This window comes from Desulfosporosinus fructosivorans (assembly GCF_004766045.1).
In the GTDB taxonomy this organism is placed as follows: Bacteria; Bacillota; Desulfitobacteriia; order Desulfitobacteriales; family Desulfitobacteriaceae; genus Desulfosporosinus; species Desulfosporosinus fructosivorans.
Window position 1 is genome coordinate 115,343 of sequence record NZ_SPQQ01000007.1, and the last position, 115,343, is coordinate 230,685.

Here is a 115,343-nt window from a genome sequence, read left to right on the forward strand (position 1 = left end):
TCAAGGTGGGTAAAATCTTAGACTTGAAGGTCTTAAACCTCTCTTCGGCAGATAAGCCTCTGACCCAGAGACAACGGGTAAGGTTCCACCTCGGAACTACTGAGATTCTAGGAAGGATACATCTTCTAGAGAACAAAGAACTATCCCCTGGACAAGAAGGATTTGCGCAAATCCTTCTTGAAGAGCCAGTAGTAGCAGCGTCCGGGGATCGTTTTGTGCTCCGTTTTTATTCACCCACCCAGACAATTGCAGGTGGGAAAGTGCTTGGTGTAGCGGAGTTTAAACAGAAGCGTTTTAAGGATAACGTAATAGCACAGATGACTTTGAAGGACCAAGGTGATCCATTGGATCTCTTAGAAAGAGAAATAGCTGAACCACAAACAGTATCTGAGTTAGCATCACGCTTACATATTGCTTCTAATGACTTAGAGGCGAGTTTAAAAGCTCTAGAGGAGGCGAAGCGACTGGAAGTTTGGCTAGAAGATGAAACAACACTGTATTGGGGGACTGGATCAGCTGAGATCTGGCGTTCAAAATTGATAACAATTATAAAAGTTTATGAAAGAACAAACCCACTGCGCGGTGGAATTAGCCGAGAGGAATTAAAAACTCGCCTTGGGGTTACATGGAAAAATCGTCGTTGGCAAACAATTCTAGAACAAGGCTCCATTCGGGGATATTATCGTATTTCGGGAAGCAAGGTACAAACTAAGGAAGGCGTTGAAATTCCAACAGATATTTCGAAACGATTGGAAGCCTTACGTGCAAAATGGCAACTAGTTGGACTATCTCCGCCAGACCTCACTGCGACCGCTGAAGCTTGTAGTATTTCTAAATCCGAAGCACCAGAGTACGCCCAGTACCTTTGCGAAATTGGAGAATGGGTACATATTGACCAGTTTTACTTTAGTCAAAAGGATCTAAAACTAGCCAAAGAACGTATGATCCAGTTTCTTAAAGAACATAGTGAAATTGGGATTTCTGAGGCGCGAGAAGTGTGGGAAACGTCAAGAAAGTATACAGTTCCATTGCTTGAATTCTTTGATAATCAGAAGCTCACCAAGCGAAATGGAGACAAAAGAACATTATATTGAGATCATTGTATTGAAACAGAATTTACTAATTGACACAATGGTGTAACAGCTATAGAATAAATTATTACTAATGGTCTTTAGGCTAAAAACTGTAGTATAACTGTTGCAATGGGTTTACCTTGGCATCACAGCCAGGTTTTTTAATCTCCTATCCTAGGGTGAACCATTAATTTGTTAGTCGGAGGTGTAGTTAAAGTATTCTATTGTTAAATGAACACGTCAATTTAAGAGTAATATAAAAAATGGAGGTAGACTAATGCGGAAAAGTAAAGTTCTAATAGGTATAGCAGTAATAATGCTAGGTCTGGTCTCGGGTTGTGGAAGCACAGCGGCACCAAAAGCTGCTGACGAAATCAAAATTGGTGGTGTCCTGGAGCTATCAGGGGGTGTAGCAACCTATGGTCAGTCCGTTCTTAACGCCGTTAACCTTGCCTTCGAAGATCAAAACAAAAAGGGTGGGGTCCTCGGAAAACAACTCAAATTCATCACCGCTGACAATAAATCCGAAGCTGGTGAATCGACTTCAGCAATTACAAAGCTGATTACTCAAGATAAAGTTATAGCTGTGCTTGGGGCTGTTACAAGTTCAAATACTAAAGCAGCAGTGCCAGTCTCTGCGGATAACAAAATCCCGTTGATTACACCAACGGCAACTAATGCAGAAGTAACTGTTAATAAAGACGGATCGTTGAATAAATGGGTATTCAGAAGCTGCTTCTTGGATCCTTTCCAAGGAAAAGTTGCTGCAAATTTTGTAACAGACACTCTTAAATTGAAAAAAGCTGCCATCTTTATCGATCAGAAAGATGATTATTCCAAAGGGTTGGCGGCGGAATTTAAGAAGGTAATGGAAAGTGCAGGCGGCACCATTACCGACACAGAGAATTATGTTGGCGGAGACAAGGATTTCAAATCCACGTTAACTAGGATCAAAGCAAGTAATCCAGAAGTCATATTTGTCCCAGGTTATTACAATGAAGTGGGCTTGATCGTAAAACAAGGTCGCGAATTAGGAATTAGTGTGCCATTTGTCGGTGGAGATGGCTGGGATTCTGCTAAATTGCCTGAATTAGGTGGGGCAGCAAATCTCAATGATACGTATTTCGTCAATCATATGTGGGCTGAAGATCCAGATACAAAACCTTTCGTTGAGGCTTATAAAGCAAAATACAATGCCGAGCCAGATGCTTTAGCAGCGTTGGGTTATGATGGTGCAAAAATGTTGATTGCTGCAATCGAAAAAGCAGGTAGTGCTGACTCATCAAAAATTAGAGATGCCCTGGAAAACACTAAGGATTTTAAAGGGGTTACGGGTGTCATCACTGTTGATCCTGCAACTCACAATCCTGTGAAAAGTGCGGTAATTCTTAGAATGGTTGATGGGAAGAAGACACTGCTTACCCATGTTAATCCATAATTTTAATTCTTCAGAAAACGAAGTATTGTATTAGTACAGGGAAAAGTATTGACTTAATATTATCCAAAAGCTAAGATATCCTTAGTTGACTTTGCATTCATACTTAGAAAGCTAAGTATCGAATATTCTTGGACAGGCAATGAAGCCTCAGTCGCGAAAAATTGGCGTTGACTGAGGCTTTTTAAAATGATTGGAGGGTGGCGCGTAGACGAATAATAATATCCATCTATAATTTTTTAGCTAGATAGAATAAAGGAGGAGAAGGAATGAGAATATTTGGCAAAGCTTTTTCACTTGGACTTATTGCATTATTAAGTGTCTCATTGGTTGGATGTGGAACAACTCCAAAACCAGCTTCAACTGATACGAGTGCTCCTATCAAGGTAGGCGGAAATTTAGAGTTGAGTGGCGGAACAGCTATGTTTGGTCAAGCGGCGCAGAATGCTATTAATTTAGCGTTTGAGCAGCAAAATGCTAAAGGCGGGGTCACAGGCAGACAACTCCAATTAGTGGCAGCGGACAATAAGTCCGATGCAGGGGAATCAACCTCTTCTGTTACTAAGCTTGTTACTCAGGACAAAGTTGTCGCAGTGATCGGCTCAATGACAAGCTCAGTCACCCTGGCTGCTGTTCCAGTTGTAACTGATAATAAGATACCTATGATTTCCCCAAGTGGAACAAATTCTAAGCTTACAGTAAATCCGACTACCGGAGCTGTAAATGCTTGGGTTTTCAGAGCGTGCTTTATTGATCCGTTCCAAGGCCAAGTCGCAGCGAACTTTGCTTTGAATAATTTAAAAGCTAAAAATGCTGCCGTAATCATTGACCAGAAAAGTGACTATTCCAAAGGCTTAGCAGAAGCTTTTGTCGCTAATTTCAAAAAAGGAAATGGTGTCATATCTGGTACTGAACAATATGTCGCAGGAAGCGATAAGGATTTCCGTCCTATCTTAACCCGTATAAAAGCTCAAAATCCGGATATGGTATGGTTACCTGGTTATTATCAAGAAGTAGGTCTCATCGTGAAGCAAGCTCGTGAATTAGGTATGAAGATGCCATTTATGGGTGGAGATGGCTGGGATGATCCACAACTCTTAAACATCGCTGGCGCTGAACCGTTAAACAATACCTTCTATTGTGATCATGTAGCAACTGATGATCCTGCTTTGGCTACTTTCGTGAAAGATTACAAAGCAAAATTCAACCTTGAGCCAAATGCTATGGCAGCTTTAGGTTACGATGCAGCCAATCTTCTGATCAAAGCGATTGAAGATGCAAAAGGGACTGACCCAGAAAAATTGCGCCTAGCTTTAGAGAACATGAAAGGGTTTAAAGGTGTAGGTGGAGAAATAACAATTGATCCTTTGACACATAACCCTCAGAAGAGTGCAGTAATTAAAGAATACAAAAGTGGTAAAGTTACGTTCGTGACACGCGTTGCACCTCAGTGATGAATTTTCGTATATCTGGTGCCTAATCTATCTTTAGGCATAATGAATAACGAGTAGTTCTTTAAACAGAGAGAGGGAGGGGTCCGTTTTCACCCTCTCTCTTCAACTTTGAAAAGGTTTCGCAGAAAAGGGAGTGAAATTTTTTGGATTTAACTCAGATATTTCAGCAACTAATTAATGGATTGTCTCTAGGAAGTATCTACGCGCTCATTGCCTTGGGCTATACAATGGTCTATGGTATCATCAAACTGATTAATTTTGCACATGGAGACGTAATGATGGTTGGAGCTTATTCCGGTTGGTTTGCTATCACAGTCTTGCATTTGCCTTTTTTACCCGCTCTGCTCTTTTCAATGGTTTCCTGTGCTCTATTAGGAGTATTAATTGAACGAATAGCATATAAACCCCTGCGAAACGCCTCCCGTATCGCAGCTTTAATTACCGCGATCGGGGTTTCGTTGTTCTTAGAGTATGGGGGCATGATTGTTGTTACCGCACAAGTGCGTACCTATCCTCCAGTCTTTCCGGAGACAATGTATATTATAGGTGGTGTATACTTTAAATACGGAGATATTGTAATGCTTGTAACCTCTGTAGTACTGATGGCTCTCTTGCATTTTACCGTTCAATACACAAAAGTGGGTAAAGCCATGCGTGCTGTGTCCTTCGACAAAGAGGCTGCGTTACTGATGGGAATAAACACAAATAATATTATATCCTTTACGTTTGCAATTGGTTCAGCTTTAGCGGCAGCAGCTGGTGTACTAATGGGCGTCTACTTCAATACCATTGACCCTTTGATGGGGATAATTCCTGGTTTGAAGGCTTTCGTGGCTGCTGTCCTTGGGGGCATTGGGATTATACCTGGGGCAATGGTTGGAGGCTTAATGTTAGGTTTAGTCGAATCAATCGTGAGCGGCTTAGGAGCTTCAACTTGGCGCGATGCAGTTGCCTTTCTCATCTTGATTCTCGTCCTTATTATTAAACCAAGCGGACTTTTTGGTAAAAACGTCCGTGAGAAAGTGTAGGTGAGAGAAATGCGCAACTGGTTCAGCCGCAAAAATATTATCTCGTTCTTGATGATTGTTCTTATATATGCAGTTGTTCAAGGACTGATCGTGTTTGAAATTATGCCTCCTTTCTATAAACTAACCCTAATCCTTATCTGTATTTATATTATCCTTTCAACGAGTTTGAATTTGATTAATGGAATCACGGGTCAATTTTCGATCGGACATGCAGGTTTTATGGCCGTAGGTGCCTATGTTTCTGCGATGATAACTGCTATCTTGCACGGGCCATTGATTTTGGGAATTTTGGCTGGGGCTACCGGGGCAGCATTGGCAGGCCTTTTAGTTGGACTACCTACTCTGCGTCTCAAGGGAGATTATCTGGCGATAGCAACCCTTGGATTTGGAGAAATCGTGCGGATAGTCTTCTTGAACATGGAAATAGTTGGAGGGGCTGCGGGATTTACCTTGCCGAGTAAAATCACGTGGACCTGGGCTTTTCTATTAATGGTAGTGAGTGTTGTTCTGATAAAAAACTTTGTTGGCTCAACGCATGGTAGGGCATGTATTTCTATTCGAGAGAATGAGATTGCTGCTGAATCTATGGGTATTAATACTACAAAATATAAAGTAATGGCCTTTACAATCGGAGCCTTTTTTGCTGGATTAGCTGGAGCTATTTACGCGAATTACATGTATATTATTCAACCAGGAACGTTTAGCTTTTTAAAGTCTTTTGACATTCTAGTTATGGTTGTCCTTGGTGGCCTAGGAAGCATAAGTGGTGGTATTGTGGGCGCCATTGTCTATACCTTGATTTCAGCTCTTTTAGCAGGTATTCCGGAATGGCGTTTAGTTATTACAGCAGTGTTCTTGGTTGTGATGATGATCTTTAGACCGACAGGTATAATGGGAACGAAGGAATTTTCTTTAGGTTTCCTGCGAAAGAAGGGTGATTAAAGTGCCGCTTCTAAAAGTTGAGAATCTCTCTAAGTCATTTGGCGGATTGAAAGCAGTTTCAAATTTAGATATTGTGATTAATCAAGGGGAACTAATCGGTCTTATTGGTCCTAACGGAGCTGGAAAAACCACAGTCTTTAATATACTCACAGGGGTGTATGAAAAGACTGAAGGGAAAATGACGTTTTTGGACAAAGATGTGAGTGGACTTAAACCGTATCAAGTTACCCAGCGGGGGATGGCTCGGACGTTTCAAAATATTCGGCTGTTTAGTGATTTAAGTGTCATCGATAATGTTAAAGTTGCCTATCATCAAAGAACTTCCTATAGCACATTCAGTGCGCTCTTTCGCCTGCCAAGCTATTTCTCCGGTGAAGACGAGATGCATCGCAAAGCAATGGAGTTACTGAAAATCTTTAACCTTGATGATAAAGCAGAAGAGATGGCTAAAAATTTACCATATGGAGAACAACGCCGCTTGGAGATCGCTCGTGCCCTGGCAACAGACCCTAAACTGTTATTGCTCGATGAGCCAGCTGCAGGCATGAATCCTCAGGAAACCCATGATCTAATGAATCTTATTCGTTGGATAAGGGAGAAGTTTAAGCTAACAATTCTCTTAATCGAACATGATATGTCCTTAGTAATGGGGGTTTGTGAGCGCATCTATGTTTTGGATTATGGTATGATTATTGCTCAAGGTACACCAGATGACATTAAACGCAATCCTAAAGTCATCGAGGCTTATTTAGGGGAGGAGGTTGTCTGATGCTTGTACTTGAAGATATTAATGTATACTATGGTGCAATTCATGCGCTTAAAGGAATCTCCTTTGAGGTTAACAAGGGAGAGATTGTAACCCTTATTGGCTCAAATGGTGCAGGCAAAAGCACAAGTCTCAAGACGATTTCCGGATTATTACGCCCAAAATCGGGTAAGATTACATTTAAAGGAGAGAACTTGGCAATTGTTCCTCCCCAATCTATTGTTGCCAAAGGGATATCGCAGGTTCCTGAAGGTCGCCGTGTGTTTGCTAATATGACCGTTATCGAGAATTTGGAACTCGGTGCATATCTGCGAAAGGATAAAACTGAGATAAAGAAAGCCATGCAACACGTGTATGAGCTGTTTCCACGTCTTCTTGAACGAAATAAGCAAATTTCTGGTACCTTGTCCGGAGGGGAACAGCAAATGCTAGCCATGGGGAGAGCTCTAATGTCTCAACCTGAGCTCCTTCTTCTCGATGAGCCTTCTATGGGTTTAGCACCTATTTTGGTTAAACAAATATTCTCGATTATTAAAGAGATTAACGCTAGTGGGACAACCATCTTGCTTGTTGAACAAAATGCTCATATGGCACTTTCCATCGCTAACAGGGCGTATGTCTTAGAGACCGGAAAGATTGTGCTTTCCGGTGACTCCAAAGAGTTAGCGGAAAGTGAAGAGGTCAGGAAGGCCTACTTAGGCGGGTAAATTCATGAGACTCTCACTTGTATAAGTGGGAGTGGTGCCCGTACTTTGCTTCGGAGGGTTAGAAGTCTCCTTTATTTGGCGATAGTCTATCCTAGGTATGTAGGTATTCCTTTAAGAATCACGAGTAGCCCTACGCCGATGGGTAGTTCTTAGGGATCACGGCTTCGGCGATAGTCTCCACTGGTGACTATCGCCACCGAAGTCTTGACGTTCAACTTTAGTTTAACGAGTTCTCTACCATTTTTACAAGTTATGTAAATTAAGTTTGTAGATAAATCACATCCATTCGATTATATGATATAATCAGATAGATGTGATTTATCTAACAAAGGCGCCATGATAAGGTAGTCATACTACTATTAATGTGTCAAAGGATTACTTGGAAGTTAAAGCCAACTTTAAAGGAGAGAAAGGGGTAGGATAATATGTATGTTCGCCAATTTATGACGTCCCAGGTTTTTACGGTGGGTCCGGATGAATCAATCGCAGATACTTTGTTGCTTATGCGAGAAAAAAAGATCGACCGATTGCCAGTACTGGATAAGGGTAAACTTGTGGGGTTTGTAACAGATGGGGATCTACGAGAGGTCTCTCCTTCACCAGCCACGACCTTAAGTATTTTTGAGCTTAACTACCTCATAGCGAAAACCCCAATCCGTGAAGTGGCTGTAAAAAAAGTTGTGACTTGTCATCCAGACACGCAAATTGAGGACGCTGCCTTGTTAATGCGGGAACATAGAATTGGAGGATTACCAGTTCTTGAAGAGGGTAAACTAGTTGGGATTATTACAGGATATGATATTTTGGATGCTTTTTTAGATATCATGGGAGCCAGAAGTCCTGGTGAGCGTGTGGTAATTGAGGCAAAAGACAAAGCTGGTGTTTTGCTGGAGATTGCCGCCACGATAAAGCAGTTTGAAGTCGACGTTACTAGTTTTGCCTTTTATCATCAGAAGGATAATCATATCCAGTTTCTCTTGCACCTACAGGGAGAACAAGTGACTGAGGCGAAAGCGTCTTTAGCAGAAAAAGGATATAATATTAAAAAATGATCTAGGTTTGAGGCCTAGGGCACAGTTATTCAGACTAGCCATAAACATAACAAACAAAACAAACAAAGAAAGTTACCGAATGAGCAGTCATTCGGTAACTTTCTTTGTTTGTAAAATGGGATATAATATAAAGAGTTTAAAAGGTCGTTTGATTCAAGGGTGAGACTCCCCACCGAAGTCTCCATTTTCGACTTTAATTGAACGAGTTAACCAACATAAGAAAAGAGGAGACTTTATGTATCTTTTTAACCGATCTATTTCGATCAATGTCCGATCAGCCGACAAAAAATTACTTACGGTGGATGGCTTTTTCCTAGACAGTCACCATGAACTTTGTATAACTCTTGGAGTTGACTTGGAGAGTAATACAATTGTTTCTGCCAACGGTGAATTTCTTCGTGTTCCCCATACAGACTGTGAGCAAAGTCATAATCTAATAAACAACCTTGTAGGTATTAACCTAGACCGTAATGTACGCAAGCAGATTCAAAGGGCGGTGGGCTTAAACTATGGCTGTACTCATCTAACGGACCTTACGCTTGAGTGTGTAAAAGGATTGCTTCAAGCAAAATTTCAATTGATGCATCTTACAATGCAAGAGGAAGAAATTAATACTATAGTCGAACAATATCTAGAGGGAAGCTGTCTGCATTATAAAACTATGTAAGACCTTTCGTTAACGTTTTGGATTTGTATAAGCAATTAGGATAGTCTCTTGGCCATTTGACCGCGAGGTATTGAATTTAGTTTCTAAAGCTTTAACCTCTTCAATTTGGCTATTCGTTAAATCAGAGAATAAGATTTCGGATCGATTCATTTCTTCACCTCCTTTGGTTATTACTTACCCCATAAGAGCAACTCGTCAATTGCTTCGTAAAAAATGAATAGTGTATCTTGACGATTAATTATATTGTGCACAATTAATAAATATATATACCTTAAATTAAAGAAGTTAAACAATAGTTCATTATTAAATAAAGGCTTTCATAATAACCATGAATGTGGTAGTATTATTTTCGACAATGGGGATGGGTGGTGGCTGGTGCTGCCCCCGGACTTCAAATCCGCGTGTCGGGACGCAGAACGTTCCGAGGTGTGTTCGATTCGCACGCATCCCCGCCATTTTAGTTCGTACTTCGTAGTTCTAATATCGAAGACCATAGTCGTGATTCGTAGTTTGTGCTTCGTTGTTCGAATACCAGTAGCGAATATCACATACCAAATATGAGGCAGCGCGAAGCTGCCTCTTTGTTATACTAGTCAGAAAGTATTACTGCCAGTTATATACTTTCTAAGCATAAGTGCAATTAGGCGGCCGCCTTCGCAAAGGCTTGGCGCCAGCCAAGTTTTCTTTATCCTAGTTGGCAGTTCTAATTAGCAGCAGGATTTTCAAGGGCTTAAAGCGAATATGGTTCAGGTAGTAAGTAGTTAAGACGAAGGTTAGTAGTTAACAATAAGGGGGAACTAAATGAATTTGTTTGATATCCTTATTCTGGGGCTTATCTTGTTAGGCGCTTTACGTGGTTATCGACAAGGCCTAATATCTAGTATTGTAAATTTTTTGAGTAGCATTGTAGGTTTCGTAATTGCGGCCTGGAAATACATGTTCGCGCTTCGCTGGGCAGAACAATATTTTCCTCTCCAGCAATGGTTGGAGCCTGTAATCTATAGGGCGATACTTCCCGCGGTTCAGTCAAAAGCCTCTTCTTTGCAAAATCAAGCACTAGGCAATATTTGGGGAGCACTACCTCAGGAATGGCGTAGCTTATTTGAGAATGTATCGGTTGACCAGATGCCGCAAGCCATCGAACAAGCGACACATCAATTGGCAGGGCTATTTACAGAACGCATCTTAAGCCTTATTGCTTTTGTTTGTGTTTTTTATATTGTGGTGTTTATTATTCAGTTGATATTTTCGATACTCCTTAGACCCTTCGGCAGTTGGGGGGGATCTTTAAATCACGGAGGTGGTCTTCTGTTTGGAGGGCTGGCTTCTATTATTGGTCTGTCCGTTATAGCAGGACTATTTTCGCCCCTCATACAGATGGGGGTTGGCGGAAGTTTTAACGATCTGATTCAGAGTTCATCCTTTTATCCATATTTAGTGGAAATCTTTCGTGTATTGGATCAAGTGTTTAGAGCACAACTCAGTCAAAAACTACTTGAACCATTGTCACAGGGGCAAGGAGTTTGGTTTTAGTAGTCCGGCTTCCATTCCTTTGAGTGGCACCTGATGCAATGGGTTATTTTCAGGGCAGAAAGTGTAAATGAATGTTTATACTTTCTGGAAGGTCCCTTCTCGCTGTCCTTGCCTAGGGGCACTCGGCCATATATGGCCTAAGCCAGTTTTCTTATAAATACATATTTCATACAGTGAAGTAGAAAACTTAATATAGGTGAGGAATATTGATATATTGCTAGTGTGTAGAGGAGATTTTTATGAGTTCGAAAAAAGTGAAATTAGCTTGGGATGAACTAATAATGTCCGAGCAGGAACGTCAAGCGATTGGCGAATACTTGGCCTTTCTCAGTGAAGGGAAAACTGAGCGAGAATCTTGGCAGATGCTAGAGGGATGGGCCCGAAATGCAGGCTTCATAGAGCTTGATGAGGTTAAGGGGTTTAAACCTGGGCAAAAGGTCAGTCTTGCAGTTAGAGGTAAAGCAGGTATCTTGGCGATTGCGGGAATTCGGCCAATAAGCGAAGGGTTCCGGCTAATTGCTGCGCATCTTGATGCTCCCCGGTTAGACATCAAACAGCGTCCTCTTTATGAAGAAGAAGGCTTGGCTTTTTTAAAAACGCATTATTATGGAGGAATTAAGAAATATCAATGGACGGCTATGCCGCTTGCTCTTCATGGTGTCGTTATCTTGCGTGATGGGCATATTGTTGAGATAGTGGTCGGAGAAGCGGATGAAGACCCTATTTTAACGATCACGGACTTGCTTCCACATTTGGCAAAGGATCAATATGATAAAAAATTACGCGAGGCTATAACTGGGGAAGGGTTAAATCTATTACTTGGACATGATCCATCAAAAGAGGATGGAGAAGAACGTGTGAAGTTGGCAATTCTCCATCTTTTGAAGGATAAATATGGGATTGAGGAAGACGACTTTGTTAGCGCAGAGTTAGAGGTTGTACCGGCTGGAAAGGCTCGTTATGCGGGATTGGATCGAAGTTTTATTGCGGGATATGGTCAAGACGATCGAGTCTGTTCCTTTGCTGCCTGGAAAGCGATTGAAGAGATCGAGCAACCTGAGTGGACAACGCTTGTTCTTTTTGCAGATAAGGAGGAGATTGGTAGCGATTCCAATACGGGTATGAAAGCACGTTATTTGGAGAACTTTATCGCAGAGCTTGTCACCTTGCAAAATGGAACCTATGACGGATTAATGGTCCGGCGAGCACTGGCTCGAGCTAAAGCACTATCTGCGGATGTCACCGCTGGATATGACCCTAATTATGCAGAGGTCATGGACAAACGAAATTCGGCCTTTATGGGTCGAGGGGTAGTGATATGTAAGTATACAGGTTCAAGAGGGAAATCGGAGTCTAGTGACGCTAACCCGGAATTTATAGCTGAGGTGCGCGGAATTTTCGATGAAGCCAAAATCTCTTGGCAAACTGCTGAGTTAGGGAAAGTTGATCAAGGCGGCGGTGGAACAATCGCCCAATATATGGCCATTTACGGGATGGAGGTACTTGATTGTGGAGTAGGGATACTAAGCATGCATGCACCTTGGGAGATATCTTCAGTCGCAGATGTGATCATGATGATGCGGGCGTATCACGCATTTTTAGTGTATAAAGATTAACGCAAAGAAAAGAAAAGGGAGATTTATATAATGAATGTCTCTTGGATTTCAGAAAATATTAATAACTTTGATTGGAATAAATTCGGAATTGCCGTTTTAAGTACTGTACTTTATGTTGTTGTCATCCTCGTTGCAGCACGTGTTATTTACGGAGTGCTTACTTACTTGCTGAAGCGTATGTTAGTCGATCGAGAAGTAAAACATCTTCTGGATGAACGTAAAGCAAATACGTTATTTTCCATCCTCAGAAGTATGTTGTTTTACGGGATTAGCATTACAGTTTCTTTGCATATCCTCGCACGCCTGTTTAACTTTGATACCGGAACACTACTGGCTTCGGCCAGTGTTTTAGGAGTCGCCTTAGGTTTTGGCTCACAGAGTTTGGTGAAAGACATTATTGGCGGTTTTTTTATTCTTTTTGAGAATCAGTTCTCGGTTGGAGAATTAATAAAAACTGGCGAATTCACGGGTACGATTGAAGAGACTGGGATTCGGACGACCCAAATACGGGCATGGGGGGGAGAACTACACATCATTCCCAATGGGAGTATTACTGCGGTTACGAATTTTAGTCGGGGAAAGATGCTAGCCCAGGTTGAAATTCAGATTCCCTATGATGAAGATTTGGATCGAGCGATGGGAGTTATGAGTGCTGTCTGTGAAGAAGTTAGTGCAGAGTTTGGAGAAAAAATTATTGAAGCTCCGACAGTCCAAGGTGTAACCCAGTTTGGAGAGCGAAATGTTGTATTACGTGTTATTGCTTTCACTCAACCCAGTGAACAGTGGAGTCTAGAACGTGAATTGCGTCGGCGAATCCACAGCGCGTTTTTGAGAGAAGGAATTCGTACGCCACAGTTTCAAAGTATTATTATGACTGATCCCATGAAACGTACAGCCAATGATGAGCAAGATACATTTGTAGAACCCAAGTAAAGAAAATAAGTGACATATACGAGTATTAGATGGATCGCGTAGAGGTTAAATGTGCAGAATCGATGTACGAAGAGAAGTAAGGTATTCAAGATTTGAACCGCAAACTTCGAACTCCGATTAGAGGGGAGCCAACAGATGATTCCGTTACAGGTAGGGGATATTGTACGTCTGCGGAAACCGCACCCTTGTGGAAGTATAGATTGGAAAGTGATGCGAACGGGCATGGACTTCCGAATTCAGTGTTTAGGTTGTCAGCACCAAGCCTGGATTCCTCGAATCAAACTTGAACGCAATTTAAAGGAAATTCTACCGCGGGTCGATGAAAATTAGGTTTGCGGTGTGACAAAACATCACATATAATCTGTAGAGATAGCTTGTCTGTGTATAAAGAGGAGGACAAATATGACATTACATGCAGGAATTGTTGGTCTACCGAATGTCGGGAAATCAACATTGTTTAATGCGATTACCCAAGCGGGTGCTGAGGCGGCTAATTACCCATTCTGCACGATTGATCCGAACGTTGGAATGGTAGAAGTGCCTGATTCACGGTTGAAAAAACTAGCAGAGATGGTTCATCCCAAGAAGATAGTTTCAGCAACCGTAGAGTTTGTTGATATTGCCGGCCTTGTAAGAGGCGCGAGCAAAGGAGAGGGCTTAGGAAATAAATTCCTGTCCCATATCCGCGAAGTTGATGCTATTGTACATGTTGTGCGTTGTTTTGAAGACGAGAATGTGATTCACGTTGAGGGAAACGTTAACCCTAAGCGGGATATTGAGACGATAGACCTTGAGTTGGTCTTAGCGGACATGGAGAGTGTCGAGAAACGAGCGGATCGCTCGTCCAAACTCTTAAAGACCGGGGATAAAAAGACTCAAAGCGAAGTGGCACTTTTAGAGCGCTTAAAGGAAGTCTTTAATCAGGGAAAAGGCGCTCGTTTTTTGACGTATACGGACGAGGAGCGTGCGATTCTTAAGGGCTTTTCGCTTCTAACTTTAAAACCTGTGCTTTATGTTGCTAATGTCAGCGAAAACGGTCTCTCTACGGCGGCAGATAATCCTTATGTTCAACAAGTGATGGCTATCGCAGCGGAAGAGGGTGCAGAAGCCGTTGTGGTTTGTGCACAGATTGAAGCAGAGATTGCAGAACTTGAAGAGGATGAGAAGCAGGGGTTCTTACAAGACCTGGGACTCGAAGAGTCGGGATTAGACCATTTGATTCGGGTTGCCTTTCATTTACTTGGTCTTATGACTTTTTTTACGGCGGGACCTATCGAAGTGAAAGCCTGGACAATTCATCAATCAACAAAGGCTCCTCAAGCAGCAGGGGTAATCCATACGGATTTTGAACACGGATTTATTCGAGCTGAAGTAGTTGCGTATAATGATTTCGTTGCTAATAATGGATTGAACGGTGCCAAGGATAAAGGCTTAGTCCGCTTGGAAGGAAAAGAATATATTATGCGTGACGGAGATATCGTTCATTTTCGATTTAATGTTTAGTGTACTCGTTCATCAAACATTGAAAGTTGCTTTTATGAAAATATAATGGTATAATCTCTGCTTGTAGACTAAATATTCCCTGCTCCGTTTAACGGGGCCGCTTAGTCCGGGGGGAGGTGCAAATATGAAAGCGTACGAAATACTTTATATCATCCGACCAGATCTAGATGAGGAAGCAACCACAGCACTGGTTGATCGTTTAAGTGGGCTCGTCGCCAACTTTGGTGGCGATAACTTGACGGTTGAAAAGTGGGGAAAGCGTCGGTTGGCTTATGAAATCCAAGATTACAAAGAAGGCCAGTATATCCTGATGAACTTTGAAGGCGAAGGCCGTACATCTCAGGAAATTGAACGGGTTATGAAAATTTCCGATGATGTTATGCGTTTCCTGACGGTTAGGAAAGAAGACTAAAAGGATGGTGGGGAAACATGTTGAATCGAGTCGTTTTGATTGGCCGTTTAACGAAAGACCCCGAGTTACGCTACTCGCCGAGTGGTGTAGCGGTAACAAACTTCACTTTAGCCATTGATCGTAAATTCAAGAATGCTCAAGGTGAGAGAGAAACTGACTTCATCCCATGTGTTATGTTTAAACAGCTTGCTGAACTTTGTGCCAACTATCTGGCAAAGGGAAAGCTTGCTTCAGTCGATGGACGAATCCAAATTAGAACATACAATGATAAGGATGGCCAAAAACGCTGGGTCACAGAGGTTGTTGCTGAAGATGTTCATTTCTTAAGTCCGAAAGACGGCGGGAGTGGCGGCATGGAATCACCCTCTTCAAGCGGAAAGGGTTCGTTCGGACATGAAGTCAATTTGGATGATGACATCCCATTCTAAGTAAGGGAAGGGGAGAATTAGTATGAAACGTGAACGCGGACGACGCCCACGTAAGCGGGTATGTAGTTTTTGTGTAGATAAAGTTGTGTCGATGGATTATAAAGAGACACACAAAGTACGTAAATATGTGACGGATCGTGGCAAAATATTGCCTCGCCGTATTTCGGGAAACTGCGCAATGCATCAACGTCAAGTGACATTAGCCATTAAACGTGCTCGCAGTATTGCCTTGTTGCCATATAGCATAGAGTAGAGAAAACTTGGCTGCGATATAGCCTTAGTGAAGGCCGCCGCCGTAGTTTTCTTACTAGTATTTGATAAAGGGAGCGAGAGCTCCCCTTTTCATTTTTTAAGGCGATATATGGTTATGGTTAAATTTTCATAAGACTCAAGTGCAGGAGATTTGCAGAGCTATCACGAACTGTAATTGGATAGCTTAGAAAATGGACTTTAGGAGGGGGCAACCCTGGAAAATTTTGGAGTCGATGTTGTCAAAGGCTTAAGAGCCATTGATGAACTAAAAGTCAATTTAATTCAGGCACAGTGGCTTATCCAGCACGGTACATTGAGTGGTTCAGAGGATGAGATGGTCCAAGGGTTGGCTGATCTTATTGGGATGAGTTATCTGCTTGCAAGGCGGTTGGGGTTTGACTTTTCCCGTCTGGATCGCATGCTTTTACAACGTCTTGAGGGATTGAAAATTTCAGATGAAATGAATCTTGAAAATCAGTGGGGAGATTTGAGCTTGCTTTTAAGCTATCTTGCCCCTGAAGATTAAGCATAGGAGAATTGGTTAACATGTTGTTAAGGGATGAAGAGGCTTTGAACTATTTAGCGGTGGCTATTCTATTGGCATTTCCTTGGTTAGGAACCGTTTTGGGAACATGGGGGGTTATTTGGGGAGCTCTCATATTAGTCGCGGTGTTTTTGGTCGGCCGTCGACGCGGGCTAGCTATAGCTGCATTTTCTCTGTTGATTGGTTATGTAGTTCCATTAATTGTTTTTGGAGCAGCTGCGTTCAATCTGATGAGTTTTGTTCCATTTGCTGGGCTACTAGGGGTTCTGGGTTGGCAGAAGAATTGGCCAGTGCGTGTAACTTTCTTCTGGAGCGCAGCGTTGGCTTCAGTTTTAGGGACTGTTCCCACACTCATGGGGCAAGCAGTTAGTGCCCTAAATGAGAGTGACATGATGAATATGACAATACAACAATACCAAGCTTCTGGATTACTGGCAGCGATGCAACAGCAAGGGCTCACTGAGGTACAGTTTAGAGATGTATTGCAACAAGTGATTCACATTTATGCTTTGATCCTTCCTAGTTTTGCAGCGTTGCTCGCCGTAGTTGAGTTTGGCTTTGTTTTTTATTTTGTGAGAATCTGGCTCAAGGAAGATGACGAGCGGATCCCGTTTACGCACTGGCGTTTGCCTTGGTATGCAGTTTGGGGTGCAGTTTTAGGAATTGCATTCTACCTATTAGGTGATCAATTTGCTTGGACAAGTCTTCGGGGATTAGGTATTAACATAATGGTTTTTTACGGGGCATTAACGCTAGTGCTAGGTGCATCTGTGTTTGTATATCTGCTGAAATCGCCTAAGATCCCTCGCTTTTTTAAATTTGCGTTAATTTTAGCTAGCTTTATTTATCTCTTCTTCAGTGTGGTGAGTCTAATAATGTTTGGGCTGTTTGACATAGTTTTTAATTTCCGTCGTTTACCAGAAGAATCATAAGGAGGAATTCATATGAAGGTTATTCTACAAGCAGATGTCAAAGGAACGGGTAAAAAAGGACAGGTTTTTGAAGTTGCTGACGGGTATGCCAGAAACTTCCTTTTTCCTAAAAAATTAGCGATTGAGGCAACTAATGGAAATATTCAGGATATCACACATAAAAAAGCTCTTGAAGATCGCCGAAAAGAGAAAGAAAAAGAAACTGCCATTGAATTAGCAGGGAAACTCAATGCCCTTCAGATAGACGTTAAGACGAAGACTGGCGAAGGCGGGCGCTTGTTTGGTTCAGTAACCAGTAAGGAAATTGTTGATGCATTAAAAAAACAGCATGGGGTTGAAGTAGATAAACGAAAGCTAGAGTTAAAGGAACCGATTAAGGCTCTTGGAAATTACGAGGTCCACGTAAAAATTTATCCAGACGTGGTAGCTAAGCTTCAGGTACAGGTTGTTGCCCTATAAGAACCACGAATCATGAAAGGGGACCCCTTATGAAAGGGATTTTGACAAAATGGTTAAATCATAAGAATATTGGTGATCGGTTACACGACGAGGAAGAGTGGAGCCGAGAAGTCGAGACACTCTATGTCCTTCTTTCAAATTATCATGGAACAGACAAATTAGTGTTAAAGGCCAGTAAGTTAGGAGCACTTAAGCTTATGCGTTCCGATGAACTTGTTGAACGAGTTGCTGGCTTACGTCAAATCGTCTCGGATGATCCTACTGTCCAGATAATACCGAAGATGCAGGAAATTCCACAGCTCTTAGATCAAATTGAAGAGCAGATTGCGGAACTGATTGCCCGGCGTTCTGTGGAAGAACGGCTGGAACGTGTTGTTGCAGAAAAGATGCAGGAACGTCATGAGGATTATGTTAAAGATATTAAGATTCAAGTCCTTCAAGAGACGTCTGGACCGGAAAATGCCCAAACGCTCAAAAAACTTGCCGTTCTTGAAAAGATGAAAACCATATCGCTAAAGCGTTCCGCGTTTGATGTATTGCGTCCTCAGATTGTGGAAGAAATCATAGGACAGGAAAGCGCTATGCAATCTTTACTCGCCAAGTTGGCGACTCCCTACCCCCAACATATTTTGATGTATGGTCCACCTGGAGTTGGTAAGACTTCAGCAGCTCGGGTTGCTTTAAAAGCGGTTAAAGACCATCCCCACTCTCCATTTGCTAAAGCGGCACCGTTTATCGAAGTTAATGGCACGACTCTTAGGTGGGATCCCAGGGATTCAACCAATCCTTTATTAGGATCGGTTCATGACCCTATATACCAAGGGGCTAAGCACGACTTGGCAGATACGGGTATACCAGAACCGAAAATGGGACTGGTGAGCGAGGCTCATGGCGGTATCCTATTCATTGATGAAATCGGGGAAATGGATCCCTTGCTTTTGAATAAATTGCTTAAAGTGCTCGAGGATAAGCGAGTATCCTTCGATTCTTCGTATTATGATCCGAGTGACCCCCATGTTCCACTGTGGATAAAAACACTCTTTGATGAGGGGGCTCCTGCTGATTTTGTCCTCGTCGGAGCCACTACACGGGACCCAGCAGAACTTAATCCAGCCCTTCGTTCTCGCTGTTCAGAAATCTTCTTTGTGCCTCTTGAGCCGGGAGATGTACAGAGCATAATATTGCAAGCTGCCCAAAAACTCGAGGTGGACTTGGAGGATAATGTTCCTGAACTTATCAGCGAGTATGTGATTGAAGGACGGAAAGCAAATAGTATCCTGACAGATGCCTACGGCCTAGCAAGATATCGTAACCCAGATCAAGAAAACATTAGAGTGACAAGTAATGATGTTTATGAAGTCCTGCGCTCGGCTCGACTTACTCCTTATATTTTCCGAAAGGTCCAACCAGGCTTGGAAATTGGAAGAATTTTAGGACTGGGGGTATCTGGTTTTTTGGGCTCGGTATTGGAGATCGAGGCGATCACCTTTGCTGGTCGAGATGGTAAAGGAACGTCTCGTTTTAATGAAACGGCTGGAAGTATGGCGAGAGATGCTGTATTCAATGCTGCTGCTGTCATTCGGGACTTGACGGGCGAAGATTTGCACAATTACGATGTGCATGTTAATGTCATCGGCGGGGCAAAAATTGACGGTCCATCAGCGGGATTGGCCACAACGCTGGCGATTTATAGCGCACTGAAAAAGCAACCACTGCGCCAAGATGTTGCTGTTACAGGCGAAATTTCCATTCAAGGTAAGGTTAAACCCGTTGGAGGCATTTACGAAAAGATTTTCGGAGCAAAGCAGGTAGAAGTTCGTAAGGTATTAATCCCACTAGAAAATATGGCTGATATACCTCAGGGCTTGCATGGCATTGAAGTGGTAGGGGTTAGTACGATAGAAGAGGCCATGAAGCACGTATTTTAAACTTAGAGTTCCAATAGAGAGTAAGTGCCCGGGAGGAGAGAAAATATGGAACTCCTAAAAGTTCCACCTCAGAATTTGGAGGCCGAACAGGCGGTCTTAGGTGCGATGATGCTCGAACCGGAGGTCGGAAGTTCCGTCTTTGAGATGCTTCAACCGGAAGACTTTTACAGAGATAATCATCGCTTGATTTTTTCCGCAATACGAGATCTCTTCGAAAAAGGAGATCCAATTGACCTAGTCAGTGTTGCGGAGATTTTGCGTCAGCAGGGACGTCTAGAACAGGTAGGCGGGATTGCAACGATCTCCGCGATCGCTAGGTCTGTCCCTTCAGTGGCAAATGTGGAGTATTATTCTAAACTTGTAACAGAAAAGGCTCTTCTTCGTCAGCTCATACGTGCGACAAGTAGTATCTTAGAGCGCGGATATGAGCCTGGGGAAGAGGCACGTGTTCTGTTAGAAGAAGCAGAAAAACTAATTCTTGACCTTTCTCGTCGACGCGTTAAAGACGGATTTAGTTTCATTCGCGACGTCCTCCTAGAGACATTTGAAAAAATTGAATTTTTATATGCTAATAAAGGGAGTCTTACGGGTGTTCCCACTTTTTTCTCAGAATTAGACCGGATTACATCAGGCTGGCAGCCTACGGATTTAGTGATTATTGCCGCTCGGCCATCCATGGGAAAAACGGCCTTGGCCTTAAACATGGCCCAAAATGCTGCCGTGCGTGCTAAGGTTCCCGTCGCCATTTTTAGCATGGAAATGTCCAAAGAGCAGTTAGTGCAACGGATGCTTTGCGGGGAAGCGATGGTCGATCAACAGCGTGTAAGAACTGGAGATTTACTCGATACTGATTGGCCGAAGTTAACACGAGCAGTAGGTCCTCTTTCGGATGCGCCGATCTTTATCGATGATACGGTGGGGATAACCTTAGTCGAGCTCCGTTCAAAGGCTCGTCGCCTAAAAGTGGAACATAATTTGGGGTTAATCGTGATTGATTATCTTCAGTTACTGTCAGTTGGTGGTAAAGGAAAAAAGACAGAAAGCAGACAGCAAGAGGTGGCTCAGATTTCCAGAACCCTAAAAGGACTTGCTCGGGAGTTGAAAATCCCAGTCGTTGCTTTGTCACAACTCAACCGGGGTGTTGAGCAACGCCAGGACAAACGGCCAATTATGTCGGATTTGTTAGAATCCGGGGCAATTGAAGCGGATGCTGATGTTATTTCCTTTATATATCGTGATGAGTATTATAATCATGACTCCGAGAAAAAAGGCATCGCTGAGTTAATCATTGCAAAACACCGAAATGGTCCAGTAGGGACCGTTGAATTGGGCTTTCTTAAAGAATTCACTAAGTTTGTTAACCTAGAGCGTCAACATCAAACCGCTTAGTCAAATCCCCTTGCCAAAATCGTCGGCCGGGGCTTTTTTATGTCATTTCAATATTATTGGACAAAGAGAAACGGAAAATGTCGAATGTTTTATGTATTTTTTAACTTAATGTTCGAGTATTGGATTGACAAGAAGGAGGAGGATTGTTAAGATGAATTTGTTTGTGGCTAGAGGTTCTTTACCAATGGGTAAACGAAATCAGCTCTAGGAGGCTATAAGATTTGAAACATAAAGTAGATGTCTTAATCATAGGTGCTGGTCCGGCGGGCATTTTCACGGCCTTAGAGATATCAAAGCACAATAAAGAGTTAAAGATCCTTATTGTCGATAACGGCCGAACAATTGAAAAAAGAAAATGTCCTGCCCGTGCAACGGGAGTTTGTGTTGGGTGTAAGCCATGCGCTATTACCAGAGGCTGGTCTGGTGCAGGGGCCTTCAGTGACGGAAAATTGTCTTTGAGTCCTGCAGTCGGCGGTCGTTTAACGGAATATATGAAAGAGGAACAAGCTCAAGAACTCATTGATTATGCAGACTCTATTTATCGCGGGTTTGGAGCACAAGAAAAGGTGTATGGTTTAGATACCCGTAGGGTTGAAGAACTTCAATACGAGGCATCGCGCCATAGTATTCAGTTGATTCATTGTCCAGTACGTCATTTGGGAACCGAATTGGCTTATAATGTTTTAAAGGGTATGTACGAACATCTCATGAACACGACAAACACAACCTTCTGGGAACTTGCAGAAGTAAAGGATATTTTAGCTGGACCAGAGGGTGTTTTAGGGGCAACGATTAAACGTCGCGATGAGGATGAGCTGGATGAAGTGTTTGCTAAATATGTGGTTGCTGCCCCAGGAAGAGGGGGAGCAACCTGGCTCGCGGAGCAGACTATTCGTTTAGGGGTAGTCACAGAAAACAACGAGGTTGACATCGGTGTACGGGTTGAAGTACCAAATTCGATTATGGATCATTTAACAAAGGATCTGTATGAAGCAAAGCTGGTTTATTATTCGGACACCTACGACTTAAAAACGCGCAGCTTTTGTGTTAACCCGGGCGGAGTTGTGTCTGAGGAACATTACGATGGAGGCATTGCCGTGGTGAATGGTCATAGCTATGCTGACCCAGAGAAAAAAACTAAGAACACAAACTTTGCTTTATTGGTTTCAACTCGTTTCACAGAGCCATTTCATCAACCCATTGAATATGGCAGATATATTGCCCGGCTCGCGAACATGTTAACGGGTGGTGGCGTAATGGTTCAGCGTTTGGGAGATCTTCTCAAAGGTAGGAGAACAACTGAGAGCCGTCTGCGTAAATCAACAACGATTCCGACTCTTCTTTCTGCAGTGCCAGGAGACCTTAGTTATGTCTTGCCAGAACGGTACCTGACTTCCTTGATTGAAACCTTGAAGGCCTTTGACAAAATTGCGCCAGGCATGTATTCCAAAAATACATTACTATATGGAGTTGAGGTTAAGTTTTATTCTTCCAAAGTCAAAGTAAAGACGAACTTTGAAACAGCAATTCCTCGGTTATATGCTATCGGGGATGGCGCTGGAATTACTCGCGGATTGATGCAAGCGTCAGCGACCGGTATCGTTGTGGGTCGTGATATTGTATCTAAGGTATAACCTAGTAGTTAAGCGCGGAAGCTAATAAGGTTAATTTAACAGAAGCGAAATAAGAACACTCACTTATAGAAGAGGGTGCCTTGAATGTGGAAAACAGGGGGCGAAGGATTTGCTCGATAGATATACTCACCCTGAAATGGGAAAGTTATGGCAGGACGGATATGAATATGAACGCTGGTTGGAAGTTGAACTTGCCGTCGCGGAGGTTATGGCTGAGCGGGGAGAAATACCTCAAGCAGCTATGGAAGAGATCCGTGCCAAGGCAAAAGTGAACCCAAAGAGAGTCTTGGAAATTGAGGCAGTGGTACGTCACGACCTGATTGCTTTTTTGCAAGCGATTGTGGAAGAAATCGGGGAGGCTGGCAAATACCTTCATCTCGGATTGACCTCTTCAGATGTGAAGGATACCGCTTTAAGCCTTGTCTTAAGAGATTCAGGACGTTTGTTGAAGAAAGACCTAGGAGCGTTTCGAGACGCTTTGGTTAGACGAGCCTTAGAAAGTAAATATACCGTCATGGTCGGTCGGAGCCACGGCATTCATGCTGAACCGCTGACCTTTGGCTTAAAGCTGGCAGTATGGATCGCAGAGATTGATCGCCAAGCAGAACGTCTCGATCATGCGATTACTTCAGTAAGTGCTGGAAAGATTTCAGGAGCGGTAGGAACGTATGCGAACGTTGCACCTGAAGTAGAAGAAGCAGTCTGTAAACACTTGGGGTTAGAAACAGCTTTAGTAAGTAATCAAATCTTGCAACGGGACCGGCATGCACATTTTATGACTACGCTGGCCTTAATCGGTGGTTCACTAGAAAAAATCTCAACGGAAATTCGCAATTTACAAAGAACAGATATTCTTGAAGTCGAGGAACCCTTTGCAGAGGGGCAAAAAGGGTCCTCTGCGATGCCGCACAAGCGCAATCCGATCGTGTGTGAACAGGTGGCGGGAATGTCGCGGCTATTACGTGGCAACGCCTTAGCAGCTATGGAAAATATTGCACTATGGCATGAAAGGGATATGACTCATTCCTCTGTGGAACGCGTCATACTACCAGACAGTTGTATTCTTTTGGATCATATGCTCCGCCAGATGACCCGAGTGATTTCGGGGCTCAAGATTCGTGAAGACCAGATGAAACGAAATCTCCAAAAGACGTTTGGATTAACGTCCTCCCAGCGAGTTCTTTTGGCCTTAGTCGAACACGGATGTATGAGAGAAGAGGCCTATGCCTGGGTTCAACAGGATGCTTTTCACGCCTGGGATAATGGGATAGATTTCATTGAAGTAGTTTCAGCGGATGCTCGAGTTATAAACTATTTAACCAAAGAAGAAATTCAGGGTTTGTTTGATTTGAAATATCATTTAGGGCATGTTGATGATATTTTTAGGCGACTGGAACTATAAGGTGTTGACCAAGGATGCAGAGTGTCCCTGTAGCCAAGGATGGCGAGAAGGGACCTATCCAAGTTTTCTTTAAGAAAGATAGGAGGAATATATAATGGCTGCTGTCATATTAATTGGTTCTCAATGGGGAGATGAAGGTAAAGGTAAGATTACGGACTTCCTGGCCGAAAAAGCGAACGTCGTTGTCCGTTGCCAGGGTGGCAACAATGCTGGACATACCGTTGTTGTGAAGGGAGAAGAGTTTAAGCTTCACCTAATTCCGTCTGGAATCCTTTATTCAGACAAGACCTGTGTCATTGGTAATGGTGTGGTGATTGACCCCAAGGTTTTGTTGGAAGAACTCAGTTACCTAGCCGAGCGAGGCATTGAGACAGGTAAGATGCTGATTAGTAGCAATGCCCATGTTATTATGCCCTACCATAGGGTTCTTGATGGTTTGGAAGAAGAAGCGCGCGGAGAGCATAAAATTGGGACAACGAAGCGTGGTATCGGCCCTTGTTACATGGATAAGGCATCCCGTATTGGGATTCGTATCATTGATCTCATGGACAAAGATGAGTTTGCTGAGAAACTTCGTCGCAATTTAGTAGAAAAAAATAACTTATTTGTGAAAGTCTATGGTCATGAAGCTCTTAAGTTTGAGGATATTTATGATACATACCTAGGTTATGCCGAACAACTCCGTTCGATGGTGACGGACAGCTCGCTGGCGATCGACGAAAGTATTCGCTCGGGTGGGAAAGTGCTTTTTGAAGGGGCCCAGGGGACTTTACTGGATATTGATCATGGAACTTATCCATATGTGACGTCCTCTAATCCAATTGCAGGTGGAGCTTGTATCGGGGCAGGTATTGGCCCAACTCGTATTGATCGTGTGGTAGGGGTTATCAAAGCGTATACTACGCGCGTCGGAGAAGGTCCGTTCCCAACAGAACTTTTGGATGAGATCGGAGAACAAATCCAGACTAATGGACATGAATTTGGAACCACCACCGGACGGCCGCGTCGTTGTGGTTGGTTTGATGCAGTAATTGCACGCTATGCTGTTCGAGTGAGCGGAATTTCTGATTTTGCAGTTACGAAACTTGATGTCCTTACAGGGTTTGAGACATTAAAAATCTGCGTTGGATATCGAGTAGGAGAAGAAACTATTCGGGAATTTCCACAAAGTCAAAAGATTTTTAAACAATCTCAACCCGTTTATGAGGAAATGCCTGGTTGGCATGAAGACCTGACCGATGTCCGTAGCTTTGATGATTTACCAGAGGCCGCGAAAAAATATATACTTCGAATCGAAGAGCTGACTGGTGTACCTGCTACGTTGATCGCAATTGGTCCAGGACGCGAACAAACCATAGTAAGAGGCGATATATTCTAGACCTATAGGGTTTAAGGCTTGGAACGTGGTTCCTAGGGCTTCTAAGCGTTGTCAGAAGTCAAGAAGGTACTCTACTAAAGCCATAGGTTAGAAAGTAATGCGTAAATCTGATCTCCGCTCTCGGAAGCGTTTATGTTAGTTGAAAGAGCTCACTTAAAAGAACTTTCACGAAAGTATTGACAGATTAGGAACTTTCGTGTAGTATTTGTATTCGTGATGTAATTATATGAGCCATTAGCTCAGTTGGCTAGAGCACCTGACTTTTAATCAGGGTGTCCCGCGTTCGAGTCGCGGATGGCTCACCATTTAAGAAGGTATGAGTACAAGTACTATTCACTATATTTCCAATAAATAAGACAGCAATAAACTTTACAACCTAAAGTTTGTTGCTGTCTTATTTATTGGAAAAACGCTTAAGCGAATTAAGTAGGGAGTACCTCTAGAGGTTTGGAAAAGGACGGAACAGAGTCTCGCATAATTTCACATAATAAAGAGTCTTTAATCAAAATTTGTTGAAAGTTTGGAAAAAATGAATATTAAATTTTGAAACGTTGTGTTATAGTTTAATAAGGAAAAAATGAATTTGAAGTAGGATGCTTTTCCGCTATTTCTACAGATTACATAATAAATATATAGGACTATTAGACAAAGGCAAACCTAGCGAAAGCTAGGGACGCAAAGTTTCGGGTCTTACACCATTGGGTGATGATTGCTGAGCTACCATTTTCGGACTCTTGTCGTCATGCCAATTTTGCGTGGCGACTTTGTTTTTATATAGATTATGAGTGATTATAGAATAATATTGGAGAGGGAGAGAAGAGTATGACAAAAATAAAGTATCGAATCATTCTTTTGTTATTGACAACTGCGTTAATCATGGGCACAATTCTCGGAGGATATAATATTTATAGCGTAATGGTGACAGAAAAAACTAGTGTGACACAATATCGCGATACTCTATATGAACAATTTGACCGAACAGTTAAACTGCAGGTACAAACTGCCTATAGTTTAGTTGAGGATACGTATAAAAGGCAGCAAAAGGGCGATTTAACGCCCGAAGAAGCAAAAAAGCAAGCTGCTGATTTAGTTAGAAATTTGCGGTATGATACGGCCAATTACTTCTGGATTGATACGACGGACGGAATTAATGTTGTTCTTTTAGGGAGAGAGGCCTCGGAGGGCAAATCGCGCTATGAAGGCAAGGACACACAGGGTAAACTTTTTGTTCAGGAAATGATTAAAAATGGAACTCAAGCAGGTGGTGGGTATACAGATTACACATTTGCTAAGCCGGATCAGACGGAAGCGTTACCCAAAAGAAGTTATACGTTATTGTTTCAACCCTATAATTGGGTGATAGGGACAGGGAATTGGGTTGATGATATAGATAAACTTGTTGAAGCAAAAAGACTGGATTATCAACAAAAGGGCCAGAAAAGTATAATTTATACTATCTTATCCATCTTACTGGCTTGTGGAGTTTCTCTTGTATTCGGTATTGTTTTAAGTAATAAAATTTCCAAGCAAATAGTTGCTGTGGCAGAGAGTGCAGAAGACATAGCTCAGGGTAATCTAAAAATCGGGCAATTCGAGAATACTTCAAAAGATGAAATTGGTCAACTTAGTAGAGCTTTTAAAACCATGACGGATAACTTAATACATCTAATTCAACAAGTGTCATTGTCCTCAACGCAAGTTGCAGCGTCATCCCAACAATTGAGCGCTGGAGCAGAAGAATCTGCCCAAGCTTCCCAACAGGTAGCTAGAGCAATAATGGAAGTCTCTGAAGGAGCTGAAAAACAACTTCATGCAGTTAACGAAACTTCGTCAGTTGTACAGCAAATGTCGGCGGGGATTCAGCAGATGTTAGGAAACGCCAAAATAGCCGTTAACTCCTCAGAAAGAACAGCCTCTTCCGCAATAGAGGGAAGTCAAGCGATTGATAGAACCATTCAGCAAATATTTAATATTGAAAAAACAGTGACTGGGTCTGCAGAGGTAGTTGCGAAATTAGGAGAGCGTTCCAAGGAGATCGGACAGATTGTAGATACCATATCGGGTATTGCTGCGCAAACGAATCTTCTCGCCTTAAATGCAGCGATTGAGGCCGCGCGAGCTGGTGAGCAAGGAAGAGGTTTTGCAGTTGTAGCGGATGAGGTCCGTAAATTAGCAGAACAATCACAGGCAGCTTCCCAACAGATAGCGTTGCTGATTAATGAAATTCAACAAGATACTCAAAAGGCAGTGTTATCGATGAATGAGGGGACGCACCAAGTCAAACTGGGGACTGAAGTTGCAGAGACCGCAGGCCAAGCATTCCGTGAAATTTCCACATTAGTTAGCGAAGTCTCATCTCAAGTTGTTGAGATTTCTGATGAGATTGAACAAATGGCGCTAGGGAGCCAAAGAATAGTTTCTTCAATTAGTGAGATATATGAGACTAGTCGAGATATTACAGGACAAACACAGACGGTATCGGCTGCGACGGAGGAACAAACAGCCTCAAATGAGGAAATCGCCTCTTCAAGTCAGGTTTTAGCACAAATGGCCGACGAATTGCATGAATCCTTAAAGAAATTTAATATTTAATAGTCCTGAAGAAAGTACTTGACATAGATTGAAGTTTCGTGTAATATTCATATTTGTGAGCGTGATTTGCGCACATTGACATTAAGGCCCGTTGGTCAAGCGGTCTAAGACACCGCCCTTTCACGGCGGTTACACGGGTTCGAATCCCGTACGGGTCACCACTACTTTTGCCTCGGTAGCTCAGTCGGTAGAGCAGAGGACTGAAAATCCTCGTGTCGGCGGTTCGATTCCGTCCTGAGGCACCATCAAATGAATATTGGCTTCTCAAGCCGAGGATCGTGAGTATAAATGCTCACTGTGGTGAATGCTCAAAGAATACAGATATATCTAAGACTCTGATGATTTCCTTCGTGGAAAAGATCAGAGTCTTTTTGTTAACGGTGTAATTCATGGATAAATCCATAAAGCAATTGGAGTTGACATATTAGATATTTACGCTTATAATTCTCTTTGTTGGGAAAAGGGAGTCTGAAGGTAAATCCCTTACTTATAACATGCGGACGTGGCTCAGCGGTAGAGTATTGGCTTCCCAAGCCGAGGATCGCGAGTTCGAATCTCGTCGTCCGCTCCATATGAAGTATAAGCACTGCAAGGAATTGCGGTGCTTTTTATTTAATCGTGAGACACCCACTTCTACAAGTGGGTGTGGTATCTTGTACTCTGCTTCGGTGGAGGTAGAGTCCCCCACCGAAGTCGATGTTCAACTTTAGCTGAACGAGTTCACTCGCTGGTAATCTCTTAGGAAATATTAGCAATATTTTTGATTGAACATTGTTCAGAAAAAGATCTCCGACTTCGGGGATCTTTTATTCTTTATAGAAACTAGGACATTTTTGAATTAGTATTCATAAGTATTAATTCTATTGCACAGAGTTGCAATCAGAAGAGGCAATGCGGTTCTTTAAAAATCATGACTTGTGAATAGTAATTTCAAGTAATAAATGGGAATATATCCAATATGTTTTCAGTGTAAATTTCTATTTAATATGTTAATCTTTATTTCGTAGATGAATATTAACACTAAATCAAACCTTTCGTTTATCTTCATCCCTACGTTGCTCTAAAAAATACCCACTGGGTTGAAAGTATCATTTTTCAGGGAGGGACGCTTCCATGAAATCCAGTGGAATATTTTTAGATAATGCGCAATGTCTAAACATTTAATTAAATCATTATTTAGGGGGTGAGGGACGAATAAAAAGCGTCTCTAAATAGAATTGAATATAGTAGTCTTTAGATAGAACTAAGATTTGTGTTCAATTAATATTTTCAAAATTAGTGTTCCAAATTGAGAGGAGTAATTTACTAAATGAAAAAGACAAAAAAAGCCTTAGCATCTTTAGCTATCGCAGGTATGGCACTTACAATGATACCTTTTAATGCATTCGCTAATGGTACAATACCAACTCGCTTAGCTGGTATAACTGCTGAACAAACTGCAGTAGTAATTGCGGATCAAACAGGATATACTGGCACAGCAATTCTTTCATCGTCAACCTCTTATGGTATGGTTGATGCATTAACCTCTGGACCACTCGCTGCCTCCTTGAAAGCTCCTATACTATTGACTGGAGCTGGAAGCACACTAGACGCAGCTACTAAAGCTGAACTCACTAAACTCGCTGTTAAAACTGTCTATGTAACTAGCGGAACGGCTGTTATCAAACAAGGCGTTCTTGATGAATTAAAAGGTATGGGCATTGAAGTTGTTGCTCTTGGTGGCTTTGACCGTGCTGAAACATCCGTCAACATCGCTAAGAAAATGACGGGAGTTACCAAGGTTGCAGTTGCTAACAGTATACCAGACGCACTCTCCATTGCGTCAATAGCTTCTGCTACTAACCAACCAATCCTCTTAACTGACAAAGATGTGCTTCCTGCTAGCGTAGCCGCTTATTTAGCAAGTGCTGGCGTCGCAACCAGTGATGTTATCGGTGGAACAGGCATCATCAGTGATGCAGTAGTAGCTGGACTTCCAGGTGCAACTCGCCACTTTGGAATGACCGCTTATGACACTAATAACCAAGTTATCCAAGACTTTGCTGCTGCTCTGCAATTTGACAATATCTATGTTGCTAATGGCGAAACTGGTATTGATGCTCTCTCAGGTGCACCACTTGCAGCTCAAACTAAATCTGCTATTGTTCTCACCGATGGAAAAACTGTTCCTGCTGTTGCTGCTTTCACATTCAGTAAATCATCTGCAAGTACTGTTGTTACAGCTCTTGGCGGTACAGCTGTAGTTACTGAAAGTATACGCACTGGAGTTGCTACTGGTGATGTTACAAGCGTACCCGGAGAGTTGGCAATTACATCTGTAACTGCACTTGACGATAGTAACCGTTTCATAGAAATTAACTTCAGCAAAGCAGTAACTGGACTTCAAACTGCAGATATTATTGTTGAAAACGCTGACACTTTAGATCGTTATGGAGTTAAAAGCGTACAAATGTCTACTAATGGTCTAACCGCAACCGTTGAATTGTATGCAGCGGATGATGCTGGAGAGGTACTTGAATATCTTCAAGATTATAATGTTACAGTAAATGCTAATGGTACAATTCTAAAAGCTACTTTCAACCGTGCATATTCTAATAAAGTTCGTGTACAGGATATCAACGTAGGCGATAAAGAAATAGTTGTATATGCTGATAAAACCGGTGAGGAAATTACTCTAAAAATACCAGATAACATTAAGTTTGATTATGAAGCTGCCCTGGGTGAACTCGTACAAGTTTGGTACAATGGTGATAAGCAATTAACTAACTACAAAATTGTTAGTCCAACTGCAAAAAATGATGCTATTGAAGTTACAAAGGTAAACCAAATCAAACTTCTTTCTGATGGCGAAAAGTATGATATTTCTGAGGAAGACTACACCACTAGTGATCAAAAATTTGCTTTTTATCTTGATGGTGAAAAAGTAGACATGGCTGACCAAGTAAATAAGAAATTTAACTTCGCAAAAGTGGGTTTTGACAATTCTGGAGATATTGAATTCGTTAGTGCGTATACTTTAAAAGACGTCTTAATATTTGATTCTGTTGACGGAGATGAAGTTATTGGAGTTGACGGTTCTGCTTCAGCTGGTTCATTTGACGCATCAGACGCGACTATTATAAAAGATGGGAAAGTAATTTCTCTTGCTGATCTCAAGAAGGGTGATCTGTTATTCTTTAACGCTGACGCAGATAATAATGACGGTTATGCTGAAGTATTGAATAACAAAGCAGCGACTGGTGAGATCGAAACCGTATATGATAACTCCATTGAAGTGGGTGGAGAAATTTACGATTTCGATTATGACTCTGAAATAGCAGCTGACTTCGATTATTCACAACAAGCGGTCTACCTCAATGAAGACGGTGACGTTGCAGATGTAGACTCTGATGCAGCAAAAGAGCTTCAAGCTGCTGGAGAAGTAGCGCTTTATACCGACTATGCTGGAAACCTGATCTATATTAGTGGAGACACAGTTAATCTTGACAGTAATGAAAAAGTTGCAGTGTTAACCGCTGATATCCTAGGGTACAAATCGGCTAGGGATAAAGTAGAGGTTGAAGCTTTAACCCAAGATGGGGACGAGCTATCCTTCGATATCGATCTAGAAAGCCTTGATACAATTACGGTAGATGGTACCGAACACGATATCGATAACGGCGGTTCAAAAGATTGGACAGCATCTTTAATCGCCGGTAATACAGGTATTAATCTAAAAGATAATACCAACGTAAAAGCCGACGTAAATATTATGTTCGATAACGAGGCTGACGCTGGAAGCCTAGTCAAATTACACGTAGATGATGAGGGTGATCTCCAAGAACTAGAATTCTTTAAGAGTAATGCCAATGCAATCGGTTACGACACAATTACTAATGCTAACAGTCTTGAGGCTGGCGATAAGTATCTTAGCGGTTACAAGTTGACATCAAACACCCTTATGTTTAATGCAACTGATGATAGTGTTGATACTGATGCAGATGATATCGTAGTGTCTACTTTCGGCGACTACCAAGGGTCTGAAATCACTAACGGAAACTTCATCTTTAATGGTGATAAAGAAGTAGTGGCTATTTGGTACGACACCACAGATAGCGCAGAGGTCACTTATGAAGAAGCTGTGATTACTAATGTTCTTCGTAATACAAATCAAGAAATAGTTAGCGTTACTGTATACGCTGGTGGCGAAGAGAAAACACTTACAGTAGATAAGGTTACTGATAGCAGTCTTGCTAAGGGCGATGTAGTAGTACTTGAACTTGACAAAGATAACAATACGTTAGTACAAGGATTTGCTACAGCGACTTCGGATATCACTAATGATGGCACTAAAGAGTACGCTACACGCGTAACGACTGGTTTGACTGTTTCTAGCGTTGATGTTGGTAACAAAACAGTCACGTTTACAAATGATGAGACTTACAAACTTGCTGACAGCGGTTTAGTACTTGATGGTAAGGATAACAATGACATCAGCGAAAAATCGTTATCTGATCTTCGTGGCAAAAGTAACGTAACTATTGTTATGGATGAAAAAGATGGATCGTTTGTTAAGTTCTTCGTTATGGAACCAGCAAATTAATTTAACCTAACCTTTGCGGCGATCGACAAAGCAATAGCAGTAGATTAGCTACATTAGCAAATGCTCGAGAAGTAACAGATTCAGGAGTATATGTAGCTAGACGACAAGATGGAGCTATGTAAGTAAAAGATCGTGCGCAATGGAAGTCGTCCAAAAGGGAACAGTTTTGACAGATGTGAAAAGAGTCTTTCGTCTTTGAGGCGAGAGACTCTTTTCGCTATTGGCTTTTCTGCATTTAATTTATATATCAACGTAACAGAGAAAATTTACCACAATAAAGAGGAAGGTACTTAGTATTAAAAGTACCTTCCTCTTATTAGTTACCCTAATTCAAAAGCCAATAATGTTACCTGAAAACTCGGGGAATACGGTTGCAACAAGTAAAAGTAAGGTGAGGAAAATCAAAACAAATGTAAAGGACCAGGCCACGACATTGAAAAATTTCGTGTTTACATACTCGCCCATAATGCTTTTCTTGCTAGCAATCAGTACCATGAAGATGAGAATCGGAGGTAAAAGTACGCCATTAACGACTTGAGTAGTCAACATGACGCTATACAAAGACAAATTGGGCCATAAGACGATCGCTGCCCCTAAAACGATGAGAACAGTATAAAGTCCGAAGAATACAGGGGCTTCTTTATGCGATTTACTGATCCCGTGTTCAAAGCCAAATGCTTCACAAACTGCGTAGGCAGTACTTAAGGGAAGTACAAATGCAGCTAACATAGATGCGCCGAGCAAGCCAAAGCCAAAAAGCAAAGTGGCATATTCTCCAGCCAATGGTTTTAACGCGAGGGCCACATCTTTTGCTGTTTCAATGGGTATCTTGTTGGCGTAGAGCGTTGCTGCAGTGGAGACAATAATAAAGAAAGCGATGAACCCTGTGAAGAACGTCCCAATAAGGACATCCCAACGCGTATACCGATAATCTTGGGCAGTGATGCCCTTATCCACCACAGAAGATTGGACATAGAACTGTCCCCAAGGAGTAATTGTCGTGCCAATCACCCCTATGGCCATCAGTAAAAATGCTGGGGATCCGGAAAACGTAGGGGTAATAGAGTGAACTAAAACTTCCGGCCAGGGTGGTTTGACCATAATACCGGATATGACATAACTGAAAAACGTCAAGCAGAGGAGTAGGAGTATTTTTTCCATTTTTCCATAGTCTGTCTTGATGACAAGCCACCAGATGAGAGCGGCCATTGCCGGGACGGAGATATACTTACTAACCCCAAAGATTTCAAAGCTTGTAGCAATCCCAGAAAACTCGGAAACAGTGGTCCCTAGATTGGCAATCAGGAGGACACTCATGGCAAAGAAAGTCCACTTCACACCGTACTGTTCCCGGATTAGGTCAGACAGACCGCGACCCGACACTGCTCCTGTACGCGCAGAGATTTCTTGGGCAATAGCCAAAAGCACAGTGCTGATGAGCATGACAAAGATGAGCGAATAGCCATACTTGGCACCAGCTGCTGCATAGGTTGCTATTCCACCCGCATCATTATCAGCAAAAGCAGTGACGATTCCAGGGCCCATAACGGCTAAGAACAAGGCAAATCGTTCTTTCAAGTTCATTCGCTATGCCCCCCTTTTGCCTCGCGGCGTCGGGCGATCAAGGTGGTGTGACTTTCCACCCGTGGGCGATCTGGCATTAATAACTCCAAAACGTCATCCACCGTGATGATTCCTAAGACTTGATCTTGATCGTTGACGACTGGAACTGCCAGCAACCCATATTTGTGGATGATGTCAGTCACCTTTTCGTGATCGTCATAGGGGGAGATCTTAACGATTTTGGTGTGCATCAAATCTTTTAATGGAGTCTCAGGGGAAGCGATGATTAGTTCTCGTAGAGAAAGAACCCCTTCAAGGATTTCTTGTTCGTCTACTACATATAGGTAATAGATTGTTTCTGCTTCAGGAGCTAGCCGTCTTAATTCATCGATGGCTTGTTCAGCAGTAAGCCAGAACGGCAAACCGACATATTCGGTGGTCATAAGTGAACCAGCGGTGTCGTCTTCATATTGCATCAATTCCCGAACATCTTCAGCATCTTCAGATTCCATTAAGCGAAGAAGTTCTTCTGACTTTGCTGAGGACAACTCACCCAAGATATCAGCAGCTTGGTCTGCTGGCATTTCTTCCAATATATCAGATGCCCTGTCCTCATCCATCTGATTAATCATTTCCACCTGGGTATCCAATTCCATCTCGGTTAAGGCATCGATTGCTTGTTGTGAATCGAGTGCATCTAGGAAATTAGCCCTTTGTTTATAGTCCATCTCTTCAATAATATCGGCAATATCTGCTGGGTGAAGTTGACGCAGTTGTTCTTTTTCTCTAGTAAGTTGAAGAGATGATGTTCGGCTTTCTAAAGGTTTTATATACTGGCTACCTACAAATTTATTGTCGATCCGGCTCAGTAAAAACTCAATGCCTAACCTTCGGAATAAACCACGTACACCGATATCCACTGCAACTAAGACAACAAATTGATGGTCATCGTGTGACACCCACGATAAGGAAATGTCATTCACTCGTACTAGTCTGGAACCTTCTAAATCAATGATTTGTTTATCTAACAGCCATTTGCCAATAAAGGTTTCATCATCGTGCAAAGGGCACGTCAGTAGGGCATCAAACGTGGTATTAAGACGCAAACCCTCTGAGTCCCAAGAAACGACCCACTCGATAGGAATTAGAGCTGGAATCCTTTTGGCATAGCGTATGCCAGTTACTTGAGGTGAGACACTGTCCCAACGTATGGCCATGTCATATAATCGACCAATACGACGCCCTTTGGCATCCCAAATAGGTTTATTGGACAATTGACTGAAATAAAATTCTCCTAGAACCTTTAAGTCGTTCATTTAATGCCCTCCTTTGCGTGACGGAGTCTGGTGCCTACTGTCAAAATGACTCTGTCTGGTATGAATTGTAGTATAATTGCGCAAGTAATCAGGGTAAGGTCCAGAATCCATAAAACCACCTCCTTTAAATTCCCCTAAAATATTGAATATAATAAGTGAATAAAATAAAAAGACCTCTATAGCAAATAGAAGGTCTATAAACACGTTATCGACCTCCCTCCTCGTTGAGCTTTAGCACTGCATAGCGTAGAATTTTCTCAGCCACCTTAGGTAAAACCTTATGCCGGTAATACCTGTTCTACCCAATTGGCGTCTCTCGACATTTCTGGGCAGTGGCCTATGTCTAATGCAGGAGCCTCACCTAACAGAGATTTAGAAAATTTGTATACTTCATTATATGTATAATGAAGCAAATTCGTCAACATTTTTGCTAAAAATTTAATATTAGGCCAATTTCTAATTGTTATATCCGTTTTTCTCGTAATTACTCGAGGTGGCTAAAGGCTAGTGAACTAGACGATATCTTGGCTTTGCCTTTTTCATTGTCTCTGTGGTATAATCTAGATTGAATTAAATGAAGAAAGTATCGAGAGGAGGGTGTTTGAATGGCAAAACACATTCAGACCATAGTGAAAACAAACCTAAGTGCAACGGTGAAGACCGGAGGGTGTGGCAAGTGTCAGACTTCCTGCCAATCTGCTTGTAAGACGTCGTGCACGGTTGGGAATCAAGTGTGTGTTAAATAAACGCTTTTGCTAAATTTGAACATAGGACTCAGAACCCACCCCATTTAGGGTTGGGTTCTCTTTAATTGACAGGGGAGAAAGAGTGAAGTTATGTTAAATATATTTAATATTACAGGATATCGCATTAAGAAGAATGTTCATAGTTATCGTCAAGGAGATTTATTTATTGCGCATGATGTCAATTCTGGATCTTTGCATCTGTTGGATGAGGGAACATTTGATGTAATCAAGGCTTGCGAGGATTTGCAAGAAGTGGAGAAGGAGATTACTCTTGAGGGGATTAACCTAGTTCTTCATCAAGCGGGGAAACAAGCGCTTGAGAAGGAAGAATTATCAGAAATCCTTGTTGAACTAGATGAACTCCGTAAGGAAGGGACGCTTTTCTCCTTAGAAGCGGATGAAATAGCCATTAATTACCCGGAACAGCCAATTGTCAAAGCGATTTGTCTACACGTGGCCCATGACTGTAATTTGCGCTGTAAATATTGTTTTGCAGGAACTGGTGCCTTTGGAGGTAGCCGGACGCTGATGAATTTTGAGACAGGTAAAAGGGGAATTGACTTTGTTTTAGAGTCTTCAGGTCATCGTGATCATTGTGAAGTTGATTTCTTCGGTGGGGAACCATTACTTAACTTTAAGGTAGTTAAGGAGCTGGTTAAATACGGAAGGAAAGCTGCAGCAGACAGAAATAAAACTATCAAATTTACCCTGACCACAAACGGTGTATTACTGGATGAATTGGTTCAAAATTATCTCGAGCAAGAGGATATCAGTGTGGTCTTGAGCTTAGATGGTCGTCCAGAAGTTCATGACCACATGCGGCCATACTCTAATGGTCAGGGAAGTTACTCTAAAGTTACTCCTCTAATTAAACGGTTTGCAGCTAAACGGCCTGAGAGTTCACCCTATGCGGTTGGAAATTATTATTATGTGCGTGGGACATATACGCATTTCAATTTAGATTTTGATCGAGATGTTTTGCACATAGCTGATTTAGGTATAAATCAAATTTCAATGGAACCGGTTGTTGCAGGCCCGAATGATGCCTATGCTTTTCAAGCGGGAGATCTAGATAAGATTCTGGAAGCGTATGATCGCCTTGGTGAAGAACTTGTCATACGCCGAACGCAGGATCAGGATTTTAACTTTTTTCATTTCAATGTCGCGTTAGACCAAGGACCGTGTTTGATTAAACGACTTTCTGGATGTGGTGCTGGTCACGAGTATGTGGCGATTTCTCCAGAGGGGGATCTTTATCCATGTCATCAGTTTGTTGGTCAAGTTGAATATAAAATGGGTTCACTGTATGACGCATTTCCTCATCAGCTCAAGGCGGAGTTGGTTCAGGACTTTCGCTCGGCAAATGTTTATGCCAAGTCGTCTTGCCGAGAGTGCTGGGCGCGCTTTGCTTGTAGCGGCGGGTGTCATGCAGCTAACGTTTCCTTTACCCAAAAACTCACAGAGGTTTACACTTTGGGGTGCGAGCTTCAGAAAAAACGTCTGGAAGTGGCCTTCTATGTTAAAATCAAAGAACTTCAAAAAAATATATTGTCAGTTCCAGCTCCAGTTCCAGCACCAGATGTCTGTTGTTAAGAATTCGAAGATATTAAATTTATTAGGTTGGATGGTTAAAGAAGACATGTTACAATAATATTTGGAATTATATGGCCAAGGAGGCGAATTAATTGAAGAAAAGGACACAACGTATTTCTGCAGGAATTCTTGCAGTTCTTGTTAGTATCGCAATGGTTGGTTCAGGACTTCTTGTGTTTTTCTTTAGCGGGGATGATGAAAACCCCACTGGCACGAGTGCTTCGCAGACTGCTAATGCCACAGCAGAATACCAAGCCCAAAAGTTGCGCATCGATGCGATGGTTCAGCAGTCAAAGGTAGATCCTGAAAATGTGCCATTGCAAACAGCCTTGGGAAATGAATATTATAACGCAGGGGTTGCTGCCCAAACGGTTGCACCTGCTGAGGTGAAAGAGAACTTTAGTAAAGCTGTTGAAGCTTACCAAATTGTCTTAAAAACAAATAAAGATCCTAATATCATAGTGGATATGGCGACATCCGCCTTTTATAGCGAGAACTATGATCTAGCAGACAAGAGTTTTAAAGAGGCTTTAGCAATACAGCCGAATTTCATAAATGCTTTGATTAACTATGGTATTTTCCTTTCTCAAGCAAAGCAAGATTGGGCTGGAGCACTTAATCAGTGGCAAAAGGCTTTGCCTTTGGCTCAGAAAAGCTCGGATAAAGAGCAGATTCAAGCGATGATTAGTCAAGCTGAAAGCGAACTCAAGACTAATGCAGCAAACGGAACAACTAACCAGAACCCAAACCCTGCCGTGGATAATTCGAAGGGAAATTAAACAGTGAATCTACCTCCCATTTATATTAAGTGGGGGGTCTTGAAAATTTGGTAATAAATTATTGAACAACTCAAGGCGGGTTTGAACGGAGGAACTAGAAATGCATTTTACGACATTGGCGAGTGGAAGTTCCGGAAACGCAATTCTCGTCGGAGAGGAAAACCGACATTTACTTGTGGATTGTGGGATTAGCGGAAAGAGCCTATTACATAACCTTTCCCAATTAAACATATCGGACTTGGAAATTGAAGGAATTGTGGTTACGCATGAACATGTGGATCATATCCGTGGAGTGGGTGTACTCGCTCGTAAACTGAAGATACCAATTTATGCCACAAGTGGGCTTTGGAAGGTGATGAGTCCTTTACTCGGAAAACTTGAAGAAAACCAGAGAGTGGAAGTTCAAGAGTCGTTTTCCTGTGCAGGTCTTGATGTCTTACTCTATCCCACATCCCATGATAGTCGAGAAAGCTTCGGAGTGAAAGTCTCGCGTCCTAAACGTGAGAATAAAATGAACTTGGCGGTAGGGATAGCCACAGACAGTGGAATGATCACAGAAGAAATGCACCGTAATTTAAAAGGGTGTGATGCCTTTGTTGTTGAGGCAAACTATGATGATGAGATGCTAAAGAATGGGTCATATCCAGCGTATCTAAAGAAGAGAATTAGGGGACAATATGGGCATCTTGAAAATAAACAGTTGGCTGAAGGGCTCTTAGAGTGGATGACAGAAAACACGCAACGAATCGTGTTGGCCCATCTTAGTAAAGAAAATAATACTCCGGAACTTGCGTTGTCTACCGTTATACGTATTCTGAGAGATTCAAATAGATCAAGAGAGAACAGGGACGTGCAGGTGCAGGTTGCCCCGCGCCATTCGCCGCATGAACTGATTACGTTGAAAGAATAATAGTCAGAGGAGGGTTAGTCATGAGCTATTATAATGATAAGAATAATTATCCACGCAGAAGACCTGGCTTTTTTTCGACGATTGCAATTGCTTTAATAAGTGCCTTACTAGGCGGGGTTATCGCGGTGGCTTTGGTTCCATCTATATACGGTAATATTCAGCAGACGCCCACAAATCAAGTGGTTCTAAATAATGGGGCAACCACTCCAACTGGTAATACAGAAGGGATTACTAATTTTCCAGTTGCTCAGGTTGCCAAAGCCACCGGCCCAGCAGTTGTCGGGATTGCAAACTTTCGGTCAACAGGTGCTATGTTTGGTGGGAGTGGTCTGACGGAAGTGGGAAGTGGATCTGGGTTTATTATTGATGCAAAAAATGGCTACATTGTTACCAACAACCATGTGATTACAGGAGCGGAAAAAATTGTTGTGAGTTTGGCTGATGGCCGAAATATTAACGCCAAGTTAGTGGGAGCGGATAAGCGTACGGACTTAGCGGTAGTTCAGATAGCAGATACCTTGAATCTAACTGCCACGCAACAAGGAGATTCTTCAATTCTCCAAGTTGGCGAACCGGTGGTTGCGATCGGAAACCCAGGAGGACAAGAATTTGCCCGATCCGTAACTACCGGTGTTATTTCGGCAACGAATCGGATCCTAGAGATCGAGGGAGAAGCAAGTTTTAACCTAATTCAAACAGATGCGGCCATTAACCCTGGAAATAGTGGCGGACCACTTGTAAATTACCAAGGCCAGGTTATTGGAATTAACTCCGCAAAGAATCAAGAACCAGGATTTGAAGGAATGGGTTTTGCTATCCCGATTTCTGACGCCTTGCCGACGATTAAACAACTGATAGAAAAAGGGTATGCCAGTCATCCCGGACTTAATGTTCAAATCGATCCCCGCTATACTGCCGAATATGCTAGTCAAAAGGGGTGGCCTGCTGGGGCCTATGTTGCCAAAGTTACGCTAGGCGGACCGGCTGAAAAGGCAGGAATTCGTACTGCTGATATCTTAACGAAGATTAATGGCAAGGACATTAAGAATTCTTTAGGTTTAACCCGTGAGTTGTTCAAGTATAAACCAGGTGATACAGTCACTGTGACTGTGTTCCGGGATAATAAAACTGTCGAAGTTTCAGTTACACTCGTAGAAATCAAGTCGCAATAATGAACTCATATAGTCTTACGAGAATTCATCAGTAGCGGATTAGGTCATCAGACGTTTCAAGAGGTCGACGGAGATATTCATTACAAATTAATCAAAGAGCCAGTACCTTAGTTTGTTAAGCAAACTATTGGTACTGGCTCTTTGATCGTTATTAACAGGTATTACTCTATATAGGTTTACTTTAAGATTAAAGTAAATCATTAAACTTACATAGAACGTTTGCAGTCTTTACTTGAGAACTAACTATTTTTGATGCCGGAAAGTAGTAGATCCATGTGCTTAGCAATTTCATCTTTTAAATTAAAATCCGGAAAACGTATACACCATTCAAAAGTCATTCCTCTTATGCTCATAATACAGTGGTTTGAAACTGAGGCTATATCTAGGGTTGCTTTAAATTCACCTTGTTGGACCCCCAACATAATAATTCGGTTATAGATTTCATAGAGTTTCCGGTTATAGCTAAGTTGGATATCAATATTTACTGTTTTTGTTATCTGAGCTTCATAGCTGAGTTTTATCAAATCAATTCCGACGTCATTGATAATTACATCCGTAATTTTTTCTGTTACAAGAATTAGCATCGAAGATGGCTTTATATCCGAGGGCAGAGAAGTAAAAAAGTCTGCGTAGCCCAGATCTAAGTTATTAACATAGTCGATAATCAAGGAAAACTTTGATTTATAGTGAACATAAAATGATCCTTTAGATACGCCGGCCATTTCTACTATTGAATCCACGCTGGCGCTAAATCCATCTCTTTTAAATAACGCTAGGGCACTCTCATAGATTCTTTTTTTTGTTTCTGCAGCTCTAAGAATTCTTGAACTAGCATTTTTTTTAACCATTATCATGCTTTACTCCCTTTGGTTGACAGAATAATATAATAAAATATATAATGACCGTAGTCTTTGAACCAGGCCGTTGTCTAGTATATCACCTTTGGCTTCTACCACAAAGAGGTGCTTTATGTTCAAACAACCGAAGGGTTAAGGGCTTACAAGAGTGTATTTGAATTGATGAAGCCGTCTAATGGTTCGAAACTAACGAGATGAATATATTGCTTTTCCAGCTGATAATACCAGATATCCTAGGTATAAAAATGGGGTTTGAATATCGGATAAAAAGGGTATTTTTGCGAGGGAGGAGAATATGAAATACCAATATATTCCGTATATATGGCCCCTGATTGTCTCCGCATTTTGCTCTTTATCTCTAGGTTTGTATGCGCTGTTGAAAAGGAGAAATGCAAAAGGTGCTAAAAGTTTTATACTAAGCATGTTTGTAGTTACAATCTGGTCTTCTGCTAATGCCCTGGAAATGTCCGGTGCAAACTTGACCACTAAACTTTTTTGGGCAAACATGCAGTACTTTGCCTATTGCTATTCCCCCGTAACCTTGCTGGCCTTGTGTATGCAATTTACTGGGTATGACCAGTGGATTCGTAATCGAAAGGTTTTATGGATTGCTGTGATTCCTACAATTATCGTCCTGCTCGTATGGACGGATGGATGGCATGGCTTGATTAGGTATGATGTGCACATGGATTACAGTGGATCATTTCCGGTCATTGCCAAAGAATACGGCCCTGTATTTTATATTCATGCGGGGTACTCTCATCTTTTGAATATAACCGCCTGGGTACTTCTGATAAGGGCGGTATTTTTCAAGAATACAGTTTATCGAAGACAGGCGATTGCCCTGTTTTTTGGAGTCAGTTTAATTATAGTCCCCAATATTATGTACATTTTTGGTTTCAGCCCAGTGAAAAGATTGGATATAACACCGATTTTTTTTGGCCCGGCGGGTTTGATTATTGCCTGGGGAATTTTCCATTTAAAACTTTTTGACTTGGTACCTTTGGCGCGTGCCACAGTGATTGAGACCATGGACGCCGGGGTCATGGTGCTTGATTTACAGGACAGAGTACTGGATATCAATCCCGCCTTTGAAATGATTGTAGGCTATACTGCTGATCGGATTTCTACAAAAACAGTAAAGGAAGTATGCGCAAAAATTCCGGAGCTAGCTAGAACTTGTATCGACAGAAGGTTTACCCATCGTGAGTTTTCTATCAACTTGGATGGATTCTCAAAGGTTTATGAGGTATTGATTTCTCCTCTTAGCGACAGCAAAGGTATACTGATCGGCCGACTGGCAGTCATCTACGATATCACAGAAAGGAAGCAGGCCCAACAGGAATTTCTAAACCAGCAGAGGAAGCTTGCGGTCATAGAAGAGAGAGAGAGCTTGGCCAGAGATATGCACGATAATTTGGGACAGGTACTGGGCTTTATCAACCTTCAGGCCCAGGGAATAAGACAAGAGCTTTTTAATGCAGGGGTTGAAACTGCCGCAGCTAGGTTTGATAAACTGGTAGATGCTACTCAATCTGCCCATCAAGAAATAAGGGAATATATTAAGAATGCTAGAAGTTCTGCCTCTTCGGAAAAGAATTTTAGTACTGCTTTAACCAAGGATATCATGATTTTTGAGAACCAGACCGGCTTGAAGGTGGAATTGAAGATACCTAATGGATTTACTGGAGAAGAGCTGGAACCTAATATAAGGCTTAATTTATTGAACATAGTCAAAGAGGCTTTGAACAATATCAGAAAACATGCAGAGGCTGAGCAAGTGAAAATAATTGTTTCACTTGCTAAAAAGCAATTGATTGTCACAATAGAGGATGATGGTAAGGGCTTCGATAAAGCTGAGCAAAATTATGGAACTAAGACCAAGTTTGGATTAGACATCATGCGGGAACGGGCATCAAAAATTGGACTCAAAATAGATATTCAATCAAGTGTAGGCAAGGGGACTCGAATAAATTGTATGCTATTCAAGGAAGAGAGGAAAAATACCGATGAAATTGATGCTGGTTGATGACCATCCTTTATTCCTGGAAGGGCTACAATACCTTCTTGAAACCTACGGAATAAAGGTTGTCGGCGTGGCCCATAATGGCAGGGAGGCACTCAAAAAAGCACGAATATTGACCCCGGATATTATTCTGATGGATATTAAGATGCCTGAGTGTAGCGGAATGGATGCCCTGAAGCTGATAAAAGCTGAAATGCCAGACATTAAGATTATGATGCTGACCACATCGGAGGAAGATGAAGATCTTTTTGACGCAGTCAAGCAAGGTGCATCGGGATACCTGCTAAAGAACACCAATGCTAAAACCCTCGTGGATATGCTGACTGATCTGGAAAAGGGAGAAGCTCCGCTTTCCCCTGGTCTAGCTACAAGGCTTTTAAGAGAATTCAAACGTAACGGGGAAAATGAACCTAAATCCTCGCAGCCTCTTGGAGGGGGAAATAAAGAAGGGCAGCTTACAAATCGGCAGTTAGAAGTTTTAGAGATGGTAGCTAAAGGAATTACTTATAAAGAGGTGGCAGAGGCTCTGGGACTTGCTGAAAGGACTGTAAAGTACCATATGGAAAGAATTATTGAGCGTTTGCATTTTGAAAACAGGGCACAGGTGATTGCCTATGCAGTCCAGATGGGGCTGGTAGAAGATAGAAGAATAGATAAATAAATAAAAAGAACTAAATAATCTAGGAGCTTAACGGCGCTTAGTATCGGATAAAAGTACAGTCTCTTATATCAGGAGACTGTACTTTTTAATTTTGTGATACTGTACTATTCGACATTGTAAGGAAAAGGTAATAATCAATATAATAAAAGTATGTCGAATATAAACTTATTTAGTAATTTAAGGAGGAATAATGATTTCATAAATATATGCTCAGATTTATAAAAGTGGTTTTTGGAGGAGGGATTAAAAGAAGATGTCAATGTTAACTCAAGCAGAGGAAATATCTTTGATTACCCGGGCCAATGATGATGGTAGTGCATTTGATGAGCTTTACAACTATTACTTTCCTCGGGTTTATAACTATGTACATTATCGTGTATCCGATTCACATGTTTGTGAGGATTTAACCAGCCAGATCTTTGAAAAGCTGTTCTCCAGACTAAATTACTACCAGTCGGGAAAGGCGACATTTTCTGCTTGGCTTTTTAGCATTGCTCGTCATACCATAGTTGATTATTATCGCAGACAGGCACGGACTCAGGATACTTCCCTCGAGATTTCTGTAGACTTCATTGATTCTGAGCCGGATCCTAGCAATGTCGTTGCTTTTAATGAAACTCAGCAACACCTACTAAAGGCTTTAGCCTCTTTAACCCAACGCGAGCGAGATATTATTGCCTTGAAGTTCTGGAGCGGATCCTCCAACAGGGAAATTGCGACACTTACCGATATCAGTGAAAGCAATATAGCTGTAATATTATTTCGAGCGATGCGGCGGTTGCGCATGATCTTGGAAAGCCAGGGGGATAAGTATTTATGGCTGAAAAGATAAAGGCAGATAGTTACATAGCATACCTGGATCAGATATTAGCAGGAAAAAAAATTAATGTACCTGTTGAGGATGTAGAAATTGAAAAGCTTCTTTTGTTGGCAAGGACCATGATCGATGCTGATTTAAGTATCAACATTAAATTGAGGGATAACTTGAGAAAATGCCTTTTGGACCAAGTTGTTAGAAAATCATGTTTATCCGTGTTGTTAACAAATGAAGATGAACTAGATGAAGAGGCTTTAGAACATGTCACTGCGGCAGGACAAGCTGGTGAGCAAAAGGATATCTGTCCTTACTGCGGTTCTAGATCCATAAAGTCCGATGGAAAATGTACTTTTTGTAGTTCTTAGGGGATTCAAAAATAGATTTTTATAAAATGTGTAATACATTGGGGACAAAGACGTATTAACCCTTGAAAAGTGTACGCAAAGTGCATGCAATAAAAAATAGGAGGCTATAAAATGAGTGTTCAATCAGCAAAGTCATTTATTGAAAAAGTGAAGACAGATGAGGGGTTTGCCAAAAAACTTAAGGAATGCAAAGACGAAGAGGCGCGCATGGCGTTCGCGAAGGCATCTGGTTTTAATTTTACGGTCGAAGAGATTAGGAGCGAAGGGGAGTTAAGTGACAACGATCTGGATGCTGTGGCTGGTGGTAGTAGCTGGTGTTTATGGAATGGTTAGTCAATAAAAACCGTCGCATTTGATGACACAACTTAAGGGGCTGCCCTGAAAACATTCAGGGCAGCCCCTTAATAATTTAAGAACAGCGCTTAAAAATCAAGCGGACATGGCTTGGGAGTAATGATTCGCTGTCCAACCAGGAAAGCCTGGTCCTCGGGATCAAGTCTGCAGATGATAGTTGCCGCGAGCTCAAGTTCTCGACGACTTAACCGACACATATCCTCAGACGGTGTTGTTGTCGATCCGCAGGAACTTGCGTTATCATGCTTGCATCCACCAGCACAGTAATACTTGGCAAAGCAAACGGAGCAAACTGCACTATCTATTGTAGGGCTTTTTTGATATTCTTCCCGGTTCAGCTCTTTCGCGAAGATACTTCCCAATTTATATTCGTCCCTACCCACAAAACGGTGACACAAATAAACATCCCCCGCAGAGGAGACTCCGACAAGCCCCCGACCGGCACCGCAGGCATAGCGCCTTTTGCTATTATGGAGCAAAGAAATCAGCCCTCGATATAATCCACTCTTGACCATGAGGCTCTTTAGGGCTTCGCTGTCTCTGTTTTGGGTAAGACGTAGCCATGTTTCCGACTCTTGTTCTAGTGTCTGGAGGAGACTCTGGGTGTCTCGCTCCGACTTCGCTCTATCCGACTCTCCCGTAAACAGGGATTTAGAGGCCAGTGTAATAGATACCTCCGCAAAACCGATTTCTTGCAGGGCGTCTTTTACAAGTCGGGGATCAGTATTGCCGACTATTACGGCATGGCCGGGGGTATCGGGTAATGCTGCAAACAGTTTTTTTAGTTTAGGCACAGTAGAATCATAGGATCCTTCGCCATTAGCATAAGGTCGTTGCGTATCCTGTACCTCTTTGGGGCCGTCAAAGCTGATCATGACGGATACTTGGTGTTCTTTGATAAAGGTGATTTTTTCATCATCCAAAAGAGTGCCATTAGTAATAACGTCGAAATCAACTTCTTTTCCCATCTCTTGAACTCTTTTTTCGGCGTATTCCACGATTGCTTTCATTAAAGGGAATTTCAGGAAAGGTTCCCCACCCAAAAAGCCGATATATAGCCTTTTCATTTTACCCGATTGTTCCAGCAACCATTCCACGGCCTGAAAAGCGGTCTTTTCTTGCATGCTACTGCCACCTGCACCGTATTCTCCACCATCACCATAACAGTAGATACATTTTAGATTACAAGATTGAGTTAGAAAGAGTTTCATATTTATGATGGGAAAGGGTTCTTTTTGTGGAGTTTTTGTGCTTTTTTCCTTGACATCAGAAATTAATCCAAGCTTTTTAAGGTCTTCTTCCATGCCGGATGTCAATAACATTTCTGGCTCAGTACTAATTGTGTTAAGGGCTCGAATGGTAATTTCATCAACTGAGCGTGTGCTCATAGTTTCAATATTTATTACATAATGGTTGCCTTGATAATGAAATAGGTGAAATGGCATAATGTTTTTTTTATCCATAATATGTCCCTCTCTTCATTCAATTAATATTTAATACGTTCAAGTTGAGGATTCATTACAAAAAAGGTGTAATACTTTCTTTCATCTGTCGTAATAACTTTAAAGCTATAACTAGTAGGTATATTTGTAATTATTTAGAGAAGGTAGTGGGGCTATGTTAAGAAAAATGCGCCAAATCATGATTCTTTGTGCTGTAATAGTTCTTTTTTTAACAGGTTGTAGTCAACCGCAAGAACCCAATGAGATAGTCATAGGAGTAGCGTGGCCGTTTGAAACCAGTAATAACTTATTTGATGAGGGGATTGATCTTGCTGTCCAACAGATTAACAGTAGCGGCGGGGTTGCCGGTAGAGAACTTAGACTACTTAAAGCGGATGATGGATCCCAACTTTCAAAGGGGATAGCTATAGCCGAGTCTTTTGCGGAAAATAAAGAAGTCCAAGCTGTGATCGGTCACGATAATTCGTTTATATCTATACCAGCCTCTACAATTTATAATAATGCAGGGCTCGTCATGTTGTCACCAGCATCCACTGCACCAGATCTCACCAAGAACGGATATAAGTATATTTTTCGTGATATACCGAGTGATGATGAAATAGCACGACAGCTGGCGATCTATCTCTCTAAACAAGGATTCCAGCGTATGGTCATTTATTATTCGGATGATTCTTATGGTACTGGGTTGGCAAATTCCTTCGAAGACCAGGCTAGGGCACAGGGTATAATGATTGTTGATAGATTTGACTACTATACTGGTCCTGAAGATCTAAAGCGCTTACAAAAAAGATGGCAAGCTTTTGGCGTGGATGGGGTATTCATAGCTAAAAAAATGCCTGAAGGAGGCCAGTTTATTTTTGATGCTGGTCAAGCAGGTATAAAGGAGCCTTTTATCGCTGGGGACGCTTTGGACTCTCCCTTATTGTCAAAAATAGGTGGCAAAGCAGCAGAAGGTACAATCATCGGCTCAGAGTTTAATCCTTATCTAGATCGTCCTGAGGTAAAAAAGTTTGTAACGGATTTTTTGGCAGAGTACCATGAAATGCCTAGTTCTGATGCTGCATCAGGCTATGACGCAGTGAAGATGTTGGCCACTGCAATAGGACATTCTGATTTGCATAATCGTTCTACTGTTGCTAAAGGATTAATGAATTTAGGAAGCTGGCCCGGCGTAACTGGTCTCCATAAATTTAATGAAAAGGGCGATGACATCGGAGACTTAGTGGTGCTCGAAAAGCTACATGATGGAAAATTTGAATATATTGAGAAGTAGCGTGATTATGTATCTGCAAAATGGAGGCGCGAATCATGAGTCAAAGTATATTTCGTGAAGTATCCCTAGAGAGGCTTTCATCTCCGGAGCAACTTGATGAGCTAATAAAAGTGACCTCACCAAGGGCTTGGTTTGCTCTGATAGCTATGGGATGTATTCTTATAAGTGCCATAGTATGGGGGTTTTTAGGTAGTATCCCAACAAAGATAGAGGGTCGAGGGATTCTTCTGAATAGTGGAGGGGTTTCTTCTATACAGCATCATACCTCTGGGCAGGTGATTGATCTCAGGGTCAAGTCTGGAGACATGGTGAAAAAAGGTGATGTCGTAGCAAGGATTGAACTGCCTGAACTTGTTGCGAAAATTAACAGCCTTCAAAGCACTCTCTATGAGATGAAAAGCAACCAACGAGTCGATTCGCCTGAGTATAAAGCAGTAGAAAATCAAGTGATACAACTTCGAGAAGAGTTAGATTATAAGTCTCAAATCGTTTCACAAATTGATGGACGAATTTTAGAGTTGAATATAACTAAAGGAAGCTTCATCCAGCCAGGGGAGTCCCTTGTTACTCTGGATGAAGATGATGGAACGGTCAAAATGGAAGCTGTGATCTATGTTCCCGCTGAGCAAGGAGCGATCATCTTGCCTGGCATGGAAGCTCAGATCTCCCCTACTATTGTGAATAAAGAAGAGTATGGGTTTATGTTAGGAAGAGTTATTTCCGTCTCTGACTATCCTGCTACGACCAAAAGCATGATGCAAACTCTGGGAAATGAAAATCTGGTGTCTCTACTGGCGGGGCAAGGAGCCTCTCTGATGATTCGGGTTGACTTGATTCCTGACCAAAAAACTGAAAGTGGTTATAAGTGGTCAACTGCTGAGGGACCTCCTATGTCCATTGATAGTGGTACGCTTATTCAAAGTTCAGTGATTACGAATAGAGAAAAGCCTATGAGCAAGGTAATACCTCTGCTAAGGAGTGTAAAACAATAAAGGTGGGTGGCGATAAGGTGAAAAAGATTAGAAGGACTAAGGTGCCCACTGTTCTTCAAATGGAAGCCGTTGAGTGTGGGGCAGCCTCCCTGGCTATGATTCTAGCCTACTTTGGCAAATACAGATCGCTTGAGGAACTAAGGGTCGCTCTTGGAGTATCTCGAGATGGCAGTAAAGCCAGCAATATACTGAAAGCAGCTAGAAGATATGACTTGGAGGCTAAGGGTTATCGCAAGGAACCTGAGTCTTTAAAAGAAATGCCAATGCCCTGGATTATTCACTGGAACTTTAGTCATTTCCTAGTACTGGAAGGTTTTCATAAGGGGAAAGTCTTTTTAAATGACCCTGGTTCTGGAAGGCGGGTCGTGACTGAAGAAGAGTTCAGTCAGTCCTTTACAGGAGTAGCCATGACCTTTGCTCCAACACCCCAATTCCAGAAGGATACGAAAAAACCCAGCCTTAGCTCCTCTTTAATAAAACGCCTTAAGGGCTCAGAAACGGCTTTAGTCTATATAATTCTTGTTGGGCTTGCCTTGGTAATCCCGGGACTAGCCATTCCGGTATTTTCAAGGATTTTTGTAGACGATATTTTGCTAGGTGGAAGAGCTTCCTGGGTCGGTCCCCTCCTGTTAGGTATGGGAATAACGGCAGCTCTAAGGGGAATTTTAACTTGGCTACAACAGTACTACCTGCTAAGACTGGAGACAAAAATTGCTCTGACAACATCAGGACAATTTTTGTGGCATATTTTAAGGTTGCCAACGGAATTTTTCTCTCAGAGATTTGCCGGGGATATAACATCTAGGATGCAGAGTAATGATAGGGTAGCTAAACTACTGTCGGGACAACTGGCCACCACAGCCTTAAATCTCGTGATGATAATCTTTTATTTTGCTTTAATGTTGCAGTATAACGTTATCTTAGCCTCAGTAGGGTTAGTTATTGCTCTCATCAATGGCCTATATTTAAAATTCATTTCTGTTAAAAGAGTAGACCAGAACAAAAAGCTATTAAAAGACCGAGGTAAACAAGTTGGGGTAGGCATGGCTGGGCTACAAATCATAGAGACTTTAAAAGCAACAGGGTCAGAATCGGACTTCTTTGCCAAGTGGTCAGGATATCAAGCAAAAGCACTAAATTCTGAACAGGAACTAGGGGTATCTTCTCAATTTTTAACAGCCTTTCCCACGTTTCTGACAGGAATAAATAACACGATTGTATTAGCTCTAGGCGGTTTTTTAATCATGGAAGGGCAAATGACCATCGGTATGCTGGTAGCCTTTCAAAGCCTCATGGCTAGTTTTATGAGTCCGGTGACAGGAATGGTAGGACTAGGGTCCGAGCTCCAGGAAGTGGAAGGGGAAATGAATCGTTTAGACGATGTCTTAAAATATCCTGTAGATCAAGATGCTAAGGGCGAACGGGGAGAGACAACTCCTTATTCTGGGCAAAAGCTAGAGGGGTATATAGAACTCAGTGAAATAACCTTTGGCTACAGTTCACTGGAGCCTCCATTAATTGAGGAGTTTAGCTTATCGCTTAGGCCGGGATCTCGAGTAGCTCTGGTTGGTGGTTCAGGTAGCGGGAAATCTACTGTGGCCAAAATAATCGCTGGAATTTACCGACCCTGGTCCGGAAGTATTTTATTTGATGGTCAACCACGCACATCCTTTCAGAGAACTACTATTAGTAATTCCTTGGCCATGGTGGATCAGGAAATCAGTATGTTCCAGGGGACAGTACGAGACAATATTACCTTGTGGGATGAGACAATTTCAGAATTTGAGATGATCCGTGCTGCCAAAGGAGCCTGCATCCATGATGATATTACAGCTCGATCTGGGGGATATGACCAACAAGTGGAGGAAAGCGGAAAAAACTTTAGCGGTGGACAAAGGCAAAGGCTAGAGATAGCCCGGGCTTTGGCACAAAACCCAACGATTATGATCATGGACGAAGCCACCAGTGCCCTTGACCCAGTTACAGAAAAAAATATTGATGAAAACATTCGACGTCGTGGTTGTACCTGCATTATTGTGGCGCACCGTCTGAGTACAATTCGGGATTGTGACGAAATCATCGTCCTCGAGAAGGGGAAAATTACGGAAAGAGGTACTCACGAGGAATTGAAGGATCGTGCTGGAATTTATGCCAAGCTGATTCAAACTGGTTAATTTACGAATTTAAAGCGGGTGAGTAAAATGAAGGTTTTGGATTTTTTTATACAAGAAGGCACTCCACTTTCTATTGCAGGCAACAAGCCTCAGATTTTAGATGATGCTAGCTATGTATGGATTGTCGGGCAAGGGAAGATTTCTGTTTTCATAACGAACCTATCCAAGGATAACAGGCCAGGGGTAAAAAACTTTCTATTTGAAGCTATGCCTAGAGATTTACTTTTTGGGATTGAGCCTGAAGGTTTTCCTGATAAAAAAGGTTTCCTAGCCTCTGGTTTAATCGGTTCTAGCTTGATACGCCTTAAGGTAAAACAGTTAGGAGAACTATTAGTAGGAGAAACATTGGAAGAAGTCACGAAACTGGTGGAGCACTGGCTTAAAGCCTTAGCTAAAATCAGTAATAATGACAATATTGCACGAGTAGAGAATGCGTCTGCGCAAGAGCAGTTATTGAGTAAGATTGGACCTTTAAGCGACCCTTTGGTTATGAGGGATTTTCATAGTCAGGTTCTTCAGTCGACGACTGAGCTGTGGGAAAAGCAAAATCAAGCGGAGAAAATTCATTTACAAGAAAAGGAAAGCTACCATAATCGCCTGATGTTAAACTCCATCTCTAGATTAGCAGCCATTAAAAATAAAACAGACAGTCTGGAGGAAGCAAGTGGAGATTTTCTGCTAGATGCTTGCCGTCTGGTTGGTCAGAGCATAAAAATCGAGATCGTTTCACCCCCAAGTAGTCCTGGGAGTCAAATTAATTCTCATTTAGAGGACATAACTCGAGCCTCGCGTATTCGAACAAGGGAAGTGGCTTTGCAAGGAGAATGGTACAAACAAGACAGTGGTCCCATTCTGGGCTATATGAAGGAAGATGATAGACCAATCGCTTTAATCCCCGCATCCCCTTCAAACTATATATTACACGATCTCGCTTTGGGGATAGAAAAGGTTGTGGACAAGGAAACTGCTGGTAACGTCAAACCTTTTGGTTTTGTTTTCTATCGCCCGTTTGATCCCAAGAAAATAACTCTTCGGGAGCTTTTATACTTTGGCTATAAAAGCTCCTGGAAGCAAGACTTAGTCATGATAGCCCTGATGGGCGTCCTGGGAGGCATGCTCGGTACTGCAATTCCCTTAGCGACAGGCATCGTTTTCAACAGTATTATTCCTGAAGGGGAAAGGGGCCAGTTACTGCAAATCGCTTTTTTTCTCGGGGCAAGTGCCCTAGCTACGATGCTCTTCCAATTTACCCGTTCTCTAGCCACGCTGCGCATGGAAGGTAAAATGGAAGGCTCTATTCAGGCTGCTGTATGGGATCGACTACTAAGTCTACCAGTACCTTTTTTTATGCAGTTTTCTGCAGGAGAACTAGCAATGCGGGCTATGGGTATCAGCCAGATTCGAATGATTCTTTCAGGAGTGACTTTAAATACAATTCTATCCAGTATCTTTTCTATCTTTACCTTTGGGTTACTTTTTTACTATGATATTAAACTAGCCGGGGTAGCTGCTGTATTGGTCGCCTTAGCCATCCTTGTTATGGGTTCTTTAGGTTACTTGCAGGTGCGTTACGAGCGTAAAGTACTAGAGATCTCCAATAACATATCTGGCATGATGTTGCAGTTCATTGGAGGGATAACTAAATTTCGGGTAGCAGGAGCAGAAAGCAGAGCTTTTCACCGCTGGTCAAAAGAGTTTGGCGCTCAACGGAAGTTAGCCTTTAAAAGAGAGACACTGGGCAACTGGCTAACAACTTTTAATGCTATTTTTCCCATCTTATCGAGCATGGTCATTTTTTATACTCTGACTTCATCAACAAGTACTTTGTCACCAGGTCAGTTTATTGCTTTTAATTCCGCCTTTATTTCCTTTATGTTTTCTATGCTTTCTTTGTCGGAGTCCTTAATTAGCGCTAACATGGTTATCCCGTTATATCAAAGGGCTAAGCCAATCTTGGAAACGTTACCCGAATATGATGATACCAAGATAAACCCGAAGCCCCTTACGGGCTCTCTTGAAGTTAGCCATGTGTCGTTTCGCTATAAAGAAGAGGGTCCCTTAGTATTGAAAGATGTCTCTTTTCAAATTGATGAAGGGGATTATGTAGCCTTGGTGGGTACTTCAGGGTGTGGTAAGTCAACCTTGTTTAGAGTCTTGTTGGGCTTTGAAAAACCTGAGACAGGGACAGTTTATTACAATGGGCAAGACCTGTCTAAAGTAGATATCCGAGCTATACGCAAACAATTGGGCGTGGTGTTGCAAAATGGTCAACTCATGTCGGGAGATATCTTTAGCAATATTATAGGCGCGGACCCTCACCTGACGAGAGATGACGCTTGGGAAGCAGCCAGGATGGCTGGCATTTTGGAAGACATCCTGGAAATGCCTATGGGTTTGCATACCTTCATCAGCGAGGGAACAGGTGCAATCTCCGGTGGGCAAAAGCAACGCTTGATGATCGCTCGAGCTATCATCAAAAAACCCAAAATTCTTTTCTTTGATGAAGCGACTAGCGCTCTAGATAATCGAACCCAAGCCATCGTCAGCAAAAGCCTTGACCAGCTTCAGGCCACACGAGTAGTTATTGCCCATCGCCTGAGCACTATTATTAACTGCAATAAGATCCTCGTTATGGATCAGGGAAAGATTGTGGAGAGAGGGACTTACCAAGAGCTTATGGAGAATGAAGGGATTTTTGCTGACCTTGCTAAGAGGCAGCTAGCATAGAGACTCTTAAAAAGGAAGGTCTTCGTTTAGGAGGTAATGTCGCCTTTCTCCTGCCCTTGTAGCCCTTTAAGGAAAGGGATAAGGGCAAAATGCAAGGTTGGCATATCAAGAAAATATTGTGTTGGAAGGAGACCAATGGATAAGAAAGTATTGAGAAGGAATGTTCTTAAAGAACTCGGGGCAACAGAAGAAGAAATGGATGAACTACTTCATTATAATGAAAATATTTTTTATAGACAGAACGAATTTAGTCGTTCGAGTTTCCCCCTTCCAGATGAACAATTTGTAGCTGCGTGGGAAAATTATGCTCTTGAGGCAGAGGTGAATGGGGTTTATGCCACCCTACGTAACTATTTAGTGCAGCTTCAATTTCCCATTCAGAAAGGCATAAGCGCAACAGAACGCTATAAGGCCGTTATTAATGCTGGAAGAGAGTTGGCTGAAGGGGAAGGAGGACTCTATCTCGAAAAGCCAGAATTATTAGAGTTAGTGATCCATTCATCGTCAGCTGGCAAAATACCGCTTTTAATTACCAGGCACCGCAATGATTTTGTGTCACTGGTTAGGGCACTAACCATGAGGAATGAGCCTAAGCCAGTTGCAGATTCAATGGGAGCACAAATGATCTCTGGGTATAATAATTGGGGACGAATCAGAGACTATCGAAGGAGGTGGGAGGGCAAAGGGAAGGCGGAAAGTGAAGGGAATTGGCAACAAGAGTTCCAGCGCTTGATTCCCCAAAAAGAGCTTTATCAAGATCGCTTCATAATTTTAAGTGACGGCTATTATAGTGCGGTTCAGCCTTCAGAACTAGGACTCTCCCCTGAGGCGTGGAGAGAGGCTTCTCTGGTTATTAGGCGTGAACATGAGTGCGCCCATTACTTTACACGTCGGTTTTATTCTTCGATGCGCAATAACATGTTGGATGAGCTAATTGTTGATTATATGGGAATTACTGAGGCAATGGGAACTTATCAAGCCGATTGGTTCTTACGGTTTGTCGGACTAGAAGATTTTCCAGCACTCAGAACGGGGGGGCGGATTTATAATTATCGTGGAACACCACCATTATCTGACGGAGCTTTCGAGATCCTCAAAAAATTAGTAAAGGCTTCCGCGGAGACGTTGGAAAGTTCCCATACTCTCTTACAGGAAAAAATCAATCTTCCTGGAGGACGCATCAAGATGCTTCTAGCCTTGGCACAATTAACATTAGAGGAATTAGCGTCCAGTGAAAGTGAATTGTTACTTAAAAAGGCCTTTTACTACGTTTGTTAGTTGAAGGAGGAAGACAACAGTGATTTAGGTCGGCATTGACAACGGACGGTCTTCTTTAGGAGTCCGACTAGTCAAGACAGCCATGACCAATGTGCGAGTAAAAATGCAAGGTTGGTACATTGTACCAAGAGCGAGCCTACATTGATATAGGTTCGCTCTTGGTATTCCAGAAGACCTAAACCTCTACTTGCTTTAGCGCTGGTATTCCTGAGGAGTTGAACTTTTTCCAGGTATGCAGTATTATTTAGAGCAAAGGTAAAATTGGCAGAAGCAGGGATCAGCATAGTTAGAAAGGTTGATAACGGATGGAAAACAAGCCCACTTCAAATTTTCTTAGAAATATTATCCTTGAGGACTTAAAATTAGGTAAGGTCGACCATATTATCACACGGTTCCCCCCGGAGCCCAACGGCTATTTACATATTGGACATGCTAAATCTATCATTCTAAACTTTGAATTGGCGGATGAATTTAAGGGTAAGACCCATCTGCGTTTTGATGACACAAATCCGGCTAAAGAAGACACGGAATATGTGGAATCCATCAAGGAAGATGTATCGTGGCTAGGCTATGAATGGGACGGCTTGTTTTTTGCCTCAGATTACTTTGAAGAAATGTACAACCGAGCAGTTGTGTTGATTAAGAACGGTAAGGCGTACGCCTGTGATTCTACTGCAGAGGAAATACGGCAAATGCGCGGATCGCTAACAGAGGTGGGACAAAGAAGCCCTTATCGCGATCGGTCAGTTGAAGAAAACCTAGCGTTGTTTGAGCGCATGCGCCAAGGGGAATTCAAAGACGGTGCCAAGGTATTACGCGCTAAAATCGATATGGCTTCACCCAATATAAATATGCGGGACCCTGTCCTTTACCGGATTGCTCATGCGGCCCACCACAATACAGGAGACAAATGGTGTATCTATCCAATGTATAGCTTTGCACATCCTTTAGAAGATGCTATCGAAGGGGTCACACATTCTATTTGCACCTTAGAATTTGAGGATCAACGCCCCTTGTACGATTGGGTAATTCGGGAATGCGAGATGGAAAATACTCCTCATCAATACGAGTTCGCTCGGTTAAATATCACGAATACGGTCATGAGTAAGCGGAAGCTTAAGCAACTGGTTGATGAGGGCGTCGTAGATGGATGGGATGATCCTCGTATGCCAACTATCTCAGGACTTCGGCGAAAAGGGTATACGGCAGAGGCTATTCGGGCCTTCGCCCGCGAAATCGGGGTGGCCAAAGCGGACAGTGTAATCGACACTAAGATGCTTGAACATTTTATTCGGGAAGACCTAAAACTCAAAGTGCCGAGAACGATGGCCGTGTTAAAGCCACTAAAGGTGGTTATTACAAATTACCCAGAAAACCAGGTGGAGATGTTAGAGGCTGAAAACAATCCTGAAAATCAAGAAATGGGTACACGACAAATTCCTTTTTCACGGGAAGTTTATATTGAGCAAGACGATTTTACGGAGAATCCGCCTCCCAAATATCACAGGCTTTTCCCTGGAAATGAAGTCCGGCTGAAAAACGCTTATTTTATTAAATGTAACGATATAGTAAAGGATGAGACTGGAAAAGTCATCGAACTGCACTGCACATATGATATAGAAACCAAGAGCGGGTCAGGTTTCACGGGAAGAAAAGTCAAAGGGACGATTCACTGGGTGGATGCCTCTCAAGCTGTACCTGCAGAGTTCAGATTATATGAAGCCTTGATTTTAGATGAAGATATGACGGATGAAGCGTCTTTTCTGGATCATATTAATCCCCAATCTCTTGGGATCGCCCATGGATTTGTGGAGCCAAACATAAAAGTGGCCAAGCCTCAGGATAAATTCCAATTTTTTCGCCATGGCTACTTTAATGTCGATCCTTTGAATTCAACCAACGATCAGCTTGTCTTTAATAGAATTGTGTCTCTGAAGAGTTCCTTCTGAACCGCCTTCAACGTACGCCAAGATGAAAAGTTAAAGAAGCTATACTTACTGGTTTACCAGTTTGTTATAGCTTCTTTTTTGTTCGACGAGCCTATAAAATTAAGAATTACCCCTAAGTTTTAGGTAAAAGTCTTCTTTTATTGGATAGTGACCACTACATTAAATAAGAATTAAGTCTTGTATTTTTTTTGTATTATAGGAAATGCTAGCCAAGAAAAATATAATGGGAGGTTTTAAATATGAATGAAGGCCATAAAACAGGAGTTGATATGGAAGTAGCCAATGAGATTGGACAGCCGAATCAATCCACGCAACACAATAATTTCCTGAATGATTCTATTGGTCTTTCACCAGACAAACTGAGAGATTCTGAGGAGAGAGAGCTTACTTTTTCTTAAGTAACGGTCAATTTACATCAAAAAATTTCGTAAAGAGCAGCGGCTGGGAAGATTCCAGCCGCTGCTCTTCATTATTTTCTTAAATTCACTAAGGGGACACTAAATTATTCTTCAAATGAACTAAAAAATCCTGAACATTGGTTACCAAAGTTGTCACTTCTAATGACCCTCGGTCCTTAAGTTTATTGACTGCAAATTCAGCGATGTCCACACAGTAAATATAAACGGGCCGAATTTCACCGTCTTTTCGTGTATAAGCCGGGGTCATATTTCCAGTTGCAATGGTATGAAGCTGTGTGGCAAGACAGATAATCGTCGTGGCTCTACGGGTGTGCTTACGCATTTCATCTTGAGCCTGGTAGACATCCGCGATGACCGGTGGGAGTGGTCCATCGTCGCGAATAGAGCCGGCGAGGACCATAGGTACATTATTTGTGATGGCAGAATAAACAACTCCCTCCCGAATGGTTTCCTTTTCAAGTAGCAGCTCGAGGGAACCGGCTTGCCTGGCTTTATTAATTAGGTCCAAATGGTGATAATGAGCATTCGGAGGAGATTGTTGGTTATAGGTATTTTGACCTAAAGCGGTTCCAAACAAAGCTGCTTCAAGATCATGGGTTGCCATGGCATTTCCTGCAAGGATGGCATGGGCATAACCGTTGGAAATTAAGGCGGAGAGGGCTTGGCGAGAATCGAAGTCAAAGACAACGGCGGGACCTAAGACCCAGACGATATAGCCGTTATTTCTTTCATGAATTAAGAGTTTATAGAGTTTGTCGTAGTCCATAGAATAAGCTGTTTCTCTGGAGCGACCGGATCGAAAAGCAAATAAATCTGAATTAGTATCGTTAGAACTAAAGCCTTTGGCATATATGTAGATTCCTTCGCTGGCATCTTCAGTTCGACCGACTATTACTTTGTCTCCAACTCTTAGATTTCTGAATTCAACAACCTGAATGGTTCCATCCGTTTTTAGGACAGGTACACCATCCATTCGGCTTTCACTAGCTAAAATCCATTCCCCGTTAATTTTAAAATACTCTGGGTATATTGACAGGGCATGATAGTGCTCTGGTGCCACCCCATCAATTTCTATTACAACAATGCGTGCATCTGGTGCAGATAGAAAAGGTTCTTGGTCAAAATTAGGTTGTTTATACTTCGGTAGTTGGAAGTTCATCCATTGTCCTCCTTACCAATTGTTGCCCTAAAGCCCCTAGTTTCAACTATGAGGATATAAGGCAATTCTAAAAAATTGTGCTGTATCATATACATACCGTTTAGTATTATACTAATTTGGAAGTAAAATTCAAATTCAACATAATGTTGTTTACTTCAGCAAGTACCATGTGGTTTGGTGTCTCAAAATATTGCATTTTTTTAGCTATAGAAAAGGCAGAGGTCGGGAGTTCCGACTTCTGCCTTTAACACATTTTTAAATTAGAACAGCGCCCTTGTTCGCGGAAGTAACCAACTTAGCATACCTCGCTAGATAACCAGATGTGATCCTTGGTTCGGGTCTGACCCATGCTTGGCGGCGCTTTTCCATTTCCTCTTCAGAGATTAGGAGTTGAAGCGAACGTTTGGGGATGTCAATGGAAATGAGGTCGCCGTCTTCGACGAGGGCAATGGGTCCCCCTTCCATGGCTTCCGGACAGACATGGCCTATACACGCGCCGCGGGTGGCTCCGCTGAAACGTCCGTCGGTGAGTAACGCCACTCGTAAGCCCATGCCGGTAATGATGGCGGTCGGATTGAGCATCTCTTTCATACCAGGGCCACCCTTCGGCCCTTCATAGCGAATTACAACGACTTCCCCGTCATGCACTTGTTTGTCTAACAGTGCTTTGAGGACCTCCTCTTCGGAGTTAAAAACGTGAGCTGGACCTTTAAAGACAAGCATGTCTTCTCCAACAGCACTTTCTTTGACGATAGCGTTGTCCGGTGCTAGGTTGCCGGAAAGCACCGCGATACCTCCCGTTTTGCGGTAAGGATTTTCCATCGAATGAATTACATCGGGGCAAGACGTCTTAGCGTTTTCCAAACGATCCCTGAGCGGTCCTGTAACGGTTAAAGCATCAGTATGAAGGACGCCCGCCCTGTTCAATTCATACATGACGGCATTAATGCCACCTGCTTCATTGAGGTCTTGAAGGTGGTGAGTGCCTCCTGGACTTAGCTTAGTGATATAGGGTGTCTTGGCACTGATGGAATCAAAGAGGGAGAGAGGGAGCTCGATACCAGCCTCATAGGCAAGCGCCGTAAGATGTAAAACTGTGTTTGAGGATCCTCCTATTCCCATATCAAGGGTTATAGCGTTTTCAAAGGCCTTTTGGGTCAGGATGTCACGAGGTTTTACGTCCTTTTTCACAAGATCAACGATTTGAGCACCAGACCGTTTAGCCAGCATTTTTCGTGCCCCAGAGTTTGCAGCGGGAATCGTCCCGTTACCAGGAAGGGCCATGCCAAGAACCTCAGTTAAGCAATTCATCGTATTCGCAGTAAAGAGGCCTGCACAAGAGCCATAGCCAGGGCAGGCAGACTGTTCCATCGCTGCGAGTTCCTCTGCACTAATTTTCCCAGATTCAAACTGGCCAGCCGCTTCGAAGATCTGGCTAACACTAATACTTTTTCCCTGATAGCGACCGGCTAACATGGGCCCACCACTAACAACGATACATGGAATATTGAGGCGTGCTGCAGCCATGAGCATGCCGGGAACTATTTTATCACAATTCGGAATTAAGACCAGTCCGTCCAAGGCATGAGCTTGCGCGACAGCTTCTATTGAATCTGCGATAAGCTCACGACTAGGCAAAGAAAAATTCATACCTTTATGTCCCATAGCAATACCATCGCAAACTCCGATGGCAGGCACTTCGATAGGAGTTCCACCCGCAGCCGATACCCCTAGCTTCGCAGCCTGGGCCAAGTCTTTTAGATGCCCGTGGCCTGGGATGATCTCATTAAAAGCATTAACAATTCCGATTAGCGGCTTCTCCAGATCTTCAGGGGTAAAGCCCATTGCATAAAAGAGAGCACGATGAGCTGCTTTTGTTGAACCCTTTTTAACGATATCACTGCGCAAAATGATTCCTCCCCTTTTATCCGGCGCTCTGAAAAATCATCTCTATTCTTAGATACAAGCGTCGAAGTTTAATGATTATTATATTACATCGAGCTAGCGTGTGGCAAGCCACTTTAAGCCCTAAGAGACTGATGGGGTAGACATTTCCTGGTCGTTATAGGCCATTTCTCAAAGGAGAGGTTGAAGTAGAACTTTTAGGCGTAAGGGAAGCGAGATTTAAGGAAAGTGAGTCTTGGAAAAAATGTAACATTTTATCCATGGATTCTCTTTTAAATTTCGGCGATAATCTAGTATAGCCTATTTTTCGCAAGGTTAAAGTCGAAAAATTTATTTTGAAAGGATGGAAGAAAGAGTGAAAAAAAGAATTACCCTTATGTTTTTTGTAATCGTCTTTCTGTTTTCATTGACAACTATTGCACAGGCATCGCTGGGAGATGGAACACTAAAGATTGGATCTAGGGGTCCAGATGTTGTTGAACTACAGACAAAACTCAATTCTGTGGGTTTTGACGTGGGAACAGCGGATGGCATCTTTGGAAATATGACCAAACAGAGTGTGATCAATTTTCAAAGAGAAAACAGTTTGGTGGGCGATGGAATCGTCGGACCATTGACGGTAAAGACGCTCAATTCGACTTACATACAAAAACAGTCCCCGAAGAACGTAGATTCGATTATCGCGACGGCAAAACAATATCTTGGAGTTAAATATCAATGGGGTGGAACGACACCTCAAACTGGATTTGATTGTTCAGGGTACGTTTCATATGTATTTTCCCAAAACGGAATCTCATTACCAAGGGTTTCACGTGATCAATATACTGTAGGGAACCAGGTTGCTTTTGCAGACCTGCAAGCTGGAGATTTGGTTTTTTTCTCGTTTGCCGGTAATGGTATCGTAAGTCATGTTGGAATATATCTTGGTGAAGGACAATTTATTAATGCCTCGTCATCTAAAGGGGTTACGGTTTACGAGATCGGATCGTACTGGAAATCCGTTTATGTTGGAGCACGTCGAGTTTTGTAAAGTAACAAGTGAAAATATTAATTAATAATGCTTCCACACTTCTCAAACTTCTTCTAAAAATTTAGGACAAATAAATTAAAGCTCTGTTGAAATCTCTCCTAATTGGGCCTTAGTCACAGAAATCAGATCACGCGGGCTCAGAAAGAGCTGAAGCCCGCGTAACCCCGCACTAACGGCAATTTTCTCCTGGCTTTTAATATCCGAGTCAATGAAGACTGGATATTGCTTCTTCATTCCGACGGGAGAAACGCCACCCCGTATATAACCTGTCAGAGGTTGGACTTCCTTAAGGGAGACAACCTCTACTTTTTTATTTCCGCTGAGTGTTGCTAAGGCTTTGAGGTGGAGTTCGCGATCCCCCTGAATACAAGCGACGATCACACCAGTTTTGTCGCCTCGAACGACCAATGTTTTGTATACTTGCTCGATGGGTAGACCTACCTTCTGGGCGACGCTAATCGCAGATAGATCGGATTCATCGACGGTGTATTCCTTTAATTCATAGTGCAATTTGCTTTGGTCAAGAATACGAGCAGCATTAGTTTTAAGAGACATGTTGTAATCCTCCTTTATTTGATCTAATCGTGAGACTCCCACTTCAAGTGTGGTACCCAGTATTCTGCTTCATGGAGCTAGACATCATGAGGGCGAAGTGTTCTTTTATTATTACCATCTTCCCTTTGCTTTTAAGAAGGTTATCCCTATAATAGTAGATAAAGTCATTTCGAAGAATCACGGAGACCAATCTGACTAGTATAGAAATAAATGGTATAGATGAGGAGGAGGGGCAGTCTTTGAAACAGTTAAGGGTTCTCGTATTCTCCGCAGCTTTTGGAAACGGACATTTGCGGGCAGCTGAAGCTGTTATAGAAGGGATACTCATCAAGCATCCTTCGGCAGAGATCATCCATTTGGATTTTGGTGACTTTCTAAACCAACGGGTTAACACCGTTATCAAATACGTGTACAGTGAAATTATTAAATATATTCCAAAATTTTGGGGGAAATTTTATTATAAGACAGCGAAAGTACAACTCCGACCTAAGAGTCAGCATTTCTTGGGCAAACTGGGGCGAAACGAGTTCCTTAAATACATTCAGGTATTTAAGCCGAATTTCATCGTGTGTACTTACCCCACTGTTTCTTCGATTCTAGCACAACTCAGGCTCGAACAACTTCTTCAGGTTCCTGTGGTCACTGTCATCACGGACTATACGGTTCACAGTCATTGGATTCATCAAGGGGTTGATGCCTACATTGTGGCCTGTACAGAGGTGAAGGAACGTTTAGAGTCTTGGGGAATCAAAGCGCAACGTGTGCATGTATCGGGGATCCCGGTAAGCCTGAAATTTGAAAAGGAAATGGATGAAGAGCAGATTATCGCCAAGTTAGGATTAAAGTCCGATCTTCCTACCTTTTTAGTGATGGGAGGATCGTATGGAGTTTTGAAGAGCGCGAGAAGAATCTGCAAAAAACTCGCTGATTCTCTCATCCCGGTCCAGGCAATTATTGTTTGTGGGAAAAACAAAAAATTATATTTGTCTTTGGAAGAGATTATCATGCAAGGCAGAAACCCGGTGATACGGTTGGAGTTCGTCAATAATGTAGAGGAATTAATGTCGGTTTCTGATTTGATTATCACAAAGGCAGGCGGGTTAACGGTTTCCGAGGCGTTAACCAAGCATTTACCGCTTATAATTTACAAGCCAATTCCTGGACAGGAAGAAGAAAACGCACATTTTGTACAAAGGATCGGTGCAGGATGCGTCGCAGGGGACGAGGCGGAATTGGAACAGCTTCTAAATCGCTTTTTAAGGAATCCTGAAGATATCGAGAAAATGCGGAGACAAGCGGCCGTCGCCTTACCAGGACACTCTACAGAGCGGGCCGTGGAAGATATGCTTGAATTATTAAAGTCCTCGCCAATATTCGGGACGGAGACGTTCGAGTGATTGATTTTCGATGACATTGTCGAGGGTCTGCAATAGTTCGTCTTGCTCGTTGGGGAGGGTTGCGCGGAGGGGCAGGTAATTGGAGGCGTGATTACTTCTAAAGACACAGTGAGTAACGTTAAGTTCGTGAATCAAGGTCCGAAGTTCAGCTAAGGATTCGAGGGGAGTAAGAGGGTGGAAAGTCCCTCCTTTGATGGCTTTTGATAAAGGTGAACTCGGTGCAACCATCAAGGTAAGGGCTCCTAAATAGTGAGGGTCTATGGCGCTAATGACCCGTGCAGTATCAAGAGCATGTTCCTGTGAAAGATCTTTACCCCCAAGGCCAATAATGACGGTACATGAAACTGCTAAACCGCTTTCTCTAAGTTTTTGCCCAGCCGTTATCATCTGCTCAGGAGTGACGCCTTTACAAACGGAGGTTAAGATCCCTCCATTGCCACTTTCAACCCCTAAATAAACCATAGTTAGCCCATGTGCTTTTAGAGCTGCTAATTCTTTGGGGCTTTTGGCGAGGATATCTTTAGGGCCTCCATAGATTCCGACTCGTTTAAGACGGGGGAAGGTGGCGTAAAGACGATCAAGAACCTCAATTAGCAGTAAGGAATCTACGGCGATAGCATCTCCGTCCGCTAAGAAAATCCGTTCGGCGTCGGAGTCCTGAGCTAGAGCGGTGGTGATAATATCGTTGATTTCTGAGCGTGATTTAATTCGAAAGGATTTATCCTTATACATGGTGCAGAAAGTGCAGGCGTTGTGCTGGCACCCAACTGTGATTTGTAAGATAATACTTTTTGCCTCACTGGGTGGGCGATAAATTGTTCCTTCATAAAACATTGTACCATCTCCCATTTGTTTGATAGGTATCTTCTCTTTATCTCCTTTTCTACAAGGATTGAATTAGTACCTGCTTGTTAACATAACGAGTTCTGATATTATTATACCGTAATTAATGGAAAGTGATATTGACATGTGATCATGATGAACATATAATAGAGTCATAAAGAGTTTATTGTGGAGCAGAACTCAACTAACGTTAATAACATTAAGCAGGTGAGAATGTGGACTCAAAGCATATGCAGGCGATTCGTGATGTGTTAAAAGATTTGGAACCCAAGCAGAAAGCACTGCCTTATCTAGAATTGGACTCGATGATGCTTGCCCAGGTGGTTGAAGTGGCTAAGCGGGTTAGTCAAAACGACATTAATCCCACCCACGTTCAGAACTGGGTCAGACGAGAGTATATTCCCCACCCCCAAAAGAAAAAATATAATCGTGAACAAGTTGCGAATATTCTTCTCATTAACGATTTGCGTGATATTTTATCGCTAGAAGAGGTTTCTCGTTTGTTAGGTTATGTTAATGAAAACCTTCTGGATACTTCAGACGATAGGATTAATCCGACCAAACTTTATGGTTATTACAGTGAAATCTTCGACCGGTCTCAGCTGGACTGGCAGAAGTCCCTTCAGGGACTAGAGAAAGAGGTTGAGGAGACACTTGCTGAAGAGGAGATGGTAAAGGAAGATAGGGAAAAGGTCGCGAACACGCTGGTTATTCTTAATTTATTGGCAAGAGCCAACTTATATAAACAAATTGCGAAGCGGTGGTTAAACAGTCTAGACTCTTAAACTAGAGATAAAGGAGGAGAAGGTTGTGATTGTACCACAGGGGATTATTATTTCACTGATTGTGCTTGGAGTATTCTTCTTGGCCTTGGAGGTGTTCGTCATCCCCGGTTTTGGAGTTAGCGGAATTCTAGGGATGGGTGCCTTAATCACGGGAATTTTTTTAGTGACAGACTCGTTGCTAGAAGGGGTGCTCTTTACAGGAGGCGCATTGGTCGTTTTGGGGATCATCGCCTATTTGAGTTTTCGTTCCCCTCGGACACGTCGCTTGTGGCGGAAGTTCTCTTTAACTACACGTCAAACCTTAAACGGAGGATATGTTGGACCTAAAGTTCAATCTGAAACCTATCTAGGTCGAACTGGGATATCCCTCACCCAGTTGCGCCCGGCTGGTACGGGTAATTTTGATGGTGAATATTTAGATGTAGTTACTGAAGGGGGGTTTATTGGACATGGGATTGGGATTAAAATAGTCGCAGTTGAGGGGACTAGGATTGTTGTCCGGGAAGAAAAAACATTATAAGGAGGTGAAGCTCGGTTACGACCGAGCCAAGAATGGAAACATTATACGTACCGTTACTAATAATTGTTCTTGCTTTTGTACTCTTGAGTGTAATTCTTTCTTTTATCCCGGTAGGACTCTGGATTTCAGCATTAGCCGCAGGGGTTAATGTCGGGATTTTCAATCTGGTTGGTATGCGTTTAAGACGAGTGGTTCCGTCGAAAATCGTAAATCCTTTGATTAAGGGACATAAAGCAGGTCTAGGGATTTCTACAGACCAGTTGGAAGCTCACTATCTAGCAGGCGGAAATGTCGACAGGGTCGTTAATGCTCTGATTGCTGCGGAACGTGCAGCTATTCCGCTCCCGTTTGAACGGGCAGCAGCCATCGATCTGGCAGGCCGAGATGTCCTGCAAGCCGTCCAAATGTCGGTTAACCCGAAAGTCATCGAAACTCCAGTTGTTTCTGCGGTAGCGCAAAACGGAATTGAGCTTAGAGTCAAAGCCAAGGTCACTGTACGAGCCAATATTGATCGACTTGTAGGGGGGGCCGGTGAAGAAACAATTATTGCCCGCGTTGGGGAAGGAATTGTCACGAGTATTGGGTCTTCAGTATCCCATAAAGCTGTCTTGGAAAAACCAGAGTTGATTTCTCAAACAGTGTTAGCAAAAGGGTTGGATGCGGGGACAGCGTTCGAGATCTTATCCATTGATATGGCGGATGTCGATGTAGGTAAAAACATCGGAGCTCAGCTTCAGATGGACCAAGCCGAAGCGGATAAACGAATTGCCCAAGCTAAAGCAGAAGAACGACGCGCGATGGCCGTTGCGAGGGAACAAGAAATGAAGGCATCGGTCCAAGAGATGCGGGCTAAGGTCGTCGAAGCGGAAGCGGAAGTCCCAAGAGCTATGGCGCAAGCTTTGCGTGAAGGGAAACTGGGCGTTATGGACTATTACAACATGCAAAATATCATGGCGGATACACAGATGAGAGGCAACATTGCCCAGACGGGTAAAGCGGATTCAGGCAATGATAGCCTAACGAAGAAGTAGGTGAGATCATGTCGCTCTTCACGGTTGTAATTATCATTTGGGGTATTTACCAGTTGATTGTCGCAGTTTCAAAAAAGAAGAGCCTGCAACAATCACCAGGAAAACTCTCTGACTCATTTAAACTGCCAGATGGTAGCACCATAAGAGATGCAATCCAGGGAATACAAGGTAGCACATGGAGAGAGCAGCTAAAACAAGCAATGCAGGCTGGAACGTTGCAACCGACAGTCCCTCTTGATGTTAAGAAGGCTGAGGACTATTATGTTGAAACTGAAGGAACTCAGGGAATCGAAGGCATCCAGGGAACCGAGGGGAGTCAGGGAATCGAAGGGACCCAAGGAACCGAAGGAACCAGTGAATACGTAGGAATACTTGGTTTAGAAGCATATAAGAGTGCTGATGAGATTCCTGGTGAGGAAATGGCCACGAATTCGATAGGATTAAGCGGCGTTTCTGTGACGGAACGAGAACTCGTCCAAGGGGTTATTTGGGCGGAAATTTTAGGAAAACCTCGAGCCATGCACCCATTCAGAGGACCCCGAATTTAAGAAATTTATAAGAGCAATCTTTGAACACTTAATTAAGTATTCAGAGATACCCTGTATTACATGTAATGGAAATATCCCGGATATGAGAACAACGAAAAGACAGCGGCTTCGGCCGCTGTCTTTTTGTTGTTTGATTAAATTGTGAAACTTCTACTTCTATTAAATTGGGCGGTAATCCTACCTTACTTAGGTGGGGGTAGACTCCCTACCTAGTCTCGATCTTCAACTTTGGTTGAACGAGTCAACTAAAGACTATGAGATGAAGAAAGTGAAACAAGATCGTAATGATAAACTTAAATTAATTATAAGAACATTTTGTTGGATAATTTTCATTAACTTTTGCCACACTAAAGAGTATCAAACAAAGTGAGGTGAGGGTATGAAAGTACGCGTTAGACCTTGGGGGGTTCTGGCCATAGTGCTGATTCTCAGTATTGTTCTATCCGGAATTGCCTATGGGGCCTTAGGAGATCGTTTACTAAGCAAGGGGAGTAAAGGACCCGAAGTGATCGAACTGCAAAAAAAATTGGTACAGTTAGGTTATGTCGTCGGTAAGACCGATGGAAAATTCGGATCGAAAACAGAAGCGGCGATACGGCGTTTTCAAAAGGAACGCGGGCTTAGAGTGGATGGATTGGCTGGAACGCAAACAGTCAAGGAGTTAAAGCTCTTAACCGGTCAAAGTACGAATTCGACAGGAAAGGCTGTTGGCAACAAGAATATTGACATAAACCTCTTAGCGCGTTGTGTAAATGCAGAAGCAAGAGGAGAGCCCTACGTGGGACAAGTCGCAGTCGCTGCCGTTCTTATTAATCGGATTTCAGATCCTGCCTTCCCGAAAACGATAGCCGATATAGTCTATCAACCACGGGCCTTTTCTAGCGTGGATGATGGGCAAATTAATTTACCACCTTCGGCAGATGCCTTGCGTGCTGCTCAGGAAGCGATAAATGGATCAGATCCTTCAGGAGGAGCAGTCTTCTTTTTTAATCCTGCTAAAACAAAGAATAAATACATTTGGTCACGACCACAGATCAAACAAATCGGAAATCATATGTTTACGAAGTAGGGGGACAAGTATGCATAGAAAATTTTGGATCGGTGCTTTAACGGCGGCATTGTTGATTTCCTTGGGTTGGGGGTTTAATGAATACCGCCTAGCGGGAGATTATCGTCTTAAGGCGGAAAATAGTAACCGCAGGGCCTTAAACGATTTTGCTAGTCATCTTGATCAGTTAGAGACAGATTTGGCAAAAGGAGACGTAGCCAGTAATTCCACGCAAAAGATTCTCTACTTAAGCCAAGTATCGAGTATAAGTGATGCAGCGCTGAAGGATTTCGCCCAAATCCCTGCTGAGCAGACTGGACTTAGTTATATTGGTCAGTTTTTAGTCCAAGCTGGTGATTTTTCTAAGGCATTGACACAACGAATCGCCGGTGGTGGAAAACTTTCTACGGAAGATGAAAAGACATTAAGAGACATGCATGAGCGCCTCATGCCAGTAAATCAAAAAGTTCAAAATCTCATAGTTAGGATGGACACGGAGAACTTAGTTTGGACAGATCCCACTCCAACCATAAGGCAACGGCTTGGGTTTGGTGGCACTCAAATTGCAGAAGCCGCCGCCGATGGGTCTGAAGCTCCATCTAAGTCTGTAAGATCTGGTCTTGACCAGTTGGATGCGAGTCTGCAAAAGCTTCCGCCGTTTTCTTATACTGGAGAATATGCCACACGTGTTGTTCCAAAGCCACTAGGGCTCCCCTCGGGTGATGTGACAAGAGGACAGGCACAAGGCACTGCACGGGACTTTCTAAATAAAGTGGGTTATACTAATATTACTCCGGAATTCGGGGGTGATTCACAGGGTCCACTTGGGGGTTATATCTGGAAATATAACGAAGCTTATTTAGAGGTTAGCCATCAGGGCGGGGTTGTTACATTTTACAGGGATCAGCGTTCTATTGAGCCTCGGACACTGACTCAGGCAGACGCCGTCAGTAAAGCAAAGGCGATAATGCAATCATTAGGCTGGCAACTGGTGTTAACTTCAAGTGAGGACTTCGGGGCATATGTTCAATTTGAATTTGTTGCTGAAAAAGAGGGGGTAAGGATATACCCGGATAAAGTAAGGTTGATGATCGCTCTGGATAACGGACAGCTTGTCGGATTTGATGCAGTCCCTTATTACGCGTTCCATCACTCGCGAACCTTCCCAGAGAAAATATCGATGGACCAAGCTGTTCAGAAATTGCGACCCGATTTTAAGGTATCAGAGAAACGCCTGGCAGTTATCGCCAAAAGTGGTAACCAAGAGGTGTATAGTTATGAATTCCGCGGTCAGTACCAGGGCGAAGAGTATCTCATATACTTAAATGCTTCTACGGGTGCCGAAGAGAAAATCCAACGGATTCTCAAGACGCCACGCGGCGAATTTCTCCAGTAATAATAGGTTAAGGATAAGCGAGAGGGAATAATTCCTCTCGCTCTTGCAATATTACGCTGCCAAGGATGAGTGATAAGGGGCCGTTGACGTTGAATGGATGAGTGTCCCTAGAGCCTTATAATCGCAAGAAGGGATCAACGAAAATTTTAGTATTTAAACTAGTATAAAAAAAGGAGTTTTTCTGAGTTAACGAGAATAGGCACATAAGGCATTCTATAAATTGTTCTTGAAAGCGGGGTTTGCCAGATGAAAGTCACCCCATTTAGCTTAGAGCGATTCTTTTCGAAAACAGAGTTTAATGTACGTTATCATCTTGCAGCCAGTGCGATTCAAGCTTGGTCATTGCGCGAGCTTCTTTGCTTGGCCAATGACCCGGATTTGCAATTCAGTCTTTTTGCGACGCGGCTAGGTTATACCGAACCCGAGGGAATACCTGAGCTACGTCAGGAAATAACGCGTCTCTATTCCAATCCTACAGACCCGGATCATGTTTTCGTGACCAGTGGAGCTATTGAAGCTAATTACTTACTATTAAATTCTTTGCTTGAGCCCGGTGATCGATTCATCGTTCAGACCCCTTATTACCAACAGCTATCTCAAGTCGGCATAGACCTAGGAGCAACCGCCTTACTTTGGCATTATCGTGAAGATAAGGGCTTTGACATCCATGAATTTATGGATCTTTTAGACCAGAAACCAGCGCTAGTCATGTTAAATACACCTCACAATCCGACAGGGTTTGTATTTTCTCCAAATGAGATGAGACAGATTGCGGAAGTGTGTTTAGAACGTGAGATTTATCTCCTTTCCGATGAAGTCTATCGTGAACTCGGGGAGACTCTTTTGCCATCCATGCGTGACTACTCGTCCCAAGCAGTAAGCATTGGGAGCATGTCTAAATCCTATGGTTTAGCGGGGCTTCGGGTAGGGTGGATGATGGGTCCTCCTGAGATAATTGCACGTTGTGCTACTAAACGTGATTATACATCGCTTTGTTCACCTGCACTGGGCCAACATTTAGCACTTACAGCGCTCAAGCATCGGACTAAAATATGGGATCGCAATCGACAACTGCGTCTTCGAAATATTACCCTGCTCGAAAAGGCCTTCAAGGAAGATCCGACCCTCAGGTGGCAAAAGTCAGAGGCAGGGGTAGTCGCATGGGTGAGTTACTCTACTAAAATTCCCTCTGAACAATTGGGCAGGGAATTACATCGACGTGGTGTTCTTGTAGCACCGGGGATTTTTTTCGGGGAAGAGGGACACTTCCGCTTAGGATTCGGAGGAAATTCCCCTGAGCTTGAAGCGGGGTTAGCCATTATGATGGATTATTTTAAGCAAAATTAGACAATTCCTCACTTTCTCTCGAAAGGAGAGTAAACCAAAGTGCAAAAAAAAGTAACCATCCAGATCAAAGGATCTCAGAAGTATCCAGAAGGACATGTTAACCAGCAGGAATTGAATACCGTGGGAACGTATTACGAACGAAACGGTGTTTTCTATCTCGTCTATAAGGATTGCGACAGTGAAAACACAGAATTTGAAGGAGTCACAACATTTATAACAGTTAAACATGGATTGGTTGGGTTAAATCGTAAGGGCGCGGTTGATAATAGACAAGAATTTAATAAAGGTGTGCTCAATCGAGGTATTTATTCCACTTGTTTTGGAAAGATATGGCTGAGCGTTATGCCCCATTTAGTAGAATGTGACTTGACAGTCCAGGGGGGACGTATTAGTCTAGAATATGATCTTTTTGTCGAAGATAATCTGATCAGTTATAATGTGCTGTTGTTAAACATAAAGGAGGATTTCCCCCAATGAGTCTCTATGAGAATATAAAAAGCCGAGTTACAAGTCAGTTGGAAGAAGCCGCACAAGCTGCGAAAGCAAACGGAGAGTTAAATTTTGAAGAATTACCAAGTTATGTTCTGGAAGAACCGAGAGAAAGGCAACACGGAGATTTGGCAACAAATTTAGCAATGGTGTTGGCGAAACAAGCGAAACGTTCACCTAGGGATATAGCCACTATACTCATTAAACACCTGAATACGACAGGGACATGGATAGAATCCTCCGAAATTGCTGGAGCGGGGTTTATTAACTTCCGATTAAATCCGCTATGGCTTACGGATGTCATTAACGAGGTTACTAAAGCTGGAGAACGTTATGGCCAAGTGGATGTCGGAAAGGGTCAAAAGGTTCAGGTCGAGTTCGTGAGCGCAAACCCCACTGGGCTACTCCACATGGGCAATGCCCGTGGTGCGGCACTGGGTGACAGCCTTGCTTCGTTACTCTCCATGGCGGGGTATGAAGTTACCCGTGAATTTTATATTAATGATACAGGAAACCAAATTCATAATTTTGCTTTGTCGCTGGAATCAAGGTATCTACAACGATTAGGTCAGGATTCTCCTTTCCCAGAAGGAGGCTACCATGGCGAAGACTTGATTGACACCGTAAAAGGGCTCATTGCCAAAGTAGGAGACAAGTACCTTTCGGTAGAACCAGCCCTACGACGAGAGTTTCTGGTGCGGTATGCTTTGGAAGAAAAGATGCAAAACATTAGGGATACCCTTAAGGATTTTGGAGTCGAATATGATGTTTGGTTTAATGAACAATCCTTGCATGATTCAGGAGCAGTGCGCTCAACCCTAGAAGAACTTGAGAAAAAGGGGTATATTTACGAAAAGGAAGGAGCACTTTGGCTTAAATCCACTTTGTTTGGAGATGAAAAAGACGAAGTGGTGATCAGAAGCAACGGTACGCCGACTTATTTTGCTGCAGATATCGCCTACCATCGCAACAAATTCGAGCGTGGATTCACTCGAGTTATCAATATTTGGGGTGCCGATCATCATGGACATGTGGCTCGGTTGAAAGGTGCTATGTCTGCCTTTGGGTATGATAAAGATAACTTGCAAGTTATTTTGATGCAACTCGTGCGGCTCATTCAAAACGGAGAAGTAGTAAAAATGTCCAAACGTTCTGGGCAATACATCACTTTGCGCGAGTTGATGGACGAAGTTGGCAAAGATGCAGCGCGCTTCTTCTTTAGTTTGCGAGACCCGGACTCTACGGTAGACTTTGATCTCGATCTGGCGAAAGCCCAGTCTTCAGATAACCCCGTTTACTATGTGCAATATGCTCATGCTCGGATGTGCAGTATTTTGCGACAAGCAGAGGAACTTGGAGATAATGGCAAGCCACCGAGTGAAGAGGACTTAAAACTCTTAAACAGCACAGAGGAACGGGATTTGCTCAAGAAGATGGCGGATTTACCGAGTGAGGTTATCGTCGCTGCACGTCTCATGGAACCTCATAGGTTAGCGCGCTATGTTCTCGATTTGGCCGGCCTCTTTCATACTTTCTATAACAGTCAACGCGTACTCGTTGACGATGAGGGTTTACGCAAGGCTCGTTTGAGCTTAGTCGGGGCAGTGAAACAAATAATTAGCAATGTACTGGGAATTCTAGGGGTATCAGCTCCAGAAAAAATGTAGTTTAATAAAATATTTTTTCTCTTATGTTTAAAGACACGACAGGCAGGAAATATTTAGAGGTGGGCCGAATATATTGATATTCAAAACGACGAAGGGGCGGTGGAGTTGTGACCCACTCTTTAAAGGGAAAAGACAAGCCGACAGAAGCAGATATCGCTTATGAAGTACTGAAAGCTCATGGTAATCCCATGCATTATCATAACTTAATTGAAGAAGTACTAGGGCGCTTAGGGATTTCGCAGGAAGCTATTCGCATTGCTGCAGCACTCACACAGATCAACCTTGACACACGATTTACTTTCCTTGGACGGGGTGAGTGGGGGTTGAAAGTATGGGATCCTTCGAAAACCCCGAGGAAGTTAGCACCTGTCTCATTGATGAACAAGTCCTCATCTGAGGAGGACGATAAGCAAGATCTAGAAGAATTAGATGAAGACGCAGATGAAGACCCTCTAGAAACCGACGAAGTTTTTGATGAGACGGATGAGGGTCGGCGTGGAGAAAAGTGGTAGTTATAGCCTCGAGTCTAAGGAAAATACTGAGATAATTATCAGACATATCTGTAAAGGATGTCATTTATCTTGACATCCTTTACGATAATGTAACAAAATTCTCCATTGTTCTTAATTAGTTTAATTAAACGGAATACATCTATCTGATTTTATGATATAATTAGATGATATGACTTATCCAAACTTAAAAGGCGTTCACAAAACATAATTTTTCAGACAGATAAAATAAAGCTAGTGCGGCTCTCGGACTAGCTTTATTTATGTGTTTTGTTGCAGAAGATAGCCTGGTAGGGAATATATCTACTGCTGAGAAATAGAAGAACTGGATTTACATTTAAAGGTCTGAAAGGAAATGAGCACATGACAAAATTTATTTTCGTTACAGGCGGCGTAGTGTCATCCCTTGGAAAAGGAATCACGGCTGCATCCTTGGGTTGTCTTCTTAAAAATAGGGGTCTAAAAGTTGCAATACAAAAATTTGATCCCTATATTAATATTGACCCCGGAACTATGAGCCCTTATCAACATGGTGAAGTGTTTGTTACAGATGACGGGGCAGAGACAGACCTCGATTTAGGCCACTATGAGCGCTTTATTGATGTGCCAGTGTCGAAAAACAGTAATGTGACGACGGGCACAGTGTACTGGTCAGTCATCCGCAAGGAACGTAAAGGGGATTATCTGGGAGGAACTGTTCAAGTCATTCCTCATATTACTAATGAAATCAAAGAGCGAATTTACCGAGTAGCAAGAGAGAGTCACCCAGATTTCGTAATTACCGAGATCGGTGGTACCGTTGGAGATATTGAATCTTTACCTTTCCTGGAAGCAATTCGGCAGATGAAAAATGACATTGGGAGAGATAATGTCATTTACATACATGTTACTCTCGTACCCTATTTACCTATGTCGGGGGAATTGAAAACAAAGCCAACTCAGCACTCTGTTAAAGAATTACGGGGAATCGGTATTCAACCGAATATTATTGTTTGTCGTTCAGAGAAAGAACTCTCCGGTGATATGAAAGAGAAGTTAGCCCTACTGTGTGATGTTGAATTAGAAGGCGTCATCCAGTGCTTGGATGCTTCGAGTATTTATGAGGTCCCTCTAAAGCTCCAAAAAGAAGGCCTTGATGATATTGTTCTGCGTGTCTCAGGAATAGAGGCTCCACCGGCCGATATGACAGAGTGGAAGGCTATGGTGGAGAGAATAAAATCCCCGACGAGAGAGACTGAGATTGCCATTGTTGGAAAATATGTAGAACTTCCCGATGCCTATTTGAGTGTCGCTGAGGCATTGCGTTCGGCAGGGACAGAGCACGGAGCAAAAGTGAACGTGCGTTGGGTAAACTCAGAAAATATTGAAGAAGAAGGCGTTGAAAAGTACCTAACTGGCGTTGCCGGAATCCTTGTCCCAGGAGGTTTCGGTAACCGAGGAATTGAGGGCAAAATTGAAGCGATTCGATTTGCGAGAGAACAAAAAATTCCTTTCTTAGGGATTTGCTTAGGGATGCAAACTGCCATCATAGAATTTGCCCGCAATATTTGTGGTATGGAACGAGCCAACAGCACAGAATTTGACGCAGACACACCATATCCGGTCATCGACATTCTTCCAGAGCAAAAAGATATTGAAGAGAAGGGCGGTACCATGCGCTTAGGCATTTCACCTGCAAAGTTGGTGGAAGGAAGCATTGCCCATACAACGTATCAAGACCAAGTTGTCTATGAGCGCCACCGTCATCGCTATGAAGTCAATAACCAGTACCGTGCTGAGCTCGAAGAGGCAGGGCTGAAGTTCTCGGGGACGTCACTGGATGGCCGTTTGGTAGAGATTATTGAATATCCAGATCACCCATGGTTTGTGGCCTCCCAGTTCCATCCGGAATTTAAATCTCGCCCGAACCGGCCGCATCCGTTGTTTAGAGAGTTTATACGAGCTGCTTTAAAGGACTAGTGTGACACATCGCTCGGTGCTTACGACGCAGAGCGGGACTTGTGGACACAGCCCTCAGTCTTACGACGCAGAGCAAACTAACCCTGTAAGCTCTTAAATGGGGAGCGGGGTTCATCCTACGCCGACGGGTATTCCTTTTGGGATTGCGGCTTCGGCGATACTCTCCACCGGAGACTATCGTGCCAGACTCGCCATCCTTGGCTCGGTTGGCGGCAGCTCACATCCTTGTTCGCTGCCCCGTGTTTGGGGTCGCTTACACGGAAGTTTGCTATTCTGCTTTCGTAAAAGACGTCGTGCTTGTGTCACACTGCGTCCCGGGCTTGGACCGGAGAACGATGAGTGTCCGTGTAAGTTGGGGGACGGTTCTTGGGCTTGCATTCAGCGTTGAGAGTTCGTTTTGGGTGACGAGGGGTTTGGGAGACAGCACATTTCATGTGCGCCGTCTTGTCTTTGGGGTCGTTAGATAGAGCAGGCTATTCTGATTGCGTAATGACGCCGAGCTTCGAGCTACGGCGTTAGAGATAAGAGATTTTGAGCTAGGAGAGTTCTGCTAAACCTTAGATTAAGGGTCTAGCACGAACTCTTCCTGCATAATATCGAGTTGCTGATTTAGAGAAGCAAAACTTGGAAAGAATGGAAAGAGGAAGGGGACTGAACTAGTGGCCTATGTTGCAAGGTGGATCGATAAAAGTGAACATACACGTTATAATGCTTTTTTGGCCAAGGATCCCAAAGGACATGTGTTGCAGTCTTGGGAGTGGGGAGAGATAAAGAGCCGAACAGGATGGAAACCCTGGAGGTTGGTTATTGAAGAAAACAAAGAGATTGTAGCTGTAGCCTCTATTCTGGAACGTAAAATCCCAGTTGTGGGTATTCCTATTTTTTACGTCTCTCGAGGGCCGATCGTGGATTGGAACAATGTCGCGCTGTCAGACTTGGTGCTGGCGGAGATTCGTAAGTTAGCGAAAACCCGAGGAGCCATTTTCTTAAAAATAGACCCTGATGTGCCATCTTCAGAAAAGGAACTGGAACAATATTTGCGTTCTAGGGGATTCAGCTCTGCGGAGAGTGGCAAGGGCTTTGAAGGGGTTCAACCGAAGTACGTGTTTCGATTAGATATTTCTCCAAATGAGGAAACGTTACTCGCCAATATGCAGCAAAAAACGCGATATAACATTCGACTTGCTACGAAAAAAGGGGTTACTATACGGCAGGGAACGAGAGACGATTTACCAAAGTTTTATGAGGTTTTAAAAGAGACAACCGAGCGCGATAAATTTTTGGTGCGAGCCTATTCCTACTTTGAAGACCTTTATGATTCCTTGGTCCCAGTAGGTTTGGGGAAGTTATTTGTTGCTGAGTATGAAGGGGAAATCATCTCCGGGACTTTGGCCTTTGTAATAGGAGATAAAGCTTGGTATATCTATGGAGCTTCGTCAAATGCTCATCGAAATGTTATGCCCAATTACTTAATTCAGTGGGAAATGATACGTTGGGCAAAGTCGCTGGGCTGCACAATGTATGATTTCCGAGGGGTTCCAGGGCATTTGACGGAAGATAACCCACTATACGGGCTTTATCGTTTTAAGAAGGGGTTTAACGGAGAGTATACAGAATTTATCGGAGAATGGGACTTAGTGTATCGACCTGCAATTTATTTCCTCTGGAACCACTTGGAACCAATTTATTCAGATGTTATAAAGGGAATAATCGGTAAGTTACGGCGAACGCGGAGGAGATAACGCAATGGCTGGAACCTGGATTGAAGTTGACCTTGATGCGGTAGTAGAGAATTATCAGGAAATAGTAAAGCATCTGCGTTCTGAATCAAGGTGTATGGCAGTTGTGAAAGCAGATGCTTATGGCCTGGGGGCAGTTGAAGTTGCGCGTGCCTTAGCTCGAACTGGCTGTGAAGCGTTTGCAGTCACAAGAGTTGAAGAAGGGCTAATCTTACGTGAACATGGCATAGAGGGGCTTATTTTAGTACTGGGACCAACTACGAAGGAAGAATGGCCCCAAGCCATTGCAGCTCAGCTACAGTTAACGCTCTCTGAACTATCTTCGATTGTGGAGTTGAATGAGACTTGCTCAGATCTGGAATTAGAACATCCTACTCTAGCTCAAGTGCATCTTAAGATAGAGACTGGCATGGGGAGAACCGGATTTCGATTTTCCGAACTAGAAGAGCTTACTCTTGGCCTGAAAAAAGCCCCTCATCTTCAAGTTGCAGGGGTCTATACCCATTTCGCTCGTGCAGCCCTTAAGGATAAGGGTTATACATTAGGGCAATATGAACGGTTTACCTCCTGTATAGCCCGACTAGAAGAATTGGGAATTCATCCAACGTGGAAACATGTTTGCAATAGTGCAGCTTTTCTCGATTACCCCGAGTGGCATCATGACTTTGTGCGTATTGGGACCTTGCTGATCGGACATTATCCGGGGCAAGGATTCAGCGGAAAACTAAAGTTAAACGATCCATGGGTGGCTAAAAGTCGAGTTGTTCATTTGCGTAAAGTTCCTAAAGGGACTTATGTTGGTTATCAGGGTATCTATCGCACGAAGACTGACACTCAGCTTGCGGTGATCCCCGTCGGGTATGCGGACGGATTTGGCATAGCTCCACATTTCACTCCCCAAGGCTGGGTTGATTTTCTAAAGATTGTGATTAAAAACTTTGCGGCTTTATTTGGAGTTTTTATAGGAATAGAACAGGTTGAACTGAAGGGGAAGGCCGTTCGTGTTGCCGGAAAAATAGGAATGCAGTTAACTGTGATAGATGTGGGAATACTGAACTGCGCCCTAGGGGATGAGGTAGAAATTCCGTTGCGTCGGACTTTGGCAAATCCTCGAATTCCTAGAAGATATAGGCAAGATGGACAAATACTCTCGGAACGCGTTATGGAAGAAGGAGTTTTACCATTATACAAAGAATATTCCCTTTAATGACATAAAATTAGGGAAGGGATGTAAGAAGTGGGTAAAATTCTAGTCGTAGATGATCAATTTGGTGTACGTCGCCTGCTCTTTGAAACTTTCAAGGAAGATCACCATGAGGTCAAAATGGCGGCGAACGGAGCAGAAGCCCTTCAGTTACTTATTACCTTTGAGCCAGATCTCATATTGATGGATATGAAAATGCCTGGGATGAACGGCATAGAAGCATTAGGACAAATTCGTGCCTTAAATAACCAGGTGGATGTGATCATGATGACGGCCTATGGGGATACTCAGAATATGGAGCAAGCAAAAGAGCTCGGGATTCTCTATTACATGGGTAAGCCTTTTGATTTGTTTGAGCTGAGAGATCGGGTGAGGGAAATACTAAAAGGAGCATAGTCTTAAGCACAGGTTCTGACGACCTACAATGTATACTTTTTTTGTTGGCTTAAAGGCAGGAAAATCTTCTTGCATGACGAAGTATATGTTGTAGGAAGAGGTGGGAAATATGATTCTAACAACAAATACTACAATCGCTATTCAATGTTCCCAATGCGGGGAGCTAGAATTTCATGCCCTCTCTCTCTTTGCATTTTCTCGACGAGGTCGTAAGAATCTGCTTTGTGGTTGCGGCCTTCAGCTTATGTCCGTAACCAGCAGTAATCTTCAGCAGTTCAACATCACTTATGCTTGTGCTTACTGTGGGGACACCCATTATTTAAGATTAAACCGGCATGCCATATGGGGGCATGACGCTTTGCCGCTTAGCTGTCCCACAGTGGAAGCTTCTGTCGGATATATTGGGCCTAAGCAAAAAGTCACCCAGGCCTGTCATGAACGTGAAAAATCTATTGGGGAATTAGCTTTAGAGCTCGGTTATGAGGAAGATTTCGAAAATCCTGAAGTGATGCTAAGGGTTTTAGATTATCTCCATCGTTTAGCAAAGCAAGGAGATTTAGGGTGTGCTTGTGGCAACCATCAGCTATCCTTTGAGTTGTTGCCAGATCGCATTGAACTTTATTGTGAATGCTGTGAAGCAGTGGGAGTGATTTATGCGGATAGCTCGGATAACGTCCGGCAAATCGAAGGAATAAATTCAATGTATCTAGAAGAAAATAAAACATGGAACATCAATAATCCGCTGCGAGGCCAGCATCTTTCAAAGACAAACGAGGAGGAAAAAAAATGGCGTTAGTTTCGATGGTCGAGTTATTAGAAAAAGCACAAAAAGGACATTATGCGGTAGGGGCCTTTAACTGTAATAATATGGAAATTGTCCAAGCGATCGTGGCTGCTGCAGAAGCTGAGAATGCACCAGTTATTATTCAGGCCAGCCAAGGTGCCATAAAATATGCGGGAATCGAATTCATTGCAGGATTGACGAAATTGGCGGCTGAAAATGCAAGAGTGCCTATCGCCTTGCATCTGGACCATGGAACAAGTTTTGCTCAAGTTATGCAGTGCGCGCGAAACGGATTCTCATCTGTGATGATTGACGGATCTAAACACACGTTGGAAGATAATATTGCCTTGACTAACAAAGTCATCGAAGCAGTTCGTCCTCTTGGTATATCAGTAGAAGGCGAACTGGGTAAAATAGGTGGAACAGAAGATGACATTACTGTCAGCGACCGTGAGGCCTTGTTTACGGATCCTGCTGAAGCAGAACACTTTGTTCAAGCGACAAAGGTGGATGCGTTAGCAATTGCCATCGGGACAGCTCATGGTCAATATATTGGGATACCTAAGTTGGACTTTGAACGGTTAACGAAAATCCGAGAACGGATTTCGACTCCGATTGTTTTGCATGGGTCTTCAGGCGTGCCTGATGAGGCGCTACGTGAAGCGATTTCACGAGGTGTTTGTAAAATTAACATTGACACCAATATTCGTGAGGCGTTTGTGTGGGCTGCTCGTCAAGTACTTGAAGGGAATTCTAAAGAAATTGATCCACGTAAAATGTTAGGGCCAGCCAGGGAAGCCGCGACTGCAATAATTCGTGAGAAAATAAGAGTCTTTGGAAGTAACGGGAAGGCTTAATCTTGAGTTGAATGAGTTCACAACAGAAAGAAGGTAACTTCATGGAGTTTTTTTTAGACTCGGCAAATATCGATGAAATTAAACAAGCTTGGGATATGGGAGTGATTGCTGGTCTTACCACGAATCCTAGCTTAGTGGCTAAGGAAGGTAAGGACTTCCACGAACTTCTTAACACAATAACGGGGATCGTCGATGGACCTATAAGCGCAGAAGTTATTGCCCTTGATCATGAGGGAATGCTACGTGAAGCCAAGGTTTTAGCTGCAATCAATAAGAATATTGTGGTCAAGATTCCGATGACCGAAGCGGGCCTCAAGACTGTAAAAGCCTTAAATGCAGATAAAATCAAGACGAATGTAACCCTTGTGTTTACGTCGAACCAAGCGCTACTAGCAGCACGAGCGGGAGCCACCTATGTTAGCCCATTTCTGGGACGTTTAGATGACATCGGAGAAAATGGATTGAACTTGTTGCAAGATATGTGCGAGATTTTTCAAGTTCACGGTATTGAAACAAAAATTATTGCTGCAAGCATTCGAAATCCAGTGCATGTTACGGAAGCAGCCAAAATCGGAGCAGATTATGCAACGGTTCCATTTGAGGTATTGAGGCAGTTATTCCGTCACCCTTTGACTGATGCTGGGATAGAAAAGTTTTTAGCTGATTGGAAGAAGCTTTAGAAAGCCGTAGCGACAATATGGTATGCTTCATTGAATTTTTAAACAAACATACTTCAAGACGGAGTTTTACACTCCATTTTGAAGCTAAGGTTGAACTACCTCGAATATAGAACCTCGACTTTGGCATCAACTTATCTGCATAAACAGATGAGTTGATGCCAAGTTTTTGCTTATAGTCAGAAGCAGATCCAACTTCTAGAAAATTGGGATCATAATTCTGCACAATACTTGAATATCTTGGCTAATTATTGAAGGAAGATAGATTACTTCCGCTGAATCAAAGATTTAGAGAGTTCATTTACGGTTGAAAATGCTTTAAAAGTATGTCACAATAAAGTTATTATGATAAAAGTGATGACATAATAAGAAATACGTGCACTAGGTTGAGGTGTTTTTCCGCTAATAAGGTGGATGCGGTACTTAAATAAATCTAAATAATGCTTTAGGAGGAATGAGAAATGGAAAGAGAACTTACGATGGAATTTGCCAGAGTGACAGAGGCCGCTGCTCTAGCTTCTGCACGTTGGGTAGGGCTAGGGGATAAGATAGCCGCAGATAATGCTGCCGTTGAAGCAATGCGAGCAGTTTTTAACACAATTCACATGGATGGTACAGTGGTGATCGGAGAAGGGGAAATGGATGAGGCGCCGATGCTCTACATTGGGGAAAGTGTCGGAAATGGCGAAAGTCCGGAATTAGATGTTGCTGTTGACCCGCTAGAGGGAACAACAGCTTGTGCTAAAGGATTGCCAGGGGCAATTGCTGTTGTAGCCATTGCTCAGAGGGGCTGCTTACTTCATGCTCCAGATATGTACATGGATAAGATTGCAGCAGGTCCTGCTGCTGTTGGGAAGATAAGTTTAGATGCCACTGTACTCGAAAACGTCACAAATGTGGCTAAAGCGTTAGGGAAAAATATTAAAGATATTACAGTCGTCATTTTGGATCGCCCACGTCATCAGAAACTAATTCAAGATGTACGTGCTTGCGGAGCGCGGGTTCGACTTATTTCAGATGGGGATGTTTCTCCAGCTGTGGCCTGTGCGTTTGAAGATTCAGGAGTTGATATGATGATGGGAGTTGGCGGAGCACCAGAAGGTGTTCTAGCTGCAGCTGCCCTTCGTTGCATGGGAGGAGAAATGCAAGGCCGCCTTTGGCCGGAAAATGAGGAAGACGTCGCTCGAGCTAAAGCCTTAGGAGTTGAGGATGTTCAAAAGTTATTAACAATGGATGACCTGGTAAGTACGGATGACGTCTTTTTTGCAGCTACTGGGATTACAGAAGGCCCCTTGTTGCGTGCTGTAACCTATACCTCCAAAGGGGCTTTAACGCACACCGTTGTCATGCGAGGAAAAACAGGGACGGTTCGCTTTATTGAAGCACGTCATCGCTTTGACAAAAAGCCAGATTATGCAATGAAGGGCTGTTGATACCCTACCCTCGTTTGAATTACCCGAAGTTTGGCTAAAATAGTTATGTATACCATTTTAGCCATTGATAACTTTGAGGTGGATTCTTTAGTGCATTGTTCCAATAGTGGGCGGAAGCGGCGCGCTAGGATAGTCTCCGTAAGCGTCGCTTTACTTATTGGTCTAGGTATTTCCTTAGTCTCGGTTTTTCCAGCATACTCACAAGTTGAAACACCAGTAATTTGTTATTCCGTAGTTACCTTAGGATCTGGAGCGGATTTACGAGATCTTGCAACCCATTACAATACGACGGTTGCTGAGATTAAAAAATTGAATTCTACAACTCCCCTGCAACCGGGAATGACTTTAACTATCCAAGAAAACACCATGAGAGCAAGTCGAGAGATTTCACGGGGCAATGTAACGTCCTGGAATTGGCCAGTTATCGGGGTAACCTCATCAGCTTACGGTCGGCGTAATGGGGAATTTCATCATGGGTTGGACATTGCCATTTCAAGTGGTAGTCTAATTCGAGCAACGCGAGCGGGGAAAGTCACTAAGACAGGTTGGGTCGGGGTATATGGTCTGACGGTTATGTTGGATCATGGGGATGGAGTGCAAACGCTCTACGCCCACAACAGCAAAATTCTGGTCAATGTCGGAGACTTTGTCAGCGGTGGAGAAGGAATTTCTATTTCAGGAAACACTGGAAATTCGACAGGCCCTCACCTTCATTTCGAAATTCGGCATAATGGAAAAACAGTGGATCCGGAGCTCTATTTGAGAAAAACAAAAATTGTTAGTCTATAGGGCTTAAAATAAGCCCATGTTAGAAAATAGTATCTTGACCAGTTAACGTTACTTGTGCTAAACTAGTATAGTTGACTGGAATTGTGTCATTATCAGGTGTGATATATTGCACCTTTATCAAAAATGGGAAAGAAGGTGAAGACATGAAAGAAAAAATTCACCCGAAATACGAACAAACCACGGTGACATGTGCTTGCGGAGAAATCATTCCAACTGGAAGCACACGTAAAGACATCAAAGTGGAAATTTGTTCGAAATGCCATCCCTTCTATACCGGGGTACAGCGGTTTGTCGATGTCGGCGGACGGGTTGATCGGTTTAAAAAGAAATACGGGATGTAAACAACGGCCTGCGGTCGTTGCTGGTGGAGAAGCAGAGCGCAAGCTCTGCTTTTTGCGTAAATGTTCGTAGCGAAGAAAGATATTCAACTTTCGAGTCTGAGCATGCGCGTATTACGCCTCGATATTTAGCTCATTGAGTCTCGAACATCGCGCATCGAGCCTCGATATAATAGAGGAGGGCGAAGGAATGGGTAAACCAGTCCAATATGGCGGGCAAGCGGTCATAGAAGGGGTTATGATGCGTGGACCACTGGAGAGTGCTATTGCGGTAAGGTTACCAAATGGTGAGATCGAGGTCTCGCACGTCCTGCTCAATACATGGGCAAAAAAGCCTATTTTCAAGGTGCCGTTGGTACGAGGGTTCGTTGCCCTTGTGGATTCATTGATTGTTGGAACTCGTGCCTTAACTTTTTCGGCCAATCGTTCAATAGGAGAGGAAGAGGGCGGAGACGATCTTGGATTCTGGGAAATGGCTCTGACCATAGGACTTGCCTTTGGTCTAGGTCTTTTGCTATTCGTAGGATTGCCGACGGGAGCGGCTCACTTGCTTCAAGGACAGGTGACTGGAGTTGTGTGGCAGAATTTATTGGAAGGGGCAATAAGGCTTGTTGTCTTTTTTCTGTACATTGTGATCATTTCCCGACTCAAAGATATTCAACGGGTTTTTCAGTATCATGGTGCAGAGCATAAAGCGATTTTCAACTACGAATCTGGAGAAGAATTAACAGTAGAGAATGCACGCTTATTCCCTAGGTTACACCCGCGCTGCGGGACCAGTTTCCTCCTGATTGTGGTGGTTGTAAGTATCTTTGTGTTCGCTTTTGTGGGCCTAGAGCCCTTGTGGTGGAGGTTGCTTTCCCGAATGATACTTATGCCTTTTGTGGCAGGGATCGCTTATGAAATCCTTAAATTCTCTTCGCGAAATTTGGAGTCTCCTTGGCTCCGCTGGTTAATTGTACCAGGTTTGTTATTACAAAAATTCACCACACGGGAACCTGACGATGCCCAACTTGAGGTCGCCTTAGCTGCCTTGAAAGGCGTTTTAGAAACGGGTCAAGAACTTACGTAAATTTTGGGGTGTGAAAGATGTTAGAAAAACTTTATGAGATTGAACGGAAATATGACGAATTTACAGAGCTCCTTAGTGACCCTGAAATAATTTCCAATCAGAACGAGTGGCAAAAGTATGCTAAAGCTCAGGCCGGCATGACTAATCTTGTCACGACATTTAGAGAATATCAGGAAGTCCTTCGTGAACTTGAGGAAACAGAAAACTTACTCACGGAAAAACTTGACTCTGAAATGCAGGAAATGGCTGAGCAGGAGCGAGATAAATTGCGGAGCGTTTCTCAGGAACTAGAAGAGAAGATTCAGGTCTTTCTCTTGCCTAAGGATCCATTGGACGAGAAAAATGTTATTATGGAAATACGGGCTGGAGCAGGCGGCGACGAAGCTGCCTTATTTGCCGGAGACCTTTATAAAATGTATACCCGCTACGCCGAAGGGCGTGGCTGGAAGGCTGAACTCCTTAGTGTGAGCTACTCGGATCAGGGCGGGTACAAGGAAATTATTTTCCTAATTGAAGGGCATGGGGCCTATAGCAAATTGAAATTTGAAAGTGGTGTGCACCGGGTTCAGAGGATTCCGGCAACAGAGTCGGCAGGAAGGATTCATACGTCAACAGCCACGGTGGCTGTTCTTCCCGAGGCAGAGGAAGTGGAAGTATCGATTAGTCCGAATGACTTGCGCATTGATGTTTTTTGTTCGAGCGGACCTGGCGGACAGTGCGTGAATACCACTCAATCTGCAGTGCGCATAACCCACCTACCCACGGGAATTATAGCATCTTGCCAGGATGAAAAATCTCAGCTTAAGAACAAAGAAAAAGCCTTGCGGGTATTGCGTGCACGTATTCTAGAGAAAGCACAAGATGAAGCAAGTGGAGAACAGGCATCTGAGCGCCGAAGTCAGGTGGGCACAGGAGACCGGAGTGAACGGATTAGAACGTTTAACTTCCCTCAAGGACGGGTTACAGACCATCGCATTGGGTTAACGTTGCATCGTCTGGAGTCGATCCTTACAGGAGATTTAGAAGAAATTATTCAAGCTTTGAATTCGTCAGATCAGGCTGAGCGGCTGAAGGCGGAGATAGAATAAAGTGAATGTTCTAGAGGGAATGCATTGGGGTGAAGCGAGGCTCTTGGAAAAAGGGATCGACAACGCCCGTTTTGATGCAGATTTATTATTAGCTCGAGTTTTACACGTATCTCGTGACCGTCTCTATCTTGATTGTGACCTCAATCTATCTGAGCAAGAGGAGGCAAACTATCGGGAGAGTATTCTTCGTCGAGCAGATCACGAGCCACTTCAATATATTTTAAAGCGTCAGGAGTTCATGGGACTTGCCTTCTACGTTGATCAGCGGGTGCTTATCCCACGTGCGGACAGCGAGCTTTTAATAGAGAAGTGGCTTGAACTTGTAATGGCGGAAGAAGAACAAGGGCAGGATCGATTAATTAAGGCTGTAGATCTTTGTACGGGAAGTGGGGCTCTCGCAATTTCGATGGCGCATTATTACCCGAAGGCGCAAGTGTTCGGAACTGATCTTTCGCAAGATGCTTTAGATGTTGCGCGGGAGAATGCTGTGCGTTTAGGCGTCTCGGTTCAGTGGCGCCATGGGGACTTTGTGAAGCCTATCCAGGGTGAACGCTGGGACTATATCGTCACGAACCCACCCTATGTTACGGTGCAGGAATATGGTCAGTGCGCTTTGGAAATTTTCAGGGAACCCTCTATGGCGTTTTTAGGGGGACAAGACGGTCTGGACTTTTACCGAAGTCTCTCAGAAGAGACTCGGTCCTTATTAAACCCCCAGGGAAAACTCCTTATGGAAATAGGGTGGAATCAGGCGGACGCAGTTTGTGAGCTTTTCCGGATGAAGGGTTTTGAAACACAGGTTTTTCCAGACTTAGCGGGGCGGGACCGAGTGATCATAGCGAGGTGAGCAAGATGCAGACAAAACGAAGTTATATTGATGGAAGACATCCAGAGGCTGAACTGTTAAAAGAGGCTGCAGAGTTGCTGAGAGCAGGAGAATTGGTAGCCTTTCCTACGGAAACAGTCTATGGCTTAGGGGCTAATGCCCTAGATGCTTCAGCTTGTGTTAAGATCTTTGAAGCGAAAGGGCGACCTCAGGATAATCCTTTAATTGTTCATGTTTGCAATCGCGCTATGGCAGATAACTTGGTTGCAAACTGGACGCCAGAAGCAGAACTATGTGTACAACATTTCTGGCCAGGCCCGTTGACCCTGGTTATGCCTAAGACGTCCAAGGTTCCGGAGGTTGTTACTGCAGGACTGGACAACGTAGCGATTCGTATGCCCAGTCATCCGGTTGCCCTCCGTCTTATCGAGGAAACAGGATTGCCTATTGCTGCTCCAAGTGCTAACCTCTCAGGGAAACCTAGTCCGACAAGTGGCAGTCATGTATGGCGTGATATGAAAGGTAAAATTCCGTTGATCCTTGATGCCGGGGCTTGTTTGGTCGGAGTGGAATCAACCGTACTCGATGTGAGCGGGGGGATTCCCACCATCCTTCGACCAGGTGGAATATCTAGAGAACAGTTGGAGGCGGTACTTGGCGAGGTGCGGGTGGATACCCCATCGGAGACCCAGGCTCCCAAAGCCCCTGGCATGAAATATAGGCACTATGCTCCTCGAGGAGAGATGATCCTGATGATTGGCTCTTCCGAGCGTATCATACAGCGCATGGGACATGAAATTCAAAAAGGACATGCACGCCTGAAAAAGGTCGGAGTTCTTTGCTCACTGGAGAGCGCACCTTTTTTACATAACCAGCTTCCAGAACTCTTATTTGTTCTGGGGTCTAAAAATCGACCAGAAGAAGTGGCGAGTAACTTGTTTGAAGGATTACGACTGTGTGATGAACGAGGTATAGATTTGATATTGGCTGAGGGGGTCGAAGAGGGAGGCTTAGGGACCGCTATTATGAATCGATTACAGAAAGCGGCTGGTAAGCGGGTTCTATACATGTAGAAAACAATGCATTCTGGTATTAGTGTTCAATCCGTCTAATATACCGTTTCCTGCGCATATACATAGTGGGAACGGAGGGAAGAATATTGAATTTAGCATGGGTTGTGGCAGTTGCAATTGCCCTAGGAGCAGATGCATTCTCGTTGTCTTTAGCAATCGGTTTGGCTGGTATCAGGAAAAGCATGGTTCTGCGCTTGTCGTTGGTTGTGGCCGTCTTTCACGTGATCATGCCGCTTAGTGGAATGATTTTGGGTCAAGCATCAGGATCGATTCTCGGTCATTATGCCAGTGGAATAGGAGCCTTAGTTCTCATCGGGTTGGGGGGGAGAATGCTTTACAAGGTTTATCGACCAACCATTGAGCGTTACCCTCTTGGGGAAGCGAGAAAGGCTCTTTTTCAGAGTAACTTATCAACTAACACTTCTCTCAGTGGATTCGGTATCTGTGTGTTAGCGGCCAGTGTGAGTTTAGATGCCTTAAGTGTAGGCTTTTCACTGGGAACGATCAGAGCAGATCTCCTCATATCGGTTTTAATCATAGGTGTGATTGCTGGACTAATGACTGGAATAGGTTTAGTTTTAGGACGTGTAATGGGAACTCGGTTAGGAGATAAGGCTGAAATGCTTGGAGGCTTGGCATTATTGCTGATCGGTGTTAAATTGCTTTTTTAAGGAATAGAGGTGGGAATGATGGGCTTAAAACTTCTGTTTATTTGCACAGGAAATACATGTCGAAGTCCAATGGCTGAGGGATTGGCCAGGAAAATCTTCGGTGACTCAGTTCAAGTTGGTTCTGCAGGAATGGCAGCATACGGTGGAGAAAGCGCCAATACCCATGCACTTGAAGTTCTTAAAGAGCAAAATATTGATCTATCAAGACATTTTAGTAGAAGGATTAGCGCTGAGTTAATGGCCGATGCGGATTGGATTATCCCGATGACCCAAGCCCAAGAAGAAGCCTTGAAGCGTCTCTTTCCAGAATATGCTGAAAAAGTACGGTATTTAGGTGATTGGGGGGAGCAAAAAAGGGAAGTTGTTGATCCCTGGGGTGGCTCTCTCGAAATTTATCGTCAGACAGCTCAGGAGATTGGTAATTTGTTAAGCGCAATAAAGAGTTATCTGGCTTAATGGCAGAAATCGGAGGTAGTCGCCGGAGATCAGAAAGAACAGGTGCTTATGCTCTGAGTCAGGTAAGAGTACAATGCATTTGCGCTGATTTCTATGTGAGCTAAGTCCCCTTAGCTTGCCAGATACCTAAGAGATAAGTATAAGATAGACGAAAGTTGTCTACACTAGCGGCGTAAAACGTCGCTTTATTTTGTGTTTTGGCAGGGATTATGTATCTATATGTAGAATAAAATGTTTATAGATTAGATGGAGGAATGAACATGAGAGTTGCGTTGGGATCCGATCACGGTGGTTATGAACTCAAGGAAGCTATTCTTAAGCATTTAAAAACACAGGGATTAGAAGTCCAAGATTTGGGGACCCATTCAAACGATTCCGTGGATTATCCCAAGTATGGTTTTTCTGTAGGAAGTGCAATTATCAAGGGAGAGGCTGACTTGGGAATTGTAATCTGTGGAACTGGGCAGGGGATTTCCATGGCCGCAAATAAAGTCCCAGGAATTCGTTCAGCGGTCTGTTCAGAGACGTTTTCTGCTCGGATGTCCAGAGAGCATAATAATGCCAATGTTTTAGCCCTAGGTGCTCGGGTAATCGGCGTCGGTCTTGCCCTCGAGATAGTCGATGTCTTTTTGAAAGCAGAGTTTTCAGGAGGAAGGCACGCCCTCCGATTAAAGTTGATTTCTGACATTGAATGCGGTGAGAAGGTCTGAGTGAACTCGTTCAACTAAGTTGAACATTTAAAACTTCGGTTGAATCAATTGTCACTGAGAGGAGGAATACCTTTCTTATGGATAAAAACGTTGTAGATAAATTGCAAGTGATGGCCAAGGTTTGGGAAGATGTACTCGATGCCTTTTTCCTAAAAGCAAATTTAAAACAAGGACAGATCCTTGTTTTAGGGTGTAGCACAAGTGAAGTTATCGGTCATCGGATCGGGCAGGGGAGCAGTTTGGAAGTTGCCGAGATGTTGCTCCCACCTTTGTTGGAACGGGTTCACCAACAAGGAATCTTTCTGGCAGTTCAGGGGTGTGAACATATTAATCGGGCCTTAGTTGTGGAAGAAGCGTGTGTAGATCACCATGGATTAGGACTAGAAGTGGTTACGGTACTTCCGGGATTGCATGCTGGAGGTGCAATGACAGTACAAGCCTGGAAGAAGTTTTCTTCTCCGCTTATGATAGAGCGGATACAAGGGCATGCTGGCATTGATATCGGCGACACTTTTATTGGCATGCACCTTCGCCCCGTAGCAATACCCATCCGCATCCATGTGAAGGAATTGGGAGAAGCCCACTTAACCCTAGCCCACACCCGTCCCCGCCTCATAGGAGGCCCAAGGGCTGTGTACCCCTAGGAATCTTCAACTCGAAAATTCCTCTCATCCGCGAAATTAATTTTTAGGAGTGAAACGCATTGGATTATATTAATCAATGGGTGAAATCCCAAGACCCAGAAGTCGCGCAAGCCATTCAGCAAGAAGAGAACCGTCAGAGAAATACAATAGAGTTAATTGCCTCGGAGAACTTCGTCAGTCGGGCAGTGATGGCAACCCAAGGATCTGTTTTAACGAACAAATATGCCGAAGGGTATCCAGGAAAACGCTATTATGGCGGGTGCGAATTTGTTGATGTAGTCGAAAATCTGGCGCGGGAACGTATTAAGAGAATCTTTGGCGCAGAGCATGCTAATGTGCAGCCTCATTCTGGGTCTCAAGCCAATATGGCAGTTTATTTTGCATTTTTAAAACCCGGAGACACAGTACTCGGAATGAATCTATCCCACGGAGGACACTTGACACATGGGAGCCCGGTGAATATCTCTGGGGTTTATTTTAACTTTGTTCCTTACGGAGTTGATAATAAAACGGAACGTATTGACTATGATCAGGTTCGACAGTTAGCTCTAGAGCACCATCCAAAGATGATTGTTGCTGGGGCAAGTGCCTATCCGCGGGTCATTGACTTTATCAAAATGCGTGAAATAGCAGATGAAGTAGGCGCCTTCTTTATGGTGGATATGGCACACTTCGCCGGACTCGTGGCCGCAGGATTACACCCATCGCCTGTTCCACATGCGCACTTTGTGACCTCCACTACCCATAAAACATTAAGAGGGCCGCGTGGTGGGTTGATTCTCTGTAAAGCGGAGCATGCTCAAGCAATCGATAAGGCCATTTTTCCTGGAATTCAGGGGGGGCCACTGATGCATGTCATTGCAGCTAAAGCGGTTGCCTTTGGTGAAGCTCTTCAGCCAGACTTTAAGATTTATCAAACCAATATTGTGGAAAATGCCAAAGCCTTGGCCCAAGCACTGACAGATCGAGGATTCCGACTTGTCTCAGGAGGAACGGATAATCATCTTATGCTTGTGGATGTTCGGACCAAGGACCTAACAGGTAAAGAAGCGGAAAACATCCTTCACGAAGTAGGGATTACAGTCAACAAAAACACAATTCCATTTGATACGGCAAGTCCTTTTATCACAAGCGGAATTCGCATCGGCACGCCAGCAGTTACATCGCGTGGCATGAATCCAGAAGCGATGAAGAGAATTGCAGAGGCAATGGACTACGCCTTGACCTCACACCATGAACCTGATAAACTGGCAAAAGCGCGGGAAATTGTCAGCTCACTGTGCGCTGAGTTTCCCTTATATTCAAATTTAGATTAGGAGTTGAGACCAGAACAATGTCAAAACTTCAAGTTCTTGATCATCCTCTAATTCAACACAAGTTGTCCCTTATTCGTGATGAGAAAACAGGCTCAAAGGAATTTAGGGAACTTGTAGAGGAAGTCGCGATGTTGATGGCTTATGAGGTAACCCGTGATTTTCCCCTCCAAGAAATTGAAGTTAAAACACCGGTTGCAATTGCAAAATCCAAAGTGCTTGCCGGTCGAAAAGTCGGCTTAGTCCCAATCCTGAGAGCTGGGTTAGGTATGGTCGACGGAATGCTTCGACTGATTCCTGCTGCTAAAGTTGGGCATGTTGGCCTGTATCGAGATCCAAAGACCCTTCTCCCTGTCGAGTACTACTGTAAGTTGCCTAGCGACATTGCGGAACGTGACCTTATTGTCATAGATCCTATGTTGGCAACGGGCGGCTCTGCGTCGGCAGCAATTATGTTCCTAAAAGATCGTGGCGCTAAAAATATTAAATTAATGTGCCTGATCGCTGCACCAGAAGGAATACTAGCCGTGCAGACGGCACACTCCGATGTGGATATTTTTGTTGCAGCAGTGGATGAGTGCTTAAACGACCACGGATACATTATACCAGGCCTCGGTGATGCAGGGGACCGATTGTTTGGGACAAAATGATGACACAGGAAAAACGTCCAAGTTGGGATAGTTATTTTATGCAGTTGGCTTTCGTGGTGGCGGGGCGTTCAACATGCCTACGCCGCCAGGTTGGCGCTGTGCTGGTTAAAGAGAAACAAATTTTGAGTACAGGATATAATGGGAGTCCTTCTGGACTCCTACATTGTGATGAAGTTGGTTGTTTGCGGCAGAGCTTAGGCATTCCTTCAGGGGAGCGTCATGAGATCTGCCGTGCTGTGCATGCCGAACAAAATGCCCTAGTACAGGCGGCAAAACATGGGGTCGCGATTGCAGGGGCGGATCTGTATACGACAGTGCAACCATGTGTACAATGTACAAAAATGATAATTAATGCTGGGATACGACGTGTGGTCTATACTCATTCTTATCCGGATCAGCTTGCTGTAGCTATGGCTGGAGAAGCAGGCTTAGAGTTAGTACAACTTGAAGAAAAGTGTGAGACGCGAGACGGGAAGTGCGATACATAACTTCGAGCCTCGAATATCACGTTATCGAGTCTCGATGTAAATCGAAGGGAGTAAAAACTTGAAAAATCCAAAAAAAGTGATGGTCGTGTTTGGTACACGCCCGGAAGCCATAAAAATGGCTCCGGTGATCCGAGCACTTCGACAGAAAGCTGAAATCCTCTGTCAGGTTACAGTGACAGCTCAGCACCGGGAGATGTTGGATCAGGTCTTGGAGCTGTTTAAAATAGTCCCGGATTTTGATCTAAATCTCATGAAGCAGGGCCAAACGCTTACTGATATCACCACTCGAGTCCTTTGCGGCCTCCGGGAGGTTTTTCAACGAGAACTCCCTGACCTTATACTAGTTCATGGTGACACGACAACCACTTTCGTAGCTGCATTGGCCGCGTTTTATGCGCAAATTCCAGTTGGACATATAGAAGCTGGGCTGCGTACAGGTAACAAGTATTCGCCGTTTCCAGAAGAAATGAATCGTAAACTGGCGACCGTTCTTACGGATCTCCATTTCGCTCCCACAGAAACAGCGAAAAAGAACCTTTTACTCGAAGGTGTTGAACCAGAAAAGATATTTGTGACAGGAAATACAGTCATTGATGCATTATTATCCACGATGAAACCAGAGTATGGCTTTCATGACCCTCACATCCAACAAATTCTCGAACAGGGAAAAGAGTTGCGGATGATTTTGGTAACAACCCATCGCAGGGAGAACCTCGGTGAACCGATGCGTCAAATTTATCAGGCTTTGCGTAGTACTCTCGAGATGTTTCCCGATACGTATGTAATATTTCCAGTACATAAAAATCCAAAGGTCCGGAAAGTGGTCACGGAAATACTAGGATCACATCCGAGGGTCAATCTTGTTGAACCGTTGGACTATGAACCATTCGTAAATCTAATGGCAAGGTCACATTTGATTTTGACAGACTCGGGAGGTATTCAGGAAGAAGCCCCTTCACTGGGTATACCAGTCTTGGTGGTTCGGGATACTACAGAACGCCCCGAAGCGGTTGGAGCCGGGACGGTTTCTCTCGTAGGGACCGAGTATGACAGCGTATTTATGGAAATGAAGCGCCTTCTTAGTGACCAAAACGCCTATAAAAAAATGTCCATGGCTTGCAATCCCTATGGAGATGGGTGTGCGGCAGACCGAATTGCGGAGATTATTTCGGGAAAGCGAGTCTAGCGATAGAAAAAAACAATGTATAAAAAAGCACAAAGTAAGGTCAAAGTGTGGTAATATATAAATATTATATGAATTGTAAGAAAGTTGAAGTAAGTTGAGGTATCTTAAGGGAAATTAATAAGCAGTGGTAGTTACAATTCATTGAATATGGGCAGTATTTAGTTAGACCCCTTGACCAATGGATTTATTGATTACATAGAAAAGGTGTAAAAAATGGCGGGGAACCAAAAATCGTCTTGGCAAAAAGGTGTCAACGTGGGGTCAAATATTGCAACAACATTGGCGGGGTTAGTCGCTGGGGGGTTCTTCTTAGGGCGGTACTTGGATTCACGTTGGAATACTCAGCCGTGGTTAACGCTTACCTTAATGTTAGTTGGTCTAGCTCTGGGTGCGACGTACCTAGTGATTACATTAAAAGAGTTTGGGGCAACGGATGATAAAAAGTAGCATAGTAGTCTTATTGAGTGGAACCTCGTGTATATTACTGGGCATAGCCATATCAGGTCAACAATCCTATCTTGGTAGCCTAGTAGGGTACTGGGTTGGGTTTGGCTATATTATATGGATTCATCGTGAAACGCATCGTAGCTCTGAACTTGAGATCCGTTCAGCGCTCAACCGGATGCGCCGAGGCCTCTTGGGTCGGTTAGGTATGGTTACTCTCGTTGTCGTTGCTGTTGCTCGCTTCCAGGCAAGCTGGCTTTTCAGTTTAGCGATAGGGATTGCTGCAGGGGTGATTATTTCCTTTATCTTTGTGGCAATAAATGAAACTAATGGAGAAAGGGGTGATAAAAGAAGTGCATGAAGAAGAGTTAGTTTTATGGCATTTGGGATTTATGACGTTTCATGGCAAAACGCTGATTATGACTTGGATCGTGATGGCCGCTATTCTAGTATTCTGTATGCTGGGAATCCGCCATTTAACCAGTGGTAAACCTGGTAAAATGCAAAATATTTTAGAATGGATTGTTGATTTTGTAAGAGGTCTCATATCTGATAATATGAACTATGAACAGGGACGTCCGCTTCTGGGTTACTTAGTCACGTTAATTATGTTTGTTTTCTTTTCCAATATGCTTGGTCTCATCCCGAATTTCACGTTTACTCTTTTTGAACATCTCGACGTTGAATTCGCTCATTTAAACAAGATTTTCGAGGGACCATCTATGATGTCACCTACTGCGGACATCAATACAACATTGGCCTTAGCCTTGTTAACTATTATTTTAGTAGTTTCCTTAGGTATCAAGACCAAAGGGGTCCATTATTTCCATCACTTTGTAGAACCTTTTAAAGTCTTTGCGATTATTCACATTATTGACTTGCTTTCGAAACCAATGACACTAGCTTTTCGTCTTTTCGGCAATATCTTTGCTGGCGAAGTTTTGCTTAAGGTTATTCTCATGTTGCCGGGATTGTGGGTTCTGCCAGGAATTTTCCCGATGACTATTTGGTTGGCCTTTAGTATTTTCATTGGAGCAATTCAATCGTATGTGTTTGTGGTACTGACTACTGCTTACGTTTCCCAAGCTGTCACGACATCTGATCATTAAGAGCTTTTATTGCTGGTTTTCAGTGGTGCTTGACACTCACTGAGGGAATAATAATTATTTATTCTTGGAACAAGAAAGGAGGAAATCTCATGGATGCACATGCTGCGGCTGCACTCGGTGCAGGAATTGCTGCTGGTTTAGCAGCCCTTGGAGCCTCAATCGGTAACGGTAATGTAATTAGTAAAACAGTTGAGGGTATTGCTCGTCAACCTGAAGCTAAAGCGACATTACAAGCTACAATGTTTATCGGCGTTGGTTTGATCGAGGCTTTGCCACTTCTTAGTTGGGTACTTGCCCTATTACTCATGTTTACAGTAAAGTAGGTTCACGTGATGGGCTAAGCCCATTCTAATTCAAGGGGGAACGAGAGTTCCCCCTTGAAAAAAATCATCCCTATGTCAATCAGACTCGAGAGGGGGGTAGACCATTCTATGGGAAATCCTATTCAAATTGACTTTACGGTAGTGGCAACGGTCATATCTTTCCTGCTGCTCGTTTGGCTGCTTAGCGCTAAGGCTTGGGGTCCGCTAATGAAAATGATGGAAGAACGGCGGACTAACATTGAATCTATGCTTGCTTCGGCAGAAAATGAACGTCAACAGGCTGAGAAAATAAAACGCGAATACCAAGAAGAAATGCGTAAGGCTCGCCAGGAAGCCCAAGAAGTAATCGCTAAAGCCACAAAAGTTAGCGAAATCCGTGCGAATGAAATCCTAGCTGCTTCTCATGAGGAATCAGAAAAGATCAAGAAATCTGCCCTTGTGGATATTCAGCGCGAACGTGACCAGGCAATTGCCGAGGTCAAAGCACAAGTTGCCGATCTGTCAGTCTTAGTGGCTGAGAAAATCATCCGGCAGAAGCTTGACATGAAGGGCCAAGGAGAGCTCATTGAACAATTCATTCAAGAAGTAGGGGAAATGCAATGATAAATGGATCACTTGCTCGAAGGTACTCCCAGGCCTTGTTTGAAATCGCCTCAGAGACGTCCCTTGATTCAATTGATAGCGATTTGCGTGAACTGACAAAGCTGGTGGAAAACAATGCGGAAGTTAAAAGCGTTATGCTTCATCCGCATATTTCACTCAGCATCAAAAAATCTATCATGGAAAAGTTACTGGGAGAAGATTTTGGCGAAGTAACACGTCGTTTCTTTTACTTGTTGATTGACAGGAAGAGGGAAAACCTCTTGCCACTCATTCAACGTGAGTTTAGTCGGCTGGCGGATGAAGCGCGCCAAGTCGTGGAGGCGAAAGTGGCCAGTGCCATAGAACTGAGTACCTCTCAGCTTGACGATCTCAAGAATTCCATTAAAAAGATGACAGGGAAAGACGTCCGCATAATTAGCGAAGTTCGGGCTGAACTCATTGGGGGGATTCTAGTGCAGGTCGGAGATCGCGTGATGGACGGAACTATCGCCCATGCTTTGAACCGAATGCGTGTGGAGTTACGTAGAAACTCAGAGAAACCTCAGGAAGTAGGGGTGAAATAACAGGATGAACTTGCGTCCAGAAGAAATAAGTTCTATTATCAAACAACAAATCGAGAACTATGAGACATCTGTCGATATCGTTGATGTGGGAACCGTTATCCAGGTTGGGGACGGAATTGCCCGTGTTTACGGTTTAGAAAAAGCCATGGCTGGAGAACTCTTAGAGTTTCCTAATGACGTTTATGGGATGGCCATGAACCTTGAAGAAGATAATATCGGTTGCGTAATCTTGGGGTCCTTTATAGGAATCAAAGAAGGCGACCAAGTCAAGCGAACGGGCCGAATTGTGGAAGTCCCTGTAGGTGAGGCTATGATTGGTCGAGTTGTTAATGCACTCGGACAACCAATCGATGGCAAAGGGGAAATCACAACGACTAAGTTTCGTCCGATTGAATCCCAGGCCTCAGGTGTTGTTGGTCGTAAATCAGTACACGAACCTTTGCAAACTGGTCTGAAATCCATCGATGCTATGGTACCAATTGGTCGCGGTCAGCGCGAATTGATCATCGGTGACCGTCAAACAGGTAAAACTGCTGTGGCGATCGATACGATTATCAACCAAAAAGGTCAAGACATCATCTGTATTTATGTTGCTATCGGGCAAAAAGCGTCTACGGTTGCCAGTGTTGTTAAGACGTTGGAGGAACGCGACGCAATGGGTTTCACCATTGTGGTTGCGGCTACTGCATCTGAACCTGCACCGATGCTCTTCATTGCTCCTTATGCTGGATGTGCTATGGGTGAAGAATTCATGTACAATGGCAAGCATGTCCTAATTGTTTACGATGACCTTTCCAAACAAGCGGTAGCTTATCGCGAACTCTCCCTATTGCTAAAACGTCCACCTGGACGTGAAGCATATCCAGGAGACGTTTTCTATCTGCACTCTCGCTTATTGGAGCGTGCAGCGAAGCTGTCTGATGCACTCGGTGGTGGGTCAATGACGGCCCTCCCAATTATCGAGACTCAAGCAGGGGACATGTCCGCCTATATCCCAACTAATGTGATTTCTATCACAGATGGTCAAATTTTCCTTGAAGCTGACCTCTTTAACTCTGGTTTCCGACCTGCTATTAACGTTGGTATCTCCGTCTCTCGTGTTGGAGGTTCCGCGCAAATTAAAGCGATGAAACAAGTTTCTGGCCAACTTCGTTTGGATCTCGCGTCGTACCGTGAATTGGCTGCATTTTCGCAATTCGGATCTGACTTGGATAAAGTCACCCAGAATCGACTCGCACGTGGTCAACGGACATTGGAAATCCTCAAGCAAGGCCAGTATGCACCTTCACCCGTTGAGGAAGAAGTTGTAGTTATCTTTGCAGCAGTTAAAGGATTCATCGACGAAATTGATGTGGACAAGATCGGAAAATTTGAAGTAGAGTACCTGCGTTTCATGCGCTCCGAGAAGGCCGACTTGTTAGAAAAGATTCGCACAGAGAAGGCGCTCTCCAAAGAAATGACCGCCGAGCTTGAAAAAGCGATCAATGATTTCAAGCAGGGATTTTTGGCCTAGAATAAAAAGGAGTAGGTGAATGAGGTGGCAGGAACACAAGATATTCGTCGTCGGATCCGCAGTGTAAAAAATATGCAGCAGATCACAAAGGCGATGAAAATGGTTTCCGCGGCCAAACTCAGAAAAGCCCAACTTAAACTTAACGCTGCCCGCCCCTATGCCCGACAATTGCAAGGAGTTTTGGAACGCCTAGCGCAGGCTCCTGTGGATGCTATTCATCCGCTCTTGAAAAAGCGGCCTGTGCAAAAGGTGGTTTATGTGCTAATAACATCGGACGGTGGTCTCTGCGGAGGGTACAATGCGAACCTCATTCGCAAGACCAGTGGACTAATTGTCGAATCACAGCAGCCGGTTAAGTTGGTGACTGTAGGCCGCAAAGGTCGAGATTTCTTCCGACGCGGTAAAATTGAGTTCTTGGCTGAGTATACGAAACTCGGGGATGACCCAAGTTATAACCAAGCCAAAGAGATTGCCCAGGAAGTGGTTCGCCTTTATGAGCAGGGCGAAGCGGATGAGGTGTATATCTTATATACCGAATTCGTTTCGGCGATGACCCAGAGACCTGCTCAACTCAAATTACTTCCGATTGAACAACCTGCAGGCAAACAAGGTAAACAGTACATTTTTGAGCCGTCTGCGGAAGAAATCCTAAACAATCTGTTGCCGAAGTACGTTGAGACACAGATCTTTCGGACAATTCTAGAAGGAAAAGCGAGTGAGCAAGGGGCTCGGATGACGGCAATGAGTTCGGCTACGGATAATGCCAAGACTATGATTGATAAGCTATCGTTGGCCATGAATAGAGCCCGACAAGCAGCGATCACGACTGAAATATCCGAAATCGTCTCGGGAGCAGCTTCCTTAGAATAAGCTGCCGGAAATACCCAAAAAGGAGGTTTCGCGCCTGTGAATATCGGCAAGGTTTTGCAAGTTTTGGGAGCGGTAGTTGACGTTGAGTTTAAGCCCGACCAACTGCCGGCGATATATAATGCCATTGAGATTAAGGTTCCTGAGCAGAACCTTAATATAACCTTAGAGGTAGCTCAACATCTCGGAAATAACACGGTACGTACTGTTGCAATGTCCTCTACAGATGGGTTGCAACGGGGCATTGATGCAGTCGACACTGGGGCACCGATTACAGTTCCTGTGGGACCTGCAACACTTGGACGAATGGTTAGCGTTTTAGGTTTGCCTATTGACAACGGGGGAGAAGTCATCTCCGATACCCATTATCCAATTCATCGCCCTGCTCCAGCGTTTGCAGATCAAGAACCGTCTACTCGGATTTTGGAAACGGGTATTAAGGTTATTGACTTACTAGCTCCGTACTCTAAGGGCGGAAAAATTGGACTATTCGGAGGTGCCGGAGTCGGTAAGACGGTACTTATTATGGAACTGATCAACAATATCGCTAAGCAACACGGTGGACTTTCCGTATTTGCTGGCGTTGGAGAACGTACTCGTGAAGGAAACGACCTTTGGAATGAAATGAAAGAGTCTGGTGTTATTGACAAGACTGCCATGGTGTTCGGTCAAATGAACGAACCTCCAGGTGCGCGTCTTCGCGTAGGCTTAACAGGACTGACCATGGCGGAATACTTCCGGGATGATCAAGGTCAAGACGTACTCCTCTTCATTGACAACATCTTCCGATTCACCCAAGCAGGTTCTGAGGTTTCGGCCTTGCTCGGGCGGATGCCTTCTGCTGTCGGATATCAGCCGACCTTGGCTACGGAAATGGGTCAACTACAAGAGCGGATTACGTCCACTCGTAAAGGATCTATCACTTCAGTACAAGCAATCTATGTGCCAGCGGATGACTTGACAGACCCTGCTCCGGCAACTGCCTTTGCGCATTTGGATGCAACCACCGTTTTATCCCGTTCAATTGCTGAGATTGGGATTTATCCAGCTGTTGACCCATTGGATTCTACATCGCGAATTCTCTCACCTTTGGTGTTAGGAGAAGAACACTATGCCGTAGCTCGCCGTGTTCAGCAAATCCTCCAGAAATACAAAGAGTTGCAAGATATCATTGCTATTCTGGGTATGGACGAGCTTGCTGAAGATGAGAAACTGATTGTGTTCCGAGCTCGTAAAATTCAACGCTTCTTGTCACAGCCGTTCTTCGTTGCCGAAGCGTTCACGGGTTCGCCAGGAAAGTATGTACCCTTGAAAGACACAATTCGTGGCTTTAGCGAAATTGCGGACGGAAAATACGATCACCTGTCGGAAGCCGCCTTCCTTATGGTTGGATCCATAGAAGAAGTGGTCGAAAAAGCTAAAGCATTGGGGGAATAAGCCATGGCAGGAACATTCTCTCTACAAATTGTCTCTCCTGAAGGAAACGTCCTGAAAGAAGAGGTTGAGTTTGTTGTTCTTCCCGGCGGAGCAGGCGAATTGGGAATTTTGCCGAACCACTCACCCTTGATTGCGGGACTCGATATCGGCGTCATACGGTATACCCAGAATAGCACAGTTAAACGAGTGGCTATTACGGGAGGGTTTGTTGAAGTTACTGATAATTCTGCAACAGTTCTTGCGGACACAGCCGAATTGAGTGAAACAATCGATATCGCTCGCGCGGTTGATGCCAAAGAACGGGCGATGAAGCGTCTGGCCGCACGTTCTAATGAAATCGACTTACGTCGTGCTGAGTACGCGTTGAGAAGAGCAGCGGCTCGCCTTAGTGCCGCAGATGATAAATAATAAGATTACTTAAGTGCATATTGATACGGTGAAAAAAGGCCCTCTGAACGGAGGCCTTTTTTCATTTTTACAAGTCAGTAACGGAATGGTGCATCGTGAGTCGCACCGATTGAATGAAATCATAGTAAAAAGTGAAATTTGTCTCACTAAGTACGTTAGCTTTCTCACTATTTGGCAAAGCTATGGTTAAACCCATAGAAGTGAGAAAGAGGTATTGAAACATGAATGTTAGCCTGACGGAGCGGAAACCAAGCTCTCGGATAAATATACATAAGATACTTATCGCCTGCATTATGATAGTCGGTTTGATTTTGTATTGTTATTGGGTGGATACCCCTTCGAAGGAACCTTCTATTGTCAATAAATCCACGGTACCCTTGCTTTTGAATTCGGGTGAGGTACATACTAAGGAAGCCGATATCACAATAATACTTTGGTTCAAGGATGGAGTTATTCCTCTCGAAACTTGGACAAAACTACCGACTCCTGATTGGACATGGACGTATAATGAGCTTCGAACAGGCAGTGAAAAGGTAGCCGTAACCCTATCTGGAAAGCGACTGATCGATAAGGACGAAGAAAGTGATCTGTATAAATGGTATACTACAATGAATAGAGAACTTGCTAAAGCAGGTGGATTGATTTACATAGATGAGCGCGTCAATCAGACAATGGATATCTCCTCCTACCTGAGCAAAACGAATGCGCAACCTGCTCAATGGGCATTGATAGACAACATGCTATCCATTGCTGCCTATCAAAGGAACATAGACGCAGATGTATTAGCCGGGAAAGATAGAATTAATATACAACTACTAAGCCGAGGGAAGGATACTGAGGGACAAACAGTCTTGGCTATTCCTGCATTGCTGAATGAATTTTAGGCAATATTAATGGAAATTAGTCGAAATAGCAGGAAAAGTGACTCTGTAGAGAGAATAGTAACAAGTCAAGAAGTAATAAGAGTCAAAGTAATAAGAGTCATGACAGGGGGTGTCTAGAAAAATTGAGTAAATTTATTATCACAGGTGGTAAACCGCTTGTAGGAACAATCAACGTGAGTGGGGCAAAAAACGCGGTACTTCCGATCATAGCTGCTAGTCTGCTATGTGCCGAACCCGTTCAACTAGATGACGCGCCAGACTTGCTGGACGTTAATGTAATGAATCAGATCATTTCGGCTTTGGGTGCAACAGTCGAGCGTGACGGCTCTACTCTAAAAATCCATGCCCGTGAGATAGATTGTATTGAGGCTCCATATGACCTTGTATCTCAAATGAGAGCATCTATTGTCACCATGGGACCGCTCTTGGCCCGTAATGGCCATGTGCGTATTTCTCATCCTGGGGGGTGTGCCATCGGATCACGCCCAATTAATTTGCACTTAAAGGGATTAGAGGCATTAGGGGCAGAGGTGAAAATGGATCATGGGTTCTTAGATGTTTCATCGAATGGACTGAAGGGCGCCCGTATTTATTTGGATTATCCAAGTGTTGGCGCCACGGAAAATATTATGATGGCTGCGGCAATGGCTCAAGGGACAACCCTCATTGAAAACGCTGCGCAAGAACCAGAAATTGTTGACCTTGCGACCTTTTTGAACGAAATGGGTGGCAAAGTGCGCGGGGCAGGTACTAGTATTATTCATATTGAAGGGGTTCGTGAGTTTCATGGCACCACTCACACCGTAATTCCCGATCGTATCGAAGCAGGAAGTTACTTACTCATAGCGGCGGCAACGGGGGGAGATGTCTTAGTTCAGAATGTGATTGCTGATCACCTGAAGCCATTGATTGCCAAAATGGAAGAATCCGGGGTTCACATGGTTGAAGAAGGCGACGGAATTCGCATTAGCGGTGACGGTGTCTATGATTCTGTAGATATTAAAACTCAAGTTCATCCTGGATTCCCAACAGACTTACAGGCTCCGTTTATGGCTTTTCTTACCCGTTCAAAGGGTACAGGTTTAATTACTGAAACCGTATTTGAAAACCGTTTCATGCATGTGGATGAACTTAAACGTATGGGAGCGGATATTAAGATCGAAGGACGAAGTGCCATTGTTCAAGGGATAGAACGTCTGAATGCAGCACCAGTGACTGCCACAGATTTGCGAGCTGGGGCAGCCTTGATTCTAGCTGCATTGACAACGGAAGGAACAACAGATATTCGAGGGATCCATCATATTGAGCGCGGTTATGAGAAGGTGGCAGAAAAACTCTCATGTTTAGGTGCGAGTATTGCCCGTGAGGAATAAGAGGGTCCTCGAGACACGTCCTTGGCTATGCGATCGACATGCCAAACTAGGGCTTTAATCCTTTAAATTAAGCAGGCAGGATTCCCGGCAAATCGGACATCCGTGTCCGGTTGCCGGCGGAACACGTCCTGAAGCAGAATAAGAGCGCTGTCTGAGTTTTATGACTCAGAGGCGCTTTTTTTGCGTTCCACGTTCTTATTAGACCCCATTTAGGGCCTTGTGTGACACGAGCGCGATGTCTTTACGTAAGCAACCAGCAAACTTCCGTTTAAGCTCCCACTCTAGATACGGGGCTGAGCACAGGACGTGCGAAGTCGACATAGCGCCAAGGACGGCGCTTATGTCACCATAGTCTCCAGTGGAGATTATGGTGACATAAGCGGGTTCTTTAAAAGAATACTATCGCCGAAGGATGAACCCCGCTCCCCCTATATGAGCTTAAACGGTTAGTTTGCTCTGCGTCCTAGGTACTGAGCGCTGTGTCACACAAGTCCCACATATTCTAAATCCCTTCGGCATAGATTTAAGCATCATGCTTGTACCGAGGAGGGGTCGAATGAAAAAGGAATGGAAATGGTTTATCGGATTATCTCTTTGTATTGTTTTGATAATTCCATGGAGCGTCTTGCGTTGGCATAAAGAGCACCTAATAAAGGATGATGTGGATATTCGAGTCTTAATGCCTAATAATGAAGTCGTAAAATTACCGCTTGAGGACTATCTCTTGGGGGTTGTTGCAGCGGAGATGCCTGCTGAATTTGAGCTGGAAGCTTTGAAGGCACAAGCCGTTGCAGCTCGGACCTATGCAGCAAAACGATTGAGCCAAAGTAATAAGGCTGAGAGTACATATGATGTGGATACCACAGTGCAAACTCAGGCTTGGCTGTCTGATACTCAAATGAGAGATAAATGGGGATGGTTAAATTACTTAAAGTATAAGAGTAAGTTGAATAAAGCTGTAACTGGAACGCGCAGCATGGTCCTCGTGGCCAATGGGGAGTATATCGAGGCTGTTTATCACAGCAGTAGCGGAAGAAAACCAACCGAGCGATCGGAGGAGGTATGGAGCTCGGCCCGTCCTTATCTTCAAAACGTTAGTTCGGGAGAAGTAAATGTACAGCGTTATGTTAAAAGTTTTAGCTTTACATCACAAGAACTTTATATGAAATTAGGAAATGTAGCCCCCCCTCGTGCCTTAACTCCAGCAGACTTTCAAATTTTAGTTAAAACATCGGTGGGAAGAGCCAAGAGTGTAAAGGTGCTGGGAAAGGTGTACACGGCGACCCAATTACGGACATTGTTAGGATTACCCTCAACGGACATTGAAGGGATCGTCCAACAAGAGTGCCTCAAAATTACAACATACGGTAATGGGCATGCGGTGGGAATGTCACAGTGGGGAGCGAATGATTTGGCTAAGAAGAACTTAAAGGTAGATGAGATTTTGCTTCATTATTATCCTGGAACTAAGCTCATGGCGTTAGGGTATAAACAGTGAATCAAAATTGTTATAAGAATGGTTAAGTCTAAAACTAGCTTAATTCGGCAAGGCTAGATTTAGAGGTGAGTCGAATGAACCGTCGCAAAGGGTCTATAAGTTGGGCTTTAGTTTGGGGTTTCCTAGTATTAGCGGGAGGTATGACTCTTTATAATGGCTACCTAGGTGCCATAGCTTCCTCTTCCCAGGAGAGGATATCCTTAAACAGTGAAAAAGACCAAGCCGTGACAGCGCGTACTACAAGTGACCAAGAAACTGGGGCAGCAGCCTTGATAATGCAAAATAGAACCGGAGAATTGAAGGAGCTTGACCAAGCAGGTGTCGCCAATACCACCGACAAAGATCAAGTAATTCAAGGAGAACCAAAACTTAAGGATTTCCCATGTCCAGTTCAGGGGAAGCTTTTAAGGAACGTAGGTAATTATTATTCAGAGGCCTTTAATAATTACCTCTTTCATGCCGGTATGGATTACGCGGAGCCAGAAGGAACCGTGATCCGGGCAACTCATGGAGGAAAAGTTATCTTCTCAGGGCTAGATTCTACACTAGGCCAGAAAGTGACTTTGGACTGTGGCAAAGGTTGGGTAGTCACGTACGGGGGCTTAGATAACCTGCGAGTAAAGCATGGGGATATAGTAGAGAATCAAGATGCGCTCGGTCAGGTTGGATATTACACTGCTACTGAGGGGAAAAGTGATCAACCTCAACTTCACTATGAAGTATGGCATGGAGATGAAGTGCAAAGGCCTTAGGTAAGGGCAATTCATGAATTGTTCTACTAAATAGATGAATTGCTTTTAACGGATAGACATAAATCACCCCTCCGGATAGACATAAATTGTCCTCCGGATAGACATCACAGTATTTACCAACTAAGGACATCCTTTTATGGATGTCTTTTTCTGTTGTGCATGCATATAAATGTACTACACTGTGGACGAAGGAGGGCTCTGCGTGCAAGAATATATACGCAAACGGGTGCTCGATATTGGAACATACATATTAGAATCGAGTGCAACGGTGAGACAAACGGCTGATGTGTTTGGTGTGTCAAAAAGCACGGTTCATAAAGATGTGACAGAACGGTTACCCTTAGTAAATGAGAAGCTATCAATGGAAGTAAAGCATATTCTAGAAACTAACAAGGCAGAACGACATATTCGGGGAGGGGAGGCAACTCGGAAAAAATACCAAGAATTATAGAGGTACATGGAAGAAATTATACGAGATTTCGAATTTAATTAAAAACAACAAAGGAATTTGAGATTATATCACGAATCAATGCATTATCAATGCATAAATAGCGAATCTCCCGTGAGGGAGATTATGCTATTTGTTTATATATTGAATCGAGATGGACAAGCTATTGATGACGAAAGGGGTATCTCCGCTGATGTTTGGAATTGAACTCGGAATTGACTTGGGTACAGCGAGTGTTTTGGTTTATGCAAAAGGAAAAGGGATCATTTTACATGAACCCTCAGTGATTGCCATAGATCGCAATACGAATAAACGCATTGCCGTAGGAGAAGAAGCACGGTTAATGATCGGCCGCACACCAGGGAATATTGTGGCTGTACGCCCGATGCGAGATGGGGTAATCGCGGATTACCAAACTACAGAACTTATGCTGAAATATTTTCTGGAAAAAGCAGGTGCCAAACGCTGGCCTTTCTTTAAAACGCGTGTCGTAGTTTGTATTCCTTCGGGAGTAACAGAAGTGGAACAACGGGCAGTAAAACAGGCGGCATACCAGGCCGGTGCCAAGGATGTGAAAGTGGTTGAAGAACCATTTGCAGCAGCATTGGGGGCTGGATTGGATATATCTGGACCAACAGGAAGTATGGTTGTGGATATTGGGGGAGGAACTACGGATATTGCAGTGCTTTCGCTTTATGGAATAGTGGTAAAACAGAGCCTACGGATAGGCGGAGATAAATTTGATGAGGCCATTACCCGTTATATTCGTCGTGAGCATAATCTTATGATTGGAGAACGTACGGCTGAGGAAATTAAAATTGCAATCGGCACTGCTATCCCAGAGGGGCGTCCATCCGCTGAGATTGATGTTCGAGGACGTAATTTGATTACGGGTTTGCCTAAAACCGTCAGGGTTAATTCCCAAGAGTGTTTTGTTGCGCTTGAGGAATCTATTGAAGCGATAGTAGCTGGAGTAAAGGAAGTTTTGGAACGAACTCCGCCAGAATTAGCCTCGGATATTCTGGATAAAGGAATTGTTATGACTGGGGGAGGGTCCTTGATATACGGTTTTGATACACGTCTTTCTCGCGAAACGGGATTGCCAGTCAGTATAGCTGAAGAGCCTATTTCTTGCGTGGCATTAGGTACCGGTAAGGTGCTAAATGGGCGTTTTTAGATAGCTTGGGTCGGCGGGGATGCGGAATGCCGCCGGGGGTCACTGCCTGAGCTGTTGTTACTTCTCAGCCACCCTAGTTGTCTACTATCACAGCTAAGCAAAGAATGCAATGAAATTGTTACTTGCAATTTTACTGCATTCTTTCTCGTAATCAGGCAGGATGTGTTAAGATGGAGGTATTCGTTGGAAGGGAAGATTTTCTATGAGAGTTGATATTCTGGGAATCACCGTAGATACATATTCCATGCAAGAGACGGTGGATCAGATCCGTCAGGCGGTAGAAGGTCAGATCCCGATGCGTGTTGTTACGGCTAATCCAGAGATGATCTTTGCCTCAGAACGGAATGCTAGGCTCAAAAAGCTAATAAATTCGGCGGATATTGTAACAGCAGATGGGATCGGAGTGGTTTGGGCTGCCCGTAGGTTAGGTGCTCAAGTAATGGAGAGAGTTACAGGAATTGATTTGGTCCATGGATTGTTCCCTATTGCACATGTTGGGAAATGGCGAATTTTCTTTTTGGGAGGGAAACCAGGCGTGGCAGAACAAGCGGCAAATCAGGTTGTTCTGATGAACGATGGGATATCATGGGATGCAATGCACGGTTACTTCAGCGCGAAAGAAGAACCTAAAATATTAGAAAAAATCCAGAACTTTCAGCCTGATGTCTTGCTTGTTGGGTTGGGTGCACCCCGCCAAGAATATTGGATTGCTGAGCATCCTGGATTAGCTACTGTTAGTATAGGCGTAGGCGGGAGTTTCGATGCCTTAGCTGGGATCGTAGTTCGCGCGCCGAAAAGCATTCAAGACCTTCATATTGAGTGGCTTTATCGCTTGTGGAAGGAACCCTGGCGTTGGAAACGCCAAGCCGTGTTGCCGCAATTTGTAATAAAAGTCCTAAGGCAAGGATTTAGGCGAAAGACCCCATGAAATCCTCCCTAATGAAAATAGGGAAGATTTTGACCATACCCCCTAAAAGAAATAAATTGCTTCGTATTACAGGATAGGAGGAAAGGAAACATGCCAGAATGGGAAGACAAAGAGTTGTGGCAGCGTTTGAAAGAGGACTCGGAAGCCCGAGATGCTTTCTTGGCCGGATATCAGACGTTTATTCGTCATGTAGCTAGTCAGGCGTGTTTCCACACTCTGGAATGGGGCAGAGATGACGAATTATCGGAGGCGTTGATTGCCTTTAATGAAGCAATTGATTTGTTTATTACTGATAAAGAAGTCCCATTTTTAGCCTATGCGCGTGTATTAATGAAACGCAGACTGATCGATTATCATCGTAAGAATCACTTGAAGCAGGTCATATCCCTTGACCAAGGGGACATCGGACGAGGGATTGATATACATATTGGCTTAGATGAATTTCGAGAGCAAGAGCAAAACAGAGAACGGGCAGAGGAAATTCAACAGTTTTCTAGAGCCTTGGTCTCGTTTAATCTTACCTATCAAAGCTTGGTGGAAGTTTCTCCGAAACATCGAGATTCACGGGAGACATTACTCCGTGCCGCTCGAGAATTAGCCTTTGACTCTGAGTTATGGCCCCAAGTTGAACGCAGCGGAAAGGTCCCTATGCAAGCCTTAGCATTGAAAACCCAAATACATCCTAAGATCTTAGAACGAGGGCGAAAGTACATTTTAGCGGTCGCGTTACTGATGGCAAACCAACATGACTATGTTTATTTACGAGAATATGTGCTTATGCGGGAAGGAGGGCGAAAGGATGAGTAAAATGAAAGCCGTAGTGCTGGAAAAGTCCGGATCACGATATACTGTTCTTGGTCAGGACGGCACCTTTCGCCAAGTTCATAGACGACTGAACGCGGAGGTGGGCGAAGAAGTTCAAATCCAACTATGGAATGAATACTTTAGTGGGATTCGCATATGGGCAGGGGCTGTAGCAGTTTTCGTATTAGTACTTACGGCTCTCCTAGGATGGAACCTGTATCAAGCGCCAACCGCGGTAGCCTTACTATCGGTCGATATTAACCCCAGCTTACAATTTGTGCTGGATAAACAGGGCAATTTATTGAAATTTGAAACTCAAAATGAGGATGCTAAGCGAATGCTAAGTCAAATTAACCTAAAGGGGAAACCGATTGAAGAGGTTTTAGAACAAATAATTATCCAGGCATATGATGAAAAATTTCTTAGTTCTCAGCAGCCTTGGGTTATGATTGGATATTCACCAATGAATAACAAAACCATAGAGCAAATGCCTAAGGAACTCAATGAGGGTCAAATTAGCTCATGGGTCACAGAAATAGGCAAGAAAAAAGGCCTCACCCCCCAGGTTGCGGTATTCTCCTTGAATTCTCAGGAAAAGGAGCTTGCTCAAAAAGGAGAGCTGACTTTGGGGGAGTATGCGCTTTGGCAGACTGCAGATAAAGCAGGAGTCGTGACGCAACCGGAGAAACTAAAAGATACTTCAGAACGGGTTCGGTTACTTGAAAACCCACAGGTTCAAGCGCAGATCAAGACGGAAAAGACGGAAAGTAAAGTTGTTTTACCAAAAGCATCGGGTACTGGGAAACAAGACTCGGGAGTAATAGGTAAATTAGGGGAAGATGGCACACCGAAACTTCTGCCCGGAGGGAAATTTTTCTCTCCGTTCAAGGTTCTAGGTCCTCGTATTGACAAGAGTAGAAGTAGTGTTACCGATAAGCAAAAGGATCAGGATAACGTTAAGAACGAGCAAAAGGACCAGGATAACGTTAGGAACGAGCAAAAAGATCGGGATAACGTTAGGAACGAGCAAAAGGATCAGGATAACATTAGGAACGAGCCAAAGAATCAGGATAACGATAGGGATAAGCAAAAGAATCAGGATACAACTAAAGTTGAGGATAAGCAGAAGGCAAAAGATCAGGATAAAGTCAAGAACAGAGAGAATGAAGAGACACAGCGGATGAAGTATGACAAAATTTATACGCCAGAGAATTTAAAGCCCAACACATCCCATACCTATAAATTCCCGGATTTCGATTGGAATAAACAACAAAGACGTTGATACATAAAAAAGGTTGAGCTTAGCTCAACCTTTTTTATATTACTCAGCAAGTGGTAAATAGTGTACTTATATATGAAGATGCGCTGTTCTTCAGCAGGCGAGGTATTTTTTATCAAGTAGGCGTGTGTATACTTGCTCCGTTTCTCTTACCATACTATCTATGGAAAACCTAGGCCAGCGGCTTAGGCCAGAAAGAACAAGGGACTTTGCCAAATCCGGATTGTTAATAAGCTTAGAACAGGCGGTACTAAACGCTGCCACGTCGCCTGGGGGAACAAGCAGCCCGTCTTTCCCGGCGCGGACGACTTCAGGAATTCCGCCAACAGCACTGGCAACAATCGGGACCCCAGCCTGCATAGCTTCAAGAAGGACTAATCCCATTCCTTCACTAACTGAGGGTAAGACGAAAAGATCCATAGCCGGAAGCGTTTCATAGGCCCGAGGTAGGTACCCTGTTAAAGTATAGGGGATGCCACTCTGTTTTAGTTCCAATTCTAGATCTGAGCGTTGGGGGCCGTCCCCAATGATCAATAGGTGAAGAGTTGGAAATTGCAAGTGTAGATGGGCTGCAGCCTTAATTAAAGTAGTGTGTCCCTTTGTAGGATGAAGACGACCAATCGTTCCTAGGACGAGAGCATCAGCTGGAATTCCCCATTGTAAGCGGAACTGCTGCCGGGAAGCAGACGGATTAGCAAAGACAATGGGGGCTTGACCATTATAAATTGTTTCTAGATTCCGCCCTCCCCTTGCGGCAACTTCTTTTGCTAAATATTCGGAGACGGTGATAATCCCTGAGGTTAAGGGTAGGGTCAGGCGATCAATTCTTAAGGCTATATGAGCAGACCAAGCGGAAAGATAATCATGGGCTAGGGAACTATGGACAGTAGTTAGGCTGGGGATACCCAACCATTTTGCACTCAGTCTTCCTAGGAGGTTTGCCCGGGAACCGTGGGTGTGAATAAGATTAATTTCTTTTTTACGGGCCCAACGGATGAGGTTGGGGAGGGGACTTAGGTCAATAGGAAAGTGCATTGGGAGGGTTCTAGAGGGAATATCGGATTCGCGGGCAAGGGCTGCGAACGGTCCATGGGTTAGGCAGAGAAGATGGGGGGTGAAACGAGACCGATCTAATCCATTAAGCAGAGTCAACACATGCTGCTCAGCCCCACCGATTTCTCCCCCACCTATAATATGTAAAATTTTGTAGGGTTTCACGGCTTGCTTCTTCCTTTCAGCCTCTAATTTGGGTATACTGGTTATTAGTAGAAAACATACCTATTCATATCATAAGACAATTGGGTTCATATCGGCAAGTAGTTCTCAATATTCGAATCGAGTTCGGAAGACGAACGACAAAGACAAACGACAATGACGAACCACGTACTAAGGAGGAGTTCCATTGCTAGAGAGCCAAGAGATCCAAGAAATTATTCCTCATCGTTATCCCTTTCTTATGGTTGATCGTATCATAGAATTAGAAGAAGGAAAAAGGGCTGTAGGAATTAAGAACGTCTCCGGCAATGAACCGTTCTTTCAGGGCCACTTTCCAGGTCACCCCATTATGCCAGGTGTTTTGATTATGGAAGCACTTGCCCAAGTTGGTGCCGTAGTCATCCTTAAGATGCCAGAATATGCTGGCCATTTGGCGCTGTTTGCAGGCCTAGACGATGTCAAGTTTAAGAGACAAGTGATTCCTGGAGATCAGCTCCGTTTGGAAGTAGAGCTTATTAAATTTCGTAAAACGTTTGGTGTAGCCCAGGGTAAAGCGTATGTTGGGGAAGCTTTAGCTGCAGAGGGCACCCTTAAATTCTTCTTAGAACGGAACCCAGCCCAGTGATCGGTTCAACGTTACAAAAAGTCAGCAGAGCTAGGAGCAACAAAGCACGCCTCCTAGCTCTTTTTCTAGCTTTAAGTGTCATAGAAGGGCTGTATTTCCCTAAAGAATTGTTATTGTTTGGATTCACCTTATCTTTCTATGTTCTGATTTCCTATTCACACAGACGGTTTCATTTCATGACAGAGACGGTTTCTGTTTTTGGTATTACAGACATCTTACTATGGGGGATGCTCTTCCTTTCTATGTTAGGGATTCTGCATCCTATCAGAGTTCAGGATGGGTTGCTAGAAGCCTTGAGTTGGGGCATCTTCTGGTTTGCCTATCGATTGGGGGTACAGATATCTTCTAATGAAACTGAAAAACAGCATTTAGTGCAATATATACAATGGCTTGCTATCGTTGTAGCTTTGATAGGTTGGTTGCCTTATGTGATTAGGGTGGCGGGAAGGTTAAGTTCCGTCTTTGGTTACCCTAATGCCACAGCGGCTTTTTTGGGAGCAGTACTCTTACTTCGCCCACATAGTAAACTAGTGCAGATCATTCTGGGAGTTTCTTTATTAGGCACGGGTTCACGAGCTGGAGTGGGGTTATTTTTGGTAGTTTTTACTGGACAACAAATATTATTAGGCATCCCATCAGTCTATGAGTGGCGACAAAGATTCCAGAAGAAGGGGCTAAAAGGACTTTGGCCAATTTTACTTGTACTTGCAAGTACAATCTTCCTGTTGCTCTATAACAGACCAGTTTGGGACAATTTTGCATCTATTGGTTTCTCATCCTCGAGTTGGCAAGAACGGTTAGTCTACTATAAAGACGGGATAACTCTGGCTTGGAACGCAGGAGGCCTTCCCCAAGCCGGCGGATGGATGGCCTTTCCCACTGTTCAACGCTTTCCATATTGGACCGCAGACCCCCATTCGGGCTTTATTCATATCTTACTGAACCAGGGAATCCTAGGGGTGTTAAGTGTGGGAATTTGGATTATCTATAGTCTTGCACAGGCCTGGAAGTATTGGAGCAAATCAAGGCCAGAATTAGAAGAAACAAGATCACAAGTTCAGGCGTGGGGGGCCTTGCTATTTTTAGGATTACATAGTCTAGTGGATGCTGATTTCTCCTTTGCGGCTTTGGGCTTTTTATTTTGGCTATTATTTGGAATGATTCAAAAACGAGAAGAACGCATTCGCCACTCCATATTCGTGCACAAATTAGCGGCCAATCTGAGCGGCAAGGGAATGCTCGTGCTAAGTATAACCCTTTGTCTAGGTAGTGGGAACGTACTGTTAAATCCTACCCTTTTAGAGAGAGAGCAGAGTTGGAATAAACAGGCCAATCAATGGCGTGAACAGGACCCAGTTAAAAGTAATGTGCTCTGGGACAGAAGTTTGAATTGGGATCAGACCCAAGTAGGAACGCGACGAGATCAGGCAAGCCATTTATTACGTAGAGGAAACCTAGAAACTGGACTTAAGGCGGTTGAAGAAGTAATTGACTGGCAGCCTTTTGATCCAGAAACGTATGAATGGGCTCAAGCGATTGTTTGGGATACTGCGGAGGTGCAGCGTCACACTTACCCAGAAAAGGCAAGTATGCTCTATCGCTGGGTCGAAAGTGTACCTCAGAAGATTGAGGATAGAGTGGCCTTACTTACCCCAACTGATCGCTTGCTTTGGCGAGGGTACAAGGATTTTCAACCATCTCAGCATATTCAACTCTTGGCTGAGTATGCTCGGCAAAGATAGAGAGGGATATGTATGAAATTTTTCCTAAGGTTAGATATAAAAGGTAACGTCAGTTTTTCTCCATATAAGGAAATGGGCAAGCAAGGTAATGTTGTTGTTAGCTATCTTAGTACACCTCTCTCTTTGAGGAATATTCAGATCATTCAGGAGCGGTTACATCGGCGAGACCCCTTTGCTTTTTGGGACATAAGATCCATTCAGAAGGATAATAAGCTTGAGATTATGAAGATACTTAAAGGGTTCGGCTGGAACGAGGCAGACTTAACCTGGCAGGAGTGCCCCCCTATTCTAGCGATGAGTCAAGGTCTACTAGAGGAAAAAGACAAGGAGGTCGAAATAGCGTTTAACCTTCTGACCAGGGGACGGCAATTATCTATGAGGGATCTTCGGGGGCTTGCCCGACAACTTAAGATTAAAGAAGATGACATAAAAAAACTTGCTCATTCCAACGTGGAAAAGGGAAGGGCGCAGTGGGTTCCTGCGGTGAGATCAATCGGCACTGGTTGGCAGTGTCAACGATGTGGGGAAAGGGACGTGGAAGAGTGGCCCAGTCAGTACGAAATGGCCGCCACCTGTCGAGGGTGCGAGAGTATTGGATCAAGCACTTCTCTGGATGTTCTATATCGAGATGAACGTTCACTCTTGATTGGTCCTTCTGAGGTTTGCTTCCATCCACATTGGGTGTTAACAGATG

The 115,343-nt window shown here is 43.5% G+C and carries 111 protein-coding genes, 5 tRNA genes and 2 riboswitches (2 of these 118 running past the window's edge); of the genes, 106 read left to right on the forward strand and 10 right to left on the reverse strand.

What is annotated here, in order from left to right; genetic code table 11:
- The 9 genes from selB to E4K67_RS19105 form a co-directional block, all read left to right on the forward strand.
- On the forward strand, nucleotides 1-1,094 hold the 3' portion of the coding sequence (gene selB, locus E4K67_RS19065) for a selenocysteine-specific translation elongation factor (RefSeq protein WP_135549626.1). 802 nt of this gene lie to the left of the window's left edge; 1,094 of the gene's 1,896 nt are visible here — the last part of the coding sequence; the start codon falls outside the window, past its left edge; it ends in the stop codon at nucleotides 1,092-1,094.
- Nucleotides 1,095-1,350: 256 nt separating this feature from the next.
- Nucleotides 1,351-2,511, forward strand: coding sequence for an ABC transporter substrate-binding protein (locus E4K67_RS19070; protein WP_135549628.1), 1,161 nt, complete (start codon nucleotides 1,351-1,353; stop codon nucleotides 2,509-2,511).
- A 266-nt stretch (nucleotides 2,512-2,777) separates the two neighbouring features.
- Nucleotides 2,778-3,962, forward strand: coding sequence for an ABC transporter substrate-binding protein (locus E4K67_RS19075; protein WP_135549630.1), 1,185 nt, complete (start codon nucleotides 2,778-2,780; stop codon nucleotides 3,960-3,962).
- 143 nt (nucleotides 3,963-4,105) lie between these two features.
- On the forward strand, nucleotides 4,106-4,990 hold the full coding sequence (locus E4K67_RS19080) for a branched-chain amino acid ABC transporter permease (protein WP_135549632.1): 885 nt from the start codon (nucleotides 4,106-4,108) through the stop codon (nucleotides 4,988-4,990).
- A gap of 9 nt (nucleotides 4,991-4,999) precedes the next feature.
- Entirely contained in the window at nucleotides 5,000-5,932 is a 933-nt protein-coding gene (locus E4K67_RS19085; RefSeq protein ID WP_135549929.1) for a branched-chain amino acid ABC transporter permease, read from the forward strand.
- A gap of 1 nt (nucleotide 5,933) precedes the next feature.
- Nucleotides 5,934-6,701: an ABC transporter ATP-binding protein gene (locus E4K67_RS19090; protein ID WP_135549634.1), complete on the forward strand. Its 768-nt coding sequence runs from the start codon at nucleotides 5,934-5,936 to the stop codon at nucleotides 6,699-6,701.
- A complete protein-coding gene (locus E4K67_RS19095) occupies nucleotides 6,701-7,405 on the forward strand; it encodes an ABC transporter ATP-binding protein (protein ID WP_135549636.1) in 705 nt (234 codons plus the stop codon). The genes E4K67_RS19090 and E4K67_RS19095 overlap by 1 nt, the downstream gene beginning before the upstream one ends.
- A 425-nt stretch (nucleotides 7,406-7,830) precedes the next feature.
- Nucleotides 7,831-8,457, forward strand: a complete 627-nt coding sequence (locus E4K67_RS19100) for a CBS domain-containing protein (protein WP_135549638.1) — start codon at nucleotides 7,831-7,833, stop codon at nucleotides 8,455-8,457.
- Between the two features lie 235 nt (nucleotides 8,458-8,692).
- Nucleotides 8,693-9,124 (forward strand): DUF2889 domain-containing protein, encoded by a 432-nt coding sequence (locus E4K67_RS19105; protein WP_135549640.1) that lies wholly within the window; start codon nucleotides 8,693-8,695, stop codon nucleotides 9,122-9,124.
- A 9-nt stretch (nucleotides 9,125-9,133) separates the two neighbouring features.
- On the opposite strand, the gene E4K67_RS30205 is transcribed toward E4K67_RS19105, so the two are convergent.
- The gene (locus tag E4K67_RS30205) at nucleotides 9,134-9,274 is read right to left on the reverse strand and encodes a hypothetical protein (RefSeq protein WP_199242594.1); all 141 of its coding nucleotides are present in this window, start codon (nucleotides 9,272-9,274) and stop codon (nucleotides 9,134-9,136) included.
- A gap of 207 nt (nucleotides 9,275-9,481) precedes the next feature.
- Between E4K67_RS30205 and E4K67_RS29840 the strand changes: the two genes are divergently transcribed.
- From E4K67_RS29840 to E4K67_RS19215, 23 genes are all read left to right on the forward strand, one after another.
- A tRNA-Sec gene (locus E4K67_RS29840) sits at nucleotides 9,482-9,579 on the forward strand.
- 346 nt (nucleotides 9,580-9,925) lie between these two features.
- Nucleotides 9,926-10,657: a CvpA family protein gene (locus E4K67_RS19110; RefSeq protein WP_135549642.1), complete on the forward strand. Its 732-nt coding sequence runs from the start codon at nucleotides 9,926-9,928 to the stop codon at nucleotides 10,655-10,657.
- 239 nt (nucleotides 10,658-10,896) lie between these two features.
- A complete protein-coding gene (locus tag E4K67_RS19115; RefSeq protein ID WP_135549644.1) occupies nucleotides 10,897-12,273 on the forward strand; it encodes an aminopeptidase in 1,377 nt (458 codons plus the stop codon).
- A 30-nt stretch (nucleotides 12,274-12,303) separates the two neighbouring features.
- Nucleotides 12,304-13,206, forward strand: coding sequence for a mechanosensitive ion channel family protein (locus tag E4K67_RS19120; protein WP_135549646.1), 903 nt, complete (start codon nucleotides 12,304-12,306; stop codon nucleotides 13,204-13,206).
- 135 nt (nucleotides 13,207-13,341) lie between these two features.
- Entirely contained in the window at nucleotides 13,342-13,536 is a 195-nt protein-coding gene (locus E4K67_RS19125) for a DUF951 domain-containing protein (RefSeq protein ID WP_135549648.1), read from the forward strand.
- A 72-nt stretch (nucleotides 13,537-13,608) separates the two neighbouring features.
- Complete coding sequence (gene ychF, locus E4K67_RS19130) at nucleotides 13,609-14,709, forward strand: redox-regulated ATPase YchF (RefSeq protein WP_135549650.1); 1,101 nt, start codon at nucleotides 13,609-13,611, stop codon at nucleotides 14,707-14,709.
- Between the two features lie 124 nt (nucleotides 14,710-14,833).
- Nucleotides 14,834-15,121, forward strand: coding sequence for a 30S ribosomal protein S6 (gene rpsF, locus E4K67_RS19135; protein ID WP_135549652.1), 288 nt, complete (start codon nucleotides 14,834-14,836; stop codon nucleotides 15,119-15,121).
- Nucleotides 15,122-15,138: 17 nt separating this feature from the next.
- The gene (locus E4K67_RS19140; protein ID WP_135549654.1) at nucleotides 15,139-15,549 is read left to right on the forward strand and encodes a single-stranded DNA-binding protein; all 411 of its coding nucleotides are present in this window, start codon (nucleotides 15,139-15,141) and stop codon (nucleotides 15,547-15,549) included.
- A 22-nt stretch (nucleotides 15,550-15,571) separates the two neighbouring features.
- A complete protein-coding gene (rpsR, locus tag E4K67_RS19145) occupies nucleotides 15,572-15,802 on the forward strand; it encodes a 30S ribosomal protein S18 (RefSeq protein ID WP_135549656.1) in 231 nt (76 codons plus the stop codon).
- 213 nt (nucleotides 15,803-16,015) lie between these two features.
- Entirely contained in the window at nucleotides 16,016-16,327 is a 312-nt protein-coding gene (locus tag E4K67_RS19150) for a MazG-like family protein (RefSeq protein WP_135549658.1), read from the forward strand.
- Nucleotides 16,328-16,347: 20 nt separating this feature from the next.
- On the forward strand, nucleotides 16,348-17,277 hold the full coding sequence (locus tag E4K67_RS19155; RefSeq protein WP_135549660.1) for a DUF2232 domain-containing protein: 930 nt from the start codon (nucleotides 16,348-16,350) through the stop codon (nucleotides 17,275-17,277).
- Nucleotides 17,278-17,289: 12 nt separating this feature from the next.
- The gene (rplI, locus tag E4K67_RS19160) at nucleotides 17,290-17,736 is read left to right on the forward strand and encodes a 50S ribosomal protein L9 (protein WP_135549662.1); all 447 of its coding nucleotides are present in this window, start codon (nucleotides 17,290-17,292) and stop codon (nucleotides 17,734-17,736) included.
- 29 nt (nucleotides 17,737-17,765) lie between these two features.
- Nucleotides 17,766-19,664, forward strand: a complete 1,899-nt coding sequence (lonC, locus tag E4K67_RS19165) for a Lon family ATP-dependent protease (RefSeq protein WP_135549664.1) — start codon at nucleotides 17,766-17,768, stop codon at nucleotides 19,662-19,664.
- Between the two features lie 45 nt (nucleotides 19,665-19,709).
- Nucleotides 19,710-21,053, forward strand: coding sequence for a replicative DNA helicase (dnaB, locus tag E4K67_RS19170; protein ID WP_135549666.1), 1,344 nt, complete (start codon nucleotides 19,710-19,712; stop codon nucleotides 21,051-21,053).
- A 221-nt stretch (nucleotides 21,054-21,274) separates the two neighbouring features.
- Nucleotides 21,275-22,687 (forward strand): NAD(P)/FAD-dependent oxidoreductase, encoded by a 1,413-nt coding sequence (locus tag E4K67_RS19175; protein WP_135549668.1) that lies wholly within the window; start codon nucleotides 21,275-21,277, stop codon nucleotides 22,685-22,687.
- A gap of 109 nt (nucleotides 22,688-22,796) precedes the next feature.
- The gene (purB, locus tag E4K67_RS19180; RefSeq protein WP_135549670.1) at nucleotides 22,797-24,089 is read left to right on the forward strand and encodes an adenylosuccinate lyase; all 1,293 of its coding nucleotides are present in this window, start codon (nucleotides 22,797-22,799) and stop codon (nucleotides 24,087-24,089) included.
- A 94-nt stretch (nucleotides 24,090-24,183) separates the two neighbouring features.
- Nucleotides 24,184-25,467, forward strand: coding sequence for an adenylosuccinate synthase (locus E4K67_RS19185; RefSeq protein WP_135549672.1), 1,284 nt, complete (start codon nucleotides 24,184-24,186; stop codon nucleotides 25,465-25,467).
- A 228-nt stretch (nucleotides 25,468-25,695) separates the two neighbouring features.
- Nucleotides 25,696-25,772, forward strand: a tRNA-Lys gene (locus E4K67_RS19190).
- A gap of 335 nt (nucleotides 25,773-26,107) precedes the next feature.
- Nucleotides 26,108-26,192, forward strand: a riboswitch (cyclic di-GMP riboswitch).
- A 97-nt stretch (nucleotides 26,193-26,289) separates the two neighbouring features.
- Nucleotides 26,290-28,059: a methyl-accepting chemotaxis protein gene (locus E4K67_RS19195; RefSeq protein ID WP_135549674.1), complete on the forward strand. Its 1,770-nt coding sequence runs from the start codon at nucleotides 26,290-26,292 to the stop codon at nucleotides 28,057-28,059.
- Nucleotides 28,060-28,144: 85 nt separating this feature from the next.
- Nucleotides 28,145-28,220, forward strand: a tRNA-Glu gene (locus E4K67_RS19200).
- Nucleotides 28,221-28,228: 8 nt separating this feature from the next.
- Nucleotides 28,229-28,304: transfer RNA gene (locus E4K67_RS19205), tRNA-Phe, on the forward strand.
- A gap of 251 nt (nucleotides 28,305-28,555) precedes the next feature.
- Nucleotides 28,556-28,630 (forward strand) — tRNA-Gly (locus tag E4K67_RS19210).
- Nucleotides 28,631-29,368: 738 nt separating this feature from the next.
- On the forward strand, nucleotides 29,369-32,641 hold the full coding sequence (locus E4K67_RS19215; protein WP_135549676.1) for a cell wall-binding repeat-containing protein: 3,273 nt from the start codon (nucleotides 29,369-29,371) through the stop codon (nucleotides 32,639-32,641).
- A 330-nt stretch (nucleotides 32,642-32,971) separates the two neighbouring features.
- Here E4K67_RS19215 and E4K67_RS19220 read toward each other — a convergent pair whose 3' ends face one another.
- Nucleotides 32,972-34,225, reverse strand: a complete 1,254-nt coding sequence (locus tag E4K67_RS19220; protein WP_135549678.1) for an Nramp family divalent metal transporter — start codon at nucleotides 34,223-34,225, stop codon at nucleotides 32,972-32,974.
- Nucleotides 34,222-35,520, reverse strand: a complete 1,299-nt coding sequence (locus tag E4K67_RS19225) for a magnesium transporter (RefSeq protein WP_135549680.1) — start codon at nucleotides 35,518-35,520, stop codon at nucleotides 34,222-34,224. The genes E4K67_RS19220 and E4K67_RS19225 overlap by 4 nt, the downstream gene beginning before the upstream one ends.
- A gap of 209 nt (nucleotides 35,521-35,729) precedes the next feature.
- Nucleotides 35,730-35,896: riboswitch (M-box (ykoK) riboswitch) on the reverse strand.
- A 229-nt stretch (nucleotides 35,897-36,125) separates the two neighbouring features.
- Between E4K67_RS19225 and scfA the strand changes: the two genes are divergently transcribed.
- The 5 genes from scfA to E4K67_RS19250 all read left to right on the forward strand — a co-directional run bounded on the left by scfA (nucleotide 36,126) and on the right by E4K67_RS19250 (nucleotide 40,720).
- On the forward strand, nucleotides 36,126-36,266 hold the full coding sequence (gene scfA / locus E4K67_RS19230; RefSeq protein WP_135549682.1) for a six-cysteine ranthipeptide SCIFF: 141 nt from the start codon (nucleotides 36,126-36,128) through the stop codon (nucleotides 36,264-36,266).
- 90 nt (nucleotides 36,267-36,356) lie between these two features.
- Nucleotides 36,357-37,859: a thioether cross-link-forming SCIFF peptide maturase gene (gene scfB, locus E4K67_RS19235; protein WP_135549684.1), complete on the forward strand. Its 1,503-nt coding sequence runs from the start codon at nucleotides 36,357-36,359 to the stop codon at nucleotides 37,857-37,859.
- Between the two features lie 92 nt (nucleotides 37,860-37,951).
- The gene (locus E4K67_RS19240) at nucleotides 37,952-38,638 is read left to right on the forward strand and encodes a tetratricopeptide repeat protein (RefSeq protein ID WP_135549686.1); all 687 of its coding nucleotides are present in this window, start codon (nucleotides 37,952-37,954) and stop codon (nucleotides 38,636-38,638) included.
- 100 nt (nucleotides 38,639-38,738) lie between these two features.
- Nucleotides 38,739-39,548, forward strand: coding sequence for an MBL fold metallo-hydrolase (locus E4K67_RS19245; RefSeq protein ID WP_135549688.1), 810 nt, complete (start codon nucleotides 38,739-38,741; stop codon nucleotides 39,546-39,548).
- 20 nt (nucleotides 39,549-39,568) lie between these two features.
- On the forward strand, nucleotides 39,569-40,720 hold the full coding sequence (locus E4K67_RS19250; protein WP_135549690.1) for a S1C family serine protease: 1,152 nt from the start codon (nucleotides 39,569-39,571) through the stop codon (nucleotides 40,718-40,720).
- A gap of 239 nt (nucleotides 40,721-40,959) precedes the next feature.
- Here E4K67_RS19250 and E4K67_RS19255 read toward each other — a convergent pair whose 3' ends face one another.
- Entirely contained in the window at nucleotides 40,960-41,568 is a 609-nt protein-coding gene (locus E4K67_RS19255) for a TetR/AcrR family transcriptional regulator (RefSeq protein WP_206752215.1), read from the reverse strand.
- Between the two features lie 304 nt (nucleotides 41,569-41,872).
- Here E4K67_RS19255 and E4K67_RS19260 point away from each other — a divergent pair, with 304 nt between their 5' ends.
- From E4K67_RS19260 to E4K67_RS19280, 5 genes are all read left to right on the forward strand, one after another.
- Nucleotides 41,873-43,606: a histidine kinase N-terminal 7TM domain-containing protein gene (locus E4K67_RS19260; RefSeq protein WP_135549694.1), complete on the forward strand. Its 1,734-nt coding sequence runs from the start codon at nucleotides 41,873-41,875 to the stop codon at nucleotides 43,604-43,606.
- Nucleotides 43,587-44,264, forward strand: a complete 678-nt coding sequence (locus tag E4K67_RS19265) for a response regulator transcription factor (RefSeq protein ID WP_135549696.1) — start codon at nucleotides 43,587-43,589, stop codon at nucleotides 44,262-44,264. The genes E4K67_RS19260 and E4K67_RS19265 overlap by 20 nt, the downstream gene beginning before the upstream one ends.
- 253 nt (nucleotides 44,265-44,517) lie before the next feature.
- Entirely contained in the window at nucleotides 44,518-45,096 is a 579-nt protein-coding gene (locus tag E4K67_RS19270) for an RNA polymerase sigma factor (protein WP_135549698.1), read from the forward strand.
- A complete protein-coding gene (locus E4K67_RS19275; protein WP_135549699.1) occupies nucleotides 45,081-45,446 on the forward strand; it encodes a hypothetical protein in 366 nt (121 codons plus the stop codon). Before E4K67_RS19270 ends, E4K67_RS19275 begins: the two co-directional genes overlap by 16 nt.
- A gap of 111 nt (nucleotides 45,447-45,557) precedes the next feature.
- Complete coding sequence (locus E4K67_RS19280; protein ID WP_135549701.1) at nucleotides 45,558-45,779, forward strand: Nif11-like leader peptide family natural product precursor; 222 nt, start codon at nucleotides 45,558-45,560, stop codon at nucleotides 45,777-45,779.
- Nucleotides 45,780-45,868: 89 nt separating this feature from the next.
- On the opposite strand, the gene nlpM is transcribed toward E4K67_RS19280, so the two are convergent.
- Nucleotides 45,869-47,263, reverse strand: a complete 1,395-nt coding sequence (nlpM, locus tag E4K67_RS19285; protein ID WP_135549703.1) for a nif11-like peptide radical SAM maturase — start codon at nucleotides 47,261-47,263, stop codon at nucleotides 45,869-45,871.
- 154 nt (nucleotides 47,264-47,417) lie between these two features.
- Between nlpM and E4K67_RS19290 the strand changes: the two genes are divergently transcribed.
- The 7 genes from E4K67_RS19290 (at nucleotide 47,418) to E4K67_RS29845 (ending at nucleotide 58,054) form a co-directional block, all read left to right on the forward strand.
- Complete coding sequence (locus E4K67_RS19290) at nucleotides 47,418-48,536, forward strand: ABC transporter substrate-binding protein (RefSeq protein ID WP_243454542.1); 1,119 nt, start codon at nucleotides 47,418-47,420, stop codon at nucleotides 48,534-48,536.
- Between the two features lie 35 nt (nucleotides 48,537-48,571).
- Complete coding sequence (locus tag E4K67_RS19295) at nucleotides 48,572-49,528, forward strand: NHLP bacteriocin system secretion protein (RefSeq protein WP_135549705.1); 957 nt, start codon at nucleotides 48,572-48,574, stop codon at nucleotides 49,526-49,528.
- A 17-nt stretch (nucleotides 49,529-49,545) separates the two neighbouring features.
- Complete coding sequence (locus tag E4K67_RS19300) at nucleotides 49,546-51,702, forward strand: NHLP family bacteriocin export ABC transporter peptidase/permease/ATPase subunit (RefSeq protein WP_274594898.1); 2,157 nt, start codon at nucleotides 49,546-49,548, stop codon at nucleotides 51,700-51,702.
- A gap of 27 nt (nucleotides 51,703-51,729) precedes the next feature.
- Nucleotides 51,730-54,429, forward strand: a complete 2,700-nt coding sequence (locus E4K67_RS19305) for an NHLP bacteriocin export ABC transporter permease/ATPase subunit (protein WP_135549707.1) — start codon at nucleotides 51,730-51,732, stop codon at nucleotides 54,427-54,429.
- Between the two features lie 135 nt (nucleotides 54,430-54,564).
- Nucleotides 54,565-55,707, forward strand: a complete 1,143-nt coding sequence (locus E4K67_RS19310; protein WP_135549709.1) for a DUF7005 family protein — start codon at nucleotides 54,565-54,567, stop codon at nucleotides 55,705-55,707.
- A gap of 305 nt (nucleotides 55,708-56,012) precedes the next feature.
- Nucleotides 56,013-57,656: a glutamine--tRNA ligase/YqeY domain fusion protein gene (locus tag E4K67_RS19315; protein WP_135549711.1), complete on the forward strand. Its 1,644-nt coding sequence runs from the start codon at nucleotides 56,013-56,015 to the stop codon at nucleotides 57,654-57,656.
- A 239-nt stretch (nucleotides 57,657-57,895) separates the two neighbouring features.
- Nucleotides 57,896-58,054 carry a hypothetical protein gene (locus E4K67_RS29845; RefSeq protein ID WP_158408523.1) on the forward strand — a complete coding sequence of 53 codons (159 nt, stop codon included), beginning with the start codon at nucleotides 57,896-57,898 and terminating at the stop codon, nucleotides 58,052-58,054.
- An 88-nt stretch (nucleotides 58,055-58,142) separates the two neighbouring features.
- Here E4K67_RS29845 and E4K67_RS19320 read toward each other — a convergent pair whose 3' ends face one another.
- Nucleotides 58,143-59,234, reverse strand: a complete 1,092-nt coding sequence (locus E4K67_RS19320) for a putative NPN-dependent ornithine cyclodeaminase (protein ID WP_135549713.1) — start codon at nucleotides 59,232-59,234, stop codon at nucleotides 58,143-58,145.
- Between the two features lie 255 nt (nucleotides 59,235-59,489).
- A complete protein-coding gene (gene ilvD, locus E4K67_RS19325; protein WP_135549715.1) occupies nucleotides 59,490-61,142 on the reverse strand; it encodes a dihydroxy-acid dehydratase in 1,653 nt (550 codons plus the stop codon).
- A gap of 352 nt (nucleotides 61,143-61,494) precedes the next feature.
- Here ilvD and E4K67_RS19330 point away from each other — a divergent pair, with 352 nt between their 5' ends.
- On the forward strand, nucleotides 61,495-62,169 hold the full coding sequence (locus tag E4K67_RS19330) for a C40 family peptidase (protein WP_243454543.1): 675 nt from the start codon (nucleotides 61,495-61,497) through the stop codon (nucleotides 62,167-62,169).
- A 75-nt stretch (nucleotides 62,170-62,244) separates the two neighbouring features.
- On the opposite strand, the gene ybaK is transcribed toward E4K67_RS19330, so the two are convergent.
- Nucleotides 62,245-62,724, reverse strand: coding sequence for a Cys-tRNA(Pro) deacylase (ybaK, locus tag E4K67_RS19335; RefSeq protein ID WP_135549716.1), 480 nt, complete (start codon nucleotides 62,722-62,724; stop codon nucleotides 62,245-62,247).
- Between the two features lie 239 nt (nucleotides 62,725-62,963).
- Between ybaK and E4K67_RS19340 the strand changes: the two genes are divergently transcribed.
- Nucleotides 62,964-64,121: an MGDG synthase family glycosyltransferase gene (locus E4K67_RS19340; protein ID WP_135549718.1), complete on the forward strand. Its 1,158-nt coding sequence runs from the start codon at nucleotides 62,964-62,966 to the stop codon at nucleotides 64,119-64,121.
- On the opposite strand, the gene E4K67_RS19345 is transcribed toward E4K67_RS19340, so the two are convergent.
- The gene (locus E4K67_RS19345) at nucleotides 64,080-64,955 is read right to left on the reverse strand and encodes a radical SAM protein (RefSeq protein ID WP_135549720.1); all 876 of its coding nucleotides are present in this window, start codon (nucleotides 64,953-64,955) and stop codon (nucleotides 64,080-64,082) included. The two genes, E4K67_RS19340 and E4K67_RS19345, sit on opposite strands and share 42 nt — an antisense overlap.
- Before the next feature lie 239 nt (nucleotides 64,956-65,194).
- Between E4K67_RS19345 and E4K67_RS19350 the strand changes: the two genes are divergently transcribed.
- From E4K67_RS19350 to E4K67_RS19605, 52 genes are all read left to right on the forward strand, one after another.
- Nucleotides 65,195-65,749, forward strand: coding sequence for a DUF1836 domain-containing protein (locus tag E4K67_RS19350; RefSeq protein ID WP_135549937.1), 555 nt, complete (start codon nucleotides 65,195-65,197; stop codon nucleotides 65,747-65,749).
- A gap of 28 nt (nucleotides 65,750-65,777) precedes the next feature.
- Nucleotides 65,778-66,269, forward strand: a complete 492-nt coding sequence (locus E4K67_RS19355) for an NfeD family protein (protein WP_135549939.1) — start codon at nucleotides 65,778-65,780, stop codon at nucleotides 66,267-66,269.
- Between the two features lie 32 nt (nucleotides 66,270-66,301).
- Nucleotides 66,302-67,300 carry a flotillin-like protein FloA gene (gene floA, locus E4K67_RS19360; protein ID WP_135549722.1) on the forward strand — a complete coding sequence of 333 codons (999 nt, stop codon included), beginning with the start codon at nucleotides 66,302-66,304 and terminating at the stop codon, nucleotides 67,298-67,300.
- 8 nt (nucleotides 67,301-67,308) lie between these two features.
- Entirely contained in the window at nucleotides 67,309-67,848 is a 540-nt protein-coding gene (locus tag E4K67_RS19365) for a hypothetical protein (RefSeq protein WP_135549724.1), read from the forward strand.
- A gap of 379 nt (nucleotides 67,849-68,227) precedes the next feature.
- The gene (gene sleB / locus E4K67_RS19370; protein WP_135549726.1) at nucleotides 68,228-68,917 is read left to right on the forward strand and encodes a spore cortex-lytic enzyme; all 690 of its coding nucleotides are present in this window, start codon (nucleotides 68,228-68,230) and stop codon (nucleotides 68,915-68,917) included.
- Nucleotides 68,918-68,927: 10 nt separating this feature from the next.
- A complete protein-coding gene (locus tag E4K67_RS19375; RefSeq protein WP_135549728.1) occupies nucleotides 68,928-70,292 on the forward strand; it encodes a PepSY1/2 domain-containing protein in 1,365 nt (454 codons plus the stop codon).
- A gap of 246 nt (nucleotides 70,293-70,538) precedes the next feature.
- Nucleotides 70,539-71,639 carry an aminotransferase class I/II-fold pyridoxal phosphate-dependent enzyme gene (locus E4K67_RS19380; RefSeq protein WP_135549730.1) on the forward strand — a complete coding sequence of 367 codons (1,101 nt, stop codon included), beginning with the start codon at nucleotides 70,539-70,541 and terminating at the stop codon, nucleotides 71,637-71,639.
- A 39-nt stretch (nucleotides 71,640-71,678) separates the two neighbouring features.
- Complete coding sequence (locus tag E4K67_RS19385; RefSeq protein ID WP_135549732.1) at nucleotides 71,679-72,116, forward strand: YwiB family protein; 438 nt, start codon at nucleotides 71,679-71,681, stop codon at nucleotides 72,114-72,116.
- Nucleotides 72,113-73,795 carry an arginine--tRNA ligase gene (gene argS / locus E4K67_RS19390; protein WP_135549734.1) on the forward strand — a complete coding sequence of 561 codons (1,683 nt, stop codon included), beginning with the start codon at nucleotides 72,113-72,115 and terminating at the stop codon, nucleotides 73,793-73,795. Before E4K67_RS19385 ends, argS begins: the two co-directional genes overlap by 4 nt.
- A gap of 107 nt (nucleotides 73,796-73,902) precedes the next feature.
- Nucleotides 73,903-74,307 carry a DNA-directed RNA polymerase subunit delta gene (gene rpoE, locus E4K67_RS19395; protein WP_135549736.1) on the forward strand — a complete coding sequence of 135 codons (405 nt, stop codon included), beginning with the start codon at nucleotides 73,903-73,905 and terminating at the stop codon, nucleotides 74,305-74,307.
- 360 nt (nucleotides 74,308-74,667) lie between these two features.
- Complete coding sequence (locus tag E4K67_RS19400) at nucleotides 74,668-76,263, forward strand: CTP synthase (RefSeq protein WP_135549738.1); 1,596 nt, start codon at nucleotides 74,668-74,670, stop codon at nucleotides 76,261-76,263.
- Between the two features lie 97 nt (nucleotides 76,264-76,360).
- The gene (locus E4K67_RS19405) at nucleotides 76,361-76,651 is read left to right on the forward strand and encodes a hypothetical protein (RefSeq protein ID WP_135549740.1); all 291 of its coding nucleotides are present in this window, start codon (nucleotides 76,361-76,363) and stop codon (nucleotides 76,649-76,651) included.
- A gap of 271 nt (nucleotides 76,652-76,922) precedes the next feature.
- Nucleotides 76,923-78,005, forward strand: coding sequence for a lipid II:glycine glycyltransferase FemX (locus tag E4K67_RS19410; protein WP_135549742.1), 1,083 nt, complete (start codon nucleotides 76,923-76,925; stop codon nucleotides 78,003-78,005).
- A gap of 4 nt (nucleotides 78,006-78,009) precedes the next feature.
- Complete coding sequence (alr, locus tag E4K67_RS19415) at nucleotides 78,010-79,209, forward strand: alanine racemase (protein WP_135549744.1); 1,200 nt, start codon at nucleotides 78,010-78,012, stop codon at nucleotides 79,207-79,209.
- Nucleotides 79,210-79,239: 30 nt separating this feature from the next.
- Nucleotides 79,240-79,602 carry a response regulator gene (locus E4K67_RS19420; protein ID WP_135549746.1) on the forward strand — a complete coding sequence of 121 codons (363 nt, stop codon included), beginning with the start codon at nucleotides 79,240-79,242 and terminating at the stop codon, nucleotides 79,600-79,602.
- 109 nt (nucleotides 79,603-79,711) lie between these two features.
- Complete coding sequence (locus tag E4K67_RS19425) at nucleotides 79,712-80,398, forward strand: hypothetical protein (protein ID WP_135549748.1); 687 nt, start codon at nucleotides 79,712-79,714, stop codon at nucleotides 80,396-80,398.
- A complete protein-coding gene (locus E4K67_RS19430) occupies nucleotides 80,389-81,243 on the forward strand; it encodes a class II fructose-1,6-bisphosphate aldolase (protein WP_135549750.1) in 855 nt (284 codons plus the stop codon). Before E4K67_RS19425 ends, E4K67_RS19430 begins: the two co-directional genes overlap by 10 nt.
- 41 nt (nucleotides 81,244-81,284) lie before the next feature.
- On the forward strand, nucleotides 81,285-81,923 hold the full coding sequence (fsa, locus tag E4K67_RS19435; RefSeq protein WP_135549752.1) for a fructose-6-phosphate aldolase: 639 nt from the start codon (nucleotides 81,285-81,287) through the stop codon (nucleotides 81,921-81,923).
- Between the two features lie 458 nt (nucleotides 81,924-82,381).
- Nucleotides 82,382-83,353 carry a class II fructose-bisphosphatase gene (gene glpX, locus E4K67_RS19440; RefSeq protein ID WP_135549754.1) on the forward strand — a complete coding sequence of 324 codons (972 nt, stop codon included), beginning with the start codon at nucleotides 82,382-82,384 and terminating at the stop codon, nucleotides 83,351-83,353.
- A 90-nt stretch (nucleotides 83,354-83,443) separates the two neighbouring features.
- A complete protein-coding gene (locus tag E4K67_RS19445; RefSeq protein ID WP_243454544.1) occupies nucleotides 83,444-84,142 on the forward strand; it encodes a M23 family metallopeptidase in 699 nt (232 codons plus the stop codon).
- 143 nt (nucleotides 84,143-84,285) lie between these two features.
- On the forward strand, nucleotides 84,286-84,483 hold the full coding sequence (rpmE, locus tag E4K67_RS19450; protein ID WP_135549941.1) for a 50S ribosomal protein L31: 198 nt from the start codon (nucleotides 84,286-84,288) through the stop codon (nucleotides 84,481-84,483).
- Between the two features lie 187 nt (nucleotides 84,484-84,670).
- Nucleotides 84,671-85,552: a DUF1385 domain-containing protein gene (locus tag E4K67_RS19455; protein WP_135549758.1), complete on the forward strand. Its 882-nt coding sequence runs from the start codon at nucleotides 84,671-84,673 to the stop codon at nucleotides 85,550-85,552.
- 17 nt (nucleotides 85,553-85,569) lie between these two features.
- Nucleotides 85,570-86,640 (forward strand): peptide chain release factor 1, encoded by a 1,071-nt coding sequence (gene prfA / locus E4K67_RS19460; RefSeq protein WP_135549760.1) that lies wholly within the window; start codon nucleotides 85,570-85,572, stop codon nucleotides 86,638-86,640.
- A 1-nt stretch (nucleotide 86,641) separates the two neighbouring features.
- Nucleotides 86,642-87,487, forward strand: a complete 846-nt coding sequence (gene prmC / locus E4K67_RS19465; protein ID WP_135549761.1) for a peptide chain release factor N(5)-glutamine methyltransferase — start codon at nucleotides 86,642-86,644, stop codon at nucleotides 87,485-87,487.
- A gap of 5 nt (nucleotides 87,488-87,492) precedes the next feature.
- Complete coding sequence (locus E4K67_RS19470) at nucleotides 87,493-88,539, forward strand: L-threonylcarbamoyladenylate synthase (protein WP_135549763.1); 1,047 nt, start codon at nucleotides 87,493-87,495, stop codon at nucleotides 88,537-88,539.
- Nucleotides 88,540-88,625: 86 nt separating this feature from the next.
- Nucleotides 88,626-89,210, forward strand: coding sequence for a manganese efflux pump MntP (locus tag E4K67_RS19475; RefSeq protein ID WP_135549765.1), 585 nt, complete (start codon nucleotides 88,626-88,628; stop codon nucleotides 89,208-89,210).
- An 18-nt stretch (nucleotides 89,211-89,228) separates the two neighbouring features.
- Complete coding sequence (locus E4K67_RS19480) at nucleotides 89,229-89,666, forward strand: low molecular weight protein arginine phosphatase (RefSeq protein ID WP_135549943.1); 438 nt, start codon at nucleotides 89,229-89,231, stop codon at nucleotides 89,664-89,666.
- Between the two features lie 260 nt (nucleotides 89,667-89,926).
- Nucleotides 89,927-90,376: a ribose 5-phosphate isomerase B gene (gene rpiB, locus E4K67_RS19485; RefSeq protein WP_135549767.1), complete on the forward strand. Its 450-nt coding sequence runs from the start codon at nucleotides 89,927-89,929 to the stop codon at nucleotides 90,374-90,376.
- Between the two features lie 77 nt (nucleotides 90,377-90,453).
- Complete coding sequence (locus E4K67_RS19490; protein WP_135549769.1) at nucleotides 90,454-91,020, forward strand: TIGR01440 family protein; 567 nt, start codon at nucleotides 90,454-90,456, stop codon at nucleotides 91,018-91,020.
- A 59-nt stretch (nucleotides 91,021-91,079) separates the two neighbouring features.
- Entirely contained in the window at nucleotides 91,080-92,336 is a 1,257-nt protein-coding gene (locus tag E4K67_RS19495; RefSeq protein WP_135549771.1) for a serine hydroxymethyltransferase, read from the forward strand.
- Nucleotides 92,337-92,353: 17 nt separating this feature from the next.
- Entirely contained in the window at nucleotides 92,354-92,983 is a 630-nt protein-coding gene (gene upp, locus E4K67_RS19500) for a uracil phosphoribosyltransferase (RefSeq protein WP_135549773.1), read from the forward strand.
- Nucleotides 92,983-93,471, forward strand: coding sequence for a deoxycytidylate deaminase (locus E4K67_RS19505; protein WP_135549945.1), 489 nt, complete (start codon nucleotides 92,983-92,985; stop codon nucleotides 93,469-93,471). Before upp ends, E4K67_RS19505 begins: the two co-directional genes overlap by 1 nt.
- Nucleotides 93,472-93,550: 79 nt before the next feature.
- Nucleotides 93,551-94,657, forward strand: a complete 1,107-nt coding sequence (wecB, locus tag E4K67_RS19510) for a non-hydrolyzing UDP-N-acetylglucosamine 2-epimerase (protein ID WP_135549946.1) — start codon at nucleotides 93,551-93,553, stop codon at nucleotides 94,655-94,657.
- A gap of 213 nt (nucleotides 94,658-94,870) precedes the next feature.
- The gene (locus E4K67_RS19515; protein WP_135549775.1) at nucleotides 94,871-95,104 is read left to right on the forward strand and encodes an AtpZ/AtpI family protein; all 234 of its coding nucleotides are present in this window, start codon (nucleotides 94,871-94,873) and stop codon (nucleotides 95,102-95,104) included.
- A complete protein-coding gene (locus E4K67_RS19520) occupies nucleotides 95,091-95,462 on the forward strand; it encodes a hypothetical protein (protein WP_135549777.1) in 372 nt (123 codons plus the stop codon). Before E4K67_RS19515 ends, E4K67_RS19520 begins: the two co-directional genes overlap by 14 nt.
- Nucleotides 95,431-96,210, forward strand: coding sequence for a F0F1 ATP synthase subunit A (atpB, locus tag E4K67_RS19525; protein ID WP_135549948.1), 780 nt, complete (start codon nucleotides 95,431-95,433; stop codon nucleotides 96,208-96,210). Before E4K67_RS19520 ends, atpB begins: the two co-directional genes overlap by 32 nt.
- Nucleotides 96,211-96,299: 89 nt before the next feature.
- Nucleotides 96,300-96,533 carry a F0F1 ATP synthase subunit C gene (atpE, locus tag E4K67_RS19530; RefSeq protein WP_135549779.1) on the forward strand — a complete coding sequence of 78 codons (234 nt, stop codon included), beginning with the start codon at nucleotides 96,300-96,302 and terminating at the stop codon, nucleotides 96,531-96,533.
- A gap of 108 nt (nucleotides 96,534-96,641) precedes the next feature.
- Nucleotides 96,642-97,136, forward strand: coding sequence for a F0F1 ATP synthase subunit B (gene atpF / locus E4K67_RS19535; protein WP_135549781.1), 495 nt, complete (start codon nucleotides 96,642-96,644; stop codon nucleotides 97,134-97,136).
- Nucleotides 97,133-97,699: an ATP synthase F1 subunit delta gene (atpH, locus tag E4K67_RS19540; RefSeq protein WP_135549783.1), complete on the forward strand. Its 567-nt coding sequence runs from the start codon at nucleotides 97,133-97,135 to the stop codon at nucleotides 97,697-97,699. The genes atpF and atpH overlap by 4 nt, the downstream gene beginning before the upstream one ends.
- A gap of 4 nt (nucleotides 97,700-97,703) precedes the next feature.
- The gene (atpA, locus tag E4K67_RS19545) at nucleotides 97,704-99,212 is read left to right on the forward strand and encodes a F0F1 ATP synthase subunit alpha (RefSeq protein WP_135549785.1); all 1,509 of its coding nucleotides are present in this window, start codon (nucleotides 97,704-97,706) and stop codon (nucleotides 99,210-99,212) included.
- Nucleotides 99,213-99,236: 24 nt separating this feature from the next.
- Nucleotides 99,237-100,082, forward strand: coding sequence for an ATP synthase F1 subunit gamma (atpG, locus tag E4K67_RS19550; RefSeq protein WP_135549787.1), 846 nt, complete (start codon nucleotides 99,237-99,239; stop codon nucleotides 100,080-100,082).
- 36 nt (nucleotides 100,083-100,118) lie between these two features.
- Nucleotides 100,119-101,516, forward strand: coding sequence for a F0F1 ATP synthase subunit beta (gene atpD, locus E4K67_RS19555; RefSeq protein ID WP_135549789.1), 1,398 nt, complete (start codon nucleotides 100,119-100,121; stop codon nucleotides 101,514-101,516).
- Between the two features lie 3 nt (nucleotides 101,517-101,519).
- On the forward strand, nucleotides 101,520-101,924 hold the full coding sequence (locus E4K67_RS19560) for a F0F1 ATP synthase subunit epsilon (protein ID WP_135549791.1): 405 nt from the start codon (nucleotides 101,520-101,522) through the stop codon (nucleotides 101,922-101,924).
- A gap of 221 nt (nucleotides 101,925-102,145) precedes the next feature.
- The gene (locus E4K67_RS19565) at nucleotides 102,146-102,808 is read left to right on the forward strand and encodes a hypothetical protein (protein WP_243454545.1); all 663 of its coding nucleotides are present in this window, start codon (nucleotides 102,146-102,148) and stop codon (nucleotides 102,806-102,808) included.
- Nucleotides 102,809-102,930: 122 nt separating this feature from the next.
- Entirely contained in the window at nucleotides 102,931-104,181 is a 1,251-nt protein-coding gene (gene murA, locus E4K67_RS19570) for a UDP-N-acetylglucosamine 1-carboxyvinyltransferase (RefSeq protein WP_135549793.1), read from the forward strand.
- Between the two features lie 556 nt (nucleotides 104,182-104,737).
- Nucleotides 104,738-105,679 carry a stage II sporulation protein D gene (spoIID, locus tag E4K67_RS19575; protein WP_135549795.1) on the forward strand — a complete coding sequence of 314 codons (942 nt, stop codon included), beginning with the start codon at nucleotides 104,738-104,740 and terminating at the stop codon, nucleotides 105,677-105,679.
- Between the two features lie 74 nt (nucleotides 105,680-105,753).
- On the forward strand, nucleotides 105,754-106,431 hold the full coding sequence (locus tag E4K67_RS19580) for a M23 family metallopeptidase (protein WP_135549796.1): 678 nt from the start codon (nucleotides 105,754-105,756) through the stop codon (nucleotides 106,429-106,431).
- 202 nt (nucleotides 106,432-106,633) lie between these two features.
- Nucleotides 106,634-106,882 carry a sporulation transcriptional regulator SpoIIID gene (spoIIID, locus tag E4K67_RS19585; RefSeq protein ID WP_135549797.1) on the forward strand — a complete coding sequence of 83 codons (249 nt, stop codon included), beginning with the start codon at nucleotides 106,634-106,636 and terminating at the stop codon, nucleotides 106,880-106,882.
- Between the two features lie 190 nt (nucleotides 106,883-107,072).
- A complete protein-coding gene (gene mreB, locus E4K67_RS19590; protein WP_135549951.1) occupies nucleotides 107,073-108,056 on the forward strand; it encodes a rod shape-determining protein MreB in 984 nt (327 codons plus the stop codon).
- A 202-nt stretch (nucleotides 108,057-108,258) separates the two neighbouring features.
- A complete protein-coding gene (locus E4K67_RS19595) occupies nucleotides 108,259-108,984 on the forward strand; it encodes a WecB/TagA/CpsF family glycosyltransferase (RefSeq protein ID WP_135549799.1) in 726 nt (241 codons plus the stop codon).
- Between the two features lie 90 nt (nucleotides 108,985-109,074).
- Entirely contained in the window at nucleotides 109,075-109,791 is a 717-nt protein-coding gene (locus tag E4K67_RS19600; RefSeq protein WP_135549801.1) for a sigma-70 family RNA polymerase sigma factor, read from the forward strand.
- The gene (locus tag E4K67_RS19605; protein ID WP_199242596.1) at nucleotides 109,784-111,070 is read left to right on the forward strand and encodes an anti-sigma-I factor RsgI family protein; all 1,287 of its coding nucleotides are present in this window, start codon (nucleotides 109,784-109,786) and stop codon (nucleotides 111,068-111,070) included. The genes E4K67_RS19600 and E4K67_RS19605 overlap by 8 nt, the downstream gene beginning before the upstream one ends.
- 90 nt (nucleotides 111,071-111,160) lie before the next feature.
- On the opposite strand, the gene E4K67_RS19610 is transcribed toward E4K67_RS19605, so the two are convergent.
- A complete protein-coding gene (locus E4K67_RS19610; RefSeq protein WP_135549803.1) occupies nucleotides 111,161-112,285 on the reverse strand; it encodes a glycosyltransferase in 1,125 nt (374 codons plus the stop codon).
- A gap of 184 nt (nucleotides 112,286-112,469) precedes the next feature.
- Here E4K67_RS19610 and fabZ point away from each other — a divergent pair, with 184 nt between their 5' ends.
- The 3 genes from fabZ to E4K67_RS19625 all read left to right on the forward strand — a co-directional run.
- A complete protein-coding gene (fabZ, locus tag E4K67_RS19615; RefSeq protein WP_135549805.1) occupies nucleotides 112,470-112,907 on the forward strand; it encodes a 3-hydroxyacyl-ACP dehydratase FabZ in 438 nt (145 codons plus the stop codon).
- A gap of 176 nt (nucleotides 112,908-113,083) precedes the next feature.
- A complete protein-coding gene (locus E4K67_RS19620) occupies nucleotides 113,084-114,649 on the forward strand; it encodes an O-antigen ligase family protein (RefSeq protein ID WP_243454546.1) in 1,566 nt (521 codons plus the stop codon).
- Nucleotides 114,650-114,661: 12 nt separating this feature from the next.
- Nucleotides 114,662-115,343 carry the beginning of a helicase-related protein gene (locus E4K67_RS19625; protein WP_135549809.1) on the forward strand. The gene runs 1,025 nt beyond the window's last position, so 682 of the gene's 1,707 nt are visible here — the first part of the coding sequence; it begins with the start codon at nucleotides 114,662-114,664; its stop codon lies off the right edge, out of view.

Coding starts and splice junctions, on each gene's coding strand:
- rpsR (WP_135549656.1), top strand. CDS start 15,572: ATGAAACGTGAACGCGGACGACGCCCACGTAAGCGGGTATGTAGTTTT.
- E4K67_RS19070 (WP_135549628.1), top strand. CDS start 1,351: ATGCGGAAAAGTAAAGTTCTAATAGGTATAGCAGTAATAATGCTAGGT.
- E4K67_RS19185 (WP_135549672.1), top strand. CDS start 24,184: ATGGCTGCTGTCATATTAATTGGTTCTCAATGGGGAGATGAAGGTAAA.
- E4K67_RS19295 (WP_135549705.1), top strand. CDS start 48,572: ATGAGTCAAAGTATATTTCGTGAAGTATCCCTAGAGAGGCTTTCATCT.
- E4K67_RS19140 (WP_135549654.1), top strand. CDS start 15,139: ATGTTGAATCGAGTCGTTTTGATTGGCCGTTTAACGAAAGACCCCGAG.
- E4K67_RS19125 (WP_135549648.1), top strand. CDS start 13,342: ATGATTCCGTTACAGGTAGGGGATATTGTACGTCTGCGGAAACCGCAC.
- E4K67_RS19580 (WP_135549796.1), top strand. CDS start 105,754: ATGAACCGTCGCAAAGGGTCTATAAGTTGGGCTTTAGTTTGGGGTTTC.
- E4K67_RS19310 (WP_135549709.1), top strand. CDS start 54,565: ATGGATAAGAAAGTATTGAGAAGGAATGTTCTTAAAGAACTCGGGGCA.
- E4K67_RS19075 (WP_135549630.1), top strand. CDS start 2,778: ATGAGAATATTTGGCAAAGCTTTTTCACTTGGACTTATTGCATTATTA.
- atpE (WP_135549779.1), top strand. CDS start 96,300: ATGGATGCACATGCTGCGGCTGCACTCGGTGCAGGAATTGCTGCTGGT.
- E4K67_RS19290 (WP_243454542.1), top strand. CDS start 47,418: ATGTTAAGAAAAATGCGCCAAATCATGATTCTTTGTGCTGTAATAGTT.
- E4K67_RS19110 (WP_135549642.1), top strand. CDS start 9,926: ATGAATTTGTTTGATATCCTTATTCTGGGGCTTATCTTGTTAGGCGCT.
- E4K67_RS19480 (WP_135549943.1), top strand. CDS start 89,229: ATGGGCTTAAAACTTCTGTTTATTTGCACAGGAAATACATGTCGAAGT.
- rplI (WP_135549662.1), top strand. CDS start 17,290: ATGAAGGTTATTCTACAAGCAGATGTCAAAGGAACGGGTAAAAAAGGA.
- E4K67_RS19305 (WP_135549707.1), top strand. CDS start 51,730: ATGAAGGTTTTGGATTTTTTTATACAAGAAGGCACTCCACTTTCTATT.
- upp (WP_135549773.1), top strand. CDS start 92,354: ATGTCAAAACTTCAAGTTCTTGATCATCCTCTAATTCAACACAAGTTG.
- wecB (WP_135549946.1), top strand. CDS start 93,551: ATGGTCGTGTTTGGTACACGCCCGGAAGCCATAAAAATGGCTCCGGTG.
- E4K67_RS19280 (WP_135549701.1), top strand. CDS start 45,558: ATGAGTGTTCAATCAGCAAAGTCATTTATTGAAAAAGTGAAGACAGAT.
- E4K67_RS19405 (WP_135549740.1), top strand. CDS start 76,361: ATGGGGAGCGGGGTTCATCCTACGCCGACGGGTATTCCTTTTGGGATT.
- scfA (WP_135549682.1), top strand. CDS start 36,126: ATGGCAAAACACATTCAGACCATAGTGAAAACAAACCTAAGTGCAACG.
- rpiB (WP_135549767.1), top strand. CDS start 89,927: ATGAGAGTTGCGTTGGGATCCGATCACGGTGGTTATGAACTCAAGGAA.
- E4K67_RS30205 (WP_199242594.1), bottom strand. CDS start 9,274: ATGAATCGATCCGAAATCTTATTCTCTGATTTAACGAATAGCCAAATT.
- E4K67_RS19105 (WP_135549640.1), top strand. CDS start 8,693: ATGTATCTTTTTAACCGATCTATTTCGATCAATGTCCGATCAGCCGAC.
- E4K67_RS19100 (WP_135549638.1), top strand. CDS start 7,831: ATGTATGTTCGCCAATTTATGACGTCCCAGGTTTTTACGGTGGGTCCG.
- glpX (WP_135549754.1), top strand. CDS start 82,382: ATGGAAAGAGAACTTACGATGGAATTTGCCAGAGTGACAGAGGCCGCT.
- nlpM (WP_135549703.1), bottom strand. CDS start 47,263: ATGGATAAAAAAAACATTATGCCATTTCACCTATTTCATTATCAAGGC.
- E4K67_RS19595 (WP_135549799.1), top strand. CDS start 108,259: ATGAGAGTTGATATTCTGGGAATCACCGTAGATACATATTCCATGCAA.
- E4K67_RS19380 (WP_135549730.1), top strand. CDS start 70,539: ATGAAAGTCACCCCATTTAGCTTAGAGCGATTCTTTTCGAAAACAGAG.
- E4K67_RS19245 (WP_135549688.1), top strand. CDS start 38,739: ATGCATTTTACGACATTGGCGAGTGGAAGTTCCGGAAACGCAATTCTC.
- E4K67_RS19250 (WP_135549690.1), top strand. CDS start 39,569: ATGAGCTATTATAATGATAAGAATAATTATCCACGCAGAAGACCTGGC.
- E4K67_RS19350 (WP_135549937.1), top strand. CDS start 65,195: ATGCAGGCGATTCGTGATGTGTTAAAAGATTTGGAACCCAAGCAGAAA.
- alr (WP_135549744.1), top strand. CDS start 78,010: ATGGCTGGAACCTGGATTGAAGTTGACCTTGATGCGGTAGTAGAGAAT.
- E4K67_RS19400 (WP_135549738.1), top strand. CDS start 74,668: ATGACAAAATTTATTTTCGTTACAGGCGGCGTAGTGTCATCCCTTGGA.
- E4K67_RS19515 (WP_135549775.1), top strand. CDS start 94,871: ATGGCGGGGAACCAAAAATCGTCTTGGCAAAAAGGTGTCAACGTGGGG.
- E4K67_RS19275 (WP_135549699.1), top strand. CDS start 45,081: ATGGCTGAAAAGATAAAGGCAGATAGTTACATAGCATACCTGGATCAG.
- spoIID (WP_135549795.1), top strand. CDS start 104,738: ATGAAAAAGGAATGGAAATGGTTTATCGGATTATCTCTTTGTATTGTT.
- lonC (WP_135549664.1), top strand. CDS start 17,766: ATGAAAGGGATTTTGACAAAATGGTTAAATCATAAGAATATTGGTGAT.
- atpH (WP_135549783.1), top strand. CDS start 97,133: ATGATAAATGGATCACTTGCTCGAAGGTACTCCCAGGCCTTGTTTGAA.
- rpmE (WP_135549941.1), top strand. CDS start 84,286: ATGAAAGAAAAAATTCACCCGAAATACGAACAAACCACGGTGACATGT.
- E4K67_RS19365 (WP_135549724.1), top strand. CDS start 67,309: ATGTCGCTCTTCACGGTTGTAATTATCATTTGGGGTATTTACCAGTTG.
- E4K67_RS19605 (WP_199242596.1), top strand. CDS start 109,784: ATGAGTAAAATGAAAGCCGTAGTGCTGGAAAAGTCCGGATCACGATAT.
- E4K67_RS19620 (WP_243454546.1), top strand. CDS start 113,084: ATGACAGAGACGGTTTCTGTTTTTGGTATTACAGACATCTTACTATGG.
- E4K67_RS19315 (WP_135549711.1), top strand. CDS start 56,013: ATGGAAAACAAGCCCACTTCAAATTTTCTTAGAAATATTATCCTTGAG.
- E4K67_RS19565 (WP_243454545.1), top strand. CDS start 102,146: ATGAATGTTAGCCTGACGGAGCGGAAACCAAGCTCTCGGATAAATATA.
- E4K67_RS19260 (WP_135549694.1), top strand. CDS start 41,873: ATGAAATACCAATATATTCCGTATATATGGCCCCTGATTGTCTCCGCA.
- E4K67_RS19490 (WP_135549769.1), top strand. CDS start 90,454: ATGGATAAAAACGTTGTAGATAAATTGCAAGTGATGGCCAAGGTTTGG.
- sleB (WP_135549726.1), top strand. CDS start 68,228: ATGAAAGTACGCGTTAGACCTTGGGGGGTTCTGGCCATAGTGCTGATT.
- E4K67_RS19115 (WP_135549644.1), top strand. CDS start 10,897: ATGAGTTCGAAAAAAGTGAAATTAGCTTGGGATGAACTAATAATGTCC.
- E4K67_RS19455 (WP_135549758.1), top strand. CDS start 84,671: ATGGGTAAACCAGTCCAATATGGCGGGCAAGCGGTCATAGAAGGGGTT.
- E4K67_RS19430 (WP_135549750.1), top strand. CDS start 80,389: ATGGCGTTAGTTTCGATGGTCGAGTTATTAGAAAAAGCACAAAAAGGA.
- atpB (WP_135549948.1), top strand. CDS start 95,431: ATGGAGAAAGGGGTGATAAAAGAAGTGCATGAAGAAGAGTTAGTTTTA.
- E4K67_RS19155 (WP_135549660.1), top strand. CDS start 16,348: ATGTTGTTAAGGGATGAAGAGGCTTTGAACTATTTAGCGGTGGCTATT.
- E4K67_RS19560 (WP_135549791.1), top strand. CDS start 101,520: ATGGCAGGAACATTCTCTCTACAAATTGTCTCTCCTGAAGGAAACGTC.
- ybaK (WP_135549716.1), bottom strand. CDS start 62,724: ATGTCTCTTAAAACTAATGCTGCTCGTATTCTTGACCAAAGCAAATTG.
- E4K67_RS19375 (WP_135549728.1), top strand. CDS start 68,928: ATGCATAGAAAATTTTGGATCGGTGCTTTAACGGCGGCATTGTTGATT.
- mreB (WP_135549951.1), top strand. CDS start 107,073: ATGTTTGGAATTGAACTCGGAATTGACTTGGGTACAGCGAGTGTTTTG.
- E4K67_RS19095 (WP_135549636.1), top strand. CDS start 6,701: ATGCTTGTACTTGAAGATATTAATGTATACTATGGTGCAATTCATGCG.
- E4K67_RS19345 (WP_135549720.1), bottom strand. CDS start 64,955: ATGTTTTATGAAGGAACAATTTATCGCCCACCCAGTGAGGCAAAAAGT.
- E4K67_RS19215 (WP_135549676.1), top strand. CDS start 29,369: ATGAAAAAGACAAAAAAAGCCTTAGCATCTTTAGCTATCGCAGGTATG.
- scfB (WP_135549684.1), top strand. CDS start 36,357: ATGTTAAATATATTTAATATTACAGGATATCGCATTAAGAAGAATGTT.
- E4K67_RS19265 (WP_135549696.1), top strand. CDS start 43,587: ATGAAATTGATGCTGGTTGATGACCATCCTTTATTCCTGGAAGGGCTA.
- E4K67_RS29845 (WP_158408523.1), top strand. CDS start 57,896: ATGAATGAAGGCCATAAAACAGGAGTTGATATGGAAGTAGCCAATGAG.
- E4K67_RS19425 (WP_135549748.1), top strand. CDS start 79,712: ATGATTCTAACAACAAATACTACAATCGCTATTCAATGTTCCCAATGC.
- E4K67_RS19320 (WP_135549713.1), bottom strand. CDS start 59,234: ATGAACTTCCAACTACCGAAGTATAAACAACCTAATTTTGACCAAGAA.
- E4K67_RS19270 (WP_135549698.1), top strand. CDS start 44,518: ATGTCAATGTTAACTCAAGCAGAGGAAATATCTTTGATTACCCGGGCC.
- fsa (WP_135549752.1), top strand. CDS start 81,285: ATGGAGTTTTTTTTAGACTCGGCAAATATCGATGAAATTAAACAAGCT.
- E4K67_RS19470 (WP_135549763.1), top strand. CDS start 87,493: ATGCAGACAAAACGAAGTTATATTGATGGAAGACATCCAGAGGCTGAA.
- E4K67_RS19120 (WP_135549646.1), top strand. CDS start 12,304: ATGAATGTCTCTTGGATTTCAGAAAATATTAATAACTTTGATTGGAAT.
- rpsF (WP_135549652.1), top strand. CDS start 14,834: ATGAAAGCGTACGAAATACTTTATATCATCCGACCAGATCTAGATGAG.
- prfA (WP_135549760.1), top strand. CDS start 85,570: ATGTTAGAAAAACTTTATGAGATTGAACGGAAATATGACGAATTTACA.
- E4K67_RS19225 (WP_135549680.1), bottom strand. CDS start 35,520: ATGAACGACTTAAAGGTTCTAGGAGAATTTTATTTCAGTCAATTGTCC.
- E4K67_RS19520 (WP_135549777.1), top strand. CDS start 95,091: ATGATAAAAAGTAGCATAGTAGTCTTATTGAGTGGAACCTCGTGTATA.
- ychF (WP_135549650.1), top strand. CDS start 13,609: ATGACATTACATGCAGGAATTGTTGGTCTACCGAATGTCGGGAAATCA.
- atpF (WP_135549781.1), top strand. CDS start 96,642: ATGGGAAATCCTATTCAAATTGACTTTACGGTAGTGGCAACGGTCATA.
- E4K67_RS19085 (WP_135549929.1), top strand. CDS start 5,000: ATGCGCAACTGGTTCAGCCGCAAAAATATTATCTCGTTCTTGATGATT.
- E4K67_RS19220 (WP_135549678.1), bottom strand. CDS start 34,225: ATGAACTTGAAAGAACGATTTGCCTTGTTCTTAGCCGTTATGGGCCCT.
- E4K67_RS19505 (WP_135549945.1), top strand. CDS start 92,983: ATGACACAGGAAAAACGTCCAAGTTGGGATAGTTATTTTATGCAGTTG.
- E4K67_RS19600 (WP_135549801.1), top strand. CDS start 109,075: ATGCCAGAATGGGAAGACAAAGAGTTGTGGCAGCGTTTGAAAGAGGAC.
- floA (WP_135549722.1), top strand. CDS start 66,302: ATGGAAACATTATACGTACCGTTACTAATAATTGTTCTTGCTTTTGTA.
- atpA (WP_135549785.1), top strand. CDS start 97,704: ATGAACTTGCGTCCAGAAGAAATAAGTTCTATTATCAAACAACAAATC.
- E4K67_RS19255 (WP_206752215.1), bottom strand. CDS start 41,568: ATGGTTAAAAAAAATGCTAGTTCAAGAATTCTTAGAGCTGCAGAAACA.
- argS (WP_135549734.1), top strand. CDS start 72,113: ATGAGTCTCTATGAGAATATAAAAAGCCGAGTTACAAGTCAGTTGGAA.
- dnaB (WP_135549666.1), top strand. CDS start 19,710: ATGGAACTCCTAAAAGTTCCACCTCAGAATTTGGAGGCCGAACAGGCG.
- E4K67_RS19195 (WP_135549674.1), top strand. CDS start 26,290: ATGACAAAAATAAAGTATCGAATCATTCTTTTGTTATTGACAACTGCG.